Annotated in this window: 97 protein-coding genes and 3 tRNA genes (2 of these 100 only partly in view); 47 read left to right on the forward strand and 53 right to left on the reverse strand. The window is 71.9% G+C overall.

What is annotated here, in order from left to right; genetic code table 11:
- A protein-coding gene (gene glgC / locus ACFYWM_RS02480; RefSeq protein WP_389907619.1) for a glucose-1-phosphate adenylyltransferase crosses the window boundary here: on the reverse strand, window positions 1-542 show its 5' portion. Its footprint begins 685 nt before the window's first position; 542 of the gene's 1,227 nt are visible here — the first part of the coding sequence; it begins with the start codon at window positions 540-542; the stop codon falls past the left edge of the window.
- Window positions 543-590: 48 nt separating this feature from the next.
- On the opposite strand from glgC, the gene glgA reads away from it, so the two are divergent.
- Complete coding sequence (gene glgA, locus ACFYWM_RS02485; protein ID WP_389907621.1) at window positions 591-1,787, forward strand: glycogen synthase; 1,197 nt, start codon at window positions 591-593, stop codon at window positions 1,785-1,787.
- 189 nt (window positions 1,788-1,976) lie between these two features.
- Here the strand turns inward: glgA and ACFYWM_RS02490 are convergent, their stop codons facing one another.
- Window positions 1,977-2,342, reverse strand: a complete 366-nt coding sequence (locus ACFYWM_RS02490) for a PH domain-containing protein (RefSeq protein ID WP_344743170.1) — start codon at window positions 2,340-2,342, stop codon at window positions 1,977-1,979.
- Between the two features lie 96 nt (window positions 2,343-2,438).
- Here ACFYWM_RS02490 and pgeF point away from each other — a divergent pair, with 96 nt between their 5' ends.
- Window positions 2,439-3,125: a peptidoglycan editing factor PgeF gene (gene pgeF / locus ACFYWM_RS02495; protein ID WP_389908254.1), complete on the forward strand. Its 687-nt coding sequence runs from the start codon at window positions 2,439-2,441 to the stop codon at window positions 3,123-3,125.
- Window positions 3,126-3,171: 46 nt separating this feature from the next.
- On the opposite strand, the gene ACFYWM_RS02500 is transcribed toward pgeF, so the two are convergent.
- From ACFYWM_RS02500 to ACFYWM_RS02520, 5 genes are all read right to left on the reverse strand, one after another.
- Window positions 3,172-3,579, reverse strand: a complete 408-nt coding sequence (locus ACFYWM_RS02500; protein ID WP_389907624.1) for a nitroreductase family deazaflavin-dependent oxidoreductase — start codon at window positions 3,577-3,579, stop codon at window positions 3,172-3,174.
- A gap of 66 nt (window positions 3,580-3,645) precedes the next feature.
- A complete protein-coding gene (locus ACFYWM_RS02505; RefSeq protein ID WP_389907626.1) occupies window positions 3,646-4,461 on the reverse strand; it encodes a sirohydrochlorin chelatase in 816 nt (271 codons plus the stop codon).
- Between the two features lie 277 nt (window positions 4,462-4,738).
- A complete protein-coding gene (locus ACFYWM_RS02510; RefSeq protein ID WP_389907628.1) occupies window positions 4,739-5,296 on the reverse strand; it encodes a GNAT family N-acetyltransferase in 558 nt (185 codons plus the stop codon).
- A 250-nt stretch (window positions 5,297-5,546) separates the two neighbouring features.
- Entirely contained in the window at window positions 5,547-6,578 is a 1,032-nt protein-coding gene (locus ACFYWM_RS02515) for an SPFH domain-containing protein (RefSeq protein WP_389907630.1), read from the reverse strand.
- Window positions 6,579-6,882: 304 nt separating this feature from the next.
- Window positions 6,883-8,292: an MFS transporter gene (locus ACFYWM_RS02520; protein WP_389907632.1), complete on the reverse strand. Its 1,410-nt coding sequence runs from the start codon at window positions 8,290-8,292 to the stop codon at window positions 6,883-6,885.
- Between the two features lie 124 nt (window positions 8,293-8,416).
- Here ACFYWM_RS02520 and ACFYWM_RS02525 point away from each other — a divergent pair, with 124 nt between their 5' ends.
- On the forward strand, window positions 8,417-9,097 hold the full coding sequence (locus ACFYWM_RS02525) for a GntR family transcriptional regulator (RefSeq protein ID WP_389907634.1): 681 nt from the start codon (window positions 8,417-8,419) through the stop codon (window positions 9,095-9,097).
- A 34-nt stretch (window positions 9,098-9,131) separates the two neighbouring features.
- Window positions 9,132-10,343, forward strand: coding sequence for an alpha/beta hydrolase (locus ACFYWM_RS02530; RefSeq protein WP_389907636.1), 1,212 nt, complete (start codon window positions 9,132-9,134; stop codon window positions 10,341-10,343).
- 152 nt (window positions 10,344-10,495) lie between these two features.
- Here the strand turns inward: ACFYWM_RS02530 and ACFYWM_RS02535 are convergent, their stop codons facing one another.
- Window positions 10,496-10,921 carry an Lrp/AsnC family transcriptional regulator gene (locus ACFYWM_RS02535; protein WP_389907638.1) on the reverse strand — a complete coding sequence of 142 codons (426 nt, stop codon included), beginning with the start codon at window positions 10,919-10,921 and terminating at the stop codon, window positions 10,496-10,498.
- A 149-nt stretch (window positions 10,922-11,070) separates the two neighbouring features.
- Here ACFYWM_RS02535 and ACFYWM_RS02540 point away from each other — a divergent pair, with 149 nt between their 5' ends.
- Window positions 11,071-11,925, forward strand: coding sequence for a tryptophan 2,3-dioxygenase (locus tag ACFYWM_RS02540; protein WP_389907640.1), 855 nt, complete (start codon window positions 11,071-11,073; stop codon window positions 11,923-11,925).
- A 25-nt stretch (window positions 11,926-11,950) separates the two neighbouring features.
- Here the strand turns inward: ACFYWM_RS02540 and ACFYWM_RS02545 are convergent, their stop codons facing one another.
- The 7 genes from ACFYWM_RS02545 to ACFYWM_RS02575 form a co-directional block, all read right to left on the reverse strand.
- Window positions 11,951-12,760, reverse strand: coding sequence for an Fpg/Nei family DNA glycosylase (locus ACFYWM_RS02545; protein WP_389907642.1), 810 nt, complete (start codon window positions 12,758-12,760; stop codon window positions 11,951-11,953).
- Window positions 12,761-12,793: 33 nt separating this feature from the next.
- On the reverse strand, window positions 12,794-13,225 hold the full coding sequence (locus tag ACFYWM_RS02550) for a DUF2809 domain-containing protein (RefSeq protein WP_389907644.1): 432 nt from the start codon (window positions 13,223-13,225) through the stop codon (window positions 12,794-12,796).
- Between the two features lie 183 nt (window positions 13,226-13,408).
- Window positions 13,409-14,578 (reverse strand): zinc-dependent alcohol dehydrogenase, encoded by a 1,170-nt coding sequence (locus ACFYWM_RS02555; RefSeq protein WP_389907646.1) that lies wholly within the window; start codon window positions 14,576-14,578, stop codon window positions 13,409-13,411.
- 24 nt (window positions 14,579-14,602) lie between these two features.
- On the reverse strand, window positions 14,603-15,247 hold the full coding sequence (locus ACFYWM_RS02560) for an SRPBCC family protein (protein WP_389907648.1): 645 nt from the start codon (window positions 15,245-15,247) through the stop codon (window positions 14,603-14,605).
- Between the two features lie 374 nt (window positions 15,248-15,621).
- The gene (locus ACFYWM_RS02565; protein WP_389907650.1) at window positions 15,622-15,936 is read right to left on the reverse strand and encodes an L-rhamnose mutarotase; all 315 of its coding nucleotides are present in this window, start codon (window positions 15,934-15,936) and stop codon (window positions 15,622-15,624) included.
- Between the two features lie 30 nt (window positions 15,937-15,966).
- A complete protein-coding gene (locus tag ACFYWM_RS02570; RefSeq protein WP_389907652.1) occupies window positions 15,967-17,259 on the reverse strand; it encodes a M1 family metallopeptidase in 1,293 nt (430 codons plus the stop codon).
- Window positions 17,260-17,341: 82 nt separating this feature from the next.
- The gene (locus tag ACFYWM_RS02575) at window positions 17,342-21,493 is read right to left on the reverse strand and encodes a Pls/PosA family non-ribosomal peptide synthetase (protein ID WP_389907654.1); all 4,152 of its coding nucleotides are present in this window, start codon (window positions 21,491-21,493) and stop codon (window positions 17,342-17,344) included.
- Window positions 21,494-21,764: 271 nt separating this feature from the next.
- On the opposite strand from ACFYWM_RS02575, the gene ACFYWM_RS02580 reads away from it, so the two are divergent.
- On the forward strand, window positions 21,765-22,334 hold the full coding sequence (locus tag ACFYWM_RS02580; protein ID WP_389907656.1) for a methyltransferase family protein: 570 nt from the start codon (window positions 21,765-21,767) through the stop codon (window positions 22,332-22,334).
- A 140-nt stretch (window positions 22,335-22,474) separates the two neighbouring features.
- Here the strand turns inward: ACFYWM_RS02580 and ACFYWM_RS02585 are convergent, their stop codons facing one another.
- From ACFYWM_RS02585 to ACFYWM_RS02595, 3 genes are all read right to left on the reverse strand, one after another.
- Window positions 22,475-23,287 carry a hypothetical protein gene (locus ACFYWM_RS02585; RefSeq protein ID WP_389907658.1) on the reverse strand — a complete coding sequence of 271 codons (813 nt, stop codon included), beginning with the start codon at window positions 23,285-23,287 and terminating at the stop codon, window positions 22,475-22,477.
- The gene (locus tag ACFYWM_RS02590; RefSeq protein WP_389907660.1) at window positions 23,284-23,940 is read right to left on the reverse strand and encodes a hypothetical protein; all 657 of its coding nucleotides are present in this window, start codon (window positions 23,938-23,940) and stop codon (window positions 23,284-23,286) included. Before ACFYWM_RS02590 ends, ACFYWM_RS02585 begins: the two co-directional genes overlap by 4 nt.
- Window positions 23,941-24,165: 225 nt before the next feature.
- A complete protein-coding gene (locus tag ACFYWM_RS02595; RefSeq protein WP_389907662.1) occupies window positions 24,166-25,839 on the reverse strand; it encodes a fibronectin type III domain-containing protein in 1,674 nt (557 codons plus the stop codon).
- A 329-nt stretch (window positions 25,840-26,168) separates the two neighbouring features.
- Here ACFYWM_RS02595 and ACFYWM_RS02600 point away from each other — a divergent pair, with 329 nt between their 5' ends.
- Window positions 26,169-26,690: a hypothetical protein gene (locus tag ACFYWM_RS02600; protein ID WP_389907664.1), complete on the forward strand. Its 522-nt coding sequence runs from the start codon at window positions 26,169-26,171 to the stop codon at window positions 26,688-26,690.
- Between the two features lie 26 nt (window positions 26,691-26,716).
- Here the strand turns inward: ACFYWM_RS02600 and ACFYWM_RS02605 are convergent, their stop codons facing one another.
- Window positions 26,717-27,706 carry a LuxR C-terminal-related transcriptional regulator gene (locus ACFYWM_RS02605; RefSeq protein ID WP_389908256.1) on the reverse strand — a complete coding sequence of 330 codons (990 nt, stop codon included), beginning with the start codon at window positions 27,704-27,706 and terminating at the stop codon, window positions 26,717-26,719.
- Between the two features lie 494 nt (window positions 27,707-28,200).
- Here ACFYWM_RS02605 and ACFYWM_RS02610 point away from each other — a divergent pair, with 494 nt between their 5' ends.
- The 13 genes from ACFYWM_RS02610 (at window position 28,201) to ACFYWM_RS02670 (ending at window position 41,408) form a co-directional block, all read left to right on the forward strand.
- Entirely contained in the window at window positions 28,201-28,569 is a 369-nt protein-coding gene (locus tag ACFYWM_RS02610) for a hypothetical protein (RefSeq protein WP_389907666.1), read from the forward strand.
- Between the two features lie 150 nt (window positions 28,570-28,719).
- Entirely contained in the window at window positions 28,720-28,866 is a 147-nt protein-coding gene (locus tag ACFYWM_RS02615) for a hypothetical protein (RefSeq protein WP_389907668.1), read from the forward strand.
- A gap of 75 nt (window positions 28,867-28,941) precedes the next feature.
- Window positions 28,942-30,240: a SidA/IucD/PvdA family monooxygenase gene (locus ACFYWM_RS02620; protein WP_389907670.1), complete on the forward strand. Its 1,299-nt coding sequence runs from the start codon at window positions 28,942-28,944 to the stop codon at window positions 30,238-30,240.
- A 30-nt stretch (window positions 30,241-30,270) separates the two neighbouring features.
- Complete coding sequence (locus tag ACFYWM_RS02625) at window positions 30,271-30,636, forward strand: cupin domain-containing protein (RefSeq protein WP_389907672.1); 366 nt, start codon at window positions 30,271-30,273, stop codon at window positions 30,634-30,636.
- Window positions 30,633-32,168 carry a class I tRNA ligase family protein gene (locus ACFYWM_RS02630; RefSeq protein WP_389907674.1) on the forward strand — a complete coding sequence of 512 codons (1,536 nt, stop codon included), beginning with the start codon at window positions 30,633-30,635 and terminating at the stop codon, window positions 32,166-32,168. The genes ACFYWM_RS02625 and ACFYWM_RS02630 overlap by 4 nt, the downstream gene beginning before the upstream one ends.
- Before the next feature lie 11 nt (window positions 32,169-32,179).
- Entirely contained in the window at window positions 32,180-33,424 is a 1,245-nt protein-coding gene (locus tag ACFYWM_RS02635) for an ATP-grasp domain-containing protein (RefSeq protein WP_389907676.1), read from the forward strand.
- Window positions 33,421-34,269, forward strand: a complete 849-nt coding sequence (gene ddaH, locus ACFYWM_RS02640; RefSeq protein WP_389907678.1) for a dimethylargininase — start codon at window positions 33,421-33,423, stop codon at window positions 34,267-34,269. Before ACFYWM_RS02635 ends, ddaH begins: the two co-directional genes overlap by 4 nt.
- On the forward strand, window positions 34,266-34,637 hold the full coding sequence (locus ACFYWM_RS02645; protein ID WP_389907680.1) for a hypothetical protein: 372 nt from the start codon (window positions 34,266-34,268) through the stop codon (window positions 34,635-34,637). Before ddaH ends, ACFYWM_RS02645 begins: the two co-directional genes overlap by 4 nt.
- Before the next feature lie 2 nt (window positions 34,638-34,639).
- Window positions 34,640-36,445 carry an ABC transporter substrate-binding protein gene (locus ACFYWM_RS02650; protein ID WP_389907682.1) on the forward strand — a complete coding sequence of 602 codons (1,806 nt, stop codon included), beginning with the start codon at window positions 34,640-34,642 and terminating at the stop codon, window positions 36,443-36,445.
- A gap of 6 nt (window positions 36,446-36,451) precedes the next feature.
- Window positions 36,452-37,813, forward strand: coding sequence for a cation:proton antiporter (locus ACFYWM_RS02655; protein WP_389907684.1), 1,362 nt, complete (start codon window positions 36,452-36,454; stop codon window positions 37,811-37,813).
- A gap of 1 nt (window position 37,814) precedes the next feature.
- Entirely contained in the window at window positions 37,815-39,053 is a 1,239-nt protein-coding gene (locus ACFYWM_RS02660; protein WP_389907686.1) for an acetyl-CoA carboxylase biotin carboxylase subunit family protein, read from the forward strand.
- Window positions 39,050-40,348, forward strand: coding sequence for an MFS transporter (locus tag ACFYWM_RS02665; protein ID WP_389907688.1), 1,299 nt, complete (start codon window positions 39,050-39,052; stop codon window positions 40,346-40,348). The genes ACFYWM_RS02660 and ACFYWM_RS02665 overlap by 4 nt, the downstream gene beginning before the upstream one ends.
- A 13-nt stretch (window positions 40,349-40,361) precedes the next feature.
- A complete protein-coding gene (locus tag ACFYWM_RS02670) occupies window positions 40,362-41,408 on the forward strand; it encodes an FAD-dependent oxidoreductase (RefSeq protein WP_389907690.1) in 1,047 nt (348 codons plus the stop codon).
- Between the two features lie 106 nt (window positions 41,409-41,514).
- Here the strand turns inward: ACFYWM_RS02670 and ACFYWM_RS02675 are convergent, their stop codons facing one another.
- Genes ACFYWM_RS02675 through ACFYWM_RS02685 form a run of 3 tightly spaced genes read right to left on the reverse strand, consistent with a single transcriptional unit; the run spans window position 41,515 to window position 43,495 of the window.
- On the reverse strand, window positions 41,515-42,279 hold the full coding sequence (locus ACFYWM_RS02675; protein WP_389907692.1) for a hypothetical protein: 765 nt from the start codon (window positions 42,277-42,279) through the stop codon (window positions 41,515-41,517).
- Window positions 42,276-43,115 carry a BTAD domain-containing putative transcriptional regulator gene (locus ACFYWM_RS02680; RefSeq protein ID WP_389907694.1) on the reverse strand — a complete coding sequence of 280 codons (840 nt, stop codon included), beginning with the start codon at window positions 43,113-43,115 and terminating at the stop codon, window positions 42,276-42,278. The genes ACFYWM_RS02675 and ACFYWM_RS02680 overlap by 4 nt, the downstream gene beginning before the upstream one ends.
- A gap of 41 nt (window positions 43,116-43,156) precedes the next feature.
- Window positions 43,157-43,495: a hydroxyisourate hydrolase gene (locus ACFYWM_RS02685; RefSeq protein WP_389907696.1), complete on the reverse strand. Its 339-nt coding sequence runs from the start codon at window positions 43,493-43,495 to the stop codon at window positions 43,157-43,159.
- Between the two features lie 259 nt (window positions 43,496-43,754).
- Between ACFYWM_RS02685 and ACFYWM_RS02690 the strand changes: the two genes are divergently transcribed.
- Window positions 43,755-43,904, forward strand: coding sequence for a hypothetical protein (locus ACFYWM_RS02690; RefSeq protein WP_389907698.1), 150 nt, complete (start codon window positions 43,755-43,757; stop codon window positions 43,902-43,904).
- A 353-nt stretch (window positions 43,905-44,257) separates the two neighbouring features.
- Window positions 44,258-47,362 carry a BTAD domain-containing putative transcriptional regulator gene (locus ACFYWM_RS02695; RefSeq protein ID WP_389907700.1) on the forward strand — a complete coding sequence of 1,035 codons (3,105 nt, stop codon included), beginning with the start codon at window positions 44,258-44,260 and terminating at the stop codon, window positions 47,360-47,362.
- Window positions 47,363-47,453: 91 nt separating this feature from the next.
- Here ACFYWM_RS02695 and ACFYWM_RS02700 read toward each other — a convergent pair whose 3' ends face one another.
- Entirely contained in the window at window positions 47,454-49,094 is a 1,641-nt protein-coding gene (locus ACFYWM_RS02700; protein WP_389907702.1) for a DUF885 domain-containing protein, read from the reverse strand.
- Between the two features lie 184 nt (window positions 49,095-49,278).
- On the reverse strand, window positions 49,279-50,532 hold the full coding sequence (locus ACFYWM_RS02705; protein ID WP_389907704.1) for an alkyl sulfatase dimerization domain-containing protein: 1,254 nt from the start codon (window positions 50,530-50,532) through the stop codon (window positions 49,279-49,281).
- 392 nt (window positions 50,533-50,924) lie between these two features.
- Between ACFYWM_RS02705 and ACFYWM_RS02710 the strand changes: the two genes are divergently transcribed.
- A complete protein-coding gene (locus tag ACFYWM_RS02710; RefSeq protein ID WP_389907706.1) occupies window positions 50,925-51,359 on the forward strand; it encodes a hypothetical protein in 435 nt (144 codons plus the stop codon).
- Window positions 51,360-51,747: 388 nt separating this feature from the next.
- On the opposite strand, the gene ACFYWM_RS02715 is transcribed toward ACFYWM_RS02710, so the two are convergent.
- The 4 genes from ACFYWM_RS02715 to ACFYWM_RS02730 form a co-directional block, all read right to left on the reverse strand.
- A tRNA-Val gene (locus ACFYWM_RS02715) sits at window positions 51,748-51,822 on the reverse strand.
- 18 nt (window positions 51,823-51,840) lie between these two features.
- A tRNA-Cys gene (locus ACFYWM_RS02720) sits at window positions 51,841-51,911 on the reverse strand.
- A 25-nt stretch (window positions 51,912-51,936) separates the two neighbouring features.
- A tRNA-Gly gene (locus tag ACFYWM_RS02725) sits at window positions 51,937-52,008 on the reverse strand.
- Window positions 52,009-52,138: 130 nt separating this feature from the next.
- On the reverse strand, window positions 52,139-52,801 hold the full coding sequence (locus ACFYWM_RS02730; RefSeq protein WP_389907708.1) for an amino acid-binding protein: 663 nt from the start codon (window positions 52,799-52,801) through the stop codon (window positions 52,139-52,141).
- Window positions 52,802-52,892: 91 nt separating this feature from the next.
- On the opposite strand from ACFYWM_RS02730, the gene dusB reads away from it, so the two are divergent.
- The 4 genes from dusB (at window position 52,893) to ACFYWM_RS02750 (ending at window position 58,368) form a co-directional block, all read left to right on the forward strand.
- Window positions 52,893-54,014, forward strand: a complete 1,122-nt coding sequence (gene dusB, locus ACFYWM_RS02735; RefSeq protein WP_389907710.1) for a tRNA dihydrouridine synthase DusB — start codon at window positions 52,893-52,895, stop codon at window positions 54,012-54,014.
- 270 nt (window positions 54,015-54,284) lie between these two features.
- Window positions 54,285-56,246, forward strand: coding sequence for a TRAP transporter permease (locus tag ACFYWM_RS02740; RefSeq protein WP_389907712.1), 1,962 nt, complete (start codon window positions 54,285-54,287; stop codon window positions 56,244-56,246).
- Window positions 56,243-57,214 (forward strand): TAXI family TRAP transporter solute-binding subunit, encoded by a 972-nt coding sequence (locus ACFYWM_RS02745; RefSeq protein ID WP_389907714.1) that lies wholly within the window; start codon window positions 56,243-56,245, stop codon window positions 57,212-57,214. The genes ACFYWM_RS02740 and ACFYWM_RS02745 overlap by 4 nt, the downstream gene beginning before the upstream one ends.
- An 89-nt stretch (window positions 57,215-57,303) precedes the next feature.
- On the forward strand, window positions 57,304-58,368 hold the full coding sequence (locus tag ACFYWM_RS02750) for a sulfite oxidase (protein WP_389907716.1): 1,065 nt from the start codon (window positions 57,304-57,306) through the stop codon (window positions 58,366-58,368).
- Window positions 58,369-58,482: 114 nt separating this feature from the next.
- Here ACFYWM_RS02750 and ACFYWM_RS02755 read toward each other — a convergent pair whose 3' ends face one another.
- Window positions 58,483-59,709 (reverse strand): hypothetical protein, encoded by a 1,227-nt coding sequence (locus tag ACFYWM_RS02755; RefSeq protein WP_389907718.1) that lies wholly within the window; start codon window positions 59,707-59,709, stop codon window positions 58,483-58,485.
- 81 nt (window positions 59,710-59,790) lie between these two features.
- Here ACFYWM_RS02755 and ACFYWM_RS02760 point away from each other — a divergent pair, with 81 nt between their 5' ends.
- Complete coding sequence (locus tag ACFYWM_RS02760; protein ID WP_389907720.1) at window positions 59,791-60,333, forward strand: WYL domain-containing protein; 543 nt, start codon at window positions 59,791-59,793, stop codon at window positions 60,331-60,333.
- Here ACFYWM_RS02760 and ACFYWM_RS02765 read toward each other — a convergent pair.
- The 4 genes from ACFYWM_RS02765 to ACFYWM_RS02780 all read right to left on the reverse strand — a co-directional run bounded on the left by ACFYWM_RS02765 (window position 60,291) and on the right by ACFYWM_RS02780 (window position 65,709).
- On the reverse strand, window positions 60,291-60,818 hold the full coding sequence (locus tag ACFYWM_RS02765; protein ID WP_389907722.1) for a DUF2087 domain-containing protein: 528 nt from the start codon (window positions 60,816-60,818) through the stop codon (window positions 60,291-60,293). The genes ACFYWM_RS02760 and ACFYWM_RS02765 overlap by 43 nt on opposite strands.
- A 61-nt stretch (window positions 60,819-60,879) precedes the next feature.
- Entirely contained in the window at window positions 60,880-63,372 is a 2,493-nt protein-coding gene (locus ACFYWM_RS02770) for a DEAD/DEAH box helicase (protein WP_389907724.1), read from the reverse strand.
- 127 nt (window positions 63,373-63,499) lie between these two features.
- Window positions 63,500-64,240 carry an SDR family oxidoreductase gene (locus ACFYWM_RS02775; RefSeq protein WP_389907726.1) on the reverse strand — a complete coding sequence of 247 codons (741 nt, stop codon included), beginning with the start codon at window positions 64,238-64,240 and terminating at the stop codon, window positions 63,500-63,502.
- Window positions 64,241-64,332: 92 nt separating this feature from the next.
- Window positions 64,333-65,709: an acyltransferase gene (locus ACFYWM_RS02780; protein ID WP_389907728.1), complete on the reverse strand. Its 1,377-nt coding sequence runs from the start codon at window positions 65,707-65,709 to the stop codon at window positions 64,333-64,335.
- Window positions 65,710-66,193: 484 nt separating this feature from the next.
- Here ACFYWM_RS02780 and ACFYWM_RS02785 point away from each other — a divergent pair, with 484 nt between their 5' ends.
- The 3 genes from ACFYWM_RS02785 (at window position 66,194) to ACFYWM_RS02795 (ending at window position 69,114) form a co-directional block, all read left to right on the forward strand.
- Window positions 66,194-67,444, forward strand: coding sequence for a sensor histidine kinase (locus ACFYWM_RS02785; protein ID WP_389907730.1), 1,251 nt, complete (start codon window positions 66,194-66,196; stop codon window positions 67,442-67,444).
- A complete protein-coding gene (locus ACFYWM_RS02790; protein ID WP_389907732.1) occupies window positions 67,435-68,082 on the forward strand; it encodes a response regulator in 648 nt (215 codons plus the stop codon). Before ACFYWM_RS02785 ends, ACFYWM_RS02790 begins: the two co-directional genes overlap by 10 nt.
- A 135-nt stretch (window positions 68,083-68,217) precedes the next feature.
- Entirely contained in the window at window positions 68,218-69,114 is an 897-nt protein-coding gene (locus ACFYWM_RS02795; RefSeq protein ID WP_389907734.1) for a ribokinase, read from the forward strand.
- A gap of 100 nt (window positions 69,115-69,214) precedes the next feature.
- On the opposite strand, the gene ACFYWM_RS02800 is transcribed toward ACFYWM_RS02795, so the two are convergent.
- A complete protein-coding gene (locus tag ACFYWM_RS02800) occupies window positions 69,215-69,358 on the reverse strand; it encodes a hypothetical protein (RefSeq protein ID WP_362872268.1) in 144 nt (47 codons plus the stop codon).
- A 154-nt stretch (window positions 69,359-69,512) separates the two neighbouring features.
- Window positions 69,513-69,935, reverse strand: a complete 423-nt coding sequence (locus ACFYWM_RS02805) for a heme-binding protein (protein ID WP_389907736.1) — start codon at window positions 69,933-69,935, stop codon at window positions 69,513-69,515.
- A 280-nt stretch (window positions 69,936-70,215) separates the two neighbouring features.
- Between ACFYWM_RS02805 and ACFYWM_RS02810 the strand changes: the two genes are divergently transcribed.
- Both ACFYWM_RS02810 and ACFYWM_RS02815 read left to right on the forward strand, forming a co-directional pair.
- Window positions 70,216-71,112 carry a class I SAM-dependent DNA methyltransferase gene (locus ACFYWM_RS02810; RefSeq protein ID WP_389907738.1) on the forward strand — a complete coding sequence of 299 codons (897 nt, stop codon included), beginning with the start codon at window positions 70,216-70,218 and terminating at the stop codon, window positions 71,110-71,112.
- Window positions 71,113-71,149: 37 nt separating this feature from the next.
- Window positions 71,150-72,151: a phosphotransferase enzyme family protein gene (locus ACFYWM_RS02815; RefSeq protein ID WP_389907740.1), complete on the forward strand. Its 1,002-nt coding sequence runs from the start codon at window positions 71,150-71,152 to the stop codon at window positions 72,149-72,151.
- Between the two features lie 280 nt (window positions 72,152-72,431).
- Here the strand turns inward: ACFYWM_RS02815 and ACFYWM_RS02820 are convergent, their stop codons facing one another.
- Together ACFYWM_RS02820 and ACFYWM_RS02825 are read right to left on the reverse strand one after the other, a co-directional pair.
- Window positions 72,432-74,270: a tetratricopeptide repeat protein gene (locus ACFYWM_RS02820; RefSeq protein WP_389907742.1), complete on the reverse strand. Its 1,839-nt coding sequence runs from the start codon at window positions 74,268-74,270 to the stop codon at window positions 72,432-72,434.
- A gap of 416 nt (window positions 74,271-74,686) precedes the next feature.
- The gene (locus tag ACFYWM_RS02825) at window positions 74,687-75,640 is read right to left on the reverse strand and encodes an NADP-dependent oxidoreductase (RefSeq protein WP_389908258.1); all 954 of its coding nucleotides are present in this window, start codon (window positions 75,638-75,640) and stop codon (window positions 74,687-74,689) included.
- 182 nt (window positions 75,641-75,822) lie between these two features.
- Between ACFYWM_RS02825 and ACFYWM_RS02830 the strand changes: the two genes are divergently transcribed.
- From ACFYWM_RS02830 to ACFYWM_RS02845, 4 genes are all read left to right on the forward strand, one after another.
- Window positions 75,823-76,524 (forward strand): class I SAM-dependent methyltransferase, encoded by a 702-nt coding sequence (locus ACFYWM_RS02830; protein WP_389907744.1) that lies wholly within the window; start codon window positions 75,823-75,825, stop codon window positions 76,522-76,524.
- A gap of 30 nt (window positions 76,525-76,554) precedes the next feature.
- Entirely contained in the window at window positions 76,555-77,487 is a 933-nt protein-coding gene (locus ACFYWM_RS02835; RefSeq protein ID WP_389907746.1) for a Ppx/GppA family phosphatase, read from the forward strand.
- A 37-nt stretch (window positions 77,488-77,524) separates the two neighbouring features.
- Complete coding sequence (locus ACFYWM_RS02840) at window positions 77,525-78,343, forward strand: DUF1206 domain-containing protein (protein WP_389907748.1); 819 nt, start codon at window positions 77,525-77,527, stop codon at window positions 78,341-78,343.
- A gap of 165 nt (window positions 78,344-78,508) precedes the next feature.
- Window positions 78,509-78,952 (forward strand): ATP-binding protein, encoded by a 444-nt coding sequence (locus tag ACFYWM_RS02845; RefSeq protein WP_389907750.1) that lies wholly within the window; start codon window positions 78,509-78,511, stop codon window positions 78,950-78,952.
- A gap of 130 nt (window positions 78,953-79,082) precedes the next feature.
- Here ACFYWM_RS02845 and ACFYWM_RS02850 read toward each other — a convergent pair whose 3' ends face one another.
- On the reverse strand, window positions 79,083-79,925 hold the full coding sequence (locus ACFYWM_RS02850; RefSeq protein ID WP_389907752.1) for a PaaX family transcriptional regulator C-terminal domain-containing protein: 843 nt from the start codon (window positions 79,923-79,925) through the stop codon (window positions 79,083-79,085).
- A 72-nt stretch (window positions 79,926-79,997) separates the two neighbouring features.
- Between ACFYWM_RS02850 and ACFYWM_RS02855 the strand changes: the two genes are divergently transcribed.
- The 3 genes from ACFYWM_RS02855 (at window position 79,998) to ACFYWM_RS02865 (ending at window position 83,806) form a co-directional block, all read left to right on the forward strand.
- Window positions 79,998-80,864 carry an amidohydrolase family protein gene (locus tag ACFYWM_RS02855; protein WP_389907754.1) on the forward strand — a complete coding sequence of 289 codons (867 nt, stop codon included), beginning with the start codon at window positions 79,998-80,000 and terminating at the stop codon, window positions 80,862-80,864.
- A gap of 91 nt (window positions 80,865-80,955) precedes the next feature.
- A complete protein-coding gene (locus tag ACFYWM_RS02860; protein ID WP_389907756.1) occupies window positions 80,956-82,281 on the forward strand; it encodes an MFS transporter in 1,326 nt (441 codons plus the stop codon).
- On the forward strand, window positions 82,274-83,806 hold the full coding sequence (locus ACFYWM_RS02865) for a long-chain fatty acid--CoA ligase (RefSeq protein ID WP_389907758.1): 1,533 nt from the start codon (window positions 82,274-82,276) through the stop codon (window positions 83,804-83,806). The genes ACFYWM_RS02860 and ACFYWM_RS02865 overlap by 8 nt, the downstream gene beginning before the upstream one ends.
- A 229-nt stretch (window positions 83,807-84,035) precedes the next feature.
- On the opposite strand, the gene ACFYWM_RS02870 is transcribed toward ACFYWM_RS02865, so the two are convergent.
- The 7 genes from ACFYWM_RS02870 to ACFYWM_RS02900 form a co-directional block, all read right to left on the reverse strand.
- Window positions 84,036-85,376 carry a phytase gene (locus ACFYWM_RS02870; protein ID WP_389907760.1) on the reverse strand — a complete coding sequence of 447 codons (1,341 nt, stop codon included), beginning with the start codon at window positions 85,374-85,376 and terminating at the stop codon, window positions 84,036-84,038.
- Window positions 85,377-85,832: 456 nt separating this feature from the next.
- Window positions 85,833-87,179, reverse strand: coding sequence for a DegT/DnrJ/EryC1/StrS family aminotransferase (locus ACFYWM_RS02875; RefSeq protein ID WP_389907762.1), 1,347 nt, complete (start codon window positions 87,177-87,179; stop codon window positions 85,833-85,835).
- 23 nt (window positions 87,180-87,202) lie between these two features.
- Window positions 87,203-88,294 carry a GNAT family N-acetyltransferase gene (locus ACFYWM_RS02880; RefSeq protein ID WP_389907764.1) on the reverse strand — a complete coding sequence of 364 codons (1,092 nt, stop codon included), beginning with the start codon at window positions 88,292-88,294 and terminating at the stop codon, window positions 87,203-87,205.
- A gap of 268 nt (window positions 88,295-88,562) precedes the next feature.
- Window positions 88,563-89,735 carry a DegT/DnrJ/EryC1/StrS family aminotransferase gene (locus ACFYWM_RS02885; RefSeq protein WP_389907766.1) on the reverse strand — a complete coding sequence of 391 codons (1,173 nt, stop codon included), beginning with the start codon at window positions 89,733-89,735 and terminating at the stop codon, window positions 88,563-88,565.
- Between the two features lie 57 nt (window positions 89,736-89,792).
- Window positions 89,793-91,331 carry a lipopolysaccharide biosynthesis protein gene (locus ACFYWM_RS02890; RefSeq protein WP_389907768.1) on the reverse strand — a complete coding sequence of 513 codons (1,539 nt, stop codon included), beginning with the start codon at window positions 91,329-91,331 and terminating at the stop codon, window positions 89,793-89,795.
- Between the two features lie 383 nt (window positions 91,332-91,714).
- A complete protein-coding gene (locus ACFYWM_RS02895) occupies window positions 91,715-93,025 on the reverse strand; it encodes a M20/M25/M40 family metallo-hydrolase (protein WP_389907770.1) in 1,311 nt (436 codons plus the stop codon).
- 144 nt (window positions 93,026-93,169) lie between these two features.
- Window positions 93,170-93,553 carry an Lsr2 family protein gene (locus ACFYWM_RS02900; protein ID WP_389907772.1) on the reverse strand — a complete coding sequence of 128 codons (384 nt, stop codon included), beginning with the start codon at window positions 93,551-93,553 and terminating at the stop codon, window positions 93,170-93,172.
- Between the two features lie 1,232 nt (window positions 93,554-94,785).
- Here ACFYWM_RS02900 and ACFYWM_RS02905 point away from each other — a divergent pair.
- Window positions 94,786-96,162 (forward strand): SWIM zinc finger family protein, encoded by a 1,377-nt coding sequence (locus tag ACFYWM_RS02905; RefSeq protein WP_389907774.1) that lies wholly within the window; start codon window positions 94,786-94,788, stop codon window positions 96,160-96,162.
- Window positions 96,159-99,326: a hypothetical protein gene (locus ACFYWM_RS02910; RefSeq protein ID WP_389907776.1), complete on the forward strand. Its 3,168-nt coding sequence runs from the start codon at window positions 96,159-96,161 to the stop codon at window positions 99,324-99,326. Before ACFYWM_RS02905 ends, ACFYWM_RS02910 begins: the two co-directional genes overlap by 4 nt.
- Here the strand turns inward: ACFYWM_RS02910 and ACFYWM_RS02915 are convergent.
- The 4 genes from ACFYWM_RS02915 to ACFYWM_RS02930 all read right to left on the reverse strand — a co-directional run bounded on the left by ACFYWM_RS02915 (window position 99,308) and on the right by ACFYWM_RS02930 (window position 102,471).
- Window positions 99,308-99,661, reverse strand: a complete 354-nt coding sequence (locus tag ACFYWM_RS02915) for a hypothetical protein (RefSeq protein ID WP_389907778.1) — start codon at window positions 99,659-99,661, stop codon at window positions 99,308-99,310. The genes ACFYWM_RS02910 and ACFYWM_RS02915 overlap by 19 nt on opposite strands.
- A complete protein-coding gene (locus ACFYWM_RS02920) occupies window positions 99,654-100,097 on the reverse strand; it encodes a DUF1622 domain-containing protein (RefSeq protein WP_389907780.1) in 444 nt (147 codons plus the stop codon). The genes ACFYWM_RS02915 and ACFYWM_RS02920 overlap by 8 nt, the downstream gene beginning before the upstream one ends.
- 105 nt (window positions 100,098-100,202) lie before the next feature.
- Window positions 100,203-101,324, reverse strand: a complete 1,122-nt coding sequence (locus ACFYWM_RS02925) for a DUF5925 domain-containing protein (RefSeq protein ID WP_389907782.1) — start codon at window positions 101,322-101,324, stop codon at window positions 100,203-100,205.
- Between the two features lie 262 nt (window positions 101,325-101,586).
- On the reverse strand, window positions 101,587-102,471 hold the full coding sequence (locus tag ACFYWM_RS02930; RefSeq protein WP_389907784.1) for a LysR family transcriptional regulator: 885 nt from the start codon (window positions 102,469-102,471) through the stop codon (window positions 101,587-101,589).
- Between the two features lie 70 nt (window positions 102,472-102,541).
- Between ACFYWM_RS02930 and ACFYWM_RS02935 the strand changes: the two genes are divergently transcribed.
- Entirely contained in the window at window positions 102,542-103,501 is a 960-nt protein-coding gene (locus ACFYWM_RS02935; protein ID WP_389907786.1) for a DMT family transporter, read from the forward strand.
- Window positions 103,502-103,837: 336 nt separating this feature from the next.
- The gene (locus tag ACFYWM_RS02940; protein ID WP_389907788.1) at window positions 103,838-104,605 is read left to right on the forward strand and encodes an N-acetylmuramoyl-L-alanine amidase; all 768 of its coding nucleotides are present in this window, start codon (window positions 103,838-103,840) and stop codon (window positions 104,603-104,605) included.
- On the opposite strand, the gene ACFYWM_RS02945 is transcribed toward ACFYWM_RS02940, so the two are convergent.
- Genes ACFYWM_RS02945 through ACFYWM_RS02960 form a run of 4 tightly spaced genes read right to left on the reverse strand, consistent with a single transcriptional unit; the run spans window position 104,598 to window position 110,046 of the window.
- Window positions 104,598-105,584 carry an ABC transporter ATP-binding protein gene (locus tag ACFYWM_RS02945; RefSeq protein WP_389907790.1) on the reverse strand — a complete coding sequence of 329 codons (987 nt, stop codon included), beginning with the start codon at window positions 105,582-105,584 and terminating at the stop codon, window positions 104,598-104,600. The genes ACFYWM_RS02940 and ACFYWM_RS02945 overlap by 8 nt on opposite strands.
- A complete protein-coding gene (locus ACFYWM_RS02950) occupies window positions 105,574-107,475 on the reverse strand; it encodes a dipeptide/oligopeptide/nickel ABC transporter permease/ATP-binding protein (protein WP_389907792.1) in 1,902 nt (633 codons plus the stop codon). The genes ACFYWM_RS02945 and ACFYWM_RS02950 overlap by 11 nt, the downstream gene beginning before the upstream one ends.
- Window positions 107,468-108,403, reverse strand: coding sequence for an ABC transporter permease (locus tag ACFYWM_RS02955; protein ID WP_389907794.1), 936 nt, complete (start codon window positions 108,401-108,403; stop codon window positions 107,468-107,470). The genes ACFYWM_RS02950 and ACFYWM_RS02955 overlap by 8 nt, the downstream gene beginning before the upstream one ends.
- Window positions 108,400-110,046, reverse strand: coding sequence for an ABC transporter substrate-binding protein (locus tag ACFYWM_RS02960; RefSeq protein WP_389907796.1), 1,647 nt, complete (start codon window positions 110,044-110,046; stop codon window positions 108,400-108,402). The genes ACFYWM_RS02955 and ACFYWM_RS02960 overlap by 4 nt, the downstream gene beginning before the upstream one ends.
- A 152-nt stretch (window positions 110,047-110,198) precedes the next feature.
- On the opposite strand from ACFYWM_RS02960, the gene ACFYWM_RS02965 reads away from it, so the two are divergent.
- The 3 genes in view from ACFYWM_RS02965 to scpA are tightly spaced (at most 10 nt apart) and all read left to right on the forward strand, a layout consistent with a single transcriptional unit that may run on beyond the window.
- Complete coding sequence (locus ACFYWM_RS02965) at window positions 110,199-110,966, forward strand: TetR/AcrR family transcriptional regulator (RefSeq protein WP_389907798.1); 768 nt, start codon at window positions 110,199-110,201, stop codon at window positions 110,964-110,966.
- A gap of 10 nt (window positions 110,967-110,976) precedes the next feature.
- Window positions 110,977-112,920: a methylmalonyl-CoA mutase family protein gene (locus ACFYWM_RS02970; protein WP_389907800.1), complete on the forward strand. Its 1,944-nt coding sequence runs from the start codon at window positions 110,977-110,979 to the stop codon at window positions 112,918-112,920.
- Window positions 112,917-114,368 carry the 5' portion of a methylmalonyl-CoA mutase gene (gene scpA / locus ACFYWM_RS02975; protein WP_389907802.1) on the forward strand. Its footprint extends 957 nt past the window's final position, so the window shows 1,452 of its 2,409 coding nt (coding positions 1-1,452); its start codon is at window positions 112,917-112,919; the stop codon falls past the right edge of the window. The genes ACFYWM_RS02970 and scpA overlap by 4 nt, the downstream gene beginning before the upstream one ends.

Genomic DNA, 114,368 nt, shown 5'->3' on the forward strand with positions numbered 1-114,368 from the left:
GCGTCCTTCGGCTTCTCCCGGAAGGCCGTGATCTTGCGCCCGGCGGGGTCGGTCTCGATGACCCCGAACTGGTCGGCGAGCGACAGCGGCTGCCGGATCGCGGCCACGGTCACCTCGGCCCCGGACTGTATGTGCTGCTCGACCATCTGCCGGGGGTCCATCCGGTAGATGTGGTCGGCGCCGAACACGATGACGTGGTCGGGCATCTCGTCGTAGATCAGGTTCAGGTTCTGGAACAGCGCGTCGGCGGAGCCGGAGAACCAGTGCGGCCCGAGGCGCTGCTGGGCGGGAACCGGCGTGACGTAGTTGCCGAGCATCGCCGACAGGCGCCATGTCCGGGAGATGTGCCGGTCGAGACTGTGGTTCTTGTACTGCGTCAGCACGACGATCTGGAGATAGTGACCGTTGGCGAGATTGGACAGTACGAAGTCGACGAGCCGGTATATCCCCCCGAAAGGCACCGCGGGCTTCGCTCGATCAGCTGTCAGAGGCATGAGCCTCTTACCTTCTCCACCGGCGAGCACGATCGCGAGGACTCTCATAGATGGACCCTAACCTGATGAACAGGGATGAAACACTAGGCTGATCGCATGCGAGTGGATCTGTTGACCCGTGAATATCCCCCCGACGTCTACGGAGGGGCGGGAGTTCACGTCGAATACCTCGCCCGGGAGTTGCGCAGGCTCGCCGACACCCGGGTCCGCTGCTTCGGAGCGTCACGGCCGGAGGAGGGCGTCGCGGCCTACCGGGTGCCCGGCGGTCTGGAGACGGCCAACGCCGCGCTCCAGGTGCTCGGCGTCGACCTGGAGATGGCCGCCGGGTGCGAGGGTGCCGACCTGGTCCACAGCCACACCTGGTACGCCAACTTCGCCGGTCACGTCGCCAAGATGCTGTACGGGACGCCCCACGTGGTGACCACGCACAGCCTGGAGCCGCTGCGGCCGTGGAAGGCCGAGCAGCTGGGCGGCGGTTACACGCTGTCGTCGTGGGCCGAGCGCGGCGCGCTGGCCACCGCCGACGCGATCATCGCGGTCTCCGAGGGGATGCGCCGCGACGTGCTGGCGAGCTATCCGGAGATCGCGCCGGAGAAGGTCACGGTGATCCACAATGGGATCGACACCGGCGAGTACGCCCCCGACCGCGGCACCGACGTCCTGGAGCGGCACGGCATCGACCCGAGCAGGCCGTACGTCGTCTTCGTCGGCCGCATCACCCGGCAGAAGGGCCTCGTCCACCTGCTCCACGCGGCGCGCGGCTTCCACCCCGACGCCCAGCTGGTGCTCTGCGCGGGCGCGCCCGACACGCCGGAGATCGCCGCCGAGGTGACCGCGCTCGTGCGCGGGCTCGACCGCGAGGGCGTCGTCTGGATCTCGGAGATGCTCCCCCGCCCCGAGGTGATCCAGATCCTCACCCACGCGACCGTGTTCGTCTGCCCCTCCGTGTACGAGCCGATGGGCATCGTCAACCTGGAGGCGATGGCCTGCGAGACCGCCGTCGTGGCCACCGCCACCGGCGGCATCCCCGAGGTCGTGGCCGACGGCTCGACCGGTCTGCTGGTCCCGATCGACCAGGCCGCGGACGGCACCCCGCACGACCCCGACGCCTTCGCCGCCGACCTCGCCGAGCGGGTCAACCGGCTGCTGGCCGACCCCGGCCTCGCGACCCGGATGGGCGAGGCCGGGCGGATCCGCGCGGTGGAGCGCTTCTCCTGGGAGCGCATCGCCGAGCGGACGATGGAGCTCTACCGTCGGGTCGCGGGCGGGGAGGCGCCGGTCTCGGCCGGGTGACGTTCCCACGGGGCGGGCCCTCGGCGGGTGACGTTCCCACGGAGCGGGCCCTTTACGGGCGGCGTTCCCGCGGGACAGGTCCTCGGTGGGCGGCGTTCCCGCGGGGCGGGCCCTCGGTGTGCGGTGTTCCCGCTGGGAGGTGCCGCTCGCCGGGGCCGCGTTCGCGCGGGCTTCTCGGCGGGGGAGTTCCTAGGCGGTGATGAAGTGCAGGATCACGTTGTGCACGTGGTGCGCCTTGTTGTCGCCCCGGAACTCCACCTCGTAGGTGTGGGTGCCCACGTGGATGGCGATGGCGCCCGAGGAGAAGAACGAGCCCGCGATGGACTTGTTGCTCACCACGCTCACCGCGGAGACCTTGTTGTAGGGGATGCTCGTGATGGCGATCTTCTTGCCGACGAACGACTTGTCCTGCACGATCACACGCCTGTCGGTGAGCCCCAGAAAGCCGGTGCCCGTGCCGATGGCGTCGTAGACGGCGATGATCTGCTCGCCGGGCATCAGACCGCTCTCGATCTGCTGGTACTGCTCCTTGCGGTCGTACACAACCTGGGCCATGACGCTCGCGATCTCTTGAGGGATCCGTGTCTTTGTGAAACGAACGTCCGGGGGACGGGGTTCCTGGGCGGGTAAGGTCGGCCCGTGAACTTTCAGATGAGGATCACCGATCGTCACGGTGGTGTCAGCGCCGGTCCGTACGGCAGCCGCAACCTCGGGGGCATGTGCGGTGACGAGCCGGACGCGGTCGCGGCGAACAGGGCGAGGACGGCCGCCGAGTTCGGCCTGGAACGGGTCGTGTTCATGCGGCAAATCCACAGCGCCGACGTCCGCTACGTCACGGAGCCGTTCGGCGACGACCCGCCGCCGCTGGACGGGGTCTGCACCGACGTGCCCGGTCTCGGCCTGGCCGCGCTCTGCGCCGACTGCGCGCCGGTCCTGCTGGCCGAGCCGGAGGCCGGGCTGGTCGGCGCCGCGCACTCGGGGCGGGTCGGCACCATGTCCGGCGTGGTCACGGCCCTGGTCGAGGAGATGGCCGGGCGCGGGGCGGAGCCGGCGCGGATGACCGCCCTGATCGGCCCGATGGCCTGCGGCACCTGCTACGAGGTCCCGGCCGAGATGCGGGACGAGGTCGCGGTGTCGCTCCCCGAGGCGTGGTCGATCACCCGCGACGACACCCCGGCCCTCGACCTGCGGGCCGCGATCACGTCGCAGCTGGGCAAGGCGGGCGTCGGGGAGATCACCCACGACACCCGCTGCACCATCGAGAGCGCCGATCTGTTCTCCCACCGCAGGGAGAGGACGACCGGCAGGTTCGCGGGCTACGTCTGGCTGGAGCCCTGACCGGCTCTCACCCCGGTCCCGGCCCCGGTGGCCGGCGTGGCGCCGGTCACGACGTGATCCGCTCCAGCACGACCACGGGGATCTCCCGGTCGGTCTTCTTGGTGTACTCGTCGTAGGCGGGCCAGGCCGCGGTCATGATCGACCACATTTCCGGCCTCTCCTCGGGCGTGGCGGTGCGGGCCCTGGCCCTGAACCGGTCGCCCAGCACCTGCACCTCGACCTCGGGGTTCTCCTGGAGGTTGAGATACCACATGGGTGGTTTGTCGGAGCCTCCCTTGGAGGCCACGATGAGAAGGTCGTCGCCGTGGCGCTGGTAGATGAGCGGGCTGGTCCGCGCCTCGCCTGACTTGCGGCCGGTGGTGGTGAGCAGCAGGGCGGTGGTGCCCTGCCACTCGTGCCCCTCGGCTCCGTCGGTCGCTATGTATCGGTCGACGTGCTCTTTTCCGAACAGCATGATCTATCTCCTCTGACAGCTACGCGGGTCATTACCCGTCAGAGGAGATAGATCACACCGGGCCGCTCAATCCGCGGACAGCACGCTCCCGTAGGCGCGGGCCGCCAGGTCCGCGATCAGGTCGTGCGCCCCGAGGACGTCGGCGCACTCGGCCCCGACCTCCTCGGCCGCCGCGCTCGCGAGCCCCGGGGCCGCTTCCGGGCCCAGGACGCAGGGGGACAGCGCGAGGCGCTGGGCACCGATGCCACGCAGCCGCGCGGCCGCGTCGGCCACGGCGGGCGCGCTGTCGAGGGAGGCGACCAGGACGGGCAGGGTCAGCCGCGAGGCCAGCAGCACCGCCGTCGGCTGTGCCTCCGCCGCCGCGTTCTCGCCGCCGACGGTGGCGAGGATGACCGCGTCGACCGGGCTGGAGACGTTGAGCAGCCGCATCCGGTCGGCCCGCGCCAGGCTTCGCTCCGACAGGCGGATGTGCAGGGCCTCGGCGAGCAGGGGGTGCGGCCCCAGGGGGTCGGTGACCGTCACCGAGACCCTGCTGGACGCGACCGCTTCGGCGATCAGCCGGTCCGCGACCGGGTGCGGGCCGGTCAGCAGCGGTACCACGACGGCGGCCGTGGCGTCCTGTGGCCGTTCCCTGGCCGCCGCCTCCAGCTCGGAGGTCAGCTCCTTGCCGTCCTCGCCGAGCGCGGCCAGGCGGACCTGGATCTGTGGGTTGTCCCCCCGTATCAGGGCCGCGAGCTCCGCGGCGGTGCCTGAGGCATCGCCGAGCGCGGCCAGCACCAGCGCTGGTGCCTCGGGCGGGAGCTGGGAGGGCACCGGCCTGCGGTGCCTTCCGGAGGGCCGCACCGGGCGCCCTCGTACGGGGAGGATGGGACTTTCGCTCACATGCGCGGACTCTAGGGCCATTTGACACTTCCTGTGACCGGAAACGGCAGCATTCCCGTCACAACATTCTGAAAAGGCGAGGCTCGGAGATGGGTTTCCCCGGGCCCGTAACCGGCTGCGAGCCGGCTCAGAGCCAGCTCAGAGCCGGCTCGCAGCCGGTTCACGGTCGGTTCACGGTCGAGAGAAGCCCAGGTCAGGCCGAGAGAAGCCCGGGTCAGGCCTGGAGAGGCCCGGGTTGAGTTGAGGGGCGCCCGGGGCGGGGTGGGAGAGGCCCGGGTCAGACGTCACGGTGGCCCTCCCACTCGTCCTCCAGCGCCGAGTGCACGATGGAATCGCGCCAGGCCCCGCGCGCCCGTACGTGATGCCTGATCCTGCCCTCCTCGACCATCCCGGCGACCAGCATCGCCAGCTGGGCGGCGGTGTTGGCCGGGGAACGGGCGCCCCAGATGCGGTGCAGGCGCAGGTCGCGGAAGCCGAACGTCAGGATCAGCCGGATCAGGTCGGTGCCGATGCCCCGGCCCCAGTGGTCGGGACGGAGCCCGAGACCGATCTCGGCGCTGTGCGGGTGGTCGGCCTCGATGTGCAGGCGGGCGACGCCGAAGGCCTCGCCGCCGTCGAGGTCGGTCACCGCCAGCACGTAGAGGCGCCGGGGCTCGACCCCCGCGCACTTGATCGCCTCGATGATCGTCTCCTCGACCTCCTCGCGGGTGCGGGGGTCGAACGGCAGATGCTCGGTGGCGGTCGGGTCACCGTACACGGCATGCAGGGCGTCCACGTCGTCGATGGTGATTTCCCTGAGCCGGAGTCTCTTGCCCGAGATCTCAACGTGGCGCATGCGCAGACGTTAACGTCTCGGAGGTTCCACGGCTAGAGATCATCCCGATAAGCGGACATACCATCATTTTAGTGATCTTATATGCACGGCTTGGTATGTGCCCAGATCTGGAGAACTCCTGTGTCCGGACTCAGGCGAACCCGGCCCCGCGTGCGGGGGTGCGCGCGGAGGGGCCGGGTCCGCTCCGCCGGGGCGGGCCGGTCGTCCCGGAGCCCGCGACTCCGGGCGAGACCGCGCCGGGGCGACGGGCTCACTTGGCGGGGACGACGAGGTCGGAGTTGCCCGGAGCGTAGACGGTGATGCCGTCGGGGAGGGCGTTCAGCTTGTCGATCTCGACGCAGGCGCGGCACTTCCGGTAGCTCTCCTGGAGCTCCTTGTTCGCCTCGGCCTCGCCCTTGGCCAGCGCGACCGACGCCTTCGCGTCCGCCTCGGCCTGCCTGATCTTCGCCTCGGCCTCGACGTCGGCCTGCGACGCCTTCGCCTTCGCCTCGGCGATCCCCGCCTGGGCGACCTGGGTCTTGTTCACCGCGGCCTGGATCTCGGCCGGCAACGTCACCCGGACCAGCGTGAACCGCAGGCCGGTGAAGAAGCGGCCGCCGAGCAGCTGCTCCAGGTCGCGCTCCAGGAGCTGGTTGATGCCGTTCTGGGCGCGGGTGATGGAGGCGTTGCTGTCGATGGCGGCGGGGACGTCCTGCTTGTCGGAGTTCGTCTGCGCGTTCGTCTGCACCAGCGAGCAGGAGGAGAGCAGCTCGGCGCACCGGAGGGCGCCGATCTGGCTGCGCAGGGCGTTGTAGATCACCGGCCGCACGGACTGGATGAAGAACCCGTTCCATCCCTCGTCGCCGTCCCAGGCGTAGCGGGACTCGCCGTCCTGGCCCAGGTAGGTGCGGGTGCCGTACCTGTCGTCGAAGCGCTTGAGCGCCTCCTGGTCGAGGTTGAGCGTGAAGTAGAGCGTGCCCTCGATGCCGAGGTTCACCCCGTCGGAGCTCGGCACGTTCACCTCGTCCACGCCGCTGGAGCTGGCCCGCTTGGCGTCGGTGGTGATGGTGTAGATCCGCTGCTGGGAGGGATAGGAGTGCACCGACGACCACAGGCCGACCCAGGTGAGCCCCGAGTCGGGTGGGATGACCTGCCGGACCCCGGAGTCGTCCAGCGGGCCGCCGTCCCTGACGACGGCCACCTGGCCCGGGTCGGTGCGTTCGAAACCGCCTCCGACGCCGATCAGGACGATCGCCGCGATGATCGCTGACACCGCGACGGCGATGCTTCTTCCGATGGGCATGTCGATCCTCCTTGGGGGACGACCGCTGAGGACGACCACAGGGGACGGGGCACCGGAGGGCGGTGGCCGGGGATGGCCGTCCCCGGCCACCGGCCCGACCGGCTTCCCTTCGTGGCGGGCTCTGGCGGTTCCTCGCGTGCTTCAACGGGTTTTGACGAGCCGGTGGGCGGGTGAGTTCGGCGAAATGTCCGGAAAACCGGGCGGTTTCGCGGGCTCTCGTGGTTCCCGTGGTTCCCGGTGGCTCCCCTCGTCATCAGAGGGGAGCCGCGGCCACCGGGGAGGGCCGGTGGCCGCGACGGGGAGGTCAGGCGTCCCGGGAAGCGGTCCCCGTGCGCGTTCCCGGGTCGCCGTCGCGGGCGCCGCCGGAGTCTCCGGCGGGGACACCGTCGAGAGGGGCGTCGAGCGGGACATCAAGAGGGGTGTCGAAAGGGGCGTCGAGCGGGCCGGGCGGGTCGTCGTCGTGCGTCCCGGGGGCCATGGCCAGGCCCACCGCGGTGACGGCCAGCGCGGCGACCACGTAGAGCGAGATGGCGAGGGTGCCGCCGAACCGGTCGAACAGCCACAGCGCGACGATCGGGGCGAGGGCGCCCCCGAAGATCCCGGCGACCTGGTAGCCCATCGAGGCGCCGCTGTAGCGCAGGCGGGTGCTGAACAGCTCGGCGATGAAGGCCGCCTGGGGACCGTACATCGCGGCGTGGCAGGCGAGGGCCACGACCGAGGCCAGCGCGATCAGCGGGAAGGACCCGGTGTCGAGCAGGGGGAAGAAGGCGAACACCCAGACCGCGGCCCCGATCACGCCCGCCAGGTAGACCCGCCGGCGGCCGGCCCTGTCCGACAGCGCGCCGAACAGCGGGATCAGGAAGAGCTGGAAGGCCGAGCCGATCAGCACCGCGTTCAGCGCGACCCCGCGTTCGAGCCCGAGGGGACCGGTGACGTAGGCCAGGATGTAGGTCACGAAGATGTAGAAGGCGACGTCCACGCCGATGCGCGCGAGGCCCGCGGAGACCAGCGCGCGCGGGTGCGTGCGCAACACCTCCAGCAGCGGCATCCGGGCCTTCGCGCCCGCCCGCTCGACCTGGGCGAACAGCGGCGACTCCACGATCCGCAGGCGGATCCACAGGCCCACGACCACCAGCGCGCCCGACAGCAGGAACGGCACCCGCCATCCCCACGACAGGAACGCCTCCTCGGGGAGCGCCGCGGACATGATCCCGAGCACGCCCGCCGCCAGCAGGTTGCCCGCGGGCACCCCGACCTGCGGCCAGCTCGCGTTGAACCCGCGCCGCCGGGGGTCGCCGTGCTCGATGGACATCAGCACGGCCCCGCCCCACTCGCCGCCCAGGCCGAGCCCCTGCACGAAGCGCAGGGTGACCAGCAGCAGCGGGGCGGCCACGCCGATGGTGGCGTAACCGGGCAGCAGGCCGATCAGGAAGGTGGCGACGCCCATCAGCAGCAGCGTCACCACCAGCACGTTCTTGCGGCCGACCCGGTCGCCGAAGTGGCCGAACACGATCCCGCCGAGCGGTCGCGCGACGAACCCGATCGCGTAGGTGAGGAACGCCAGCAGCGTGCCGGTCAGCGGTTCGAAGGTGGGGAAGAAGAGCTTGTTGAAGACCAGGGCGGCGGCCGAACCGTAGAGGAAGAAGTCGTACCACTCCAGGGAGGTGCCGACCAGCCCGGCCACAATGACCCGCCTGGTCTGGGAGCTTGCCATCGCGTGCGCTCCTTAGCTTCGTGAGCCGCTCGAGCTACTCGTGGGGGATGGTGCGGTGGTACCTATCAACATAAGAATCGTTCAACAATTCGACAAGAGATTTGTTTGATGATTTCTTGTGACCGTGGAGAACGTCACCGCGGCGCTGCAGCGCGACCGCGACCGCCTCGGGCGCAGCAGCGCGGCCGAGGTGGTCGCCGACATCCTCAGGGACCGGATCGCCGAGGGGCTCTTCGTCCCTGGTCAGCGCCTGTCGGAGGAGAGCATCGGCGCGGCGCTGGAGGTCTCGCGCAACACCCTGCGCGAGGCGTTCCGGCTGCTCGGTCACGAGCGCCTGCTGGAGCACCGGCTCAACCGGGGGGTGTTCGTGCGCGTGCTGTCGGCCGAGGACGTGGCCGACCTCTACCGGGTGCGCAGGGTGATCGAGGGAGCCGCGGTGCGGAACGGCGCGCACGCTCCCCGCGACGCCCTGGCCGCCGTGAGGGAGGCCGTCGCCGAGGCGTCCCGCGCCGCCGGCGAGGGCCGCTGGCAGGACGTCGGCACGGCCAACATCCGGTTCCACCAGAGCCTCTCCGCCCTGAACGGCAGCCCCCGCCTGGACGAGGCGATGCGCCAGCTGCTGGCCGAGCTCCGCCTGGTCTTCCACGTCATGGAGAACCCCCGCGCCTTCCACGAGCCGTTCGTGGCCCGCAACCTGGAGCTGGTCGAGCTCATGGAGGCCGGGCGGGCGGCCGAGGCGGAGCGGGCCCTGGAGAGCTACATGGACGACGCCGAGAAACTACTGATGCAGGCATATATCCCCTAGCCGTAAACACGAAGTAATCGGGCAGAATAAACGGATGTTTCCTCCGAATCCGCACGTGCGGGTGCTCACCGGTCCCGGTCTGGTCGCGGACCTTCGCCTGCTCACCGAGGTGGCCGACCGCGAGTTCGCGGCTCTCGGCGTCGGCGGTACGGTGTCGGCGACCTCGGACCTGCCCGGCTTCCGTACGGCGCTGGAGTCACCGGACGTCCTGGTCGTCCTGCCCGGCCCGGACCCGGAGGCCCGGCGCCTGTTCGCCGAGCGTCCCGACGCGGTCTGGCTCGACCTGACGAGGGCCGACGCCCCGCTTCCCGCCGTGGCCGGCGGGGAGAGGGCCCCGGGTGACACGAAGGGCGCGGCGGGGACCCACCTCCACGGGCGCGGCGTCTGGGGGCTGACCTGGGCGATCAGACACGCCGTCCACAGCCTGCGCCGGCCCGCGCACCGGGTCGCCTACGGTGACCATCCCGACCAGTGGGTGGAGGTGCGCCGCCCGTACGGGGCCGCCGACCAGGCGACCGCGGAGACGCGTGAGGCCGAGGGGCAAGTGGCCGCGGAGACGCGTGAGGCCGAGGGGCAAGTGGCCGCGGAAGCGCGTGAGGCCGAGGGGCGGGCGACCACCGTGGTGTTGTTGCACGGGGGGTTCTGGCGGTCCGTCTGGGGGGCGGACCTGATGGACGCGCTCGCCGTCGACCTCGCCGAGCGCGGCTTCACCGCCTGGAACCTCGAATACCGCCGCCCCGACCTGCACGGCTGGGACGCGACCACCGAGGACGTCGCCCGGGGGGTCGCCCTCGCGGCGGAGAGCGCCCGGGGGCCGCTCGTGGTGATCGGCCACTCGGCGGGCGGGCAGCTCGCCCTCCGGGTCGCCGCCGACGACCGCCGGGTCACCCTGGCCGTCTCCCTGGCCGGGGTGCTCGACCTGGCCGAGGGGGACCGCAGGCACATGAGCTCCGGCGCGGTCGCCGCCGCGCTCGGCGGGTCCGTCTCCGAGGTGCCCGAGAGCTACCGGCGTTCGGGGCCGCTGGAACGGCTTCCCCTCGGGGTGCCCCAGCTCATCGTGCAGGGCGGCGGGGACGACCTGGACCTGGTCGACTTCGGCCGCCGCTACGCGCGAGCCGCCCAGGAGTCAGGCGATCAGGTGACATATCTGGAAATGTCGGGCGATCATTTCGACGTCATCGATCCCGCGTCACCGATCTGGCGCTCCACCGCCGGGGCCGTCGCCGAGCACCACCGGCCCTCCTGAACCGCCTTCCGGCCCGCCTCCGCTGGAGGCCCTCCGCTTGAAGGCCATCCGGGGACGGCTCTCCGGGGGACCGCCCTCTGCGGTGGTGGCGGGCTCGGGCCCGGCGAAGGTGTCTCGGAAGGCCTCCGGAAGGCTCCCCGGGACGCCGCCTCTCAGGTGGAGGACAGCGGGCGCCATGGGACCGGGCTGGACAGCACCATCATGCTCGACGGGTGACCGTACGGGGCGAGCCGGTCGATCATCTCCTCGAAGGCCGTCATCGAGGAGGCGGCCACCCGCAGCAGGCAGCACGCGTCGCCGGTCACCCGGTGCACCTCCAGGATCTCCGGCCAGGCCAGCGCCTGCTCGTCGCGGAGCACGCAGCGGGGCCCGTAGCACGACATCCTGATCAGCGCGGCCACCCCGCGCCCGGCGAGCGCCGCGTCGACCCGTGCGTGGTAACCGGTGATCACCCCGGTCTCCTCCAGCCGCCGCACCCGCTCCGCCACCGCGGGGGCCGACAGGTGCACCCGGCGCGAGAGCTCGCTGTACGACAGCCGCGCGTCGCCCTGCAATTCGGCCAGCAAGGCCCAATCCATCGCGTCCACGGTCACGCTCCGTCACGTTGTAACTTGATCCGCTCGATGCCTTCCGTTCCGAAGGCCCAACCCGATAATCGCCTTTCTTCTATTATTTCCGTACAGACCGATACAGACCACCATGGAGGTGTACCGACGAAGGAGGAGTGATGACCGGCATCAAGCAGCTCACGGAGCAGGACCGCAAGGCGCGCGCCGAGGCCAACGAGGGGCTGCCGACGCTGGGCTTCGAGACCGGTACGCCCTACGACGACTACGTGGGCACCGCCACCCTGCACGGCCTCCAGCGAACCGTCACCGACGTCCCCGAGGAACTGCCCTTCCTGGTCACCACCCAGGTGATGGAGCTGTACTTCGGGCTGCTCCGCACCGAGTGGCGCCTCGCCCAGCGGCAGCTGGACGCGGACGACGCCACCGCCGCGATCCTGACGATCAAGCGCACCGTGCGGCACTTCGAGGCGCTCAACGCCGCCTGGGCCGCGCTGAGCTGGCTCACCCCCGCGCAGTTCAACGCCTTCCGCGACGCCCTCGGCGAGGGGTCGGGCTTCCAGTCGGCCCTCTACCGCCACGTGGAGTTCCTGCTCGGCAACAAGTCCGAGAGCCTCATCCGGCCGCACCGCCGCAACCCCGAGGCGTACGAGGAACTCGTGGAGGCGCTGCACCGGCCGAGCCTGTACGACTCGGTCCTCGCCTTCCTCGCCCGCGCGGGCCACGCGGTGCCCCGCTCGGTGCTCGACCGCGACCCGGCCGGGGAGTACGGGCCCGACCCCGAGGTCGAGGCGGTCTGGGTCGAGGTCTACGGCGGCCCGCTCGCGCCGCTGGCCGAGGCGCTGACCGACCTGGCCGAGCAGTTCTCCGACTGGCGCTACCGGCACCTGATGGCGGTACGGCGCTCGATGGGCGCCAAGCCCGGCTCCGGCGGGTCGAGCGGCCTGACCTGGCTGGAGCGGAGCATGCGCCGGGAGATCTTCCCCGAACTGTGGACGGCCCGCACGCTGATGTGAGGCGCTCCCCGGTCCGGTGGGGAGATCAGCCGACCTGGCAGACCGGGCACCAGAAGAGGTTGCGCCCGGCGAGCACCTCCGTGCGGACCTCGGTGCCGCACAGGAAGCAGGGCATGCCGGAGCGCCGGTAGACGTAGACCTCACCGCCGTGGCCGTCGACGCGGGGCGGGCGGCCCATCGCCTCCGGCGTGTGCTCGGGCCTGACCGTGTCGATGTGGCCCACCCGGACGCCCTCGGCCATCAGGAGCACCAGGTCGGCCCAGATCGCCTCCCACTGGCCGCGGGTGAGGTCGCGGCCCGGCCGCGAGGGAGCGACGCCCTCGCGGAACAGCGCCTCGGCCCGGTAGATGTTGCCCACGCCCGCGACGACCGACTGGTCCATCAGCAGGACCCCGATCGAGACGCGGCTGCGGCTGATCCGCCGCCAGGCGGCCTCGGGGTCGGCGTCCGCCCGCAGCGGGTCGGGCCCGAGCCTGGCGTGCAGGGCCGCCTTCCCCGCCGGGTCGAGCAGTTCGCAGGTGTTGGGGCCGCGCAGGTCGGCGTACCGGCCCTCGGTACTCAGGCGCAGGCGCACCATCCCCGTCGGCGCGGGCACGGGGGCCTGGCCGAAGGCGTACCTGCCGTAGATGCCGAGGTGGACGTGGAGCCAGCGCTCGTCGTCGAAGCCCAGCAGCAGGTGCTTGCCGTGGGCGTCGGCCTCGGTGAGCACCCGGCCGTCGATCCGCAGGGCCCCGGCGGCGAACCGCCCCTGCGGGCTCTCCGCGTGCACGGCCAGCCCGCCGAACGCCCGCCGGTGCTCTCCGGCCAGGCGGTGGATGGTGTGTCCTTCTGGCATGATCTGAGCATCATACGATCCGCCCGGCGGTGCTCAGGGCGCCGAGGCCGCCCCTTGCCGCCGGTGCCGGGACCGGCGTCCGAGCAGGGTGTGGGCCGACGCGGCGAGGAGGGCCCCGGCCGCGTACGCCACGAGGTCGGCCGCCCCGAACGTGCTGCCGAGCACCAGCCTGGCCACGACGCTCGCCTCGGAGAGCGCGGCGGGAACGGGCGTCAGCTGGGCCAGCTCGACCGCCCAGCTGAACGCCAGCGCGCAGAGCGCGGCCCGCACCGGGGTGACCCGGGGCCACACCAGCACCACCAGCGCGTACACGAGCACGGTGTAGAGGGCGTCGCCCGCGTACTTGCCGAACCAGCCGCCGGTGACCGCGCGGACGGTGAGCCCGGCGGCGACGGTCGCGAGCGCGGCGAGCAGGGCGAGCAGGCGGGTGCGGGGGGAAAGGGGCGGGCGGGGGGCGGGAGGCACCCGCCCACGATAGCGATCACGCCGGTCACGCCGGTCACGCCGGTCACGCCGGTCACGCCGGTCACGCCGATCACACCGATCAGGCCGTCGTGCCGTCGTGCCGATCACGCCGTCGTGCCGGTCACGCCGATCACGTCGATCCGTGAGCCCCGTGGCCGCCCGCCCCTCGGGGCGCGGTGAAGATCAGGGGGTCAGGACGACCTTGTTGCAGTCGTCCTGCTTGTTCTTGAACATCTCGTAGCCGCGCGGGGCGTCCTGGAGCCGCATGCGGTGGGTGATGACGAAGCTGGGGTCGATGTCGCCGTCGCGGATCTTTCCCAGCAGGGGCTTGAGGTACCGCTGGACGTGGCACTGGCCGCCCCTGAGGGTCAGTGACCGGTTCATCAGGGAGCCCATCGGGAACTTGTCGACGAGGCCGCCGTAGGCGCCGATCACGGACACGATCCCGCCGTTGCGGCAGGCCATGATCGCCTCGCGCAGGGCGTGCGGCCGTTCGGTCTCCAGCCGGGTCGCCTGCTTGACCCGGTCGTAGGCGTACATGGCGGTGGTGGGGTGATGGGCCTCCATCCCCACCGCGTCGATGCACGCGTCCGGGCCGCGACCGGCGGTCATGTCCAGCAGCGCGTCGAGGACGTCGGCCTCCTCGTAGTTGAGCGGCTCCGCGCCCGCGCGCTCGGCGATCCGCAGCCGGGAGGGGAAGCGGTCGATGCAGATGACCCGTTCGGCGCCCATCAGGTAGGCGCTGGCGACCGCGAACTGGCCGACCGGCCCGGCCCCCCACACGGCGATGATGTCGCCGGGCTTGATGTCGCACATCTCCGCGCCCATCCAGCCGGTGGGCAGGATGTCGGACAGGAACAGCACCTTCTCGTCCGGCAGGTCGTCCTCGATCTTGATCGGTCCGACGTCGGCGAAGGGCACGCGCGCGTACTCGGCCTGGCCCCCCGGGTAGCCGCCGAGCATGTGGGAGTAGCCGAAGATGCCCGAGGGTGTGTGCCCCATGAGCTTCTCGGCCAGGCCCGCGTTGGGGTTGGAGTTCTCGCACACCGAGTACAGGCCGTGCTCGCAGGCGAAACAGTTGCCGCAGGCGATCGGGAAGGGTACGACCACCCGGTCGCCGATCTTCAGGGTCGACACCTTCGGGCCCACCTCCACCACCTCGCCCATGAACTCGTGGCCGAGGATGTCGCCCTTCTTCATGGTCGGTACGTGGCCGCCGTAGAGGTGCAGGTCGGAGCCGCAGATCGCGGTCGAGGTGACGCGGACTATGGCGTCGCGGGAGTTCAGGATCGCGGGGTCGGGGACCTCCCGGACCTGGACGGTGTTGCGGCCCATCCAGCAGTTGGCCTTCATGGAATCCTCCTCACGTCACGGCTTCTACAGCGGCACGGGCTGGGCGGGACGCTGCATGGCCTGCCGCAGCGCGCGGGTGCCCTCCGGGCTGCCTTCGGAGCGGACCACCTCACCGGTCTCCAGGACCTGCTTGAACCGGCGCAGGTCGTCGCGTACCTGCTGCTCGGGATGCTCGCCCAGCAGCCTGGCGAAGGCCATGCCGGCCTTGCCGCCGGGCGGGTCGTACGCCAGGTTCACCCGCACCTCCGTGCCGCGCCCGCCGGGGGCGTCGCGGAAGCGCACGGAACCGCTGTTGCCGACCAGGGCGCCGGGCAGGGAACGCCAGGCGATCAGCTCGCCGGGCCTGTCCTCGGCGATCTCGGCGTCCCACTCGACGGGCTTCAGCGGGCCCCTCGCCTTCCAGTGGGAGCGCCCGTCGCCGGTCGTCTCCACCGACTCCAGGTGCGTCATGAAGCGGGGAAGGTTCTCGAAGTCGTGCCAGTAGCGGTACACCTGCTGGCGGGGAAGGTTGATCGTGACGGCCGCGTGCAGGCTCAGCGGACCCCCGTGCCCTCGCCCCGAGCGGCGCCGGTTCATCCGCATCGCGGTGTACGCCACGCCCAGCCCCAGGCCGGTCCAGCCCAGCGCGCGGACGAGCCTGTCCGTCGTGCGATCGTGCTTTCGGATCATGTTGCCTCCGTACGGTTGGCGCCTCTCGATCCCGTCTCGGGGGTCGGTGCTCTCCGCCGGGGGTGCGGAACGGCCTTCGTCCGGCCGCCGGTCACGCTTGCCGGGCCGTCGGACGCCGGTGACCACTCCGGCGCCCTCCGCCCTAGCACCTCAGGCTGTCATCCAATGCCGGGCACGAAGAGGAGGCGGGGGGAAATGTCTGTTCAAGTTCCGTGCCGCCCGCGCGTCGGGGTTAACCGTCCGGTCATCGCCGCCAAAGCATGATTTTGGGGTCTTTCCGCAGAAAAGTGGGAAGGTGCCGGGTCACCGTCCGGCGGGGAGCCGGGAGATCTCCCGAAACATTGGCCGCGGGCAAGGGACCCCCGGCGGGAATCTCAGGGCAGCCGCCACACCGCCGGGAGGCCCTTGCCCGCGCCGTCGGCGGAGTAGTCGTGCACGACCTCCAGCAGCTCGGCCATCCGGGCCTGCCAGGCGATGTTCACCGGCAGGTCCGCCAGGGAGGCCAGCAGCGCCTCGTAGTCGTCACAGTCGATCACGTGGAACAGGTCCTGGCCGCTGCGCCAGATCGTCCACTCGCGCGCGCCGCCCCGCCTGATGGCCTCGGTCAGCTCGGCGGGCACCTCCCGGTGCGCCTGGTCGTACTCGGCCTCCATGCCCGGCCTGACCCGGGTGTGCAACGCGACGCGCATCTCCGTACCTCCAAGGAACTGGGTAAGGGGCTAGGGAAGGGCGGGCAGGCGGCGGTCGTGCAGCCAGGCGGCGAACAGCCTGTCCAGCGGCCGCGTGGTGCGGCGCGCGGCCAGCGCGGTGAAGGCGCCGGTGGTGACGGTCCCGTGGCGGTGCCCGGCCGTCCACTCCCTGAGCAGCGCGAAGAAGGGCTCGTCGCCGACGGTGCGGCGCAGCGAGTGCAGGGCGAGCGCGCCGCGCCGGTAGACCCGGTCGTCGAACAGCCGCCGCGGGCCGGGGTCGGCCAGCACGAAGTCCTGGGGGAGCGCGGACAGGCGGCGGTGCCAGCGCTGCGCGTGCTCGTCGGACGACGGGCCGCCGGAACTCTCCGACCAGATCCACTCCGCGTACGAGGCGAACCCCTCGTGCAGCCAGATGTCGCTCCAGTCGGCCACCGTCAGGCTGTTGCCGAACCACTGGTGGGCCAGCTCGTGGGCGACCAGCCGCTCCTCGCCCCGCCTGCCGTCCACGTGGTTCGCCCCGAAGATCGACATGCCCTGCGCCTCGACCGGGATCTCCAGCTCGTCGTCCACGACCACCGCCGTGTAGGAGCCGAACGGGTAGGGGCCGAACCGCTCGCGGAAGACCTCCATCATCCGGCCCTGGCGCTCGAAGTCGTGCCGCACCCGGGTGGCGAGCCTGGCGGGGAAGACCAGCCGCGTCCCCGGGGTCGGCTCGGCCTGCTGGTAGCGGCCGATCTGCACGCTCGCCAGGTAGGAGGCCATCGGCTCGGCCTGCTCGTACACCCACGTGGTCGTCGAGGCCGCCCGTCGTTTGGAGGTCAGGTCCCCGTTGGCGACCACCTGGTACGCGGAGGCGGTGGTGACCGAGATCCGGTAGGTGGCCTTGTCGTCGGGCCGGTCGTTGCACGGGAACCACGAGGGCGCCCCGATCGGCTGGCTGGCCACGATCACGCCGTCGGTGAGCTGCTCCCAGCCGAGCCCGCCCCAGTGGCTGGTCACCGGCTGGGGGTTGCCCGAGTAGCGGATCTCGACGACGAACGGGCCGGGCCGCAGGCCGGGCGGCGACAGGTGGAGCTTGCCCCCGCGATGGGTGAAGCGCACCGGCGCGCCGTCGACCAGCACCCCGGTCACCCGGAGGGCGCCGAGGTCGAAGGCGACCCGGGTGAGGGGCCGCAGCGCCACCGCGGAGATCCGGGCCACCCCGCCCAGGCGGTTGGGGGCCACCCGGTAGTCGAGGGTCAGGTCGTAGTGCTCCACCCGGTAGCCGTCGTCGCCGTGCATGGGGAAGTACAGCTGAGGGATGGAGGTCGTGCTCAGGGTCACACCGGTCTTCCTCTGTTCTTCGTGCCGTTCTTCGTGCGCCGTCTCCGCCGGGCCCGCGTCGCGATCGAGTGTTCCTCGTTCGCTATCTCCGCCGGGCCCACGCCGCGATCGGGTTGCCGAACCAGCGGGTCCCGGCGGGCACGGACTCGCCGCGCATCACCAGGGAGGCAGGCCCGACCGTGGTGTTCTCCCCGATCGTCGCCGCGGGCAGGACCACCCCGTGGGGGCCGAGGGTGGAGCCCTCCCGCATGACGACAGTATCGATGCTCATCACGCGGTCGTGGAACAGGTGGGTCTGCAACACACATCCCCGGTTCACCGTCACCCCGTCGCCCAGGCTGACCAGGTCGACCTCCGGCAGCCAGTAGGTCTCGCACCACACCCCCCGGCCCACCCGGGCCCCCAGGGAGCGCAGCCACAGGTTCAGCGGGGCCGTCCCCAGCCAGCGCTGGGCGAACCAGGGCGCGGCCAGCACCTCCACGAAGGTGTCGGCCAGCTCGTTGCGCCACACGAACGAGCTCCACAGCGGCCGGTCGCCCACCGCGATCCGGCCCACCAGGACCCACTTGGCCACGGTCGCCGTCGCCGCGGCGACCACCCCGGCGCCCAGCACCGCCACGCCCGACAGGGCCGCCGCCGCCGCGAAGCCGTACGCCCCGGCCAGCCACTCCAGGGCCGCCGCGACGAGCACGGCCAGGGCGACCGTGCACATCACCGGCACCACGCGGCACACCTCCACCGCGGCGCGGGCGAACCTCAGCCTCGGCGGCGGGTCGTAGGTGCGGCTGCGGTCGCCCTCCTCGGCGGCCCTGCGCAGCTCCACCGGGGGCATCCCCAGGTACGACGAGCCCGCCTTGGCCTTCTTCGGCGCCGCCGACAGCACCGCGACCAGCCCGTCCTTGGGCACCTTGCGCCCCGGCGCGGTCATTCCCGAGTTGCCGAGGAAGGCCCGCTTGCCGATCCGGACGTGGTCGACCCGCAGGCGCCCGCCCTCCAGCTCGTACGGCGCGACCATCGTGTCGTCGGCGAGGAAGGCGCCGTCGCCGACCGAGGTCATCGACGGCAGCGCCAGCACCGTCGACAGCTCCACGTCCCGGCCGACCTTCATGCCCAGGGCACGCAGCCAGGCGGGGGTGACCATGCTCGCGTACAGCGGGAACAGCCAGACCCGCGCCATCGACATCAGCAGGCCCGTCGCCCACGCCTGCCAGGCCTGGCGGCTGTGCACCGGGTGCTGCCCGGCGTGCAGGCCGACCGAGAGCAGCCGCACCGAGGCCACGGTGAGCAGGGCCAGGGTGGCCATCGAGACGACGGTGGCCAGGGGCACCCCGTACAGGACGGAGGTCAGGGAGGGGGCGCCGTCGCGCAGCAGGATCGCGACGCCGGGCAGCGCGGCGATCACCGGGAGGGCGCTCAGGACCAGTGCGGACAGCCCGTAGGCCGTCGCCCAGTGCCACGAGCGCGGCGGGCGGGCGGCGGCCGGGGGCCGGGCCTTGCCCATCCGGCTCGCGGGCACGCCCGCCCAGCGCTCCCCGGACGGCACCGAGCCCGCCACCGCCGAACCGGGCGCGACCTGGGCGTTCTTGCCGATCTTCGTGCCGGGGAAGAGGGTGGTGCGGGCGCCGACCGTGGCGGAGGCGCCGATCTTGATCTCGCCGACGTGCAGCTGGTCGCCGTCGATCCAGTAGCCGTTCAGGTCGACCTCGGGCTCGACGGCGGCGTACCTGCCCAGTTTGAGCATCCCGGTGATCGGCGGCATCGAGTGCAGGTCCGCGTCGTCGCCGACCTGGGCGCCGAGCGCCCGCGCGTAGTGGGTGAGCCAGGGGGCGGTGGACACCTCGCCCACCCCGAGCCGCTCGGAGAGCTGCTCGGCGAACCACAGCCGCAGGTGCGTGCCGCCGCCCCTGGGGTAGGTGCCGGGCTTGAGGTCGCGCAGCAGCAGCCGGGCGCCGCCCGCGGCCAGCGCGATCCGCCCCGCGGGGCTGACGAACAGCAGCGCGCCCGCGAGCACCCACCACCACGAGACGACCGGGGCCCAGGGCAGGCCCACCAGGTTGTTCAGCGCGGCCAGCGCCACCACCCAGCGCAGCGCGCCGACGCCGAGCAGCGGCACGGTGAGCGCCGCCTGCGCGACCGCGGCGAGGCGCGGCATCGGCGTGACGACCCGGTCGGTGGTCACGATCTCCGGCGCGTCGAGCGCCGACAGGTGCCTGCCGAGCTGCGGCAGCGTCGGATTGTCGTAGACGTCGCCGACGGTGACCGCCGGGTAGCGGGTCCGCAGCGTCGAGACCAGCCGGGCCGCCGCGAGGCTGGTGCCGCCCTCGGCGAAGAAGTCGCCGTCGACGCCGCCCAGGATGTCCAGCCAGCACTCGGCCACCCACGGGTCGACGTCCGGCACCCCCTCCGGCACCCCGGTGCTCCCGGGTCGCTTGGGCAGCGGCCAGGGCAGGGCGTCCCTGTCGATCTTCCCGGAGGTACGCGTGGGGAGCTCGTCCACCAGGGCGATCCTGGGGATCAGCGCGGCGGGCAGGGAGTGGCGCAGGCGGTCCCTGGCGTCCTCCTGGTCGAACCCCTCGGCGGGCACGACGTAGCCGACGAGCAGCTGGTGCCCGCCGCCGGTCGTGCGGACCGCCGAGGCCGCCCCGGCGACCCCGGGCAGCGCCTGCAGCGCCGCGTCCACCTCGCCCAGCTCGATCCTGCGCCCGCCGAGCTTGATCTGCTCGTCGGCCCGGCCGATGAAGATCAACCCCTCGGGTTCCGCCCGTACCAGGTCGCCGCTGCGGTAGGCGCGCTCCCAGCCGAGCGGTTCGAGCGGCGCGTACTTCTCGGCGTCCTTGGCCGGGTCGAGGTACCTGGCGAGCCCGACCCCGCCGATGACCAGCTCGCCGGTCTCGCCCATCGCCACCGGCTCGCCGTCCTTGCCGACGACGGCGAGGTCCCAGCCCGCCAGCGGCAGCCCGATCCGCACCGGGCCCTCCCCGGTCAGCGGCGCCGCGCACGCCACCACCGTCGCCTCGGTCGGACCGTAGGTGTTCCACACCTCGCGCCCCGGCACGGCGAGCCGCTCGGCCAGCTCAGGGGGGCACGCCTCGCCGCCGAAGATCAGCAGCCGTACGTCGTCGAGCGTCTCGACCGGCCAGAGCGCCGCCAGGGTCGGCACGGTCGACACGACCGTGATGCCCATGTCCAGCAGCCACGGCCCCAGGTCCATGCCGGTGCGCACCAGCGCGCGCGGCGCCGCCACCAGGCAGCCGCCGTGCCGCCAGGCCAGCCACATCTCCTCGCAGGAGGCGTCGAAGGCCACCGACAGCCCCGCCAGCACCCGGTCGCCGGGCCCGATGGGCTCCCCGGTGAGGAAGAGCCGCGCCTCGGCGTCCACGAACGCCGCCGCGTTGCGGTGAGTGACCGCCACGCCCTTGGGCCTGCCGGTGGAGCCGGAGGTGAAGATGATCCACGCGTCGTCCTCGGGCCCCGGCCGGCCGCTGCCCCGGCCCCGGTCCTCGGCGGGTGCCGGGTCCCTGTCACGGGGTGCCGGGAGGGCGGTGGCGTACCGCCCGATGTACGGGCCGATGCCGTGCAGCTCCGCCGCGTAGTCGAGTTCCGACCCGCCTGCGTGCCGGGACTCCGGAGGGAGGGGCCCGGTGTCGTGCCGAGATTCCGGAAGGAGAGGCCCGGTGCCGGGGCGGGACTCCGAGGGGAGGGGCTCGGCGCCGGGGCGGTCGTCGGAGTGGTGAATATCACATTCGGCGCCGTGCTCGCCGGCGATCTCACCGGCGTGCTCGCCGTGGCCGGTTCCGCGCGCCGCGCCGTCGCCGGGAGAGGGGGCGCCCAGGTGCTCGTACGGGTCGCCGTAGGGGGTGATCTTCCCGCCGTCCCCGATCACGACGCGGACCTGGGCCTCGCCGAAGACCAGGTCAGCCCGCTCGTCGGGGTCGTCGGCGTCCACCGGGACGTAGGCGGCCCCGGCGGTGAGCACGGCGACGATCGCGACGTACAGGCCGACGGTTCCGGAGGGGATCCGCACCCCGACCCGGTCGCCGCGTCCGACCCCGGCCGCCCGCAGCTCCAGGGCCATCCGGCCCGCCTCGGCGCGCAGCCCGGTGTAGTCGAGACGGGTCCGCCCGTCGTCCAGGGCGAGGGCGTGAGGGTGACGTCGCGTGGTCTGGTCGAGGATGTCCAGCAACGTCCTGGCCTGCGGCGCGGTCCCTCCGGGCAGGAGTGCTCGCGACGGCATGCCAGTGCCTGCTGGTAACGGAATCACTGTGTTCCCCCATGTGTACGACGCCCCGTGGGCCCGGGACAGCCTACGTGCACGGGGTTAACACCTTTCGTGCGTGCGGCCGTACCCCGTATGAATCTTCCCTTTCAGGCATCTTTCCCTCAGATGGCCACGTGCTCTCCTGGTCGTTGACGCCCGTCCCGCTCGAACTTAAAGTCAACATGCAATGAATTAATCGCCGTGGGCGCCGTCGCCTCCCCGGGACCACGACACGGAGCGTGACGTGATGCGCAGGACCCCCGCCGCCGTCGGAACCACGATCTTCTTCGCGCTGGCCCCCGGCACCGTCGCGGGACTCCTGCCCTGGTGGATCACCCGTTGGGAGGTGGGCGGCCTCCTGGCCTCGGCGCCGTCGTGGGTAACGGTGCCGTCGCGCCTCGCCGGCGCGGCGCTCGTCCTCGCCGGGACCGTCGTGCTGGTGAGGGCGTTCGCCCGGTTCGTCGTGGAGGGCCTCGGCACTCCCGCCCCGATCGCGCCCACCGAGCACCTGGTCGTCGGCGGGCTGTACGGCCACGTCCGCAACCCGATGTACGTGGCGGTCTTCGCGATCATCGTCGGGCAGGCGCTGCTCCTGGGCTGCCCCGTCCTGCTACTGTACGCGGCCGTCACGGCCGTGCCGATCGTCGCGTTCGTCCGCCGGTACGAGGAGCCGGCCCTGCGCCGCGCGTTCGGCGCCGAGTACGAGGGATACCGCGCGGCGGTGCCCGGCTGGTGGCCCCGCTCGCGCGCCTACGAGGCCCCGTCCTCGGGTCCGTGCCACCGGCCGCAAGGCGGCGAGGCCCCGGAGGGCCCGTAGGCGGGACGCGGTGCCGGCCGGTCGGCCCGCTCGGGGGCGGGGCCCGGCAGGGGACCCGAAGCCGGCCGGTGGGAAAAACGCGGGATCGGGATGTGAGTAAGCCCTCCTCCGGACATCGGGCAGATCTTCGACCCGGGGACTCAGCCGGTCACGGCGCTGAGCGCCGCGACGAGATAGAGGCCGCCGGCGAAGGAGACCACGACCCCGGCGGCGGCGGGGACCCAGGCCAGTGCCGTGGAGGCCCGGGACCAGCCGCGGGCTCGCCGGGTCAGCAGCGCGTACCCCCGGATCGTCACCACTCCCACGCCGGTCAGGGTGAGGGCCATCCCCACACCGAAGGCGGCGACGACCACGACGGCGTCGAAGGCCCGGCCGGTGAGCAGCCCGCTCATCAGGACGACGAAGGCCGACGGGGAGGGCAGCAGCCCGCCGGAGAGGGCGAGCGCGAGGAGACCCCGGCGCGACCAGGGATCGGTTCCGGGCTCGACCTCGTGGCCGTGCCCGTGGCCGTGCCCGTGGCCGTGCCCGTGACCATGCCCATGCCCGTGACCATGTCCGTGGGGGGTCGGCAGCCGGTTTCGGTCGCGTTCCCGCAGGTGGCGGTAGGTGAGGTGGGCCCCGACGCCGATCGTGACCAGTCCGGCCGCGACCTGCATCCAGGCGGTGACGTTCTTCGTGCCGAAACTCGCGGCGCCGCTCAGCCCCACCCAGGCGAACGCCAGCACCAGCACCGAGAAGGTGTGCATCAGCGCCACGATGACCCCCAGGCGCAGCGCGTCGCGGTAGCCGCCCCGGGTGCCGACCAGGTAGGCCGCCGTGACGCTCTTGCCGTGGCCGGGGGCGACCGCGTGCAGGGCTCCGGCGACGAGCGCGACGGCGAGGATCGCCCAGAAGACGCCCCTGTCGTCGAAGAGCGAGACGAACCGGCTCTCGAAGCCGCCGAACTCCGTCACGACCGCCCGCCCGTCCCGCGCCGCCTCCACACCACGGCGAACACCCCCGCCCCGGCCAGCAGTACGGCGGTCCAGACGACGACGGCCGTCCCCGGGGGCATGCCGCCCCCGCCCGTACCGGAGAAGGTCAGGCGCCGGGTGCTCTCGGCCCCGGTGAGAAGCGTCTGCCCGGGGTTCGCGGGGGTGTCGGCGACGAGCATCGTCCGGTACGCCTCGTTGAGGTCGGTCAGGGTGGCGACGGTGACGTCCACCTGCGTGACCGGGCTCCGGCAGTCGAAGACGAACCGGGCGCCGTCGCTGACCAGCGCCCGGAGCTCCTCCAACCGGCTCTCACAGCGCCGGCCGCCCTGAGCCACCGCGACCCGGTCCAGCAGGTAGGCGCGCAGGGCCGGTGACCGCTCCAGTTTCTGCTCGCCGGTCAGCTCCGTCGACACGGTGCCGGTGGCCGGGTCCTCGAACGCCCCGAGCGACTGGCCGAGGGCGACCCAGTCGTCCTCCGCCGCGAACCACGAGATGGTCACGCGCGAGCCGTCGGCCCCGATCCGCGCGGTGGACGGCGGCCCGAAGGGGTGGGCGGCGGCGGCCGGCGCGGCCCAGCCGCCCAGGGCGCAGACGAGCAGCACGCCCGCCAGCACGCGGGTGCGGATTCTCAACGGATCTCCTGTTCGCATGATTCCGGCACGGCGCCGGGATGACGCTCATGACGCCGGTGCGGCGTCGGTTGTGATGCTCATGACTCCGGTACGGCGCCGGTATGACGCTCATGGCTCCGGCGCGCCACGCCGGTACGGCCCGGGCGTGGCGCGCCGGTACCCCGGGCGCCGGTACCCCCGGGGCGCGGGGCCGCCGTCACGGCCGCCCCGCGCCCCGGGGGGTCACTACCTGGTGACCGTGATGACCGGGCTGGTGATCTTCTGGTTGGCGCTGTCCAGGTACACCACGTAGGTGTCGCCCTTCTTCGCCTTGCCCGGCAGCCTGAAGGTGTAGGTCAGGCGGCCCAGCTCGTCGGCGGTCCGGACGCCGATCGCGTCGTCCCTGTCGTGCCCGTGCCCCCTGTCGCGGTCGCTCGCCTTCCGCAGGTAGACGGACACGCGCTCGCCCGGGTCGTAGCCGTACGCGGAGATCTTGAGCTCGCCGCGCGTCCCGACGGTGGTCCTGTCGACGGTGACCTGCTCGCCGACGGTGTTCTCCGGGGTGCGGACCTCGTTGACCGTGCGCTCGCCCGCCTTGTTCTTGCGGATGACGAAGCCGTCGTGGTGCTCGCCGTTGGCGTAGCGGGCCTCGAACGTGATGCGGTCGGACTCGACGTCGATCAGCTGGTAGAGCTGGGTGTTCTCGCTCTTGCTGACGACCTCGGCGCCGTTGCCGGTCCAGTTCTCGCCGTTGTTGAGGGCGTACATCTTGCCGCCGGAGACCGACACGACGTAGGCGACGCCGTTGTTGACGGTGACCGACTTGCGGGCGGTCGCGACGTTGCCCCGGCCGTAGGAGTGGTCGTGGCCCTGCAGGACCAGGTCCACGCCGTACTTCTCGAACAGCGGGCCCCACTGGTCACGTACGGCGGGGTTGTTGCGGGTGCCGGTGGTGGAGTAGACGGGGTGGTGGAAGGTCACCACCGTCCACCTGTTCGGGTTGTCCTTGAGCAGGCCCTCCAGCCAGGTGGCCTGCGCGGCCATCAGGGCCGGGACGCCCTGCACGTTGGAGTCCAGGCCGATGAAGCGCACGCCCTGGTAGTCGACGGTGTAGGCGGTCTGCTTCAGCTCGGGGTTGCCCGGCCCGTTGTCGGGATAGGGGAACTGCGGCCGCCAGAAGGTGGACAGCCCGCCGCTGTACTCGTGGTTGCCGGGGATCGAGATGTTGTTGACCTGGCTGTCGATGAAGCCGCCGGCCTTGTACCACTGGCCCCACTGCTCCTCGCTGTTCGCGGAGTCGATGAGGTCACCGGCGTTGACGATCATCTTCGCCTGGGGGCGGTCGGCGAACGCCTGGCGGAAGACGCGCGGCACCGCCGAGTCGATGTAGTTCTGGGCGTCACCGTAGTAGATGAAGGAGAACGGCTGCAGGCCGGCCGCCGCGGTGGTGAAGTCGCTCCACTCGGCCCAGTTGGTGCCGTCGCCGACCCGGTAGGTGTACCGGGTGTTCGGCTTCAGGCCGGTGAACTCCACCGTGTGGTAGATGGAGGCGTACCCCAGGGTGGTGTTGACCGGGGTGGTGGTGGAGGCCTTGACGTTGACGACCGCGCCCGCGGCCGGCGCGACCGCGCCGAGGGCGCGCGGGGCCTCGAGGATCTCCGCCTGCGCCGACTCGGCGTCCGCCACGGCCCGCCAGGTGACCTTCTGGCTGGTCGACGGGGTGGTGGTCGGGGTCAGGATGACGCGGTCGGGCATGGGGGAGGGCTTGTGGATGTCGGCGGCGGGGTACTTCGGCGGCGCTGCCGCGCCGAACGCCACCGGGCCGAACGCCAGGCCGCCGAGGAGCAGCACGCCCGCGCCCGCCGCCGTCAGCTTCGTTCGCCGCGATCCGGTGGGCCGGGGCATATTGACTTCGCCCATCATGAGCTCTTTTCCGGGGGAGGAGTCACCGTCCACCGAGGGAGTGCGGTGGACGTCCGTATTGATCCAGAAGGGATCATCAAATGCCTGTATTGAGCGTGGCGTCCGGATGAACATGTCCTCTCGGGAACCTGGGAGCCCGGCCCTACCACCGATTCGGGAACCTGGGAACCCGGCCGTACCACCGATGTCGCCGGAAGTCCGCGCGCCCGCCACCCCCCGTTGCCCGTACGTTCCGCGGAGCGCGCCTATGGTGTGGCCGACCAGCCGTCGAACAGCGGAATCGCTCCCCGGGTGAAGAGCCGCTTCCCGAGGAACAGGACGTCCCGTTGACCCTCACCCGCCAGGCCGGCACGCGGCGGCCCGCCCGTCGCTGGGCCCTGATCCTCGGTCTCGTGGCGCTCGGGACGCTGCTCCCGCCGCCGACCACGACGGGGGCGGCGGGGACGACCGGGCCGAGGATCAAGGACGAAACCTTCGTCACCGCGCGGACGAGCGGGATCCTGCACATCGAGGCGGGGGAGTGCTTCACCGATCCGGCCTACTCCGAGGAGGCCGCCGAGGTCGTCGTGCTCTACACGCCCTGCCACGAGCGGGCGGCCAACCAGGCGTACGGCTTCGTGCACGCCCCCGAGGGCGAGTGGGACCGGGCGGCGCTGAGCGCGTTCGCGTGGCGGAGCTGCGGTCGGGGGTTCGACAGCCACTGGAGCGGCGAGGCGGCCTCGGGGCTGCGGTTCTATCCGATCCTGCCGACCCGGGAGACCTGGGCCGGCGGCGACCGCGACGTCATGTGCGCGGTCTACAGTCCCGACGGCCCGATGGACGGGTCCGCGCTCCCCGTGGCGAGATGAACTCACATCGGGGGTCGTGACGCGGGTCAGAGGGCGGAGGGCAGCCATCCCCTGGCGGCCGCGAGGTATCCGGCCTGGAACCGGCTGCGGGCCTCGAGACGCTCCATCAGCTCGGCGGTGACGCGGCGCAGGGTGCGCACCGAGACGTCGAGCCTGCGGGCCACCGCCTCGTCGGTCAGCCCCGTCGAGAGCAGGCGGAGCACCTCGCGCTCCTGGGAGCTGAGGCCCTTCTCGTCGCGCCTGCGCTCCTCGCCGAAGGGGACGGCGGCCCCCCAGGTCTGCTCGAACAGGGCGATGAGGGCGGCGACGACGCCCGCCCCGCGCAGCAGGACCGCTCCGGCGCCGCTGTCCGCGGGGTCCGTCGGGAGCAGGGCCACCCGGCGGTCGAAGATGAGCATGCGGAGCGGGAGGCCGGGGGTGGTGCGGACCTGGCCGCCGTTCCCGGTGAGCCAGGTGGCGTACCCGCTGGTCGCCTGGTCGTTGCGGACGCTGTCGGGGTAGATGACGCGGATCGCCACGCCGCGCTCGGTCAGGGCCTCGTCCAGCGGGCGGCTCGCCGCGAGGTTGTCCGAGGTCTGGGCGCTCTTGGGCTCGAATCCGAGCAGCTCCTGCCGGCACCCGGCGACCAGCTCCTCGATCTTGCCGCGGATCGCGTCGATGCCGACGAGCGTCTCGGAGTCGTCGCCCGAGCGCACCGGGTGCTGGTCGCCGTAGGCCGCGATCATCTGGGCGACGGCCGTCCGGCTCCGCTCGATCTCCTGCTGCTTGGCCAGCAGCGCGGCCTCCTCCCGGGCCAGCAGCGCGGCCAGCCCCACCTCGGGGCGGACCAGGCGCAGCACGTCCGGCTCCTCCCACGAGGGGCGCAGGAGCGAGAGCTTGGCCAGCTCGTCCAGGGTGGCGCGGATCCGGTGGACCGGCCATCCCAGCTCCAGGCTCAGCTCGGTCACCCCGTAGGAGGGGTTCTCCAGGATGGTGCGGTAGACGGTTTCCTCGGCGGACCCGATGCCAAGCAGCATGAGCACGACCCCTCCACGGTTCGAGCTTGACCGAGACGCGATCCGACGGGCGAAACCCACGACGATCGCAGTCTGAAAGTAGCCGGGCGCAGTGATGACGGGGTTATGCAATCGCCCCGTTTTCTCCTGAGGTGTTCTGACCTTTTGTGGACGCGCTGATTTCTCCTGAGGTGTTCCAGCCATTCGCGGATCCTCCGGAAATTCGGGAGGCGCCGTCCGGAGGCGTCCTTTCGGGATCTTCGAGAAGTCGGGACCTTCGAGAAATGGCGGGGCGTCGTTCGGGCGGCGTTCATCCGGAGGTCTCCCGGAGGTCCGCGGGGCGCCATTCGGCGGGCGTTCCCTTGGGATTTCCGGAGGGCGTCCCTTCGAGGATCTCCCGGGGGCCGCGAGGCGCCGTCCCGGGAGTGCCGGCGCGGTGGCATGATCCTGCCACGCCATGGACCTGCCAGGGGAAACACCTGGTGGAATCGCCGCGCGCGAACCACGGTCGATTCATGTATCTCATCAACGCGCGCCTGCGCGCCCCAGAGATCGAAGGCCGTCCGGCCCCGCCCGCCGGACGGATACCCGCGCGTGAGCTCCGGCGGCTGCTCCTGGTGCTGGCGGAGCCCGCCGAGGGGATAGAGCACATCTACGGCGAGGACCATCCCGCCGGGATCCAGCTCGGACTCTTCATCCGCAGGCGCACCCTCGACGAGGCCGAGAGCGCGGCGGCGCGGTTGTGCCTGCGCGCCCTCGGCACCGTGCCCGAGCTCGCGGGCTGGTCGCTGGTGGCCTGCGGCACCGACCTCGACCTCGCGCTCGAGCGCCTCGCGGCGTTCGACGAGGAGGCCTGTCAGCGTCCTGCCATTGCAGCGCGCTGACAGCCTCCAGGCCTTCCGGAATCCACCTCGATCGACCAAGAATCGAAGTGTCAGAACGAAACGGGAAATGTCCGGGAAAGCTAGCCGGGACAGCACCCGTGAAATAGGAAAAGGGCGCCGAGAATCGCCGGCCGAAAGGAAAGAAGAACAATGGGTACCACGCTCCGTTCAACCGCCCCCGTCCTCGGCGCCCCCTCGCTCACCGCCGTTCCCGTCGCCGCCGCCGTGACCGGAGCCAGGGCCGGCCTCGCGGTCACCGCGGCCCTCACCCCGTCCGGCGGAGCCGGCTGGCAGTGAGCAGACCAGGAGAAACCCAAGAAAACCATTCGTCACGGGCACAGCGCCCGAGAAGTCGTCCGGGAGGCGACCACCGTGAAGCATCAGGAAGTCGAGTTACTCGCCCTCGGCGCAGGGCCGTCCAACCTCGCCCTCGCCGTGGCCCTCGAAGAGCTCGCTCCGGAGCTGGCCACCAGAACGCTGATCATAGAACAGCACGAGAACGTGGTCTGGCAACGGGGAATGCTGCTGCCCTGGACCCAGAGCCAGGTGTCCTTTCTCAAGGACCTCGTCACGTTGAGGAACCCGCAGAGCAAATTCTCCTTCGTGAATCACCTGCATTCCGTGGGAAGGCTCGGTGAATTCGTCAACCTGGGCAGTTTCACCCCGTACAGGATGGAGATCTCGAACTACCTGCTCTGGGTGGCCGAGTCGCTCACCCAGGTGCGCATCGAGTACAACCGGCGCTGCGTGGGGGTCGAGCCGGTCCTGTCCGCGGACGGCGGCGTCGAGAGCTGGATCGTCCGGCTCGCCGACGGCTCGACCATCGGCTCCCGCACCCTGGTGGTCGGCGCGGGCCGCGACGCCCACATCCCCGAGGTGTTCGGCACGCTCCCCCGCGAGCGGATCATCCACAGCACCGAGTACAGCAAGGGGATCGCCGGGCTCGACCACGAGGCCCCGCACCGGGTCGCGGTCATCGGCGGCGCGCAGAGCGCGGCCGAGATGCTGTGGGCCACCCACCAGAACATGCCCAACGCCCAGTGCACGATGGTGATGCGCTCCATCGGCCTCAACGGCTACGAGAGCAGCAAGTTCACCAACGAGCTCTTCTACCCCTCCTTCGTCGACGAGTTCAACCGGTCGCGCCCCGAGGCGCGGCGCCAGCTCCTCGGGGAGATGCACCGCACCAACTACGCGGGCCTGTCGCCGGGCCTGCTGGAGAACCTCTACCGGCAGATCTACCTGGAGCGTCTCGTCGGGCAGGAGCGGATCCGGATCATCACGATGGCCGAGATCGCCGCGGCCAGGGTCGAGAACGACGAGATCGTCCTCACCCTCCAGGACAGGAAGAGCGGCGGCTACGACGAGCTGCCCTGCGACGTCCTGCTGCTCGGCACCGGCTTCGACCGCCGGATGCCCACGCTGATCCGCGACCTCGCCGCCAGGGCCGGCCTCGGCGAGATCGGCGTCGACCGCTTCTACAAGCTCTCCCTGCCCGTCGGCTCGGACGCCTCCTGCTACCTGCAGGGCGTCAACGAGGACACGCACGGCATCGCCGACTCCCTGCTCAGCACGCTGGCCAACCGGGCCGAGGAGATCGTCTACGACATCCAGGGCAGCAACGCCGCCGCCGAGCTGCTGACGCCGTTCGCCCTCCCGGTCGCCTCCTGATCACCTCCGAACCCTTCGAGGAGAACCCCCGTGGACCTCCGTTCCTATGACCCTGCCCACCTGCGCCAGGACAACGGCCTGCTCGCCAAGCGGCTGCTGCCCTGGGAGACGCTGAACGCCCCGTTCGAGGGGGCCTGGTGCGTCATCGAGCCCGGCACCGCCTCGACCAGGCACGCCCACCACGAGTACGAGATCTTCATCGCCGTCTCCGGCGAGGCCGTCCTGGAGAGCGAGGGCGAGAGCTCCGCCTTCTCCGCCGGAGACGTCGTCTACTTCCCGCCCGGCACCGACCACCGCGTCGTCAACGACGGCACCGCCGCCTTCCAGATGTACGGCATCTGGTGGGACCACGACATGACCCGCACGTTCGAGACCCGCCACCAGGAGGAGAGATGACGGAGACCATCGTCATCGCCGCGACGCCGACGCCCAACGGAGACCTGCACGTCGGCCACATGGCGGGTCCCTACATCGCCGGCGACGTCTACGCCCGCTACCTGCGGGCCGAGGGCCGGCCCGTCAACTACAACACCTGCACCGACGACAGCCAGTCGTACATGATCTCGACCGCCCGCAAGCACGGCACCACGCCCGCCGAGCTGTGCGCGAAGTCCACCGCCGCCATCCAGCGGTCGGTCGAGGCGATGGGCATCTCCCTGGCCCCGATGCCGCCCATCGACGACACCTACCGCAGGACCGTGCTCGACTTCGTCACCGCCCTCCACGAGCAGGGCCGGTTCGAACTGCGGACCGTGCGGATGCCGTACGCGCGGAACGCCGGGACCTACCTGTTCGACGGGCTGGTCAAGGGCGAGTGCCCGGCCTGCCTGACCGAGAGCTGCGGCGGGTCGTGCGAGGGCTGCGGCCACCCCAACCACTTCGACGACCTGGGCGACCCGCGCTCGGTCCTCGACCCCGCCGACCCGGTGGTCTCGCGCGAGGTCACCGTCCTGGTCCTGCCCATCGAGAACTACCGGGAGGAGCTCACCGCCTACTACGCCGCCCGCGAGCACACCTGGAGGGGACACAGCAGGCAGCTCATCCGCGAGATCCTGGCCCGGCCGCTGCCCGAGATCCCGATCACGGTGCCGTCGCCGGGCTGGGGGATCGACGCCCCGTTCGCCGAGACGCCCGGCCAGATCCTCTACCCGTGGGTCGAGGCGATGCCCGCCTCGATCTACAGCACCTGGAAGGCGGCCGGCGAGCCCGAGGGCCCCGTCGACCGGGCCTGGCTCGTGGAGAGCGGCAACAGCCTCGTCTACTTCCACGGCTTCGACAACGTCTACTTCTGGGGCATGGTCGACCTGGTCATGCTGCTCGCCCACGGCGACCGCTACATCACCCCCGACACCAACGTCTGCAACGAGTTCTACGAGCTGGAGAACGAGAAGTTCTCCACCAGCCGGGGCCACCTCATCCGCGGCGCCGACCTGGTCGCCGAGGTGCCGCGCGACCTGGTCCGGTTCTACCTCGCGCTGACCTGCCCGGAGGACCAGCGGGCCAACTTCACCAGGGAGGGCCTGGACAAGGTCACCGCCCGCAGGCTGCGCGAGCCGTGGGACGCGCTCGCCGACCGCCTCGACGCCCTGGTCACCGACCCGGGGGAGGAGCTCAAGGTCACCGACGCCGGGCGCCGCCGGGCCACGGTGGTCGTCGAGAGGTTCCGCCTCTGCTACGACCTCGCCTCCTTCAGCCTGACCAGGGCGGCCGACGGCATCGTCACCCAGCTCGCCAGGCTGCTCACCGCCGAGCGCGACGAGCCCGGCGACCTCCTGCTGGAGGTGCGCACCTTCCTCGCCTGCGCCGCCCCCATCCTCATCGACGTCGCGGCCGAGGCCGAGGCGGCCGGTGTCGAGCTCACCCTCGACACCTCCGCGGAGACGATCGACGCCTTCCTGCTACCGCGACTGCCCGGGAGCCCCCGATGAAACTCCTCGCCATGGAAGCCAGACAGAACGCCACCTACTACCGCTCCCGCTACCAGCAGGTCCAGGACTACGGCGCCGAGCTCTACGTGCTCAACGGCATCGGCACCCCCGACTTCTGGCCGGAGGACCGCTACCGCGTCGTGGGCTCGCAGAACATCGACGACCTCATCACCGCGGCCAAGGAGTGGCACGAGCAGGAGCGCTTCGAGGGGATCATCACCTTCTCGGAGTCGGGCGTGACCACGGTCGCGGCCGTCGCCGAGGCGCTCGGGCTGCCGGGCGTGGGCGTCGAGGCGGCCAGGACCAGCCGCAACAAACTGCTGATGCGCGAGGCGCACGAGAAGTACGACGCGCCGCACCCGGACTTCCGCTTCGTCACCGAACTGGACGCGGCGCTCGGCGCCGCCGCCGACTTCGGCTACCCGGTCATCCTCAAGCCCACCCTGGGCGCCGCGAGCAACTTCGTGTTCAAGATCGACGACGCGGAGGAGATGGCGGAGCTGTTCCCGCAGGCGCTGGCCGGCATCGAGGGGATGTCGTGGTTCGAGATGGAGGCGCACGGCCTCGACCTCGGCCCGCACGGCCTGCTGGTCGAGTCCTTCCTCGACGGGGACGAGTTCCTCATCGAGGCCGTGGCCTGGGACGGCGAGGTCTACCTCGGCTCCATCGTGGACCGCATCACCGTCGAGGGAGGCACCTTCGACGACGACGTGCACCACGGGCCGACCTCGCTCACCACCGAGCAGGTGGCCGCGGTCCACCGCGTGGTCAGGGCCGGGGCGCACTCCCAGGGGCTGCGGCGCAGCGTGCTGCACGCCGAGGTGCGCTTCCACCGGGGCGAGCCGTACCTGCTGGAGATCGCGATCAGGCCCGGCGGCGGCGGCCTGGACCTCATCGCCGAGATCACCGCCGCGCACAACCCGATCCGCGCCGTGATGGACGTGGCGCGCGGCGCGGCGCCGCGGGTGCGGCACTACCGGCCGACCGGCGTCCACATCACCGCGATGTGCCTGATGTGCGACGCGGGCCGGATCGCCGCCATCGACGTGCCGGACGAGGTCTCGAAGTCCGAGAAGGTGTTCTTCCTCAAGATCACCGCCAGTCCCGGGGACGTCGTCCGGCGCCCGCCGGAGGGCAACAGCATCCTCGGCTTCCTGGGCACCACCGGCACCTCCCTGGAGGACGCCAGGCAGACGATGCTCGACCACGCCTCCAAGATCAAGGTCACGTTCGTCCGGGACGGAGAGGCGTCATGACACAGCTGATCGAGGAGGCGCCGGCACGGACCCTGCGCGTCGCCCGCACCCGCCGCTACCTGATGTGCCCGCCCACCCACTTCGACGTCGTCTACTCCATCAACCCCTGGATGGACCCCGGCAAGCCGGTCGACGGCTCGCTGGCCAGGCTCCAGTGGGACGGCCTGCTGCGCGCCTTCCGCGCCCTGGGCCACCAGGTGGAGTTCATCGAACCGCTGCCCGGCTACCCCGACATGGTCTTCGCCGCCAACGGCGCGACGGTCATCGACGGCAAGGTGCTGTCGGCGAGGTTCCGGTACGAGGAGCGGGCCGCCGAGGGCCCCGCCTACCTGGAGTGGTTCCGCGCCCGCGGCTACCAGACCCGCGAGGCGGTCCACGTCAACGAGGGCGAGGGCGACTACCTGCACGCCGGCCGCTACCTGCTGGCCGGCACCGGCTTCCGCACCGACATCCGCTCGCACCGCGAGGCGGAGAAGTTCTTCGGGATCCCGGTGGCGGGGCTGAGGCTGGTCGACCCGCGCTTCTACCACCTCGACACCGCGCTGGCCGTGCTCGGCCGCGACCAGATCATGTACTACCCGGGGGCCTTCTCCAGGGAGAGCCAGGGCGTCCTGCGCGTCCTGTACCCCGACGCGGTCATCGCCAACGAGGCCGACGCCGAGGTGTTCGGGCTGAACGCCGTCTCCGACGGCCGCCACGTCCTGATGCCGCCCGCGGCCACCCACCTCATGGGCGAGCTGCGCGAGCGCGGCTACGAGCCCATCGGCGTCGAGCTCTCCGAGCTGCTGAAGTCCGGTGGCAGCGCCAAGTGCTGCACCCTCGAACTGAGGGCGGCCCGCTCATGATCGACTACAACGGGCGCCGCTTCACCACCGGCGGCGTCCCCTCCGGGGAACAGCACCCGATCGCCCTGTACCGCCAGGACGGCGACCTGCTGTGGGGCGAGTTCTCCGGCGGACACGCCCGCCGGGGCAGCCTCACCGGGCTCTGCGCCCCCGACGGCACCCTCGACTTCGCCTACACGATGGTCCTCGACAACGGCTCCGTCGTGTCGGGCCACTGCCGCAGCACACCCGAACTGCTCCCCGACGGCCGGGTCCTGCTCCACGAGACGTGGGAGCGCTTCGGCGCCCACGCGAGCAGCGGCGTCTCCCTCCTCGAGGAGATCGACCCCGACACCTTCACGCTTCCCCACCAGAGGATTGAGAGCTGACAATGACCCTGAACACCATCGCCCGCCCGAACGTTGAGAAGCCCGTCAAGGGCGGCACGGTGACCTGGGCCTGCGCCCCCGGATTCCCCCCGTCGATCATCTTCCCCTTCACCCCGCCGGAGCGTTTCGGCACCCGCAACCTGCTTGAGTTCCAGATCCTGATGTACCGGCCGCTGTACTTCTTCGGCACGCACGGCACCCCCGAGGTCGACTACGACCTCAGCATCGGCGAGCCGCCGCAGTGGAGCGAGGACGGCCTCACCGTCACCGTCACCGTCAAGCCCTGGAAGTGGTCCAACGGGGAGACGATCTGCGCGGACAACGTGTTGTTCTGGGTGAACATGATGGCGGTCAAGGGCGAGCGCTACGGCGAGTACGTCCCCGGCTGCTTCCCCGACAACCTGGTCTCCTACGGCAAGCTCGCCGAGGACAAGGTCTACTTCACCTTCGACAAGGTCTACTCCAAGCGCTGGGTGCTGATGAACCAGCTCAGCACCATCACCCCGATGCCCAAGGCCTGGGACCGCACCGCCGAGGGGCCCTCCGACGCCTCCTTCGGCCTGGAGAACGTCGCCGACGTCTACGACTTCCTGATGGGCGAGAACGGCGGCGTCATCGAGGAGGACAACTCCGACCGGGTGCACTGGGCGAGCAGCCCGGTGTGGAGCGTGGTGAGCGGCCCGTGGCGGCTGAAGAGCTACACCATGGAGGGCGTCGTCACCTTCGTCCCCAACGAGCACTACTCCGGGCCGAACAAGGCGCACCTGGACGAGTTCCGGCAGATCCCCTTCATGTCCGACGGCGAGGAGTATCAAAAACTGCTGGAGGGGCCGGACGCGCCCGACGGCATCCAGGTCGGCTACCTGCCGCTGAGCTTCAGCGCCGAGCCGACCGACGACCCCACCAAGGGCGGCCCCAACCCGCTGGGCGACAACTACACGCTGGTCCCGCAGGCGGCCTTCTGCATCCGCTACATCCCGCTCAACTACAACAACCCGACCGTCGCCGGCAAGATGCTCGCCCAGACCTACATCCGGCAGGCGATGCAGCACGCGCTCGACCAGGACCGGGCGTCCCGCGACATCTACCACGGCTACGCCTACCGGCAGGACGGGCCGGTGCCCCGCTACCCGGTGAGCGACCTGGTCTCGCCCACCCTGCAGGGCGCGCCGATCCTGCCCTTCGACGCCGAGCGGGCCCGCGAGCTGCTGGAGGCCAACGGCTGGGACACCAGCACGTTCCCCGCCGTCTGCGTCAACCCCGGCGAGGGGCCCGGCCAGGCCGGCGCCGGCATCCCCGGCGGCACCAGGCTCAGCTTCTCCCTCAGGTACGCCGAGGGCCGCCCCGCGCTCACCCGCCTGATGGAGCAGTTCCGCGACGACGCCGTCAAGGCCGGCATCGAGCTGCGGCTGCAGGAGGTCTACGGCTCGGTCCTGGTGGCCGAGGACGCCCCCTGCGTCGTCGGGCCCGACAGCCCCTGCCTGTGGGAGCTGAGCACCTGGGGCGGCGGCTGGGTCTACCACTACCCGAGCGGCGAGATCCTCTTCCGGACCGACGCCGGCGGCAACTTCGGCCACTACACCGACCCGAAGGCCGACGAGCTCATCGACCGCACCCTGACCAGCGACGACCCCGCGGCGCTCTACGAGTACCAGGACTACATCGCCGAGCAGGTCCCCGTCATCTTCATCCCCAACTTCTCCCTGCGGCTGTTCGAGGTCGCCAACAACATCCGCGGCTTCGAGCCGATCAACCCCTTCGGGATGATCAGCCCGGAGAACTGGTACTACGTCGAGAACGGCGAGTGACCCCCGATGAACACCATCGCCGCGGCCCCCGTCGCCGTCATCCCCGCCCACAACCTGATGATCCTCCTGCTGCAGCTCGGCCTGCTCCTGGGCCTGGCCACCGTGCTGGGACGTCTCTCCGTCCGGCTCGGGCTGCCGGCCCTGCTCGGCGAGCTCAGCGCGGGCATCCTGATCGGGCCCTCGCTGCTCGCCAACATCGCCCCCGAGTTCTCCGCCTGGCTGCTGCCCACCGACCCGGCCAGATTCCACATGATCGACGCCGTCGGTCAGCTCGGCGTCCTGCTGCTGGTCGGCCTGACCGGCATGCACCTCGACCTGGGCTTCATCCGGCGCCAGGGCAGGAGCGCCGCCTGGATCAGCGGCTTCGGGCTGGTCGTCCCGCTGGTGCTCGGTGTCGCGATCGGGTTCATGGCCCCCTCCGAGATGATCGCCGAAGGCGTCGACACGATGGTCTTCGCGCTCTTCATGGGCGTGGCCCTGTGCGTCAGCGCCATCCCCGTCATCGCCAAGGTGCTCATGGAGATGCGCCTGCTCCACCGCGACATCGGCCAGCTCATCCTGAGCAGCTCGGTCATCGACGACGTGGTCGGCTGGTTCCTGCTCTCGGTGGTCTCCGCGCTCGCCACCGCCGGGGCGCGCACCGGGCAGGCCGCGCTCACCGCGATCGCGCTGCTCGCCGGCATCGTGGCCGTGTCGGTCCTGCTCGGCCGCAGGGTGGTCGCCGGGGTGCTGCGCCTCGCCGACCGCGGCGGGAGCGCCACCACGATCGCCGCCGTGGTGATCATGATCCTGCTCTCGGCCGCCGCCACCCAGTCGATGGGCTTCGAGGCCATCCTCGGCGCCTTCATCTGCGGCGCGCTCGTCGGCTCCTCGCCGGATCTGAAGGTCGCCAGGCTGGCGCCCCTGCAGACGCTCGTCGCCGCGGTGCTCGCACCGATCTTCTTCGCGACGGCGGGCCTGCGGATGGACCTGACCGAGCTGGCCAAGCCGCCGGTGCTCATCGCCGGCGTCGTGGTGCTGACCGTCGCCATCGCGTCCAAGTTCGCCGGCGCCTACCTGGGGGCGCGCATCGCCCGCCGTACGCGCTGGGAGGCCCTCGCGCTCGGCGCCGGACTCAACTCCCGCGGGGTGATCGAAGTGATCATCGCGATGGTGGGCCTGCGCCTGGGCGTCCTCACCACGGCGTCCTACACGGTCATCGTCCTGGTCGCGGTCGTGACCTCGATGATGGCGCCGCCCCTGCTGCGCTACGCGGCCGCCAGGATCGCCCCCACCGAGGACGAGATCGTCCGCGAGGAGTTCTTCGACACCCTGCAGGGCACCGACGGCACCGACAAGCCGCTCGCGACCACCGCCAAGGAGGCGTGACATGACCATCGACACCAGACCGCTGATCCTGGTGGTCGCGACGGGGATGCGGCACTACCGCGAGTACCTGCTGCGCTCCATCGCCACCGAGTACCGCGTCCACCTGCTGGTGGCCGCCGAGCCCGGCTGGGAGAAGGAGTACGTCACCGGCTGGACCGTCGTCGCCGACCTGGGCGACGGCCCCGCCCTGGTCACCGCCGCGCTGGAGCTCGCCGCCCGCGAGCCCGTGCACGGGGTGCTGTGCTGGGACGAGGCCACGATCCTGGCCGCCTCGCACGTCTCGCAGGCCCTCGGCCTGCCGGGCGGCGACACCGAGATGGTGCGCCGCTGCCGCGACAAGCACCTCACCCGCGTCGCGCTCGACGAGCTCGGCGTCCCGCAACCGAAGTCGCTCGCCGTCTCCACGCTCGACGAGGCCCTGGCCGCGGCCGACAAGGTCGGCTACCCGGCCATCCTCAAGCCGCGCGGCCTGGGCGGCAGCCTGGGCGTCATCAGGGTCGAGGACCCCGAGGAGCTGGCGGAGCGGTTCGCCTTCGTCCACGACCTGCACGTCCCCGGCGGGGCGACGTTCGAGGTCCCCGTCCTGGTCGAGGAGTTCGCCGACGGACCCGAGGTCAGCGTCGACGCCGTCGTGCAGGGCGGCGTGGTGACCCCGCTCTTCCTCGGCAGGAAGGTCCTCGGCTACGAGCCCTACTGCGAGGAGGTGGGCCACTTCGTCGACGCCCAGGACGAGCTGCTGCAGGACCCGGAGTTCCGCCGCGTCCTGCAGGACACCCACACCGCCCTCGGGTTCACCGACGGATTCACCCACACCGAGGTCAAGCTCTCCTCCCGGGGGCTGCGCGTCATCGAGGTGAACGCGCGCCTGGGCGGGGACATGATCCCCTACCTCGGGATGCTCACCACCGGGATCGACCCCGGCCTGGCCGCCGCCGCGGTGGCCTGCGGCCGTACCCCCGCGCTCGCCCCCGAGCGCAAGCTCGTCGGCGGCGTGCGCTTCTTCTACGTCGCCGAGGACGACACCACGATCGAGTCGATCGAGTTCGACGAGGCCGGCCTGCCCCCGGAGATCGACCGGGTCGTCCCGGTCGTCGCCGCGGGCGCGACCGTCTCACCACCGCCCAAGGGCACCCTGTGGGGGCGTATCGCCTACGCCACCGCGCTGTCCCCGACCGTCGACGAGTGCCGGGCCGCGCTGGACGCCGCCGAGGCGCACCTGAAGGTGAAGGAAGCAGCATGACCGCCGTCATCGAGAACGAGAACAACGTGTCCCCGACACCACCGGACAAGCCGGACGACGGGGTGTTCGCCACCCTGCGGGAGTCCCCGCGCGCCGTCAGGGCGCTGCTCTTCGGCGGCTTCATCAGCAGGCTGGCCGCGTTCATCCAGATCTACCTGGTGCTGTTCATGACCGACCGGGGCTTCTCCGCCACCCAGGCGGGGCTCGCGCTGGGCGTGTACGGCGCCGGAGCGGTGGTGGGCTCGCTGGCCGGGGGATCGCTTTCCGACCGGCTCGGCGCCCGGGCCGTCACCCTGATCAGCATGGGCGGCTCGGCCCTGCTGATCGTGTCCATCCTCTACGCCCCGTCCTACGCCATGATCCTGGCCGCGGTCTTCGCGGTCAGCACGGTCGGCCAGTTCTACCGGCCGGCCGCCCAGACGATGCTCACCGAGCTGACGCCGAGGCACCGGGTCGTGATGATCACGGCGATGTACCGGCTCGGCCTGAACCTCGGCATGACGGCCGCCCCGCTGATCGGCGCCGCGCTGCTGTCGGTCTCCTACAACGCGCTCTTCTGGGGAGAGGCCGCCGCGGCACTGATCTTCGGCGGGATCGTGATGTTCGCGCTGCCCAAGCGCGCCCCACGTGCCGCGCGCGCCGCGGCCAAGGCCGCGGCGGAAGCGCAGGAGGCGCCCGGGGAGGGGCGCGGCGGCTACCTCGCGGTGTTCGCCGACTGGCGCTACAGCATGTACCTGGTCGCGATGCTGCTCACCTCCGTCGTCTACTGCCAGTACACGGCGACCCTGCCGCTGGACATCTCCGCCGCAGGCATCAGCCTGTGGTGGTACGGCGCGGCCGTCTCGCTGAACGGCCTCATCGTCATCACCTGCGAGCTGGCGATGACGAAGGTCGTGCAGAAGTGGCCGATCCGGCTGACCGCGCTGCTCGGGCTCGGTCTCGTCTCGGTCGGCTACGCCATCTACGCGATCTCCCCGCTCCCGATCTGGTTCATGCTCGGCACCCTGGTCTGGACGCTCTCGGAGATCATCGGCGGACCCACCACGTTCGCCTACCCCGCCCTGGCGGGACCGGAGCGGCTCCGCGGGCGCTACATCGGCGCCATGCAGAGCGTCTTCGGGCTCGGCACCGCGATCGGGCCGGTCATCGGAACCCTGGTGTGGTTCCAGGTGGGGCGCTCGGTGTGGCTGTGGGCGGCCCTGCTCTCCGCGATCGCGACCGTGGCGGGCCTGATCGGCATGCGGGACCCGAACAAGACCGACGAGTCGCGGACCGCGACCGCCTCGGCTACATGAACGGAGGAGTGCGATGATCAAAATCGCCGTCGTGGGTGGCGGGATCGCGGGGGCGATGCTGGCCTGGCGCCTGTGCGAGGTCGTCAGGGGAAGCGCCGTCCACCTGTACACGGGAGAGCCGCACCGCAGGGCCGACGCCAGCGCCGCCTCAGGGGGCCTGACCAGGGCCTTCGAGCCCGACGCCGCCCTGTGCCTGGAGGCCGCCGACAGCCTGGCCGAGCTCCACTCGAACCGGGAGCTGCGCGAGTGGGCCTCCTACCGGGAGACCGGCTCGGTGTACCTGCTGCCCGGCCTCGGGCCGGGCACCGAGGGCCTGGTGGAGCTGGTACGCAGCCGGCTGCCCGGCTCGATCTCCCTGGTCAGCGGTGCGGAGCTCAGCACCCGTGGCACGTTCCGGGAACTGCCGGAGGGGAGCGTGGCCGTCGTCGAGAAGCGCGCCGGATACCTCTCCCCGAACGGCTTCCGCGACCGGCTCCTGGTCGAGCTCGTCAGGTCGGGCGCCTTCGTCATCGACGGGCAGGTGGACGGCATCACCGCCGAGGCCGAGGTCCGCCCGTCGGAGGGCAGCCCGGCCAGGTTCGACGCCGTCGTGGTGGCCGCCGGGGCGTGGACCCAGAGCCTTCTCGCCCGCACGGGCCTGACGGACGCGGGACTGCGCACCAAGGTGATCCAGTACGTGCTCGGCCCCTCGGGGGGCAGGGAACCCAACGCGTTCGTCGACGAGACGTCCGGCCTCTACGGCCGGTCGTACTCCGAGGAGAGGATCCTGCTCGGGCTGCCCACCGACAGATGGGACATCAATCCTGGAAGCGCGCCGACCGACCCCGTTCTCACCAGCAGGATTCTCGACGTCGCCGAGGCCAGGATCGGATACCGGCCGCCGGGGGGGACGGTCAAGGCCGTCACCGCGGTCGAGTGCTACCACCCCACGGGCGGGCTGTCGCTGCGTCCCCTGGCCAGGGGCGTCTACACCTTCACCGGGGGGAGCGGCGGGGCGGGCAAGACCGTGCTCGCCGCGAGCCGCACGGCGGCGCGAAGCCTGGTCAGGTCGCTGCGATGAGCGCGGGGACGCGACCCGTCCGGGTCGCGTCCCCGTGACCGTCGCCGGTCGCGAACGTCGCCGTGAACCCGTCCCCGAGGCCGCGCGGGCGGAGCTCAAGGGCCGGTCAGGTCGCCGCGGTGAACGCCAGATAGCAGTAGTCGTCCAGCATCTTCGCCAGGGGCCGCCCGGGACGGCCCAGCTCCACCGCCAGCGCCTGCTCGTCGAGACCCGTCTCGGAGAGCAGGCGCCGCGCCCATTCCCGGCCCGCCCGCAAGTGCGCGCGATAGGCGTCCGCCGTACGGGCCCCGTGCAGGGCGTCGGCGATGGCGGCGTCCCACGGCATCAGCGCCCGCGGGCGCAGCGCGTGCAGCATCTTGCTCGCGGCGGTCGGTCCCAGGGAGCGGGGTCTGGGCCCGGGGGTCGCCCGCATCGCCGACAGGTCCGCGTAACACTCGCCCAGCACGTCGATCTCCGCGTCGCCCAGCGCCGCGAGCGCGGCGTCCCGGCCGGGAAGGCGCTCCCTCCAGCGCTCCCACCAGGCGGCGCTCTCCGCGCAGAAGGCGTCGTGCTCGCCCTCGCGCGGGTAGCGCAGCCGGCAGCCCCAGGCGTTCAGCCAGACCAGCAGCGCCCGGCGATGGGCCGCGAGCGCGGGGTCGACCTCCGGCCCGGTCGCCAGCAGCAGCCGCTCCCACGACCTGTCGGCCGCGCCGTAACGGGCGAACTCGCCGACCGCCGTGCGCAGACCTTCCAGATCGGGCCCCCGATCGAGGGCCGTCGGTGGCGCTGTCGGGGGCGCTATCGACGCTATCGATGGCGCTATCGGTGCTGTCGGTGACGCTATCGGTGCTGTCGATGGCGCTGTCGATAGCGCTGTCGATGGCGCCGTCACCGGCGCCGTCCGGTCAGGGGCGGCAGGGTCCGGCCTCGCATGAGCGAGGCCAGCAGCCGCTCGGTGCGCTCGCTCGGCTCCACGCCCAGGTCGGTGCGCAGCCGGTGACGGCACACCTCGTACCAGCTCAGGACGCGGCCGAGCTCGCCGAGCTCGCCGTGCATCATCATCAGCGTCTGGTAGGTGGTCTCGTGGTGGGGGTCGATGTCGAGGGCCCTGCGGCACCAGTGCATCGCGGCCGGCCAGTCCTCGCGCTCCAGCGCCTCGGTGCGCAGCGCGGACAGGGCGCGCAGGGCGGTCCCGCGCATCCACTGCCGCTGCTCGTTGATCCAGTCGCCGCTCTCGCCGGAGAGGAAGTCCCCGGTGTACAGGTCGGCGGTCCGCTGGAACCACGCGATGGCGGTGTCGTGGTCCTTGTCCACCCACGCGGTCCGGCCCTGGTCGAAGGCGCGCTGGAACTCCTCGATGTCCACCCACGCGCTGTTCGTCCGCAGCACGTACCCGTGGTCCTGGTGGAGCAGGGTGAAGCCGTCCCTGTCCTCGAACTCGTTGAGCACCCGCCGCACCCCGTGCACGGCGACCTTGAGCGAGCTGGAGTGGTGTCCCTCCCGCTCCGGCCACAGCACCTCGTGCAGCCGGTCCCGGTGGACGAACCGCTCGCGGTTGACCAGCAGGTACTGGAACAGGGCGCGGGACTTGCCGGCGCGCCAGTGGGAGACGGCCTGCCCGTCGACCTCCAGGCGGAAGTTGCTCAGGCACCGGGCGATGACCGAGGGCGTGCCCTCGTCCCGCCCGGAGTCGTCGGAGCCGGATATCACCAATTCTTGAACGGACATGTTCGCTTCCCTTGGCAGGACGGACTCCACCGCTCGCGGACTCACCCGCGGACGCCGAAGCACGTCGAGTACGAGTGTGGGGCCAGCACGACCTGGACGTGGTACGGCATGCGCTCGTCGTGCATTCTGAACATGACCGTGACCTCCGGGTAGGAGGTGGTCATGCCGAGCCCGGCGAAATAGTGGTCGGTGGCGAGGACGAGACGATAGAGCCCGCGCTCCATGAATTCGTCCGTCCATTCTTTGACGTTTCCGTCGATGTCGGTCTCGCCCTCGGACACCGGCTCCCAGCCGGCACCCGAGGCGCGCTCCAGGCGAGCTCGGACGCCGGCCGCGGACCGGCCGTAGACGCCGTCAAGTGTCTGCGTGGCGATGCTCATTGAGGTTACCCATCTGCTGGTCGGGACCGCGTGACCCTTATCGCGCGGCCTCGGTCACATCAGGTTCGGGGGGAGGGCTATCCATCCGCCTTCGGCCCGCTATCCATCGGCCACCCACCACTATTCTTCCGCCCCGGATAGGCCGGATGCCGGATCAGAAGGAATCGGATAAGAGGCGGATAGGGGGCCTATTTACGTTTTGAAGCAGACAGGCGGACAGCAGTGAACAGCCTGCAAGACACGAAGAAGAGGTAAGAAAATGCGGGAAATCGTGAGCTTCAGCGCCCTCCGGATCGTCGTCTCCGCCATCGCCGTCCTCGGGTGCCTCGGTCTCACCGCCGCCGTCTCCTCCGCCGCCGACGGGGCCACGAGGACCACGGTGCTCGCCAGCAACACTCCCTGGGGCTGAACTGCGACCCCCGCCCGGCGTCATCGCCGGCGGCGGGGTCCGCCGAAGCGGTCGGAGCCGTCCAAGGCCCGGCCGCTTCTTCGCGTCTCAAACCCACCCGTTAGTCGCAAATCGGGCCAGACCTTTACAAATCCCACTGGTTCTCCCATCAGCGACGATGTATGATCCCCGCTGACGATGTTTATGCACATAAATTACCCACTGTGATCGCCGGGCATATGCCTGAAGGTCATGGTGGTGGGGTTGAGTCAATTGTTGTCTGTCCCCATGGAAATGGTCAGGTCACTCGCGTCTCTCTTACACCGACCGTGCGGTGAATTCCTGGACAGGCCGCGATTCCGTAAGGAGATTCGGTGGAGTATCGGATCCTCGGCCCCTTGGAGGTCGTCGTCGGGGCCCAGCGCCTGGATCTGGGAGCCCCTCGGCAACAGGTGGTCCTCTCCTGCCTCTTACTCGAGGCCAACCGTATGGTCACCATCGGGCGGCTGACAGACGCGATCTATGGAGAAGATCTCCCCAGCACCTCGCGCGCGCAGGTGCAGATCTGCATCTCCTCGCTGCGGCGGCTGTTCGCCGCCAACGGCGGGGCCGACGTCATCGCGACCCACCCCCAGGGATACACCCTGCGGGTCGCCGAGGGGCAGCTCGACTCCCAGAACTTCGAGAGTCTCCTGGGCCAGGCCCGCCAGGCCCGCGAGGGCCACCGCCTGGAGGAGGCCGTCAAGCACTACCGGGACGCGCTCGCCCTCTGGCGGGGCCCCGCCCTCGACGGCCAGGAGAGCCGGCTCGTGCAGGGGGCGATCGGCAAGCTCACCGAGCGCCGGATCAACGCGAACGAGGACTGCGTCGACCTGGAGCTGGAGCTGGGCAGGCACCACGAGCTGGTGGGCGAGCTCAGCGAGCTCGTCGAGGAGCACCCGCTCAGGGAACGGCTGCGCGGCCAGCTGATGCTCGCGCTCTATCGCTCGGGACGCCAGGCCGAGGCGCTGACGGTCTATCGCCGCGCCCGCCAGACGATGATCGACGAGCTGGGCATCGAGCCCAACGAGAGCCTCCAGCAGCTCGAGTACGCCATCCTCACCTCCGACGAGAGCCTCGACCCGCCGGCGCGCCAGCAGCAGTCGCAGCAGCAGCAACACCACCAGCAGCAGCAGCGCCACGGGGAGACGCAGGAGGGGCCGGCCGCCCGCCGGACGGTTCCCCGCATGCTCCCCACCGACATCGCCGACTTCACCGGCAGGATCAAGCTGGTCGAGGCCATCCGCCGCCAGCTCACGTTCGCGGCGGAGGACCGCCAGCGGCTCGCCGTCCCCGTCATCGCCGTCGTCGGCAAACCGGGCATCGGCAAGTCCACGATCGCGGTGCACGTCTCGCACAGCGTCGCCGGACGCTACGAGGACGGCCAGCTCTTCGCCGACCTGCACGGGGGGGAGTCCCACCCGGTCGGCTCCGGGCAGGTGCTCGAACGATTCCTGCGCGCGCTGGGCGTGCCGGGCAACGCGATACCCGACGGGGTGGACGAGCGGGCGGAGATGTACCGCGGGCTGCTCTCCGGGCGCAAGATGCTGATCGTCCTGGACGACGCCAGGAGCGAGAGCCAGGTGCTGCCCCTGCTGCCCGGCAACCCCGAGGCCGCGGTGATAATCACCAGCCGCAGCCGCCTCGCGGGCCTGCCCGGCGCGGCCCACCTCGACGTCGGCCTCTTCGACTCCAGGCAGTCGGTGGACCTGCTCGCCCGCATCGCCGGCGTCGAGCGGGTGCAGGCCGAGCGGGAGTCGGCGGCCGAGCTGGCCGACCTGTGCGGGCACCTGCCGCTGGCGCTGCGCATCGCGGGCGCCAGGCTCGCCGCCCGCCCGCACTGGACGATCGACCAGCTCGTGGGACGGCTGGAGGACGAGACCCGCAGGCTCGACGAGCTCAAACACGGCGACCTGGGCATCAGGGCCAGCATCTCCCTGACGTACGAGAGCGTCAGCGAGGACGCGCGCCGCCTGTTCCGGCGCCTGGCCATCCTGGAGTCGCGGCACTTCTCCGGCTGGGTCGCCGCCGCGCTGCTCGACTGCCATCCCTCCGACGCGCAGGACCTGCTCGACGACCTGGCCGACAGCCAGCTGGTCGAGACCACCGACTCCGGGTACGGCGTGCACAGCCAGTACCGCTTCCACGACCTGATCCACGTGTTCGCCCGCGAGCGCCTCGCGGGCGAGGAGGTGGTCGCCGACCGCAACGCCGCCCTGGAGAGGGTGCTCGGCGGCCTGCTCTTCCTGACCGGGGAGGCGCACCGCCGGGAGTACGGCGGCGACTACGTGCAGGTCCACAGCGACGCGCCGCGCTGGCCGCTGCCCGACCGGCTGGTCGAGAAGCTGGTCATGGCCCCCCTGCCCTGGTACGAGCGCGAGCGGCTGACGCTGGTCTCCGGCATCCGCCAGGCGGCGCAGGCCGGGTTCGTCGAGCTGTGCTGGGACCTCGCGATCAGCGCGGTCACGCTGTTCGAGTCGAGGATCTACTTCGACGACTGGCGGGAGACCCACCAGGTCGCCCTGGCCGCCGCCCGGCGGGCCGGCGACCGCCGCGGGCAGGCGGCGATGCTCTACTCGATCGGCTCGCTCTACATCGCCGAGCAGCGCTTCGGGGACGCGCGCCGGGACTTCGAGTCGGCGGCCGAGCTGTTCGAGGAGGCCGGGGACGACCTGGGGGTGGCCCTCGTCATCCGCAACATCGCCTTCCTGGACCGGATGAGCGGCCGCCTCGACGACGCCGTGGAACGCTACGAACGCGCGCTGGAGATCTTCCGCGGCACCGGCGACCAGGTCGCCTCCGCGTACGTGCTCCACAGCATGGCCCAGATCAGGCTCGACTGCGAGGAGCTCGACGAGGCCAAGCGCCTGCTCGGCGAGGCGCTGGAGCTCAGCAGGGTCGGCGGCAGCCGCCGGGTGGAGGCGCAGGTCCTGCACCGGCTCGGCGAGACCTACCTCAGGTCGGGGGAGTTCCCCGCGGCGGCCGAGGTCTTCGAGCAGACGCTCACGACCGTGCGCAACATCGGCGACCCGACCGGCGAGGCGTACGCCCTGCACGGCCTGGGCGTCACGCGGCTGCGCCGGGGGGAGCTGGTGGAGGCCGAGGCCACCCTCCAGAAGGCCCTGGAGGTGGCGACCACCGCGGGGGAGCGGCTCGCCGAGGCCAGGGTCGTGCTCGGGCTCGGCGAGCTGGCCCTCGCCCTCGACGAGACCGAACAGGCCATCGGCCGCTTCCACCAGGCCCTCGGCCTGTTCCACAAGATCGACGCGCCACTCCACCAGGTGCGCGTCCTGGTCATGCTCAGCGCGGCCTACACCGCCGTCGGCGAGACGGAGGCGGCGCGCAGCGTCTCGGAGGAGGCCCTTGAGATGGCCGACACGATGCCCGCCGCCGTCGCCGCCCGGATACGCGCCCAGCTGGAGGATTTTCCCGCCGTCTGACCTCGGGCACCCGCGAGGCAGGTCGTGGTGAACCGCCCGGGAGGATCCGAGGGCCGGGCCTCTCCGGGCGGTCGCGACAGGGCGCCGGTGGTCAGCCGATGCGGCGCAGGGCCTCCGCGAGGCTGGACAGGCCGACCGGCCCCAGCTCCAGCGCGGCGGTGTGCCAGGCGCGCAGGTCGAAGGCGTCGCCCAGGCGCAGCTTCGCCTCCTCGCGGGCCTGCACCCACGCCCGCTCGCCCAGCTTGTAGGAGATGGCCTGGGAGGGCCAGCCGAAGTAGCGCACCACCTCGGCCTCGACCCGGTGCGGCTCGCAGCGGCCCTGGTCGCGCAGCACCTCGCAGGCCTTCTCGAAGGTCCACTTCGAGCCGTCGGGCAGCGGCAGGTCGAGGTGTACGCCCAGGTCGATGACCACCCGGGCGGCACGCAGGGCCGACCAGTTGAGCATGCCCAGCCGGGTGCCCGGCTCGGTGAACCAGCCCAGCTCGTCGGCGAGCCGCTCGGCGTACAGGCCCCATCCCTCGCCGTGGCCGTCCACCCAGGAGACCTTGGCGAACCTGGACAGGGTGTCGCCCGCCGTGCGCATCGCGCCGAACTGCAGGTGGTGGCCGGGAACGCCCTCGTGGAAGATCGTGGTCAGCTCGCTCCAGGTGGCGAAGCGGGTCCGCCCGCCGACCGGCCACAGGGTGCGGCCCGGCCGCGACAGGTCCTCGCTGGGCGCGTTGTAGGAGGCCGCGCCGGACGTGGAGCTCACGTCGACCTCGGCCACGATGCGCCGCAGCGGCCCGGGGATGTCGAAGTGCGTGCCGTTCAGCTCCTCGACCGCCCGGTCGTGGCGCTCCTGCAGCCAGGCCTGGTACTCCTCCAGGGAGTCGACCGCCTGGGTCTCGTTGAGGATCGCGGTCGCCTCCTCGATGGTCGCGCCCGGCTTGATCCGCTCGACCTCGGCGGCCGTCTCGGCCCCGATGCGCTCCAGCTCCGCCCAGCCCCACTCGTACGCCTCGCGCAGGTCGATGTCGGCGCCCAGGCTGATCCTGGCGGCGACCGCGTAGCGCTCGGGGCCCACCGCGTCGGCCTCGCTCGCCCGGGGCGCGTACTCCTCGCGCAGGTAGCGACCCGCGAAGGCGTAGGCGTCGTGGGCCGCGGCGGCGGCCTTGAGCAGCTCCTCCTTCACCGGGCCCTCACCGTAGGTGGCGATGAAGGCGTCATGTGCCGGGGGAGTACCGCCGGCGCCGGCGAACTGGTCGGCCTGGTCCGCCATGGCCAGCGCCTGCCTGCGGGCGCCCCGCAGGCCGATCTCCAGGCCGGCCTCCAGGCTCTCCCGCCACCCGGCGAGCATCTCCGGGATCGCCGCCAGGCGGGCGGCGACGTCGCGCCACTCGTCGTCGCTGTCATGGGGAAGAAGGACGACGCTGGAACGCACCCGGTAGGGCAGCCCGTACGGCGCCGCCACCCAGCGGAGCGGCTCGCCCATGTCGTGCCAGGCGAGCTCGGCCTCCAGCCGCTCCCGCAGATGGGTGGCCGCCCGCACGTCCGGCTCGCCGGTCGGCACCAGCTCGTCGAGACGCTTCAGGGTGGAACGGATCAGCTCGGCCCGGGCGGCGCTCCCGGCCGGGCTGTGGTCGGTGGCGGCCACGAAGTCGGACACGATGCCCTCGGCACCGGCCGCGATCGGGTCGAGCGCCGCCCAGCGGGTGACGTACTCGTCGCAAAGCTCAAAGATCGGAGTGCTCATGTCCCGGACCGTAGGATCGCCCGGCATCCGCCCCCTATCCTTCCGCTATCCGACCCCCTGACGTGCGGAAAAGCCGGCACCGTCGAAGGCGCTCGGAAACCTGTCCGCACCGGATCCCGGAAGGCGGACGACACGAGGGCTCCCCCGGGAGAGCTCGCCCACATCGGGACCGGAGAGCGGAAGGTCAGGCCGGGGGCTCTCCCGCGGCCCTGCGTGACTCCTCGGCCGCCCAGGTGAACACGCCCCTCGCCATCAGCGACGCCTCCGACTCCGCCCTGGCGGCGAACACCTCGGCCCGCACCCCGTGCAGCGCCGCGTCGTCCGGTGAAGCCTGTACGGCCATCTCGGCCAGGTGTCCCGCCAGCCGCTGGTCTCCCGAGGCCAGCGCCTCCAGTGCGGCCTCGCCCAGCCGTCCGGCGCCCCCGGCCAGCTTCGCCACCGCCACCGCCAGCTCGGCGTCGGGCGCGGGCTTGAGGCGGGCCGGGTTGCCGTCGTACCAGCCGCCGTACAGCCGCCAGATGTTGCGCACCACGAACTCCGGCTCGTCGTAGTGCGGACGAAGGTAGGGCCGCTCCGCCAGGCGCGCGGGAGGCTGTACGGCACGCACGATGTCGTCCAGCCTCGCGCCCTCGTTGAGCATCTCCAGCGTGCGCTCGACCATGAACTCCAGCCACTCGGCCGTCTCGGTCAGCGCCTGCTCGACCCGGTCGGCGCCGAAGACCGGGGCGCCGTGGCTGGGCAGCATGATCTCCGGCCGCAGCTTGACCATCCTGCGCAGCGCGATCGCCCACTCGCGCGGATAGCGCTGTGCCTTCTGCGGGTTGCCGCAGTTGGGGGTGACCCAGATGAACAGGTCGCCCGGCAGCAGGACGCGGTGCGAGGGCACCCAGCCGACGCTCGCGTCGTCGGTCTCGCCCTTGGCGTGGAAGAGGTCGACGTGGCCGAGTGACATCACGTCGCGGTAGGCCACGTCGGGGTGGCGGTACTCGGTCGGCCAGGTCAGGCCGGGAGCCTGGAACTGCCGCTGGTTGATCACGGCGTTGTAGCCGTTGGTCAGCACGTAACGCTCGAAGCGGACGGCGACCGCCTCGTGCCCCACGACCGTCGGCCGGGGCCGCCCCGCCGTGTCGGCCTCCGCGTCGAACGGGCCGACGCCCGAGACGTGGTCGATGTGCCCGTGGGAGTAGACCGCGGCGGTCACCGGCTCGTCGGTCCAGGCCCGCAGATCGGCGTGCAGCCGGTCCGCGTCGAAGGGGTTGCCCGTGTCGAACAGGGTCACCTCCCCGCCGTGCCGCAGCGCGATCACGTTGCCGAAGCCGTTGCGGAATCCCACGCCGTCGGCGATCTCCACGAACCCCTGCCCGGCCGGGCCCGTGTGCACGATGCTGTCGGGGACCTCGCCCCGCCACACGCTGTCGGCGTACTCGGTGATGTCCATGGGAGGTCAGCCCTTCCTCGACGTCTTCCACCGCACCCCGGCCGGCGCCCGGATGCCGCGTCCTCGCTCGTCCTCGCTCGTCCGGGATCGACACGGTCCTTGGAGAACAAGCTCATTCCAGCCGAGTGGCACCGCATATGTCACCATCCGCGGCTGATCGAATTCGCGGTGAGCACATCCCGCGGGCGGTGCGGGAAACGGTGAGGAACGTCCTTGCCGAGAACGCGGGCGCGGGATCCGTCGGCGCCACCGGGACGCGCGTACCGATCTCGGGTCTCCTCGGGGCCTGGCGGCACCCTGGAACCTTACAGGTTCCCAAGATCCCGGCTGAGCGGCGATCGTTACCGAGGTCCCGCACGACAACAGTCCTACCGCTCGAAGGAGATCGATCAATGACACGGATGCGTCGACGGCCGAGCCTGGTCCTGGCCCTCGCTCTGGGGACGGCCCTCACGACGTCGGTGGTGGCACCCGCGCAAGCCGCCTCCGCCGGCGCCTTTGACGGGGATGTCACCAACAGGCTTTCCTCGGCCTACACCGTGAAGGTCGCGACGTTCTCGGGGCCGAACCGGTCGGAGAAGTGCCTGGCCACCAATGGCACCACCTACACCTGCCGCACCTACTGGCTGCCGAGCGGCCGGGCCGACGATCAGATCAACGGCACGAACTGGGACACCGACGCTCTGATGGTCGAATCGTCTTACCGGATCTACAACCTCAACGGGACCTACCAGACCGTGCCGGCCTTCCGCTGGTACAAGATTTCGGACGGAGACAATCGAACCTGTGAGCTGACGTCGAACACCCCGGCCTGCTTCTACCGCTGAGACACCGGGGTCGTCAGGCCGGGTTCCGCCTTGCCGGCCCAGGTCGCCGGCGTCGGCCCTCTCGCGGCAGGCTGAGTTCGGTCCGCGCCTGCCGGGACACGAGGTTGTTCGTCTCCCGGCAGGCGGCCATGTGTTCGGCGCCCGAGCGCGTCCCGCTCTCCGGGCGCCGAACCGGCCGCGACGATCGCGGGCGGCGGGCCGACAGCCCGGCGGGGACTGGATTCCGCTCACCCGGGCGACAGCAGAGCCTGCCCTGCCGGCCCCGCCTCAACCACCGGTCGCATTCCGCGGGAGTTTCGAAGCGGCTCCCGTATCGGCTCCCCGTGACCCTCAAAGCTCGAAAAGGGTCCCGGAGAATCTCCGGGACCCTGTTTCGACTGCGACTGTCTGGTGGACGATACAGGGATTGAACCTGTGACCTCTTCCGTGTCAGGGAAGCGCTCTCCCGCTGAGCTAATCGTCCGCATGGGAAAATGACCAGAGGTGGAGACGGGATTTGAACCCGTGTAGACGGCTTTGCAGGCCGTTGCCTCGCCTCTCGGCCACTCCACCGGAGTGAGAGCCCGAAGACCCTTCGAGCGGAAGACGGGATTCGAACCCGCGACCCTCACCTTGGCAAGGTGATGCTCTACCACTGAGCCACTTCCGCGTGTTTCCTCCGGGTTTCTCACCCGGTGGCGACGAGAGAACTCTAGCGGGTTTTCCCGATGGTTGCGTAACCGCGCGTTCAGCCCCCGGCCCCCTGCCCGTCGGGCGAACCCGCCCGGTCGGGTGATCGTTCAGCCGTCCTGCTCGGGCGGGCGGCGCAGCTGGCGGGTGACGACGCGCTCCACGGCGGGCAGGGTGAGGAAGATCTCCAGGATGCGGGTGAGGCGGTGCACCTCGATGCGGTGGAAGGCGGGGCCGTCGGCGCGGGCCAGCAGGAAGGTGAGGGCGAGCGGGGGCAGCGGGGCGGCGATCACGTGCAGGCCGGAACCGAGGGTGAAGGCCGCCGGGCGGGCGGGCGTCTCGTCGGGGAAGGGCACCTGCTCGGGGGCGCGCCAGCTGGAGTGGACGATCGCGCGGGGGCTCTTCTCGGTCGCCGCGGCCGCCCAGTCGGCGCTGAACAGCACGGGCATGGAGTCGATCATGGTGGCCAGGGCGCGGTCGCCGGCGGTGGTGATGTATTTGAGGATCTCCAGCTCCGGGTAGGTGCCCGGAGCCTCGCGCGTGCTCCAGACGCCCTCTATCTCCACCCCCGGGATGCCCTCCAGCCCCTCGACCAGGCTCTCCCTGGGGGCGGAGTCGGGCCAGTAGACGGTGATGTCGTCCAGGGCCCGGCCCTCGCCCCGGTCGAGGACGACCACCTGGGTGATGTCCGCGCCCGCGACGCCGAGGACACGGGTGACCTTCCCCAGGGAGCCCGGCTGGTCGGGCAGCGCGATCCGCAGTCGCAGTAGCATCCGCGGCCTCCCGTGTCACATCGATCTACACCAAGGACACCATATCCAGCGGGGATTCGTCCCGCTCGTCGCGGTGCGGTAGAAAAGCCAGGTGGAGTCGTTGAAGCTGGGATCACTGGAGGTATGGCCGCCGGTCGTCCTCGCCCCGATGGCCGGGATCACCAACGCGCCGTTCCGCACGCTGTGCCGGGAGCAGGGCGGCGGGTTGTTCGTCTGCGAGATGATCACGACGCGGGCGCTGGTCGAGCGCAACCCCAAGACCTTCAAGATGATCCGGTTCGAGCCCGAGGAGAACCCCCGCAGCATCCAGCTGTACGGGATCGACCCGGTGACCGTGGGCAGGGCCGTCCGCATGATCGCGGAGGAGGACCTGGCCGACCACGTCGACCTCAACTTCGGCTGCCCGGTGCCCAAGGTGACCCGCAAGGGCGGCGGCTCCGCGCTTCCGTACAAGCGGAACCTGTTCCGGGCGATCCTGCGCGAGGCCGTGCGCAACGCGGGGACGCTGCCGGTGACCGTGAAGATGCGCAAGGGCATCGACGACGACCACCTGACCTACCTGGACGCCGGGCGGATCGCGGTCGAGGAGGGCGTCTCGGCGATCGCGCTGCACGGCCGCACCGCGATCCAGCACTACGGCGGCACCGCCGACTGGGAGGCGATCGCGCGGCTCAAGGAGAGCGTCACGGAGATCCCGGTCCTCGGGAACGGCGACATCTGGAGCGCCGCCGACGCCCGCCGGATGATGGACGAGACCGGGTGCGACGGGGTCGTCGTGGGCCGGGGCTGCCTGGGGCGCCCGTGGCTGTTCGCGGACCTCGCGGCCATGTGCGAGGGCGGCGACGAGCGGAGCCGCCCCCTGCTGGGCGAGGTCGCCGCGACCATGGACCGGCACGCCACCCTGATGGCCGAGTGCTTCGAGAGTGAGCGGCACGCCGTCGTCGACTTCCGCAAGCACGTCGGCTGGTACCTCAAGAGCTTCACCGTCGGCGCCGAGCTCCGCCGCCGCCTGGCCACCGCGGAGAGCCTGTCCGGCCTGCGGGAGGGCCTCGCCGAGCTCGATCCCGCCCAGCCCTGGCCCGACGGCGTCGACACCCCCCGGGGCAAGACCAACCCGCGCGACCGCGTCCACCTGCCCGCCGGATGGCTGGACGACCCCTACGACCTCGCGGTCCCCAGCGCGGACGCCGAGAACGACACCTCGGGCGGCTGACGTCCCCGCGGCCACCGGCTCCCCACCTCCGCGACCGGGCCCTCCCGCGTCGGTACTCCGCTCCGGGCCGCTCCGGGCCGCTCCGGCAGTTCCGGTTTTCGGTCCCCCCTCCGGAACTCCGGACCTTTCGCCCTCTTTGTGCGTTCTGTGCGGCGCGGCACCTCCCGTACGGCAGGTGTGACGCGAATGTGACCGCGCCCTGACGGGCTGGCGTCAATGATCTATGTAATGCTCGGTCAAAGGTCGCGGCTCACACGTGGAGACGGCGGTTTGACAGGCACCACATCGGCGGGATCGGCGAGCGGTACGACAGCGGGCGCCGCGTCGGCGGACGAGCTGATAGCGGAGTTCGACGCGGAGCGGCCCGCCCGGCGGCTGTCGGGGTGGGTGGCCGGGGCCGTCACGGTGGTCGCGCTCGGGTTGTCGCTGTACGTCCTGTACCGGGCCTTCCGGCCGGGCGCCGTGCTCCCGTACCGGATGCTCTTCCTCGCGGTCGTGCTGCCGCTCGTCTTCGTCTGCTACAAGCCGGGGCGGCGGGGCGCCGACCGGCCGGGGATCGTGGACTGGGCGCTGGCCCTGGTGGCGCTCGCGGCCTGCCTCTACCCGCTGACGGTCTTCGACGACTTCATCCGGCGCGCCTTCGAGCCGACGGCCCTCGACGTGGCGGCCGGGGCGGTCATCGTGCTGCTGACCCTGGAGGCCTGCCGCCGCACCGTCGGGTGGATCCTGCCCGCGGTCTGCGTCGCGTTCGTCCTCTACGCCTACTACGGCGGCTACCTGCCCTTCGACTGGGGCATCGGGCACCGCGGCTACGACATCGACCGGATCGTCGTCTCGTTCGTTATGGGCACCGACGGCGTGTACGGGGTGCCGCTCGACGTGGCGGCCACGTACATCATCCTGTTCACCGTCTACGGCGCGGTCCTCGACCACTCGGGGGCGGGGAAGTTCTTCGTGGACGTCTCGCTGGCCGCGTTCCGCCGCTCGCGCTCCGCGCCGGGCCGCACGGTCACCCTCGCCGGGTTCCTGCTCGGTACGGTGAGCGGCTCGGGCGTCGCGACGACGGTGAGCGTGGGCAGCGTCGCCTGGCCGATCCTGCGCAGGGCGGGATACCCGCCCGAGCAGGGCGGGGGAGTGCTCGCCGCGGCGGGCATCGGGGCGATCCTGTCGCCTCCCACGCTCGGCGCGGCGGCGTTCATCATCGCCGAGTACATGCAGGTCAGCTACCTCACGGTGCTGCTCTACGCCACCATCCCCACGGTCCTGTACTACCTGGGCATCTTCCTCGCCATCGAGATCGACGCCCGTAAGTACGGGACGCGGGCGGTCGAGGTGGACGCGCCGAGGTTCTGGCCGCTGGTGAGGCGGTTCGGCTACCACTTCAGCTCGCTCTTCGTGATCGTCGTCCTGATGGCGCTGGGCCAGTCGCCGTTCCGCGCGGTGGTGTACGCCACGCTGCTGGCCGTCGCGCTCTCCTTCCTCGACAGGGAGCACGCCCTCACCCCGCGCAGGGCGGCGAGGGCCCTGGCGGCGGGGACGACCGGGGTGCTGCCGGTCGCGGCGACCTGCGCCGCCGCCGGGCTCATCGTCGCCGTCGTCACGCTCACCGGCCTGGGCCTCAAGGCGAGCTCGCTGATCGTCGGGGCCTCGGGAGGGATTCTCGCCGTCACCGCGCTGCTGTGCGCGGTCGCGGTGCTCGTGCTCGGCCTCGCCGTGCCGGTGACCGCGTCGTTCGTCATCGCGGCGGTCATCATCAGGCCCGCGCTGACGGATCTCGGTGTCAGCCCGGCCGAGGCGTACATGTTCATCTTCTACTACGCCGTGCTGTCGGAGGTGAGCCCGCCCACGGCGCTGTCGGCCTTCTCGGCGTCGGCCATCACCGGCGGCAACGCCTACCGGACCATGATGGCGGCCTGGAAGTACACTCTGCCCGCGTTCCTGGTGCCGTTCGCGTTCGTGCTCACCCCCGGCGGGGCCGGGCTGCTCGCCCAGGGCACGATCGGGGAGATCCTGGCGGCCACCGGCGTCTCGGCGCTCGCGGTCGCCGCGCTGGCCGCCGCGACCGGCGGGCGGCTGCTCGGCCCGGCCGGTCCCGTCGAGCGGGCGCTGTGCGCGGTGGCCGCGGTGCTGCTGCTGTTCCTGTCGCCCGTGCCCGCTCTGGCCGGGGCGGGTCTCCTGATCGTGGCCGTCTCCCTCCATCTGGTGATGCGTAAAAGAGAGGCAGTGCATTGACCGTCAAACGTGTGGCCGTCCTGCTGGCGGCGGGGGCCCTGTTCCTCACCGGTTGCGGCGGCGACCGGTCGGCCGAGCGCGGTGAGGGCCAGAGCGCCGCCGCGGGCAAGCGGCTGTCGATCGCCACCGGCAACACCACCGGCGTCTACTACGTCCTCGGCGGGGGGCTGGCCGACCAGATCGGCAAGAACCTCCCCGGCTACCAGGCGACGGCCGAGGCGACCGGCGCCTCGGTGGAGAACATCCAGCGGGTCGTCAGGGGCGACTCCGACATCGCCTTCACCCTCGCCGACTCCGCCGCCGACGCCGTCGCGGGCAAGGGCGCCTTCACCGCGCCCCAGCCGATCCGCGCCGTCGCCCGCCTGTACGACAACTACACCCAGGTGGTCGCCACCACCGACTCCAGGGTGAGGTCCGTCGCCGACCTCAAGGGCAAGCGGGTCTCCACCGGCTCGCCCAACTCCGGCACCGAGGTGATCGCGCTGCGCCTGCTGAAGGCCGCCGGTCTCGACCCGGAGAAGGACGTCACCCGCCAGTCGCTGGGCCTGCCCGAGAGCGTGCAGGCCGTCAAGGACGGCGACCTCGACGCCCTGGTCTGGTCGGGCGGTCTGCCCACGCCGGGCCTCACCGACCTGCTGACCTCGCTCAAGGACGAGGTCACCTTCGTCCCCCTGGACGGGGTGCTGCCCGCGATGCGGGCCGAGCACGGCCAGGTGTACGCCGCGGGGACGATCGCCAAGGACGTCTACGAGATCCCGGCCGACGTGTCCACGATCTCGGTGCCCAACCTGCTCGTGGTGAACGAGAAGATGGACCCCGTCCTGGCCGGGAGCCTGACGAAGCTGCTCTTCGACCGCAAGGCGGACCTGGAGAAGGTCCACCCCGCGGCCAAGGACATCACCCGCGACAACGCCCAGAAGACCGACCCGGTGCCCCTGCACGACGGCGCGAAGAAGTACTACGGCTGATCGGCGCGAATGTCCCGGACGGGGGCCGTGTCGAGCCCCCGTCCCCGGGTACTCCGAACCCTGTGAACGCATGGGGCAAAAGAGATGACATGGTGGTCCACGGGACCGAGCCGTACAACGCCGAGGCTCCGCCGGGTGCCCTGGCCGATCAGATCCTCACCCCGCTCGACACCTTCTACAGCCGCAACCACGGTCCCGTCCCCGACCTGGACCCGGAGTCCTGGCGTCTCACCGTGGACGGCCTGGTCGAGCGCCCGCTGACGCTCTCCCTGGAGGACCTGCGCTCCGGATTTCCCGAGATCAGCCTGGTGGCGACCCTGCAGTGCGCGGGCAACCGCCGGGCCGGTCTGGTCGAGGTGCGCGACATTCCCGGCGAGGATCCCTGGGGGGCCGGCGCCACCTCCACCGCCCGCTGGAGCGGTGTCGGCCTGGCCGAGGTCCTCGCCCGCGCCGGGCTGCTCCCCGAGGCGGCGCACATCGCCTTCGCCGCCCCCGACGTCTCCCGGCTCGCCGATCCGGCCCAGCCCTACGGCGGCTCGATACCCGTGGCCAAGGCCGTCGGCGGTGACGTCCTGCTGGCCTGGGCCATGAACGACCGGCCGCTGCCTCCGGCCCACGGCGCCCCGCTCCGCGTCGTCGTCCCCGGCTGGATCGGCGCCCGCAGCGTGAAGTGGCTCCAGCGGGTCACCGCCCAGGAGGAACCGTCGGACAACTACTTCCAGGCCACCGCCTACCGCCTCCTGCCGCCCGAGGCCGACCCCGCCAAGGCGGGGCCCGGTGACGGCATCTCGCTGGGACCCGTCGTCCTCAACACCGCGATCCTGAGCCCCGGCGACGGCGACCGCCTCCGGCCGGGTCTCACGCGGATCACCGGCTACGCCTACGCCGGGGACGGCCGCACCGTCGCCCGTGTCGACGTCTCCCTCGACGGTGGCGACAGCTGGGTCCAGGCGGATCTCGGCGAGCAGGCGGGCCCCTGGGCGTGGCGGCACTGGCACACCACCGTCGAGCTGGGGGAGGGCGAGACCGTGATCGCCGCCCGCGCCTGGGACAGCTGCGGGGCCACCCAGCCGGAATCGGCCCGGGACGTGTGGAATCCCAAGGGGTACGCCAACACGTCGTGGTCTCGCGTCCGCGTCGTCTGCGCTCCTTGAGGGGACGCTGACCCAAGAGGCGCGCCGCCGAGGTCGGTTCTGCCGGTGGGTCCTGTCGCGGGCCCACTGCGGATCTGTCACGGCCGGATCCGTCACCGGCCCGCCGCGGTTCCGCTACGCGCGGGCCAGGTCGCGGCGGAGGTGTTCGGCGGTGAAGGAGTCCCGCTCGTCGAGGAGGCGCAGCGGCGTGCCCTCGAAGATCACGGTGCCGCCCCGGTCGCCGCCGTCGGGGCCGAGGTCGACGACCCAGTCGGCGTTCTTGATCACGTCGAGGTTGTGCTCGATGACGATGACCGTGTTGCCGCCGTCCACCAGGCTGTCCATGATCCCGATCAGGTGCTCGACGTCCGACATGTGCAGCCCGGTCGTCGGCTCGTCCATCACGTAGACGCTGCCCTTCTTGTGGAGTTCCCCCGCCAGCTTGATCCGCTGGCACTCGCCCCCCGACAGGCTGCCGAGCGGCTGGCCGAGGCCGAGGTAGCCGAGGCCGACCTCCCTCAGCGTGCCCAGCGTGCGCAGCGGTCCCGGCTCGGTGAAGAACTCCGCGGCCTCGTCGACCGTCATCTCCAGCACGTCGGAGACGGACCTGCCGCGCAGCGTGTGCCGCAGGACCTCGGGCCGGAACCGCCGTCCCCGGCACACCTCGCACACGGACGTGATCCCGTCCATGAACGCCAGGTCGGTGTGGATGACCCCGAGGCCCTGGCACTCCGGGCAGGCGCCCTGGGAGTTGAAGCTGAACAGCGCGGGGCTCACCCCGCCCGCGGCGGCGAAGAGGGCGCGGATCTCGTCCATCAGCCCGGTGTAGGTGGCCGGGTTGGACCGGGCCGAGGTGCCGGCCGCCGCCTGGTCGATCATCACCGTCCCCGGGTGCCGGGCGAGGAACACCTCGTTGACCAGGGTGCTCTTGCCCGCCCCCGCGACGCCGGTGACCGCGGTGAGCACCCCGGTGGGGAAGGACACCGTGACGTTCCTGAGGTTGCGCGCGGTGGCGCCGGTGACGGTGAGCGCGCCGGTCGGCTCCCTGAACGACGCCTTGAGCGGCGGGTTGCGGCGCAGGTGCCGCCCGGTGAGGGTACGGGCCCTCCGCAGGCCCTCCACACCGCCCTCGTAGACGATCTCGCCGCCGTTCGTCCCGGCGCGCGGCCCGAGGTCCACCACGTGGTCGGCGATCTCGATGACGTCGCGGTCGTGCTCGACGACGAGCACGGTGTTGCCCTTGTCCCGCAGCTCGCGCAGCAGGTCGTTCATGCGCGTCACGTCGCGCGGGTGCAGCCCGATGGTCGGCTCGTCGAAGATGTAGGTCATGTCGGTGAGGCTGCTGCCCAGGTGCCTGACCATCTTGATCCGCTGTGACTCCCCGCCGGAGAGGCTGGGCGTCGGCCGGTCCAGGCTGAGGTGGCCGAGACCGATGGAGACCAGGTGCCGCAGCCGGTCCAGGATCGCCGGGACCGCGAGCGGATCCGCTTCGGCTACCGCGACCGCGACGGGCGGGAGAGCGGCCGGGTCGCCGATCCGTACCGGCTCGCCTCCACCGGGCGGCGCTGGTACCTCGTGGCGTGGGACACCGGCAGGGAGGACTGGCGGACCTACCGGGTGGACCGGCTCAGCGCCCCGCTGGGCACCGGCGTGCGCTTCCCGCCGCGCGAGCCGCCCCCCGGCTACGTCGAGGAGTCGATCGCCGCGCCCGTCAGCGGCCACCGGGCGGTGGTCGTCGTGCACGCGCCCCTGGCCGTGGTCGCCGGGCGCTTCTCGGGGCCCGACTGGGTGCTGGAGGAGCTGGACGAGCGCAGCTGCCTGCTGCGCACCGGCGGTGACTCGCTGGAGTGGCTGGCGCTCACCGTCGGGCAGCTCGGCCTGGACTTCACCGTACGGGAGCCGCCCGAGCTGATCGACCACATCCGGACGCTGGCCGCCCGGCTTCAAGCCTCGGCGGACTCGACGGAGCCGCCGCTGCGCCAGTAGACGTTGTTCTCCCTGCTGAGCATGGCCTCGTCGACCAGATAGCGGCGCAGCGCCGCGTAGTCGTCGTGGAAGGCGCGCAGCGCGACGTTGACCTCCTTCTCGGAGTAGCGGACCCCCGGCTCGAAGACCTGGACCACGTAGTCGAGCACCACCAGCTGCTTGTCGCGCTTGCTGGGGATCGCCCGCAGCCGCCCCTCGACGAGGAAGGACTGCAGCACCCTCTCCTCGGGGGAGACCGGGGCGGCGGGCCTCGCCGTGGCGTGCAGCAGCTCGCGGAAGCGCTCGCGCCGCACCCCCCACTCGCCGCCCTCTCCCCGTACGGCCAGGCCGCCGCGTTCCAGGCGGTCCAGCGCGCGCCTGACCGCCTCCCTGTCGAGGCCGGACGCCTCCTCCGGCTTGCCGCCCAGCGCCAGGGCGGCGAGCACCTTCAACGTGTCTTCCTGGTACAGCAGGCCCAGCACCTGCCTGATCGCGTCGTCGCTCATCTCGCCATTCTCGCCGGTCCCGTCCGGCGTTTCCGCGCCCGGGAGCGGGGGGCGAAGGGTGTCAGAGGCGGTTCAGGCCGATGACGTGGACCACCGCGCGGCCCTCCTCGTCGGAGGCGGCCAGGTCGACCTGGGCGTCGATGCCCCAGTCGCCGTCGCCCGCCGGGTCGGAGACGACCTGGCGGACCCGCCAGAACTCCTTCTCCTCCTCGATGCGCAGCAGGCCGGGGCCCCGGGCGTCCGGGCCGGTGCCGATCTCCTCGTGGTCGTCGTAGTAGGCGTCGAGCGCGGCGCCCCAGTCGACGTCGGGGGCGAGCTGCTCCAGCTCCTGCTCGTTCTCCACCGAGGCCAGCTCGATCAGGCGGAACATCGCGTTGCGGACCAGCACGCGGAACGCGCGGGTGTTGGCGGTGACCGGCCTGGTGTTCTCCTCCAGCGAGGGCGCCTCCACCTCCCCGGTCGGGTTCTGCAGCTGCTCCCACTCGTCCAGGAGGCTGGAGTCGACCTGGCGGACCAGCTCGCCGAGCCACTCGATGAGGTCGACCAGGTCCTCGGTCTTGAGGTGCTCGGGAATGGTCCGCGACAGCGTGCGGTAGGCGTCGGCGAGATAGCGCAGCACGGTGCCCTCGGAGCGGGTCAGCTCGTAGAACTGCACGTAGTCGGCGAAGGTCATCGCCCGCTCGTACATGTCGCGGATGACGCTCTTGGGGCTGACGGTGTAGTCGCCCACCCAGGGGTGGCCGCGCCGGTAGGTCTCGTACGCGCCCAGCAGCATGTCGGCCAGCGGCATGGGGTACGTGATCTCGTTGAGGAGCTCCATCCGCTCCTCGTACTCGATGCCGTCGGCCTTCATCAGCGCCACCGCCTCGCCGCGCGCCTTCTTGAGCTGCGCCGACAGGATCTGGCGGGGGTCGTCGAGGATGGACTCGATGATCGAGACCATGTCCAGGGCGTAGTTGGGCGACTCCATGTCGAGGAGTTCGAGGGTGGCCAGCGCGAAGGTGGACAGCGCCTGGTTCAGCGCGAAGTCCTCCTGCAGGTCGACGGTGAGGCGGGCCATCCGGCCGTGGTCGTCGGGCTCGCTCAGCTTCTCCACCACGCCCCCGGCCAGCAGCGACCGGTAGATCGCGATGGCCTGGCCGATGTGCCGCCGCTGCCACTTGCGGTCCTCGTGGTTGTCGGTGAGCAGGTGGCGCATCGCCGCGTAGCAGTCGCCGGGACGGTTGATCACCGCCAGGAGCATGGCGTTGCTGACCTTGAACCGGGAGTTCAGCGGCTCCGGCTCGGCGGTCTGCAGCTTCTCGAAGGTCTCCTCGCTCCAGCCGACGAAGCCCTCCGGCGGCTTCTTGCGGGCGAAGCCACGCCGCCGCTTGGGGTCGTCGCCGATCTTGGCGAGGGCTTTCTCGTTCTCCACGACGTGGTCGGGGGCCTGGCAGACGACGTAGCCGATGGTGTCGAACCCGGCGCGGCCGGCCCGTCCGGCGATCTGGTGGAACTCGCGGGCGCGCAGCCGCCGCACCTTGTTGCCGTCGTACTTCGACAGCGCGGTGAACAGCACGGTCCTGATCGGGACGTTGACGCCGACGCCGAGGGTGTCGGTGCCGCAGATGACCTTCAGCAGGCCCGCCTGGGCGAGGCGTTCCACCAGGCGGCGGTACTTCGGGAGCATCCCGGCGTGGTGCACGCCGATGCCGTGGCGCACCAGGCGGGAGAGCGCCTTGCCGAACCGGGTGGTGAACCGGAAGTGGCCGATCATGGAGGCGATCGCCTCCTTCTCGGCCTTGGTCGACATGTTGATGCTCATCAGCGCCTGCGCCCGCTCCATGGCCGAGGCCTGGGTGAAGTGGACGACGTAGACGGGGTACTGGTTGGTGGTGAGCATCTCCTCCAGCGTCTCGTGGAGGGGGGTGAGCCGGTAGGAGTAGACGAGCGGGACCGGGCGCTCGGCGTTCTTCACCACCGCGGTGGGCCTGCCGGTGCGACGGGTGAGGTCCTCCTCGAACCTGGTGACGTCTCCCAGGGTCGCCGACATCAGGATGAACTGGACGTTCGGCAGCTCCAGGAGCGGCACCTGCCAGGCCCAGCCGCGGTCGGGCTCGGAGTAGAAGTGGAACTCGTCCATCACCACCTGGCCGATGTCGGCGGCGGCGCCGTCGCGCAGCGCGACGTTGGCGAGGATCTCCGCGGTGCAGCAGATGATCGGCGCCCCGGGGTTCACGCTCGCGTCGCCGGTCATCATCCCGACGTTCTCGGTGCCGAACACCGCGCACAGGTCGAAGAACTTCTCCGACACCAGGGCCTTGATCGGCGCGGTGTAGAAGGTGCGGACGTCCCTGGTCAGCGCGGTGAAGTGGGCTCCGGCGGCGACCAGGCTCTTGCCCGAGCCGGTCGGGGTGGCCAGGATCAGGTTGTTTCCCGACACCACCTCGATGAGAGCCTCCTCCTGCGCCGGGTAGAGGGTCAGTCCCCGCTCGGAGTTCCATTCGACGAAGGCGTCGAAGATGGAATCGGGGTCGGCGTCGATCTCTTCTGGCAGGCGGTCTACGAGGCTCACGGTTCAATACTGCCGAAGAACTTGAGGTGGTCGGACCGGAGGAGGTCGTGGATCACCTTACATTCCCGGTAAACTGCGTGACTTTGTGTAGTTATGGCTGCTTTTTTCGGCATAAATGCTGATCAAATCAGATGATTCCGCCGTTGACGCGAAGTACCTGCCCGTTGACCCAGCGGGCGGGACCGGCGAGGAACGCCACGGCCTCGGCGATGTCCGAGGGCTGCCCGAGCCGTTCGAGCGGCGGCTGGGCGGCGAGCCTGGCGACGGTCTCCTCGTCCTTGCCGTCCAGGAAGAGCGCGGTGGCGGTGGGTCCGGGGGCGACGGTGTTGACGGTGACGTCCCTGCCGCGCAGCTCGCGGGCCAGGATGAGGGTGAGGCCCTCGACGGCGCTCTTGGAGGCGACGTAGGCGCCGTAGCCGGGGAAGGCCAGCCCGACGACCGAGGTGGAGAAGGTGATCAGGGCGCCGCCCCGGCGCAGCCTCCTGGCGGCCTGCTGGGCGACGGCGAAGGTGCCTCGTACGTTGACGCTCAGGATGCGGTCGAGCGTCTCGAGGTCGAGGTCGACGAGCGGGACGGGCGGGCCCATGATCCCGGCGGCGTTGACGACGACGTCGACGCCGCCGAAGGTCTCCTCGGCCGTGTCGAAGAGCGCGGAGACCGCGGCGGGGTCGCTGACGTCGGCCCGCACGGCGAGGCCCTGGCCCCCGGCCGCGGTGGCCTCCTTGGCCGCCGCCCGCCCCTCGGTGTCGTTGCTCGCGTAGTTGACCACGACGGCGTAGCCCTCGGAGGCGAGCCGCTCCACGACCTGGCGGCCGATGCCTCGGGAACCTCCGGTGACGACGGCGACGCGAGCCGGTGCGTTGCTCATGATCTTTCTCCCTTACGAGCTTGTGTACAGTATGTACATATACCCGAATATGAACATAATGTCCACATGTCCATAACGAGGGCGGATATCCGTCACAGGGCGGACGGGACGCGGGGCCCTCCGGAGCGCTCGTCCCGCCGCGAGCCAGAGGAGCCGGAGGAAGTGGAGGAGGCGGGACGGGAGCAGGTGAGTGCCAGGCCCGCCACGATCGCGCCCGCCCCGACCAGGGGAGCCGTCCCCGGCACGAAGCCGGCCACCGTGAGCGTGAGCAGGCCCAGGCCCACCAGCGCGGCCGCCACCAGGACTCTGACCGTCCCGCCGGTGTACGGCCTGGTCGCCGGAGGTGTCTCGAACCGGGCGAACCCCCGCAGCAGCGGCCACATCGCCAGCGCGAGCATGAGCAGCCAGTGCGGCCAGCCCGACAGCCAGGCGGAGGTGCCCGGCTCGGGGGTGGAGATCCCCAGGCCCACCACGACCACCGAGACGATGACGAACAGCGCGCTCATGTGCCACAGGTACAGGGTCATCATCCGGTCGCCGGCCCAGCCCAGCGCCCGCGAGACCCCCGGCCACCCCGCGAGGGAGACGATCGACCGGCGCAGCATGAGCGCCAGCCCGATCTGGCCCACCCCGACCGCGAGCAGCGCGACCGTGGGCGGCGCCATGTTGGAGACGGCCCCCGGCATCCCGATCATGCTGAGCGGGTAGGGGCCGAAGGCCGTCAGCGCCGCGCCCAGGCCGTACCCACCCAGGGCCAGGACCCAGGGGCGGCCCAGGCGGCCGTCGGCGTACAGGAAGCCGAGCTGGTGCACCGCCAGCCAGACCAGCACGATGTTGGGGAGGCCTGCGACGTCCAGGCCGCTGGTGAAGCGCAGGACGTCCACCGCCACGGCCCCCGCCGCCAGGGCGGCGGGCACCCGCCAGCCGTACACCATGTTGAGTCTGAGCATCGGCGGGGTCGCGGCCACCGCGACGAGATAGATCGCCAGGAACCAGAGCAGCTGCCCGGCCAGCCGCGAGGCGGTCAGGACCGGCTGCTCCGGCACGCCGAGCGCGAGGAGCAGATGGGGCAGGGGCAGCCAGACCGCCGCCAGCGGGATCACCGGCCAGGCCAGGCGGCGCAGGCGCCCGGCGAGCCACGCGGGGGTCGCCTCACCGCGCCGCGCCGCGTTCCGCCGGCTGATCGCGTTGGCCGCGCCGCCCGCGAAGAACACCAGCGGCATCACCTGGCTGATCCACGTGATCATCCACCCGTTCCCGGCGGCCAGCGCGTTGCCGGTGGTGATCCGCCCGTCGGCGAAGGACAGCAGCGGCATGCTCCAGTGCTGGAGCACCACCAGGACCATGCCGAACACCCGGAGCACGTCGATGAACGGGTCACGCCCGGCGGGCGCCGGTGCCGTGCGGGATGCCGTACGAGGGGTCGGGATCGTCGCCAGGGGTGATGTCAGGGGCAGCGGTGGAGTCACCGCCGTCATCGTCGGGGGCGATGCCTGGGTCGCTGTCCGGGTCGCTGCCGGGCCGGGGATCACGGCGGTCAAGGGGAGCTCGATTCTCAGGAAGGGATCTCGGGAGGGGCTCGGGAGGTCCGGCGAGGGTTTCGGGGAGGGGGCGCGGCGGGGCTCGAAGGGGCTCGAAGGGGCTCGCGAAAGGGTTCGCGAAGGGGAGGGAAGATCTGGGAGGGGCTCGGGAGGTTCGGCGAGGGTCGCGGAAAGGGGGCTCGTGGCGGGGCTCAGAGGGACTCGAAGGGGCTCGCGAAAGGACTCGCGAAGGGGAGGAAGGATCTCGGGAACGGCGACAGGAGAAGCCTCCTCCCGGGAGCACGGCGGCGCAGTGACGCGCGCAGCAGTCTTCTCGCCGGATCCCCTTACCGTTCCGGGTAGTGCTGACCCCACCCCCGTAAGCGGGCACACAGGGTCGATCGACCGGTCCGGTCCTCGTAGCGTTGACGGCATGAGAACCCTCCTCAGCCGCATCGGCACCGACACCCGCTACCTGGTCGTGGGCTTCCCCCTGTCCATCATCTGGTTCGTCCTGATGGTGGCCGGTTTCGCGGCGGGGGCCGGCGCGGCCGTCGCGTTCGTGGGGCTGCCCATCCTCGCGACGACCCTCCTGGTCGCCCGGGGGTTCGCGGACGTCGAGCGGCGCTGGCTGCCGGAGGTGCTCGGCCGTCCCGTCGCCCGGCCGAGGTACCGGCCCGCCCCGGAGAACGCCGGATGGTTCCGCAGGATGATCAACCCGTTCACCAACGGCCAGTCGTGGCTCGACCTGCTCTACGGCATCGTGGCCTTCCCGATCTCCATCGTCACCTTCGTGCTGGCGGTGGTCTGGTGGGTCGGGTCGATCGCCGGCCTCACCTACCCGCTCTACGGGTGGATCGTCTACGCCATCCCCGGCAACGACGGGGGACTCGGCCTGCTCCTCGGCCTGGGCGGCAGCCTGTGGGTCGAAGTGATCATCAACACCACCATCGGCGTGCTGTTCGCCCTCACCCTCCCGGTGATCGTGCGGGGCGCCGCGCTCGTCCAGGCCGGGCTAGGCAGGGCGATGCTGACCGGGGTCGCCGAGCTGCACGACCGCATCGACGACCTCGCCGAGGGCCGGGCCGCCGCGGTGTCGGCCGAGGCCAACGCGCTGCGCCGGTTGGAGCGTGACATCCACGACGGGCCGCAGCAGCGCCTGGTCTCCCTGGCCATGGACCTGTCGCGGGCCCAGCGCCAGCTCAGGCGCGACCCGGCGGGCGTCGAGCAGATGCTCGGCCAGGCGATCACCTCCACCCGCGAGACCCTGGACGAGCTGCGCGCCCTCTCGCGCGGAATCGCCCCGCCGATCCTCAGCGACCGCGGCCTGGCCCCCGCCCTCGCCGCCCTCGCCGGGCGCTGCACCATCCCCGTGGAGCTGGACGTCCAGGTCGAGGGACGCTTCGCCGCCGCCGTGGAGAACACCGTCTACTTCGTCGTCGCCGAGTCGCTCGCCAACGTCGCCAAGCACAGCCACGCCACGATCTGCACGGTGACGCTCAGCAGGACGGGGGACTTCCTCATGCTGACGATCGGGGATGATGGGGTCGGCGGCGCCCATGTCGCCAAGGGACACGGCCTGTCGGGTCTCGGCGACCGCCTGAAGGCGGTCGACGGCGAGCTGGCGGTCGACTCACCCGTCGGGGGGCCGACGGTCATAGTGGCGGAGGTTCCGTGCGGGTAGTTGTGGCCGATGACGCGGTGCTCATCAGGGAGGGCCTGATCAGGCTCCTGGAGGAGTTCGGCTGCCAGGTGGTCGCGGCGGTGGGCGACGGCGACGGGCTGGTGGAGGCCGTCGCCGAGCACCGTCCCGACGTCTCGGTGGTGGACGTGCGAATGCCGCCCAACTTCACCGACGAGGGGTTGCGGGCGGCGGTGGAGGCGCGCCGGAGGGTTCCCGGCACGCCGGTGCTGATCCTGTCCCAGTACGTGGAGGTGTCCTATGCCGACGATCTGCTCGCCGACGCCAGGGGCGCGGTGGGGTACCTGCTCAAGGACCGCGTCGTGGACGTGGACGACTTCATGGGGGGCCTGCGCACGGTCGCGGCCGGAGGCACGGTCTTCGACCCCCAGGTGGTGGCACAGCTGATGGTGCGACGCCGCCGCGACGATCCCCTCGCCCAGCTCACCCCGCGGGAGCGTGAGGTGCTCGGCCTGATGGCCGAGGGCAGGTCCAACCCGGCCATCGGCCGCCAGCTGGTGGTCAGCGACGGGGCCGTGGAGAAGCACATCCGCAGCATCTTCGCCAAGCTCGGCCTGTACGCCGAGGACGGCGACCAGCACCGGCGCGTCCTCGCGGTCCTGGCCTATTTGCGCTCCTGACCGTTCTCGCGCCCACGCTTCCGCGTTCCCACGCCCTCACACCCACGTTCCCGCGCCCTCACACCCGCGTTCCCACGCCCACGCTTCCGCGTTCCCGCGCCCTCACACCCGCGTTCCCGACCGCGAGGAGGAACAGTGATCTCGGTCTTCGGCAGTGCCAACATGGATCTCGTGGCCTACGTCGACGTCGCCCCCGCGCTCGGCGAGACCGTGACCGGCCGCGCCTTCGGTACGGTCCCCGGCGGCAAGGGCGCCAACCAGGCGATCGCCGCCGCGCGGGCGGGCGCCGAGGTGGCCTTCCTCGGGGCCGTGGGCGACGACGCCTTCGGCGCGGAGCTGCGGCGCACCCTGGCCGGGGCGGGGGTCGACGTGACGCGCCTGCGCACGGCTCCCGGCCCCTCCGGCATCGCCCAGATCGTGGTGGACGGCGAGGGAGGCAACTCGATCATCGTGGTCCCCGGCGCCAACGGGACGGTGACCGCCCCCTCCGAGGCCGAGATCGAGGTCATCTCCCGGTCCGACGTGCTCCTGCTCCAGCTGGAGCTCCCCATCGAGGCCGTCACCGCCGCGGCCAGGGCCGCCCGCGCGGCCGGGACCACCGTGGTCCTCACCCCCGCGCCCGTCCAGCCGCTCCCCGCCGAGCTGCTGGAGGCCGTGGACGTCCTGGTGGCCAACGAGCACGAGGCCGCCGCGATCACCGGTCACGCCGACCACGAGCGCGCCCTGGCGGAGCTGAGGGGCACGGTCGAGTGGGTGATCATCACTCTGGGGTCGCGGGGCGCGCTCACCGCCTCGGGCGACGGACCGGTCGTGCGCGTCGAGGCGCCCAGGGTGCCGGTGGTGGACACCACGGCCGCGGGCGACACCTTCGTGGGCGCCCTCGCCGCGGCCCGCGTCGAGCGGCAGCCCGCCGACCTGGCCGTCCGCTTCGCCACCGCGGCGGCGGGCCTGTCCGTCCAGCGCGCGGGTGCCAGCACCTCGATGCCCACCCGGGCCGAGATCGACCGGAGCCTTCCCGGAGCCGGTGCCTGACCTCGGCGCGCCCGGGCGCGCCGGTGGTTCACGGGTCCGCTCGCGGGCGGCCGCGACGCCCCTCGTCCGGGGGCGTCGGCGCGCCGGGGGAGGGGAGCGTCTAGCCGTTGATCAGGGACGTCTCCGACAGCGTGAGCAGGAAGGCTCCGGCGGAGAGCAGCGCGATCGGCCAGGACCGGCTGATGGCGGACCAGATCGTGGCGGCCAGGAAACAGACCAGCGCGAGAAGCACGAGAACGTCCACGAGAATCCTCCAAAGGGTCACCCCCAGACGATCATCGTCTGGGGCAAGCCCTCACTGCCCCGCGACCATCGGAGGTAACACGCCGCACCCCTGTTTCATCGGGTTTCATCGGGAGGATGTTTTCTGTCGCCCCTCTTTATGGCGATATATCCGACTATGCGCTTTCCCAGAGGGCCGCGGCGGCCTCGGCGCAGGCGACGTCCTGGGAAACGGTGCCGCCGCTGACCCCCACCGCGCCCGCCACCTCCCTCATCTCGCGGCCCGTCCCGCGCCCGTCACCGGGCTCCCCGAGCGGGACGCCGCCGCCGAGGCACACGTACCGGTCACCGGCCAGGCCGTACAGCTCGCCACCGGGCAGGACCAGCTCCGCGAGGTCGGCGGTGGGCATGCGGTGGGCCACCGCCGTGTAGGCCTTGCCGGGGGCCAGGACGGGCCCGGTGATCCGGGCGCCGTCCATCCGCTGGAACGCGATCAGGTGCCCGCCCGCGTCGACCACGGCGACCGAGATGAGCGCGCCCTCCCGCGTGGCCTGCCGCACCGCGGCCTCACACATGCGCAGCGCGAGTTCCAGGTTCACCGATCTCCTCACCGTCTCGAAGCCGTTCCGACGGTCCTCGGCGCGGGGGACCGGGGACGCGTGCGCCGCCGTTCGGGTGGTGTGAGACGTCATAACGATGCGACGCCCGCGCGGGCCCTTCGGAGGACCGGCGCGGGCCGGGATCGTCGTCCCGCGAGGTAAGTGGCACCGCGGGGCGACATTCCGGTGTCGCTCACCAAGAGTGATGTTCCGCATGCTTACGGCTACGATCTCGTCACTGGCGGGACCTTCGAGGTGTCGTCCCGACGTGGGGAGAGGCATGCACAGGCACAACCGCGCGAGCGTCGTTCACCAGCTCAGGTACGCCCTCGGCCATCCGGGGCGGGTCCCCAGGCACCTGAGGCGGCTGGCCAGGGACCTGTGGCTGCGCGTGGGCAACCGTGACCACGTCGCCTACTACCGGGCGGTCATGAGGTCCGACACCGCGCGCAGCCCCCACGCGGCTGTGGGCAGCAGGTCCTACCGGCGCTGGGTCGCCCTGGGGAAGATGCAGTTCGACTATCTCGTACGGCACGGGCTGAGGCCCGAGCACCGCATGCTGGAGATCGGCTGCGGCAACCTGCGGGCCGGGCGGCTGTTCATCGGCTACCTCGACCCCGGGAACTACTACGGCGTCGACATCTCCCCGGACATCCTGATCGCCGCCCAGGAGACCCTGGTCTCCTACGACCTGCGCGACAGGTTCCCCCACCTCCTGCCGGTCAGGGACCTGCGCTTCACCGCCCTGCCCGACCAGGCCTTCGACGTCGTCCACGCCCACAGCGTCTTCTCCCACTCCCCGCTCCACGTGATCGACGAGTGCTTCCAGAACGTCGGCCGGATCGTGAGACCGGGAGGCTGGTTCGACTTCACCTTCGACCGCACCGAGGGCAGGGAGCACCACGTCCTGCGCGAGGACTTCTACTACCGAGCCGAGACCCTGATCGACCTGGCCGCCGCGCACGGGCTCCGGGCGGCCCTCATGGACGACTGGGAGCGGCTTCCGCACCGGCAGTCCAAGATCCGCATCACCTTCCCCGGGCCGGAGACCTCCGACGCCGCTGCCGCCCCGGATCGTGAGAAAGACCACGTCCGGCTCGAAGCGGGGCCTCAGGAACATGCCGGGCACGAAGCCGGTCGGGAGGTGCCGGATCCCGCGGAGGGATCTCGGATATGATCTGGCGCCTCGCGCGACTGATCTGGAGGAACCACCGATGCGGGTCCACGACCTGTCCGCCGGGGGCGACGTGCTGGCCCGCGTGCACGACGTGGCCCGCGAGGCGGCCCGGATCCACGGCCTGACCGACGCCGAGGTCACCCTGGTCAACGTGTCCGAGAACGCCACCTACCGGGTGGACGACCCGGCCACGGGGACGCGGTCCATCCTGCGGGTGCACCGGCTCGGCTACCACTCCACCCCGGCGATCCTGTCCGAGCTGGCCTGGCTGGAGGCGCTGCGCGAGCAGGCCGGGATCCGCACCCCCCGGGTGATCGCGGCTCCCGGCGGCTCCCGGGTGCTGGCCGTCCCCGGCCCCGAGCCGCGCGACTGCGTGATGTTCGAGTTCCTGCCCGGGGCCGAGCCGTCCCAGGGCGACCAGGTGCCCGGCTTCGAACGGCTCGGCGCCCTCACGGCGCGGATGCACCGGCACGCGCGCGGGTGGTCGCGGCCCGGCGGGTTCACCCGCTTCCACTGGGACCACGAGGCCGCTCTCGGCGCCGGGTCGCGGTGGGGCCGCTGGCAGGACGGCCCGGGGGTGGACACCGAGGCGCGGGCCGTGCTGGGACGGCTCGACAAGGAGCTGCGCGAGCGGCTCCGCCGCTTCGGCCGCGGCCCGGAACGATACGGTCTCATCCACGCCGACCTGCGCGCGGCCAACCTGCTCGTGGAGGGTGAGGACCCGCCCGGCGTCATCGACTTCGACGACTGCGGTTTCGGCTGGTACCTCTACGACCTGGCCGCGGCGGTCAGCTTCGTCGAGCACCGCCCGGAGGTTCCCGAGCTGGTCGACGCGTGGGTGCGGGGCTACCGGACCGTCCTGGACCTCCCGGCCGAGGACGAGGCCGAGATCTGGACGTTCGTCATGTTCCGCCGCCTGCTGCTGGTCGCCTGGATCGGCACCCACACCGGCGCCGACATCGCCGCCGAACTCGGCTCCGGCTACACCGAGGGCACCTGCGAGCTGGCCGAACGCTACCTCGGCGGCTCACCGCGCTGACCTCACGCGCCGTCGCCCCCCGTCCCCGTCTCCGTCCGTCGCGCGCGGGCACGGTATTGGCGCACGATGACCGCGCATCGGGAAATCGCTCCTATCCGCCTCCGGTCCCGGGGATACGGAAGGGTGAATGCGAGATGTCGCTCGCATCGCCGTGTGCATAACGGATATTCGGCCAACGGGATTTTCCGGACGGGACCGACGGCTTACCGGTCGTGCTTTTCCCGGCGGCCCTCCGAATCCCGAATGTTTTCCGGCGCCCCGGCCCCGAGGCCGTGCGAGGTCAGGACTTCAGCTCGCGCCTGATGTCCTCGTCGTCCGGGGCCAGCTCCAGCGCGCGGGTGAGATCGGCGGCCGCCTCCCCGTCACGCCCGGCGGCGCGCAGCGCCATCGCCCGGTTGAACAGCAGGGCGGGGTCGTCCCCGGCGTCGAGGGCCCGCGTGAAGTCCGCGACGGCACCCTCGGGGTCGCCGGTCTCGAACGCCAGGAGACCCCGGTTCGCCCAGGCCGCCGCCAGCGAGGGCGCGAGCTGCAGGGCCCGGTCGAAGGCGGTGCGCGCCGGCCCGTACCGGCCCTCCGCGGTCTCCACCTGGCCCAGCGCGCACAGCAGGTACGGGTTGGCGGGATCGATCGCGAGCCCGGCCTCCGCGTCCGTCCTGGCCGCGGCGTAATCGCCGAGCGCGGCCAGCAGCCCCGCCCGGTTGGCCAGGCCGTCCACGAACTCCGGGTCCAGCTCCAGCGCGTGGTCCAGGTCGGTGAGCGCGCCCCGGTGGTCGCCCGTGGAGAAGCGGATCTCGGCCCGGTTGTAGTAGGGCTCGGGGAAGGGCGGGCCGACCCGCATGGCCGTCTCGTAGTCGGCGACCGCCGCGTCCATCCGGCCCAGCCGGTGCAGCAGGTTGCCCCGGTCGATGTAGTAGTCGGGGTAGCCGGGGTCGGCCGCGATCACCGCGTCCAGGTCCTCCAGCGCCTTCTCGGGGCGGCCCAGCATCACGGCGAGCTGCGCCCTGTTGGCGAGCAGCACCAGCCGGTGTATCGGGTGCTCGCCGGGCCGCAGGTCGCGATCGGCCAGGGCGACGGCCTCCTCGACCAGCTCCAGCGCCTTGGCCGGACGCTCGCGCCGCACCTCCACCAGGGCCCGGCCGTTGAGGTCGAACCCCAGCTTGAACGCCCGCTCGCGCGGGTCGGGCAGCAGCGAGGAGATGGCGATCGCCTGGTTCACCAGCGCCAGCGCGGCGTCGGGGTCGCGCCGGGCCCGGTCACGGTGGCGCACCTTCAGCATCCCGGTGGCGTAGGCGGCCGAGGCGTGCACGGAGGGGGAGACGCTCTCGCGCCTGGCCAGGTCGAACAGCGCCTCCGACTCCTCCTCGCGGCCCAGCGCGGCGAGCGCGGTCGCGGTGCTGTGCAGGAGCCGCCACCAGGTCGCGGGATCGCCGTCTGGGTCGGCGAGGCGCAGGGCGCGCTCGCCGAGGTCCACCACGGCGTCGTGGAAGCCCTCGTCCAGGCACCACTGCACCGCGAACAGGAACGCCTCCACCGCCTTCGACGGGTCGCCGCCGCGCTCGCGGTGGTACGGGATCGCGCCGAGCCGCGCGCCGACCGTCCCCTCCCGCTCCAGCTCGTCGGCGAGGGCGTCGTGCCGTTCCGCGTCGAGCGGCTCCTCGGGCGCGCCGCGCTCGCGGGTCTCCACGGTCAGCAGATCCCCGGGGACGCGGCGCCGCAGCACCGCCAGGAGCTCCAGGTCGGTGGGGTCGGCCAGGCCGATGTTCTCGACGACGAGCGTGCGAGGGCCGGTTTCGGACAGGTGCTCACGGACGAACTCGGCCAGGCCGTTAGCCAGGCGCAACGTGCGGCGCGGCGCGTGCACCAGGATCCGTTCCGGGCCGGGCAGGCTCGCGGCCACCGAACGGCGCCGGGCCGGGATCAGATCGCGCAGGTCAGGGGCCGCGGCGCGTAGCTCGATGTCGTAGCGGGCGACGAGCTCTGGACGGGCGGCGGGCAGCAGGGCGGAGAGGATCGCGCCCCCGGCGGTGTACGGCCCGCGCAGGCGCCGGTCCGCGTCCACCACGGGCGGCGGCGGTGCGGGAGGAGACGGGTTGCCTTGCGCGTACGGTCCCCGACTCACCGGACTCCTTTAACTCGATTAGCTGATATTTGATGATATGGCTATGTCGGGGGCCCGGCGCCCATCACTGGACGCCGGATCTGTGATTCCGTCTCAGCCGACGTGCTTAGGGCTCGCGGTGCCACTGAGTGCGATGGTGCCAGGCTTGTGAACAATGACGCGCTTCATTATCGGCCTTCCTCACGAATAACAACAAATTGCCAGTATTCGCAGTAATCGCCCATACTGACAAGATCTATTTCTTATCGTGGCCGGATGCGGACAACCCCCTGGACAGGGGCCGAGCGGTGGTGTTGGCGAATTCGGCGTGACTCACCCGAGACTCGCGCCCGCCCGGACACACCTGTCGCGGGCGGCTTTACCACCCGTCGTACGCACACCGGAAAGCCCGGAAACCGGGGAAATCGGGAAACCGGTCAGGGGGCCACGCGCAGCACGATCTTGCCCTTGGCGCGGCCGCCGGCGAGCCGCTCGTGGGCCGCGGCGGCCTCGTCGAGCGGGAACACCTCCTCGATCTCGGGGGCGATCCGCCCTCCGGCGATCAGCTCGGCGATCTGGGCCAGGGCGGACCCGTCCGGCTCCACCAGGAACGCGCGGGCGCGAAACCCCCGCGCCTCGGCGGTGCCCAGCAGGTCGGGGGAGGCGCCGGAGGGCACCGGGACGAGCAGCCCGCCGGGGCGGAGGACGTCGAGGGAGCGCGTGCTCGTCGCGTCGTGCCCGTCCCCGACCAGGTCGACGACCACGTCCACGTCGCGCACCACGTCCTCGAAGCGGACGGCCGTGTAGTCGACGAGCTCGTCGGCCCCCAGGCCGCGCAGCCACTCGTGCTTGCCCGCGCGGGCGGTGCCGATCACGTACGCGCCGAGGTGCTTGGCGATCTGGACGGCGAGGTGCCCGACGCCGCCCGCGGCGGCGTGGACGAGGACGCGCTGTCCCGGGGCGACCCTGGCGGTGTCCACCAGGACCTGCCAGGCGGTCAGCGCGGCCAGCGGCAGGGCGGCGGCCTCGTCGTGCCCCAGGGAGGGCGGCTTGCGGACGAACTGCCTCGACGGCGCGGTCACGAACTCGGCGTAGGCCCCGGCCTGACGCGGGAACCACGGCATGCCGTACACCTCGTCCCCCACCTCCAGGGAGCACACCCCGAAGCCGGTCTTCTCGACGACGCCGGAGACGTCCCAGCCCAGGATGAAAGGTGGGTTTCCCAGGACCCCGGCCATGCCCGCGCCCGCCCTGGTCTTGAGGTCCACCGGGTTCACCCCCGCCGAGACGACCCGTACCAGCACCTCGGTGGGCAGCGGCTCCGGGCGCTCCACGCGGACCGGGCGCAGCACCTCGGGCCCGCCGAAGGTGTCCTGGCTGATCGCTCGCATAAGGGTCACGATGGCTCTCCCCGATCTCTCGCCGTTCCTTCTGCACGCCGCCCGTGAGGACGGTGTGGATCACGCTACCTTTCCGGGATCCGGCGACCGGGTTGCCCTGCCGTTCGCCGTGCCGGACGCCCTCGCGCCCGGCCGCCGTGAGCGGCTCCCGTAGAAGGTGAGACCCTGGGGCGGTGACAGAACCGAGGAGCCGCTGGACGGACATCGCGGGGAACGACGCCGGGGAGCGGTACGCGCAGAGGTTCGCCCGGCTGGCCGAGTCGGGGGCCGACATGCACGGCGAGGCGCGGTTGTGCGCGGAGCTGCTGCCGCCGGGCGCGCGGGTGCTCGACGCCGGATGCGGCACCGGGCGGGTGGCGATCCGGCTGGCCGAGCTGGGGTACGACTGCGTGGGCGTCGACCTCGACGCGTCCATGCTCGACGTCGCCCGCCGGGCCGCGCCGCGCCTGCCCTGGATCCTCGCCGACCTCAGCGATCTCGGCGACCTCGGTAACCTCGCCGACCTGAGCGATCCCGGCGACCTGAGCGATCTGGGCGATCCCGGTGACCTTGAGAATCACGCCGTACGGGAAGGGGGCTCCTTCGACATGGTCGTCGCCGCGGGCAACGTCATCCCCCTGCTCGCTCCCGGGACCGAGGCGCGGACCGTCGCGGGGCTCGCGGCGCTGCTGCGGCCCGGCGGGCTGCTGGTGAGCGGGTTCGGGCTGGACGCCGCGCACCTCCCGCTCGCCTCGGCGACGGTCACCCTGGCGGACTACGACGACTGGTGCCGGACGTCGGGGCTCGTCCCGCTGCGGCGCCTGGCGACCTGGGACGGCGCCCCCTACGACGGCGGCGGATACGCGGTGAGCGTCCACGCGCGCACCGCGGGCTGACGGGCGGCGCGGGAGTAGTAACTTCATCCCATGCGACTGGGCGTTCTCGACATCGGTTCCAACACGGTCCATCTGCTGGTGATGGACGCGCACCGTGGTGCCCGGCCGCTGCCGGCGTACTCCCACAAGGTGGAGCTGAGACTCTCCGAGCACATGGACGACGGCGACCGCCTGTCCGCGCGGGGCGCCGCGCGGCTGCGGGAGTTCGTCGAGGAGGCGCTGCGGCTCGCGGAGGACAAGGGCGTCGAGGACCTGATGGCCTTCGCGACGTCGGCGGTGAGGGAGTCGGTGAACGGCGAGGAGGTCCTCGCCGGGATCAAGGCCGACACGCAGGTCGACATCGAGGTGCTGTCGGGCCAGGACGAGGCGAGGCTGACGTTCCTGGCCGTGCGCCGCTGGTTCGGGTGGTCCTCCGGGCGGCTGCTGGTTCTCGACATAGGGGGCGGGTCGCTGGAGATCGCCTCGGGCATCGACGAGCAGCCCGACGCGGCGGTGTCGATCCCGCTGGGGGCGGGCCGCCTCACCCGCGACTGCTTCACCGCCGACCCGCCGCCCGCCGACGAGGTACGGGCGCTGCGCAGGCACGTACGGACCGAGATAGCCCGCACGGTCGGCAACGTGTCCCGGTACGGCCGGGCCGACCACGCGGTGGCGACGTCCAAGACGTTCAGGCAGCTGGCCAGGATCGCCGGGGCGGCGCCCTCGAACGAGGGGCCGTCCGTGCGCCGGGTGCTCAGGCACGCGGACCTCGTCGGATGGACCGACCGCCTCATCAAGATGAGCACGAGGGAGCGGGCCGCGCTGCCCGGGGTCTCCGAGGGGCGGGCGCCGCAGCTGCCGGCCGGGGCGATCGTCGCCGACGCCGCGATGGACCTGTTCGGGGTGGCCCAGCTGGAGGTCTGTCCCTGGGCGCTGCGCGAGGGAGTGATCCTGCGGCGGCTGGACGCGATGCCCGAACGTTGAGGTTTACCAGGGCGTCCGCAGGTAAGAGCGGATAGTTATGAACAGCCCTCAGGCTCACGTGGAAGGTGCCGCTCGCAGAGCGGCCAACAGTCAGACGCTCGACAGGCTGGCGCGGGTTGGCCTGGCCTGCCGGGGTGTCCTCTACGGTTTGATCGGTTTCCTCGCCCTGCAGATCGCCTTCGGCGGGGGAAGCGGCGGCAAGGAGGCCGACAAGACCGGCGCCATCGAGATGGTGGCCGAGCAGCCGTTCGGCACGTTCCTGCTCTGGCTCATGGTCGTCGGGTTCGTCGCACTGGTCGTCTGGCAGCTCTTCGAGGCCGTCATGGGCCGCGGGCGGACCAAGGACCGGGTGGAGTCGGGCGCGCGGGTGGCGGTCTACTCGCTGATCGTGGCCACGCTGCTCGGCGTGCTGCTGCGCGGCGACTTCGGGGCCTCGATGGACAGCCAGTCGAAGGACATCACGGCCATGCTGATGGACCTGCCCCTGGGGCAGTTCATCGTCGGCCTGCTGGGTCTGGGCCTGATCGGTCTGGGTGCCTACTGGATCCGCCAGGGCTGGAAGAAGGAGTTCCTCAAGGACCTGCGCACCGGCGAGATGCCCGCGAGGGCGCGAGAGCTCGCCGAGAAGTTCGGCACGGCGGGATACATCGCCCGTGGCGTGATCGCCGCGGTCGCCGGTGTCTTCGTCATCCAGGCCGCGGTCACCTACGACCCCGACAAGGCCAAGGGCATCGACTCGACGCTGCGCTCGCTGGCCGAGACCCCGGCCGGTCCGTGGCTGCTCGGTGCCGTCGCGGTCGGTCTGCTGCTGTTCGCGGCCTACTGTTTCTTCGAGGCTCGCTGGCACCGCGTGTGACGGATGGAACCGCACGGTACGCCAGGTGCGGACACGCAGGTGAGGCGGGCTCTGGCAAGCCTCACCTGTCTATCCGGTAAGTGATCGCATTCCTACTTTTCCGCGACATCTTCTCTGCCGAGCTCCGCGTCTTCCCATCAGTGAAACGGTATCGGAGGGGGCGGTATGGACTCGTCGGAGTACGACGGCAGTGAATGGGTTCTCCGCCTGGCGGGGTCCCCGGACCAGGTGGTCAGAGCCCGCCGCCTGGTCTCGATGACCCTGGGGCGAGACCACCCCCTCCACGACGACTGCGTCCTGCTGACCAGCGAGATCGCCACCAACGCGGTGATCCACTCCCGGTCGGGGGACGGCGGGGCGTTCACCGTCACGGTGGCCTGCTCGGCGGCGGGGGTGCGGGTCTCGGTCCAGGACGAGGGTTCCTCCGAGGCCCCCGCCGCGAGCCGCGCCTCGCTCGACGACGCGACAGGGGGCCGCGGCCTGCCCCTGCTGGACGCGCTGGCCCACCGCTGGGGCCTGGTGCGGGAGGCCGGGGCCAACAAGGTGTGGTTCGAGCTGGTGCCGGAGATGGCCGGGCTACGCGCGGGCAGCCTGGCCGGCGCCCGCTGACGGCGCGACGGCACTCATGACGGGATGAGCCCCTCCAGGAGGCCGTGTCCGCAGCGGACAGGAACCTCCCGCGTCACGGGGTGAGCCTGTCCAAGGAGGCCGTGTCCGCACCGGACGGGAACCTCCCGCGTCACGGGGTGAGCCCCTCCAGGAGTTCGCCGGCCACCTGGAGGGCGGGTCGTTCGTACTCCTCGGCGCGGGCGTGGAAGACCTGCTCGGCCCGGATCGCCGGCCAGTCCGCGGGGAGGTGTTCGGCGGGCAGGTGGGGATCCCGCCGGACGAGTTGCAGCCAGTCGGTGTGCAACAACAGCTGCCGTACGAGGTCGTCCGGCGCGTCGGGGAGTGGCCGGGTGACGTCCCACCTGGTGAGGAAGGCCCGGTAGCGCCGGGCGATCTGCTCGATGTCGAAGGCCTTCGCGACCAGGTCGGCGGCCTCGGTGGGTTTGAACGCCCTCGCGGTCAGCACCGTGACGTGGTCGTCCACGTCCAGCGAGTCGAACACGCCGGTGACGTCCTTCACGCCCGGCGCGATCCACATCCCGCTCTGCAGCGGGCCGAACCCGGCCCAGACGAGCCGGGATCGCAGGTCGTGGCGGGTGCTGCGCCGGCTGTCCGGCAGGGAGAACCCGACGACCGTCCAGGTGCCGTCCCAGTCGCGGTTCACCGCGCCGGTCTCCCAGATCCGCCGGCGACCGTCCCTGAGCACCGCCACGGCGTGCGGGGTGAGCTCCAGGTACGCCCTGCGCCCCACCCGGTACCGGGTCACCAGGTCGCGCTTCACCATGCGGGCGAGCGTGGACCGGACGGCCTCCTCGGAGACGCCGAGGCGGGCGAACACCTCGATGACGCTGCCCGAGGAGATGGCGGTGCCGCGGTCCAGGGCGTAGATGCCGAGGAAGCTGAATATCAAGGACTGCGGGCGCGCCGGTGGCACTGCGGGCGCCGCCGGTTCGTCCTCGCCGCCGATGGTCACACCGGAAGCGTAGACGGATCAGATGTCAGGCACATAATTGACGGACGTCAGATATACGCCCGAGGAGAGCGCATGAACGTCGACGAACTGGTCGCCATAGACGTGCACACGCACGCGGAGGTCTCCGCCGGCGGGCACGCCTCGCTCGGTGACGAGCTGGCCGCCGCCTCGGAGAGGTACTTCAAGGGGCACTCCCGGCCCACGATCCCCGAGACGGCCGCCTACTACCGCGAGCGCGAGATGGCGGCGGTGGTGTTCACCGTCGACGCCGAGCACGCCACCGGGCACCCGCGCATCTCGAACGAGGAGGTCGCGGAGAGCTGCGCCGCCCACGCCGACGTGCTCATCCCCTTCGCCAGCGTCGACCCGTGGAAGGGCAGGGCCGGTGTCCGCGAGGCGCGCCGGCTCGTGGCCGAGCACGGCGTGCGCGGTTTCAAGTTCCATCCGAGCCTCCAGGGCATGGCACCCGACGACCGGGCCGCCTACCCCCTGTACGAGGCGATCGAGGAGATGGGCGTGCCGGCGCTGTTCCACACCGGCCAGACCGGCATCGGCGCCGGCCTGCCCGGCGGGGGCGGGATCCGGCTGAAGTACTCCAACCCGATGCTGGTCGACGACGTCGCCGTGGACTTCCCCGAACTGCGGATCGTCCTCGCCCATCCGTCCTTCCCCTGGCAGGACGAGGCCCTGGCGGTCGCCACGCACAAGCCGCATGTGTACATCGACCTGTCCGGATGGTCGCCGAAGTACTTCCCCCCGCTGCTCGTCCGGTACGCCAACACGCTGCTGAAGGACAAGGTGCTCTTCGGGTCCGACTACCCGATGATCACGCCGGACCGGTGGCTCGCGGACTTCGACGCCCTCGACATCAAGCCCGAGGTCCGCCCGAAGATCCTCAAGGAGAACGCCGTACGCCTGCTCGGGCTCGGCGCTCCCTGATACCGGGCAGAGTATTGACGTTCGTCATGAATGTGCCTAACCTCCGGGCAAGCAAGCGCAGCAGTTCGCTCTCGGACTGAGGAGCTCGGTCATGACGAATCCGTCGGCCCTCCCCCCGAACCAGGTGCAGCTCCGTCGCGCGGTGGCCTCCAGCTTCCTGGGCAGCGTCATCGAGTACTACGACTTCCTGTTGTACGCCACGGCCTCGGCGGTGGTCTTCAGCAAGATCTTCTTCTCCTCGCTCGACCCGCTCACGGCCACGGTCGCCAGCTTCGGCACCTTCGCCACGGGCTACCTCGCCAGGCCGCTCGGCGGAGTGGTCTTCGGTCACTTCGGCGACCGGCTCGGCCGCAAGCGCATGCTGGTCCTGACCATGACCCTGATGGGCCTCGCCAGCTTCCTCATCGGCGTGCTCCCCACCTACGAGCAGATCGGCGCCCTCGCCCCCGTCGCCCTCGTCGTCCTTCGCGTGCTGCAGGGCGTCGCCATCGGCGGCGAATGGGGAGGCGCCGTGCTGATGTCCGCCGAGCACGCGACCAGCCGCCGCGGCCTGTGGGCGAGCTTCACCAACGCCGGAGCCCCGTTCGGCATGGTGCTCTCCACCGGGGCGCTCGGCGGCACCGCGGCCGTCCTGGGCGAGGAGGCGTTCCTGAGCTGGGGCTGGCGGGTGCCGTTCCTGCTCAGCATCCTTCTGCTGGCGGTCGGGCTGTTCGTCCGGCTGCGGGTCGAGGAGACCCCGGTGTTCGAGGCGGCCGGTGGCCGCGCCGCCCGGATGCCGCTGCTGGAGGTGTTGCGCCACCGTCCGAGGGCGCTGGCGCTCGGGGTGGGCGTCGGGCTGTCCGCGTTCGTGGCCCAGGGCACGCTGACCACCTACCTCATCGCCTACGGCGTCCGGACCGGTTTCAGCAGGCAGGCCGTGCTGAACGGCCTCACGCTCTCCTCCGCGCTGGCCGTGGTGGGCATCGTCGCCTGGGCGGCGCTCTCGGACCGGGTCGGACGCCGTCCGGTCGTGCTGGCGGGAGCGCTGCTCATGGCCGCGTTCGGCTTCGCGCTGTTCCCGATGGTGAACACCGGCAGCGTCGTCGTGCTCGTCGTCGCCCTGGTGCTGGGCCAGGCGGTCATCCACCCGCTGATGTACGGCCCGCTCGGGGCGCTGTACGCCGAGCTCTTCCCCACCGGGAACCGCTACACCGGCGCCTCGCTCGGCTACCAGGTCGCCGGGCTCGGCGCGGGCCTGGGCCCGTTGCTCTTCGCCCAGCTGGACGCGTCGTCCGGGGGCGGAAGCACGACGACGATCTCGGCGGTCATCGCCGCCTGCTGCCTGCTCACCGTGGTGTGCGTGCTGGCCCTGCGCGAGACCAGCGGCGACGACCTCACCTCGGACGCCCCCGCGGTCCCCGCCGCCACCGATGCGTAACGCCGGGCTCGGAGGCTGGCCCGCCCGCCGGGCACTGATGAGCCCCGGCCGCACCGCGTTCGTCCTCGCGGACCGGTCGGTCAGCTACGCCGACGTCCACGAGCGGGCGACCCGCCTGGCGTCGCGGATGCGCGGGGCGGGGATCCGGACGGGGGACCGGGTCGCCTACCTCGGCCCCAACCACGTCGCCTTCGCCGAGACCATGTTCGCCACCCACATGCTGGGCGGCGTCTTCGTCCCGCTGAACTTCCGGCTCGCCGCGCCCGAGATCGCCTACATGCTCCGGAACTCGGACGCGTCGCTCCTCGTGTACGACCCCGGCTGCGCGGAGACGGTACGCGGCCTGACCGGCCCGTACACGGTCGTGGCCCTGCGGTCGCCCGCCCCGGGGGAGCACGACTTCGAGACCTGGGTGTCGCGGGGCGACCCCGACCCCGTCGACGTCCCGGTGGCGCTCGACGACGTCGCCCTGATCCTCTACACCTCCGGCACGACCGGCCGTCCCAAGGGCGCGACGCTCAGCCACGCCAACCTGGTGTGGAACTGCTTCAACGTGATGATCGGCGTGGACGTGACGAGCACCGAGGTGACGCTGGTCAGCGCGCCGCTCTTCCACGTCGCGGCCCTGAACCAGACGATGCTGCCGACCTTCCTCAAGGGCGGCACCTCGGTGGTCATGCCGTCGTGGGACGCCGAGCTCTGCTACGACCTCATCGAGAGGCACCGCGTGACGTGGATGTTCGGCGTTCCCACGATGTTCGCCGACCTCGTCCGGTCGCCGCGCTGGGCCGGGGCCGACCTCTCGTCGCTGCGCACCCTCATGTCCGGCGGCGCCGCCGTCCCCGTGACGCTGATCCGCGCGTACCAGGAGAGGGGCCTGGTCTTCTGCCAGGGCTACGGGCTGACCGAGACCGCACCCGGCGCGACCTTCCTGGAGGCGGGCGAGAGCGTGCGCAAGGTGGGCTCGGCCGGGGTCCCGGTCTTCTTCTCCGAGGTACGCGTGATCCGCCCCGATCTCACCCCGGCGCCGGTCGGCGAGCCCGGCGAGGTCCTCGTCCGGGGACCGAACGTCACCCCCGGCTACTGGCGCGACCCGGAGGCGACCGCCGCCGCGCTGGACGAGGACGGCTGGTTCCGCTCCGGCGACATCGCGACCGTGGACGAGGAGGGCCACCTGACCATCGTCGACCGGGTCAAGGACATGTACATCTCCGGCGGGGAGAACGTCTACCCGGCCGAGGTCGAGAACGCGCTCTTCGCGCACCCGGCGGTGGCGGAGGTCGCCGTGGTGGGGACGCCGGACCGGAGGTGGGGCGAGGTGGGCCGCGCCTTCGCCGTGCTCCGCCCCGGTGCCGCCGTCACCCCCGGCGAGCTGACGGACTTCCTCCGTCCCCGGCTCGCGAAGTACAAGATCCCCGCCTCTTTCGAGATCGTCGACGCGCTGCCGAAGACGGGATCGGGCAAGATCCGCAAATCCGAGCTCCGCGACCGCCCCCGCACGGATCGGCCGCCCCCGCCCGGATGAGGGCGGGATCCCGCCACCTTGTCCCGGCCCCGGGTGATCTTGAGCCCCCTGTCACCGGCGGCGGGACGTTCCTCGGGGGCCGGTCCGCTGGTCAGGGGCGTCTCCGGCAGTGTGAGCAGAACCCTGTTATCGGTGGCGGGCCGCTTCGCGGGTGCGGGTGCGGCCCGTTGGCCGGGGACGTCTCCGGCGGCGGGCCGCTTCTCGGTGCGGCCCGCCGGGGTCGGGGGCGTCAGTCCCGGGGGTTCCAGCCGTCGGTGTCCACGTCGAGGCCGAGCTTCCCGGCGACGTCGTCCCACCCGACGAACTTGAAGTTCGTGTTCTCCCTGGCCTCGCCGTCCTCGCCGACCGCCCCGGGCGTGTTCTCGCCGTCGTGGGCCACGAGCAGGCCCTTGCCGAAGCGGCCCAGCGGGACGTTGACCACCATCGAGCCGTCGCTGTGCTCGACGCCGTCCAGCCCGCGGCCCGCGCCGATCCGGAACTGGCCGATGTAGTCGTTGCCCTTCCGGTCGTAGACGGTGAAGGTGTTGTCGCCCTGGCCGGAGGCGAGCAGGTAGCCGTCGCCGTCGTCACCGTGGTAGATCGTGAGCCCCTCGGCGTCGGCCGACAGGTGCCTGCCGCCGTGACCGGGGTCGGCGCCCAGGGCGCACTCCTCGGTCTCGGGGTCGTAGACGCCCGGCCTGCCGTACTCGCGGACCCTGTCGACCAGCTTCGGGGTGCCGGTGAGGTCGGCCCGCATCCGCCAGATGCCCACGTCCTCCTGGGCGGCGTAGAGCACGTCCCGCTCCCCGTCGACGACCATGCCCTCGACCTGGGGCAGTTCGCCGGGCTCCAGGCACGGGGTCCAGGTCGTACGGTCCGGCAGCCGGAACGAGCCGGGCAGGTCCAGGGTGCGCACGAGGCGGTAGCCGACCTTCCCGTGCGCGGTGGCGTTCAGCTTCAGCAGCGCGACGCGCGTCCTGTGCCGCTGGCTGACCAGGACGTAGGTGCCGGTCCCGTCCTGCCAGGTGGCCAGGCCGTACGCGGTCCGTGCCTCGTTGACCTGCTCCTGGCCGGTGTTGAACACGAACGGCACGGCGGGGTCGGTCACGTCGGTGAGCGGTGCCCGCCCGCGTCCCGCGCCGTCCTTGTCGACAGCGTCCCTGTCGACGGCGTAGAAGCGGATCTGGTCCCGGCCCCGGTCGGAGACGACGGCCAGGTCGGCCTTGACGCCGCTGGACAGGCGCAGGCCGTACACCAGGTCGACGTTGTTGAAGCGGCCGGGCTCGTCGTCCTCGCCGGGGGCGGCGGGCGCGGGAACGTGCTGGAGTTGCCTGCCGTCCAGGTCGTAGGCGTACAGGCCGCCCTCCTTGGCGGTGGCCATCACCACGCTCCTGCCCGAGCGGGTGGGGTGCACCCAGATCGCGGGGTCGTCGCCGTTGGCGTTGCCTCCGGCGGCGTCGTCGAACAGGGCGGGGGTCTCGACCCGGGGCTTGACCGTGGGAATCCCGTCGGCCAGCGCGCCGGGCGCGAGCGCCGATCCGGCCAGGCAGAGCGCCAGCGCCGCCAGGCAGAGGCGAGCAGGTGAACGCATGGGCACTTCCTTTTTATGTGAGATATGTGGATATATGTCTTTTTTGATCATTGAGGGATCGCCATAACGGGAAGTTGACGAGAGGGAAACACGGCGCCCGCACGGCGTGATAGGGGAATTAACAAATTCGTACGGGCTTGTCCCCCCGGACCGTCCACGGGCGGCATGCGGCATGCGGCTCGCCGGGGCACGGGTGACGGCGATACGCGCGGGTGACAGTGATATGCGCAGCTGACAGTGATATGCGTGGATACAGCGATATGCGCGCCGTCCGACAGTGGCCACCGGCAACGTGCGCGGGTCGCCGCCGTCGAGGAGGAACCGGTGCCTCACGCCCTCGGGGCCGAGGGGGGCGTCAGACGTTTCGGCAGGAGCACCGCGCTCGTCCCGGCTCGCCCCGCCTCGTGCGCGTCATGGCGAGCCGGACCCGCCGGTGACCGATGTCCTCGTAGGAATTCAGCCGGACTGTCGCGACGCCGTGGAGGGGCGCGTGGCCGGGCGGACGTCCAGCTCGGCGAGCAGGGTGGCCATGCGGGCGGCGCGGAGCGGGTCGACGGGCAGGACGTGGCCGGTCCACCAGCGGGCGATCTCCGGGGTCGGCCCCGGGGGAACCAGGTCCAGGTAGTCGTCCAGCGGCGGGTCGTAGATGAAACCGGGCACCACGCCCCTGCTCTCCAGCCGGGCGACGACCTCGTCGCGGTCCTCGACGAGCAGGGGCACCCGAAGCAGCGGTTGCGGCGGCGCGTCGCGGACGCCCTCGGCCGCCCAGGGCAGGGTGCGCAGCAGCTCCACCCCGGCCACCCGGCGCTCCCGCTCGCGGTCGATCACCCGGAACCGGGAGCGGTGGTAGCCGCGCAGCAGCGGCCCCTGGCGCATCCGCCAGTCGTCGAGGTCGATCCGCAGCCAGTGGTCCATGGCGCGCGGGTCGACCGGATCGGCGGCGACGACCGTGCGCAGCTCCTCCTCGCGGGGCGGGCAGCGGTGGCCGGTCCAGCGCACGAGCCCGAGCGCCTTGAGGGCGTGCCACATCGGCCTGACCAGGCCGGTGCGGTAGATCGTCTCGCGCAGCACGGGCCGCAGCGTGCCGAGCAGCTGGGCCCGCGCCCCGCCGGGGAGCAGCAGCTCGTCTCTCGCCCGCGCCAGCTCGGGCAGCGCGGACGGGTCCTCCGCGGTGAGGAACCCGCCGGACATCGCCCGCCCGTGCTTGGCGAGGCTGAACACCCCGGCGGTGCCGAACGTGCCCGCGGGGCGGCCGTCCACGACCGTCTGCATGGCGTGCGCCGCGTCGTCGAGGAGGATCACGCCGCGCCGGTCGCACTCGGCCCGCAGCTCGGCCACCCGGTCGGGCTGGCCGTACAGGTGCGTGGTGACGACACCGGCGAGGCCGGTCCAGTCGACGGCCGGGACGTCGATGTTGCCGTCGCGCCAGGAGACCGGCGCCATCACCGGCTCCAGCCCGGCGGCCAGCACGACGAACAGCACCGTCTCGCAGTTGGTCGGCGAGATCAGCACCCTGTCGCCCCGGCTGAACCAGTGGCGCAGCGCCAGGAGCAGGCCGAACCTGGCGGACGGCACGTGCAGGCACTCCTGGCCGATCCGGTCGCGCATGGCCGCCTCAAGCGCGCGTCGGCCGTCCGTGTCACGACCGTCCGTGTCACGACCATCCGTGTCACGGCCATTCGTGTGGCGGCTGTCCGTGCGATGGCCGTCCGTGCGGTGGATGTCCGTGTGATGGCCGTCTGCGGGACGGTCATCACACGGACGGTCGTCCGCGCGGTCGGGAGTGGTGGGGTGCCCGCTCATCGGACCCTCCTTCGGTCGGCCGCTCACCGGGTCTTCCTTCGGGTGCGCAGCCGACCGTACCGCTTCATGGCCCTGTCGGCGGCGCCGTACAGGACCGGGCTGTCGAGGATGAACCGCCGCACCCGGCGGACCGGCTCGGTGCGCAGCCAGTGCGCCGCCGCGCCCGCCGACCGGCGGCGCACGATGCCCTCGGTGACGGGAACGGTCCTGCTGCACAGCGCGTCCTTGTACTCGGAGCCGTTGCTGATGCCCAGGTCCAGCGAGCCGATCCCGAGCTTCGCGGCGGCCTCGACCATGCGCAGGTGCTGGATCAGGCCGGGGGAGTACCTGGCGTACTCGGGGTCGTAGGCGGGGAACCAGCCGATCATCGACGTGCCGGTGCGCAGCCCGAAGTGGCCCGCGACCGGCCTGCCACCGGCGTACAGCATCGACAGCGGCCCCGCGAAGTCGTCGGTGTCGACGGCGTGCAGGCGCTCGACCAGCTCCACGACCCACGCCTTGCCGAACCGGTCGGGGCGGCCCATCCGCTGGTACTGGGCGGACTTCCACTCGCGCAGCAGCCGGAACCGCTCCGGGTCGCGCACCGCGAACTCGGCGGTGACCTCGCCCGCGTCGCGGCTCAGCTTGCGCTCCTTGTACAGGGTGGTCTTGAGGAACTTCGGCGAGCGCTCGCGCAGCTCGTCGAGGAAGGCGGAGTAGCCGCCGCCGAAGTCGAGGACCACGGCCTCCTGCCGGAGCGTCTCGAACGGCTGGAACCACGGCTGGTGGTCGACCATGCAGCCGAACTCCCACACGCTCAGCCCGCACGCCTTGAGCAGGGCGTCGGCGTCGAGCTCGGCGTCCGGCCGGTGGACGACCCCCTGGGAGAGCGAGACCCACCCGCCCAGGGCGGCGCCCACCCCGCCGCCGTGCCGCTCGAAGGGGAAGAACCCCACGGGCCCGTCCGACTCGGTGACCACCGCCACCCGCGCCTCCGCGCTGACCTCGCCCATCGCGATCGTGAAGTCCGGGCTGAGGAAGGGGTTGTCGAGATGCGCGCTGGAACGTTGCATTCCCCGCCATGCCTCGATCTCGGCAGGGCCCAGCTCGGCGGGCCGGATGACGCTGATCCTCATACGCGGCCCCCTGCCGGGCGAGGACGACCGGCGGTGCGCGCAAACCTACCGTTCACGGGACGGTGGTCCTTTCTCGAAGCCTGTTCCCAGGCGCTGGACGTCGCCGGAGCGAGGGACGAGATCCAGCCGGTGCGGGGGGTTGGGGGAGTGCCATGGCACGCGAAAACCAACCGGAACCGGACGGCGATCCCCCGAACCGCCAACCGGCAATCAATGAGTAAAACCTAGCGGGGTATCGCCCTATTCGCTTAGTTACGGGACAAGTCCGCTACGCGACACCGAAGGTCGTCGGACCCGGGGGCACCCTGGGGGGCAGCGGGGGGACCGCGGGGACGAGCCGCTCGATGACCGGCAGGGCACGGTGGGCGTACAGCGGGTCGATCGGCAGCACGTGACGGCCCCACCAGCGCGCCACCTCGGGCTCGGGGGAGGGGTCGGTGAACTCCGGCAGGTAGCCGTCGTACGGCGGGTCGTAGAGGTATCCGGTGGCGACCCCGTGCCGCTCCAGCTCGGCGATGGCCCCGTCGCGGCCGTAGACCAGCAGCGGGACCCGGAACAGCGGCTGGTCCAGGTGGCGGCGGACGGCAGGCGCCACGGTGGGCAGCGCGGCCAGCGCCGAGACGCCGGCGATCCGCCGCGTCCGCTGCCGGGGCAGCGCGTGCAGGCGCCTCGACTGGTACCAGCGCGAGAGGTGGCCCCGCCTGGCCCGGTAGTCGTGCAGGTCGGCCTGGACCCAGGAGTCGAACGCCGGCAGCTGCTGCGGGGCGTACTCCAGCGCCCTGAGCAGCTCCGCGGGGCGCGGGGCGATGCGGTATCCGTCGCGTTCCTCCTCCATTCCGAGCGCGCGCATGGCCTTCAGCGCAGGGCGGACCATGTTCAGGCGCAGCGCGGCGTGCCGGCCCGCGGAGGTCAGCACGCTGTGGATCTCTTTCCTGAAGACGCCCGGCTGCAGCAGCCGGTCGCGGTCGCGCTCCAGGGCGCGCAGGTCCGAGAGGTGCTCGACCGCGATCACCCCGCCCGAGCCCGCCCCCGCGTGCTTGGACAGGCTGAAGACACCGGCCACCCCGAAGGTGCCGATCGGCCTGCCGTTCACGCTCGTCTCGATGGCGTGCGCGACGTCCTCGATCAGGATCTTGCCGCCGAAGGCGGCCACCCGGTCCGGCAGGCCGTACAGGTTGGTGGTCAGCACCGCGTCGACCGTGTCGAGGTCGACGCGGTCGACGTCGATGTTGCCGTCGTCCAGCGAGAGCGGGGCGATGACCGGGCGCAGGCCCGCCGCGAGCACGAGGAAGAGGATCTCGTCCGCCGACAGCGGTGACATCAGTAGCCGCTGGCCTGGACGGCACCAGTGCCGCAGGGCCAGATACAGGCCCAGGCGGTTGGAGGGCAGCGGGAGGCAGAGGCGATGTGTCCGCTTCGCCACAATGTGCTCAGGAGTCACTGGAGACCGTCTATCACGTACGTCGTTGAGACCGCAAACCCGGAACCGCGTGTCGTCCTAACCCGGCCTTACCTGGGATGTTTTGCCGTGGTTCATCACCCTGCGCATGTTCGGGAAGATCAGCAGCGCCACCAGGAGCTGGCTGCCGAGCATGGCGTATCCGACGGCGGCGATCCCGAAGTGGGGGAAGAGCACCGCTATCGAGGTGAGGACCAGGACGGCCATGCCGATCTGGACGAGGGCGAGCTTGCGCGCCTCGCTCTGGGCGCGCAGCATGCTGAGGCAGATCTCGATCACCGTCTGGGGGAGCACGGCGATCGCCATCAGGCGCAGCAGCGGCGAGCCCGCCTCGGCGAACCCCGGGCCGAACACGCTCAGGATCAGCGGCGCGCCGATCACGACCACCGCGACGACCGGGCCGACGATCAGGAAGGTGCGCCGCAGCGCGTTGCGCACGCTCTGCGCCAGCTGGGCGGCGTTGAAGGACCCCTCGACGGTCAGCGAGACCGCCATGTTGGCCGCCAGCAACCCGACCATGGAGCCCAGCGTGTGGGCTATCGAGAAGTAGCCGAACGTCGGCGCGTCGTCGAGCCAGCCCGCGACGATGACCGGGACGAGATAGAGGATGAGCAGGATGGAGAACGCGCCGGGGAAGTCTCCGGCGAGGAAGCGGCCCACCTCGCGCAGGCGCGGCGGGTTCGCGGCGCTCACCTCGGTGTTCTTGACGTGCTTGGGGATGATCACGCCGAAGATGAGCCAGCTGATCGGGATGAGCGCTATCGCCGTCGGCACGATCCACGAGACGAAGATCCCGCCGAAGACGCCGCCCTGCGGCAGCGCGTACGCCAGCGCGACGAGCAGGCCCATCTTGACCAGGCCGAACGCCAGGCTGTTGACCGGCACCCAGACGGCGTTGCGCAGCCCGGCCAGCGTCACGTCCTGGAGGGTGAAGATGGTCCACACGAGCACCGAGGCGAGGAAGAACAGCCCCGGCCCGAGCCCGCCGAGATCGGCGTAGACCCCACCCCAGATCGGCAACGTCAGCAGGAACCCCAGCGCCGCCACCAGACCGGCCGCCCCGGCGATCGCGTAGCCGCGCAGCACGAACTCGGCGGTGCGGCGCCCGGCCACCGGGATGAACCTGGCCAGGGCGCCCGCGAAGGCGAGCCCGGTCAGCGAGGAGAACAGCCGCATCGCGCTGATCTGGGCCTGACCCTCGCCGAACGCGGCGGCGGTGTACAGGTGCGTCGCGAGGAACCAGTAGCCGAGCCCCAGCACGGCGGTGATCCCCGTGTTGATCATCAGTGCGTAGCCCTGCAGGAACAGGGGGTTCCTCAGGTCCTTGCGCAGGCGGTCCATCAGGCCGGTCCCGTGCTCCTCGGTCGCCGTCCGGCCCGCCGCCTGGTCGCTCCCGTCGCGCGTCACGCCGCCATCATCGGCCGGGCCGCTTGCACCGGCCTTGCCGCCCGCTGTACGGAGACCGGTGGCCGCGTTCGCCGTGTTCGCCGGGGGCTCGGGGCCCTCCGGCCGGGTGCCCGGCGCGGGGACGCCCCTGGGCCGGGCGTGCCTGCCTCGTCCGGTGCCGTGCTCACTCACCCCGGTGCTCCCGGTCCGCGCCGTTCCCCGGGGCGGCACGGCAGGGGCGCGGATCGCTCGGGTGGGGTGGGTCGGCGGCCCCGCCGGCGGGCCCGGAAGGGCACGTCACCGGTGTTCGCGTCTCGTCACGAGACCTGCCGGTCACCGGGGGATACATGAGAATCGGCACGTGAGTCATGATGCCCCAGTTTCAAGCGAGCCGTGTCCGGCATGTGTCCGGAAGTCCCCGGCAGGGCTTGATTGTGATGGAGACTGCCCCGCTTTCACGGGGTTGGGGGCACGGGGCGGGAGTGGCCGAGGTCACTGAGGTCGTCGGGTCACCACGAGCCGCCCGGGGCGGATCCGGACGCGGTCCGGTGCACGGGTTTTTCGGGAGGGAGATCTCAGAGGGACGCGGGAGGCGCGGGAGGCACGGGAGGCGCGGGAGGCCGGGTGGTCAGGAGGCGGTCCAGGACGCGGACGCCGAACTCCAGGCCCTCGACGGGGACGCGCTCGTCCACGCCGTGGAACATGCCGAAGTAGTCGAGGTCCGGGGTGAGCATCAGCGGGGCGAAGCCGTAGCCCCTGATGCCGAGCCCCGCGAAGGACTTGGCGTCCGTGCCGCCCGACATCACGTACGGCACCGGCCGCGCCGCCGGGTCCTCGGCGACCAGGGCGGCACCCAGCCGGTCGAAGAACGGCGAGTCCATCGGGGCGGAGGGGGCGTCCTCGACGTTGACGAACTCCCGGGTCACCCGGGGGCCGAGCAGGCGGTCGATCGTCTCCAGGAACTCCTCCCGGTGGCCCGGCAGGAAACGCCCGTCCACGTGGCCCTCGGCGGTGCCGGGGACCACGTTGACCTTGTAGCCCGCCTGGAGCATCGTCGGGTTCGCCGAGTTGCGGATCTGCGCGCCGAACAGGTCGCCGATCCGGCCGAGCCGCCTCGCCTCCTCCTCCAGCCGGTCGAGGTCGACGCGCTCGCCGAGGATGGCCGACAGGCTCTCGATCAGTGCCGCCACCCCGGGTGTCAGCCGTACCGGCCAGGGGTGGGAGGCGATCCTGGACATGGCGTGGCAGAGCTCGGCCACCGCGTTGTCCACCGGCGGGCGGGAGCCGTGGCCCGCGACGCCGGTCGCGGTGAGCCGCATCCAGGCGGTGCCGCGCTCGCCCACCGCGATCGGGTAGATCCGCGCGCCCGGGGCCTCGACGCTGTAGCCGCCGGACTCGCTGATCGCGTCGACGCAGCCGTCGAACAACTCGCGGTGGTGGCGCACCGCGTGGCGCGCGCCGTACTCGCCGGTGGCCTCCTCGTCGGCGAGGAAGGCCAGCACGACGTCGCGGTCGGGCCGCACCCCGCGCCGGGACCAGTCGCGGACCAGGGTGAGCGTCATGGCGAGGGTGCCCTTCATGTCGACCGCGCCCCGGCCCCAGACGCACCCGCCGGTGACCTCGCCGGAGAACGGGTGGATCCGCCAGTCGGAGGAGCGGGCGGGGACCACGTCGAGGTGGCCGTGGATCAGCAGGGCCTCCGGCGAGTCGCCGGGAATCCTGGCGACCACGCTGGTCCTGCGGCTGGCCGACTCGAAGACCACCGGCTCGATCCCGGCCTCGGAGAGCAGGGCGGCGACGTGCTCGGCCGCCGGACGCTCGCCGGAGCCGGGGTTGGTGGTGTCGAACCTGATCAGGTCCGAGCAGATCTGCGCCACTTCGCTCATCGACGAACGCCCCCGGAGAAAAGACTTCAAATCTAGATCAAAGGTGCATACCCCTCCGGGTGGGAACAGCACCTCGGTTCGTCGTGTCGAGCACTCCCGGCCGGCTGCGACGCCGCTACCCCTCCAAGGGTCCGGGAGCTTGTCTCAGTCGCTGAGCGCGCTCTGCGTGGTCTTTTTGGTCGATCCCTTCGCCACGCTGGGGTCGCCGGCGGCGAACGCCTCGGCGACCTTTCCCCCGATGCGCCCGCGCTCGCTCACCTCGATCCCGTGGGACTTCGCCCACGCCCGGATCTCGGCGCTCCGCTCACGGTTGCCGCCGGACCCCTTCGCCCTGCTCTTGCGGCTCAGGGAGGTGCTCGCCTTGCGGGCCGCGGACTGGAAAGGCTTGATGGCCTCGCGAAGTTTCGTGGCGTTCCTCGAGCTCAGGTCGATCTCGTAGGCGGTGCCGTCCAGACCGAACGAGACGGTCTCGTCCGCCTTCTTGCCGGTGATGTCGTCGGTGAACGTGACGACTTGCTGACGTGCCATTGTGTGACTCCTTAATCTTGGCGCCGGAGCGTGCGGCTGTGAACCCGGCCGACGATGGTTCCCGCGTCTCTTCCCCGCGCGTAAAACTCTAGTCCCTCCTTTCGCCGTCGCGCTCGGGAAACCCTGCCCGTCGGAGATCCACCCTCTCGGTTAATTACTCAAGGTCGAACTCCGACGTCTCCACGTCATTGGGAAATGCTTCCCGCTCACGAGGGATTAAAAACGACGGTGACGCCGATGTTCCTTGACGCCTTGTATGCCGAGATCTGTCGGTTACCCCAGGCGGGTTTTCCCGAAGAGGTATCGGAGCGCTTTGGAGTTTCATGACCTCCGGGTGGTTTCCGGCCTCGCCGCCCGGAAAAAAATCGACTTACGCCACTTGGGGCCACTCCGGTCCGTCGCTCCACTGTCGTTCGTTTCCCGTACGCCGTCGCACCGGGCGAGGTGCCCTCCCGTCATCGTCCCTCCGGGTCGCCGGGCGTGTCCTCTGGTCTGTTTTCGCTGCTCACGGCACCTGTCGAGGGGAGGGGGTGAGCGGGGTGCCGGGGCCGGAGGGGCGGGGAGGGGTGGTTCCGCGTGTGTCGTCTCCGAGGGCTCGGCGGACAATTCGCGCATGCCGGATGTCCGTCACCGAACGCGTTCCGGGATTCCGACGGACAAATGACTTCTCCGCGCCCGGAATGCGTGTCACCGGCCCGCGGGTTTGCCGGTGCCCGGCACCGGGCGTCTTCGAAGGGGCCCGGTGCCCGGCGGCCGATCACAATGGGGTGCGGTCCCGGCACCCCGAGGTAAGGCAAGACTCGCCTTGCGGACCGTATGATTCCGGGCGTCTCACATTGTGGAGGAGGGCGGGCGGCGGGTGCCGTTTTGGCCCTCGGCCGCCATTGGCCCGTTCCATCGTCCGCCCGGATCAATCAACCGGCGTTCCCCGAATTGTTCGCGGGCCGCCGGGAGGGATCGGATAGGGGCATTGACCGGATCGGCCGTCCACCCGGGCCCCGGGGTACCGGGCCACCCGGCTTCCGGGGCCCCTGGACCCGGCTCCTCCGGGTTCCGGTGTTCCCGGGTCCGGCTCCTCCGGGTTCCGGCGTTCCGGTGTTCCCGGGTCCGGCTCCTCCGGGTTCCGGCGTTTCCAGGGAGTTCAGGGCTCCGGAGCCCTCGAAGCCGGTGGTCGTACGCCGGCCGTGCGGCCGTGATCGGATTTGTCGGTCGCGATCTCTACCGTCCGGCCCATGACGAATGCAGTGCAGGCCTACTCCTACGCCGGCCCCTCCACGCTCTCCGACGGACACCTGGGACTGTCGACGTCCGGAGGCCGGACCACGACGGGCTTCCTCGACCACCCCCGGTTCTTCAGCGGGTTGCTCACCCAGGCCGCGCCGGCCGCGACCGGGCTGCTCGCGGTCGCCGACGTGGCGCTGGCCCGCTACCACCGGCCGCAGCCGGGGTTCACCCGCGACCCGGTGGTGACCTGCGGCGGCGACCGCCTCCGGTTCGAGTCGTTCTCCGCCTGCGGCGGCGTCTACGCCCGGCTGGACGTGCTGGGCCCCGCCCTCGACGGCGAGGTCTTCGACCGGGGCACCACCAACGTGGACGTCAACAACCCGCTGCGCGAGGCGCTGGCCAGGGTCGGCGGCCGCGACCCGCTGCACGTCGGGGTCGGTCCCGACGAGCTCACCGTGACCACCCTGGACGGCGCGGTCGTGGAGAAGAAGGTGCCGCTGCCCGACCGGTGGCTGCGCGGTTTCGCGGAGGTCCAGGTGATCGCCTCCGGGTTCGACCTGCGCGCCGAGCTCGCCGGGCCGCAGGCCGTCAGGTTCCTGCGCGGCCTGCCGAAGCGGGCGTCGGCCGAGGTGTGGGCGGTCCCCGCGGGCCGGGAGCTGCGGCTCTCGGACCGGGCCGTGCCGGGCGGGGTCCACCTGGCCGGGGTCGGCAGGCTGGCGACGATGATGCCGTTGCTGCGCTTCGCCAAGGCCCTGCGCGTGTACGGCCCGGCGGACGGCTCGGGATCGAGCGCCTGGGAGCTGGAGCTGCCGGGCATGCGCTACACGCTGGTCGTGTCCCCGCAGTCCTGGCGCGGGTTCTCCGGGGAGGGCGCCGTCCTGGCGGACCTCTCCTCGGACGTGGTGGCCGGCGACGCCGACCTGGTCGGCATCCTGCTCGACTTCGAGCCCACCCTGGAACTCGGCGTGCTCGCCGAGCGCTCCGGGCTCGCGCCGGAGCGGGTCCGGGCCTCGCTCACCCAGCTGGGCACCGCGGGCCGGGTCGGCTACGACCTCTTCGAGGCCGCGCACTTCCACCGCGAGCTGCCCTACGACCGCGACCACGTCGCGGCGCTCAACCCCAGGCTCGGCTCCGCCCGCGCCCTGATCGCCTCGGGCGCCGTACGGCTGACCGGCCCCGACACGGCCGAGGTGACCACCGACGGCGGCGTCCGCCGGGTAGGGATGGCCGAGGGGTCGTGCACCTGCCCGTGGTGGTACGACCACCGGGGCTCGCGCGGCCCCTGCAAGCACGTGCTCGCCGCCCGGATGGCCGCCGGCACCGCCGACTCCCCCGCCGGCTCCCCGGCGGCGCCGGTCCCCCTCGCCCGGGAGGACTCCCGATGACGGCCTGGGACGAGGTCCGCCACCTCGTCGAGAACGGCGGCCTCGACGAGCTCGCGGCCCGGGTGGCGGACCTCGGCGACGCGGAGCGCAGGGAGGTCGCCAGGGAACTGCCCGGATATCTCAGGCCGTCGCGTCGTGAGGCGGGGGCCTTCGACTCGTGGCGGTGGCGGGGCGTACGGGCCGAGCACCTGCGGGTGGCGGGCGCCGGCTCGCTCGGCGGCGCCGCGGCCGCGGCCACCTGGCTGAACCGCCGCGAGCTCGCGATCTCCCCGTGGGAGACGCCGGTCGACACCGGCGCCCTCATCAAGGTGATCTCCGCGCGGGAGCCCGCGTGGCAGGCCGACCTGGTCGCCCGGCTCGTGCTCAGGATCCGCACCTCGACCTCGCCGGGACTGCCGCTGGTGCTGGCCCTGCTCCGCGGCACCGGCGTGACCCCGCCCGAGCACGACCCGCTCGTGCTGGGCTGGCTCGCCACGCCGCCCACCGCGGACGGGCTCCGCCGGGACCCGCTCCTCGACACCCTGCTGCCGAGGATCTTCGAGGCGCAGGGAGTGGGCCGCGCCCTGCGCGAGGAGCGGAGCGACCCGTTGTACGCCGACTCCTGGCTCGGCGTCCTGGTGGCGCTGAGTGGCGAGGGCTCCGGGAGCGGGGTGCGCCGCGAGACGCTCCTGGCGGGCTGCGTCAGCCGGTTCCTGCGCGGAGGGGACGCCGTCGACCTGCGGTTCTTCGTCCGCCTCCACGAGCTGCTCGAACCCACGTACGCGGAGGTGGAGGCCCGTGCCCGCGACTACCTGCGCCTGCTTCCGGCCGCGCCGGGGCCGGTCGCGGAGCTGGCGCTCAGGCACGTGCGCCGCCTCGACCACCTCGATCCCGCCGACGTGGCGGAGGCGCTGGAGGGCCTGCTGTTTCGCGCCGAGAGCGGGCTGGTGCGCACCGGACTGACCTGGCTCGACCAGACCCTGCGGCGGTCGCCGGAACGGGCCGACGAGCTGGCCCCGGCCCTCGTCTCCGCGTTCGGCCACGAGACGTACGCCGTGCGGGAACGCGCCGCGCGTCTCGCGGTCAGGCACGCGGCGCACCTCACCCCGCTCGGCGCCGAGACGCTGCGCTCGGCGCTGGGCGCGCTCCCGCCGGATCTGGGGCGTCTCCTGGCCGGGGCGGTCGGCGGGGAGGCGGGGCACGGGTGGGAGGAGCCGGAGGTCCTCGCCCCGCCGCCGCTCCCCCCGCCCGATCCCGCCGGGGCCTTCCCCGACCCGCCGGGCACGGTCGACGAACTGGTCCGCGCACACCTGTCCGGCGACTGGCAGGAGGCCGAGCGGTGGCTCGCGGGCTTCGTCCGGTTCGCCGCTGAGGACCGCGAGGCGCTGCGCGCCGCGCTCGCCAGGGGCGGCCACCAGGCCCACGACCTCTACGAGAGCGAGAACTGGTACGCGCCCCGCGACTGGTTCGCCGCGATGGCCGCGGAACTCGTCTTCCCGGGCGCCGACCCCGGACCGGTGGCCAGGAAGGCTCCGGAGGTCTCGGAGGGGTGGGGTTTCGGGAGCCTCAGGATCGAGGCGAGGGAGGAGGGCGGCGGGATGTCCTTCGGCGCGTTTCTCGCCGGGGCACGCGACCACGTCATGCGTCTCCTCGTCGGGTACGACAGGGGCGGCTGGGTGCCCGAACCGAGCGTGCCTCCGGCGGACGGGCCGGACGCCGCCGGGTCCGAGGAGGGTCACCGGCCGCTCAGGACCGGGAGGGGGCTCACGGATCCGGGCGAGGGCGAGGAGTTCGTGACGATCTTGGAGACGGGGGATTCAAGCGAGGCAAGGGATTCGAGGGATGTGGGGGCGGCGGGCTCCTTCGGGTGGTCCGGCCATGAGGGGTCCGCCGGGCACGGTGTTACGGGGGAGGTGGGCTTCTTCGGATGGTCAGGCCACGACGGGTCCACCGGCGATGGCGGGTTCGCCGGATACAACTGGTTCGTCGGCGATGGCGGGTCCGTCGGGCATGACGGGTTCGCCGGTCATGACGGATCCGCCTGGTATGACGGATCCGCCGGGTATGGCGACCCCGGGGAGACCAGGCCCGACCGGCTCCCCAAGGAGCACAGGACCTCCGTGCCGCACCGGTTCGTGCTCCGGCGGTGCGCGGAGGTGCTCGCCGCGCTCAGGGCGGGCACGCTGCCGCCGGTCCTGCTCGCGACCCCGACCGCCGCCACCGGCCACCTCGACCCCGCCGCGTTCCTCGCCCGCCTGGAGACGGTCGAGGCCACCGGGGCCGAACCGCTGCCCGCCGACTTCCAGCAGGCGCTGCTGCGACTGCCGGGAACCGCGGCTCCCGAGGTGGTCGCCAGGGCCGGGCGGCTCACCTCCGAGGCCGGGCGCCGGGCGGCGCGATGGCTGGCGGAGGGGCCGGTCGAGCCGGAGGCGCGCGTCCGCTGGAGGTTCACCGAGAACGGGAACCCGTGCCACACCGACGAGCGCGAACCGCCCGCGGGCGCCGACCTGACCCCGGTCCCCTGGGTGCGGGCCGACCCGACCGGCCTGCCTCTCGTCGACGAGCTGGTCGGCGAGGTGTCGTACCGCGACTGGGACGAGCACGGCCGGTACATGGGCTGGTGGCCCGCCGTCCTGCCCTCGCACCGCGAGGTGGTCGCCGCCCACTACCTCCCGCACCTGCTCCACATCTACTACCGGCCCACGGTCCAGCCGGAGTACGTCGAGGCGCTCGCCGCCTGCGACGGGCCGGTCGGGGAGCACACCGCGCTGCTGCTCGCCTTCTTCCTGGCCCAGCGGGATCCGGCGCACGGCGTGCGGCTCACGGTGCGGATGGCGGCACGCGGGGACCTGCCCGCGGAAGCGCTCGGCAGGCAGCTCGTCCTGCTCACGGAGCGGACCCGGGTGAAACTGCCGCACGCGGTGGCAGGGCTCGGGGAGGCGGCCGGGCAGGGCGCCCACCGGGAGGTCTGGGAGGTGATCCGGGCGGCGCTGCCGCACGTGCTGCCGGGGGAGGGGGAGCGGCCGCGTCCGGGCGCGACCGACCTCGTCGCCCTGGGCGTCGAGGTGGCCCGCCTGGCCGGGGCGCGCGGGGAGATTCCCGGCCTCGCCCCGCCGTCACGCCGCTCCTCGTCGGGGTTCGGCCGCCAGTGCCGCCGCCTGCACGACTATCTCGTACGGTCCTGATCCGGCCCGTCCGGGGAGGGGGCGGGACGGCGGCCGGACGGGCGCCGTCCCGCCAGATGCCGAAAGATCTCGTGCCGGAAGAACCCGTGCCAGGAGGTCCCGTGCTGGGAGAACCCGGCGGCGGCGATCTTGCGGACCAGCACCGTGAGCGCCGCGGTGATGATCGCCGTCCAGGTCTGGGCCTGGGAGAGGCGCAGGAGCCCGGCCGCGAGGAGGAAGTCGAGCAGCACCGCCAGGGCGCCGCCGGGACCGCCGCCGGAGAGCAGGACGGCGAGCGCGGCGGCGAGCCCCATCACGACGATCAGGGGGACGATCGCCCGGACGAGGTCAGCCATTCCCGGCCCCGGGCGGGACCCGCCCGCCGGAGTCGTCCGGCGGGCGCGCCTCGCCCGGGGCGGCCGGCGAGCCGTCCCCGCTCGCGGCGTTCATCGTGCGCCCCTCCCGCTCGATCTCCCTGTTCAGGAAGAAGTTCAGGGCGGTACGGATGGCCGCGATCGCCGCGAGCTGCCCGATCTGCGTGAAGCTCGGCGCGATGGCCGTGCGCAGCATGTCACTGGCCAGCTGGAACTCCAGGCCGAGGGCGAGGAACCGCCCCAGGAAGAGCCGTACGGCGATGAACCCGTCGTCGTGCCGTCGCGCGGCCACCAGCACGAACCGCACGAACGCGATCGCGGCGCCGACGAAGATGACGGCCGCCCCGGCCGCCTCGACGAGGCGGACCAGGAGGTCGACGAGCTGCCGGAGGGTCTCCTCCGGTAGAAGATCGGGCATGCGCTGCTGTTACCCGGTGACCTCCCGCCCATGCGCCCGCCGGTCACCGGGTGACCCGGGCGGTCCTGTCCGAGGCGAGAGCCGCTCAGAGCCGCTCAGAGCCGCTCAGAGGTAAAGGCCGGTGTTCTCCGGCGCGGCCGGAGGGCCGCCGAGGACACCGTCACGGAGGGCGAAGAGCTCGGCGAGGGTCGCGCCGGAAGGGGAGAGCCCCTCGGTGGTGCCGAGCCAGCGGGCGGCCTCGTCGTAGGGGAAGGCGCCGACCTCGACCTGGGCGAGGCAGCGGCCGGGACGGGTGACGGCGGGGTGGAGGTGGGCCAGGGCCTCGTTGGTGGTGATGGCCACCAGGACGTCACGGCCCTGCCCCAGGAGGCCGTCGGTCAGGTTGAGCAGGCGCGACAGGCCCTGCCCGGTCGCCTCCTTGGCGCCCGACCTGATCAGCTCGTCGCAGTCCTCAAGCACCAGGAGCCGCCACCGGTCGCCGCCCCCGTCGCCGTCGTGGTCGTCGGAGCCGACCGCGACCTCCATGAGGTAGCCGGGTGACTGGAACAGCTGCTCGGGGTCCAGCACGCAGTCGACCTGGCACCACGACCGCCACTCGTGGGCGAGCGTGCGCAGCAGCGTCGTCTTGCCGGTGCCCGGCGGTCCGTGCAGCAGGATCAGCCGGCCGTGCGCCTCGGCGGGGGTGACGGCCATCAGCCGCGACAGCGGCTCGCTGACCGACCTGGCGTAGTTGCCGGAGATCTCCGCCCAGGGGGAGGCGGTGATCGGCTTCTCCGAGCGGCGGCTGCCCCGGGGGCTCTGCCACCAGAAGCCCATCTCGACGTGGTCGCTCTCGGGGGCGGGCTCCTCGGCGTCCCTGGTGGCCTCCTCGATCACCGAGCGGGCCAGCTCCTCGTCGACCGCGGTCACGCTGACCGTGGCGGCGCGGTTGCGGTAGCGGACCACGCGCAGCGTCCAGCCCTCCCCGCACAGCAGCCGCGAGTCGCGGCCGTCCTTCTCCGAGGCCGCCCGGACGAGCCTCCCCGAGGCGGGGGCGAGGGGGGCGTCGGGACGGACCCGCTCCAGGCTCGCGGTGCGCGACCAGGGCTGGGCCCCGGTGGCGAACGGCGACAGCGCGAGCGCGTCGATCACGTCCACCGCCGCGTCGCCGTCGTCGAGCCAGATCTTCATCGGCAGCTCCACCGGGCGCGGCTCCGGCTGGAAGTGGACCTCCTTGAGTACGGACATGGCGCCAATGATCCTCGCGCGACGCCCACCGGTCGAAGGGTTTTAGTCCCGGCGGGGTGACCGGGGCCGGGGACCCCGAGATGGCCGAGCTCAGGGAGCCGGCCCCCACAGGGCGGGCTCGGGACTCCGGGGTGGCCGGGCGCGAGGACTCACAGGACGGCGAGGTTCGCGGGGAGCGAGGGCGGCCGGCTCCGGGGGCCCCGGGCGGTGGAACTCGGGGGAGCCGGAACTCGGGGGAGCCGGAGCTCAGGGGAGCCGGAGCTCAGGGGAGCCGGAGCGGTGCGGGGGCCTCGGGGGCGGCGCGGAGCAGGGCGTCGACCAGCGGGCTCGGCGGGCGGGTCAGCGGGCCGGTGAGGACGAGGGCGCGTTCCAGGGACGGCTTCAGCGGGACCATGACGAGCCCCGGAGGCAGCAGGCCGCGGCCGAGGTCGGGAACCGTCGAGACGCCGATGCCCGCGGCGATCATGCCGATGAGCGTGCCGAGCTCGCGTACATGCTGGGCGGGTGTGTAGGGGACGCCCGCCATGGAGCACAGGGCGCGGGTCTGGGGCTCGCAGCCCCCCTTGGAGACCAGTAGCGGATCCTCCACCAGCTCGGCCATCGTGATGTGCGCCTGACCGGCCAGCGGGTGGTCGGCGCGGACCACCGCGTGGAAGGCGTCGCGGCCCACCACCACGTGCGCCGGGGGCGGGGGCACCGGGTCGACGAGGATCGCGGCGTCGACGACCCCCGTCTCCAGCCAGGGCGACAGCTCGTCGTCGTCTCCCTCGAAGACCTGCACCTCGACGCCGGGGAGCTCGGCCCGCCACGCCCGCATGAGCTGGGGCAGCAGCCCGCAGCAGACCGTGGGCGGGGCGGCGACCCGGACGATCCCCGCGTGCTGCCCCAGATGCGAGGAGACGACCTCGTCGATGGCGGTGACCGAGGCGAGCGCGGCCTGCGCGTGCGGCAGGATCGCCGCGCCCAGCGCGGTGGGGCGTACGCTCCCGTGCCGCAGCACCAGCGGGGCGCCGAGGGCGCGCTCCAGGGCGGCGAGCGCGTGGGAGACCGCCGACTGGGACATGCCCAGCTCCTCGGCGGCCACCCCGAAGCCGCCGTTCACCACCACGGCGGTGAAGACCCGGAGTTGCGCGACCGTCGCACCCATGAGGACATCTCATCACATCCGACGGGCAACTCATTGGACGCATGATCGGGGCGGTGAGGAGACTGTCCCCGTGACCCGTGAAGTAACCGTCTCCCCGTCCCCGCAGGTGACCGGCGCCGCGCCGTACCCCGCGGGCCGGTCCGTCCTCGCGCGGTACCTCGCCCTGGCACTGACGTGGGGGGCCAGCTTCCTGTTCATCAAGGTGGCGCTCACCGGCCTGTCGCCCGCCCAGACGGTGCTGGGGCGCCTCGTGCTGGGGGCGCTCGCCCTCGGCGTGATCATGCTGGTCACCCGCCGGAGGTGGCCGAGGCGGCCGGTGTTCTGGGCGCACATGGCGGTGATCGCCCTGATGCTGTGCGTGGTGCCGTTCCTGCTTTTCGCCTGGGCCGGGCAGTACATCCCCTCGGGGCTCTCCAGCATCTACAACGCGACCACGCCCCTGATGACGATGCTCGTGACCCTGGCCGCGCTCCGGCAGGAGCGCCTGGGCACGGCGGGGGTGCTCGGCCTGCTGCTGGGCGCCGCCGGTGTCGTCGTCGTGCTGGCCCCGTGGAACCTGGGCGCGCAGGCCGGTCCCTGGTGGGCGCAGGCCGCCTGCCTGGGGGCGACGTTCTGCTACGGGCTCTCCTTCGCCTACACGCGGCGCTTCGTGCTGGCGTACGGCCACGACGCCCCCACCATCGCCGCCGCCCAGGTCGGCGTGGCCGCCCTGATCATGCTCGCGCTGAGCCCGCTGCTGGCCACCGGTCCGGTACGCCTGGATCTCCCCGTCGTGGCGAGCATGGCCGTCCTGGGCGTCTTCGGCACCGGGCTCGCCTACGTGTGGAACACCTCGGTCATCGCCCGCTGGGGGGCGGCGACCGCCTCGACGGTGACCTACCTGACCCCGCTGGTGGGCGTCGTGCTCGGGGTGGTCGTCCTGGGCGAGACGCTGACGTGGAACCAGCCCCTGGGGGCGGTGATCGTCGTCGCCGGCATCATGACCGGGCAGGGCGTCATCGGTTCCTGGTCAGGTCGCCGGTCTCGGTGACCAGCTTGGGGCCGGGGACGTCCTTCCAGGCGTGGGTCAGGGCGTCGCCCTCGCGCCTGAGCCACACGGTGCCGGGGACGCAGCCGGTGCCGGAGGGGTCGGGGGTGGAAGGGGGGCGACCATGTGGGCAGGGCTATCCGTCCTGTCCGTGATGAGGGGGCTCGTGGGTGAACGGTTTAGGACGTCCGGCAGGGGTTAGAAGGATGGCTGTTTCGCTGCCCGACGATCATCAGGAGCGCTCGTGCCAAGGGATGAGTTGGTTTAACGGCCTCATACGGTGTCGTGTCAACCATTACGCTCCGGTGGGGCAATATCACTCAGACAGTGGAGACGTTCGTGGCCATCGATCTCGTTACTCGCCGTGAGTGGGGTGCCCGCCAGCCGCGCGGTTCCTACGGCAAGCTCAACTCCACCAGGGGAGTGAAGGTCCACTACACGGGCGGCCAGGTCAGCCCGGACATCGTGAACGACCACGCCAAGTGCGTCGCGCTGGTGAAGTCCATCCAGAACCACCACATGGACGGCAACGGCTGGATCGACGTCGGCTACTCCATGCTGGTCTGCCCGCACCGGAAGGTCTTCGAGGGCCGGGGCGCGCACCACGTCCCGGCCGCCAACGGCGCCGGGCTCAACAGCGCCCACTACGCGGTGCTCGGCCTGGTCGGCTCCTCGGGCTTCACCAAGCCGACTGACGGCGTCCTGCACGGCATCCTGGACGCCATCGAATACCTCAGGGACAAGGGCGGCGCGGGCAAGGAGATCAAGGGGCACCGCGACGGCTACTCGACCAGCTGCCCCGGCGAGCCGCTGTACGCATGGGTCAAGCGGGGCGCACCCCGTCCCGGCGGGGCTCCCGACCCGCCGGAGCCGCACCCCTCCTTCCCCGGCCGTACGCTCAAGCAGCCGCCGGTGATGAAGGGCGAGGACGTCCGCACCTGGCAGCGCCGGATGCGCGACCGGGGCTGGGCGATCGACGTCGACGGCCTGTACGGCCCCGGCTCCGGCGACGTCTGCAAGAAGTTCCAGAAGGAGAAGGGGCTGCCCGTCACCGGCGCCGTCGACCGCGCCACCTGGGACGCCGCCTGGCAGGAGCCCGTCAGCTGACCGCCACCCCCTGCGGGTGATGGCAGGCCACCCACTGGTCTGGGCCGATCCGCCGCATGACCGGCTCCTCGGCGGCGCACCTCGGCGTCGCCACCGGGCAGCGGGTCCTGAAGCGGCACCCGCTGGGCGGGGTGACCGGGGACGGGGGCTCCCCGCTGATCAGCCGGTCGGCGGGGGGAAGGTCCAGGCCACCGCGCGGCACGGAGGCGAGCAGCGCCCGCGTGTAGGGGTGGGCGGGCCGCCCGACCAGGGTGTCGCCCGAGGCCAGCTCGCAGGTCTTGCCGAGGTACATCACCAGGACGCGGTCGCTGATGTTCTTCACCACGGCCAGGTCGTGGGCGATGAACACCAGCGTCAGCCGGTAGCGCCTCTTGAGCTCCTCCAGCAGGCTCAGGATCTGGGCCTGCACCGACACGTCGAGCGCGGAGACCGGCTCGTCGCAGATCACCACCTCGGGGTCGAGCACCAGGGCCCGCGCGATGGAGATCCGCTGGCACTGCCCGCCGGAGAACTCGTGCGGGCGCCGGGTCGCGGCGGTGGCCGGGTCGAGCCCCACCGCCTCCAGCATCTCGTCGACCCTGTCGCGGCCCGTCCCCCAGACGCGCGGCCCCTCCGCGACGATGTCGCGGACCCGGCGCCGGGGGTTGAGCGACGAGATCGGGTCCTGGAAGATCATCTGAAGTCGCCTGCGGGTCCTGCGCAGCGTCTCGCCGCGCAGGCCGGTGAGCTCCACGCCGTCCAGCCTCACCGAGCCGCCGAGGGGCGCGGGCAGCTGCATCAGCGCCCGCGCGGCGGTCGACTTCCCGCAGCCCGACTCGCCCACGATGCCGAGCGTCTCGCCCCTGGCCACGTCGAAGCTCACCCCGGAGACGGCGTGCACGCGCCGCCCGCGCCCGGCCGGGAACTCCACGACGAGGTCCTCGACGCGGAGCAGCACCTGCTCGGGGGGACGGAGATGGGCGCTTCCGCTACCTGCCACGGGTGTCCACCCTCTCGATCCTCGTGTCCTGGGAGCCCACCCGCTCCGGGTACCAGCAGGCGTACAGGTGACCCGGGGTCTCGGCCTCGGCCAGCGGGGGCGCCTCGGTGGCGCACCGCTCCCGCGCGTACGGGCACCGGGGGTGGAACGCGCACCCCGGGGGCAGGTCCGCCAGGTCGGGCGGGCGGCCGGGGATGAGCTGGAGCGGGTGGTGGGCGGGGTCGGTGAGCCGGGGCACCGCCCGCAGCAGGGCCTCGGTGTACGGCATGCGGGTGCGCTCGAACAACGCCTCCGCGGGCCCGCGCTCGACCACCTTGCCCGCGTACATGACGACGACCTCGTCGGCCCAGCGCGCCACCACGGCCAGGTCGTGGCTGACCAGCACCATCGCCATGTCGCGTTCCTCGCGCTGGCGGTGGATGAGCCGCAGCACCTGGTCCTGGACGGTGACGTCGAGCGCGGTGGTCGGCTCGTCGGCGAACAGCACGTCGGGGCCGCAGGACAGCGCCATCGCGATCGTCACCCGCTGCCGCATGCCGCCGGAGAGCTGGTGCGGGTAGCGGCGCAGCGCCCGCGCGGGCTCGGGGATGCCGACCGAGGCCAGCAGCTCGACGGCCGCCTCCCGCGCCCGCTTGCGGCTCAGGCCCAGGTGCACCCTGAGCGGCTCCATCACCTGGGTGCCCACGGTCCTGACCGGGTTGAGCGCCGTCATCGGATCCTGGAAGACCGCTCCCAGCCGGGTGCCGAGCACCCCGCGCAGCTCCTTCGGGGACAGGGTGGTGAGGTCGCGGCCCTCCAGGCGCACCTGCCCGCCGCGCAGCACGCCCGCGCCGGGCAGCAGGCCGAGCACCGAGCGGATCAGCATCGTCTTGCCGGAGCCCGACTCGCCCACCACGGCGAGCGTGCGGCCGCGCTCCAGGGTGAAGGAGACGCCGTCGACCGCCCGCACGACGCCCCGCGCGGTCACGAAGTGCGTGCGCAGGTCGCGGACCCGCAGCAGCGCTCCCTCCCCTTCCGCCGGATCCTCGGCGACGGGCGGATCCCCGATGACCGCGGTGCCGCGCCGCACGGGCTCCAGGCCGCTCTGCCGTACGTCGGTCAGAGCCCTGAGCCGGTCGCCGACGAGGTTGAACGACAGCACGGTCAGGAACATGACGAGCGAGGGGGCGAGCACGACGTGCGGGGCGCCGTCCATCACCGCCCGGCCCTCGTTGATCAGCCCTCCCCAGGTCGGGGTGGGCGCCTGGACCGACAGCCCCAGGAAGGCGAGGCTGCCCTCGGCCACCACGGCGATCGCCATCCCGATGAAGGCGTAGGAGGCGGCCGGCACGGCCACGTTGGGGGTGATCTCCCGCAGCAGGATCCGCCGGTCCCGCGCGCCCAGGGCGCGGGCCGCGAGCACGAACTCCCGCCCGGAGAACGACAGGGTGGCGCCGCGGATCAGCCTGGTCCAGGCGGGCACCCCCAGCACCCCCAGCACGATCAGCACGTTGGTCAGGCTCGCCCCGGCGAAGGCGACCACGGCCAGCGCGAACACCAGCGCGGGGAAGGCGAGCGCGACGTCGTTGACCGCCATGATCACGGCGTCCGTCGCCCGCCCCCGGTACCCGGCGACGATGCCGAGCGGCGCGCCGACCAGCAGGCCGAGCAGCACCGCGCCGACGCCGACGCCGAGCGAGACCCGCGCGCCGTACACGACCCTGCTGAGCACGTCGCGGCCCAGGCCGTCGGTGCCGAACGGGTGCGCGAGGCTCGGTCCGGCCTGGGGCGGGCCGACCAGGGTCGCGTCGTAGCGCGGCAGCGGCAGCACGTCGGCGGCGAGGGCCGCGGCGAGCACCAGGCCGATCCAGGCCGCCGAGATCCAGAACCCCCTGCCCAGCCGCCTAGGCACGCCGGATCCTGGGGTCGACGGCCACGTAGACCAGGTCGACCGCGAAGTTGACCAGCACGTAGCCGATGGAGATCAGCACGACGCCCCCCTGCACTGTCAGGTAGTCGCGGGAGAAGATGGACTCGACGATGAGCCGCCCGACGCCGGGCAGCCCGAAGAGCGTCTCGATGATCACCGTTCCGCCGATGAGCGCGCCGAGGTTGAGCCCGACGGCGGTGACCAGGGAGATCGCGGACGGCCGCAGCGCGTGCCGCCACAGGATGCGCCGGGGCGACAGGCCCCGCGCGCGGGCCAGGGTGATGTAGTCCTCCTGCAGGGTGGCGATGAGGTCGGTCCGCAGCAGCCGCGCGTAGACGGCCATCTGCCCGCAGCCCAGGGTGACGGCGGGCATCAGCACCGAGGTGAGGTTCCAGCCCAGGTCGAGCGAGATCGGGGTCCAGCCGGTCGCGGGAAGCAGCCGCAGCTCGACGGCGAACACCAGGATCAGCACCACGCCCAGGACGAACACCGGGGTCGACAGCAGGGCGAAGCTCAGCGCGGTGAGCGCCTGGTCGAGCGCCCGGCCCGCCCGGCGGGCCGCCGCGACCCCGACGGGCACGGCGAGCCCTAGCGCGATCAGCTGCGCGGCCACCAGCAGCTCCAGGGTGACGGGCAGCCGCTCGGCGAGGGCCTCGGCGACCGGGACGCTCGTGATGGGGGAGGTCCCCATGTCGCCGGTGAGCAGGCCGCCGAGCCAGTCCAGGTAGCGGACCATCAGCGGGTCGTCGAGGTTCAGCTCCGCGCGCAGCCGCTCCCGCGCCTCCTCGCTCGCCGACAGGCCGAGGATCTGCGTGGTCGGGTCGCCCGGCAGCAGGTTGAGCAGCGCGTACGACAGGAAGGTGACGACGAGCAGTACCAGCGCCAGCCGGGCCGGCCGGGCCAGGATCACGGGTTGCCGACCCAGACCTGGGAGAACGGGTGGTAGGGGATGGGGGCGCCGGTGAGTGGCACGCCCTTGTCGCCGTCGGGCAGGAGATGCTCGCCGATCCCGCCGACCTTCGTCTTCGCGATCACCGCTCCGGTGCTGAGGTGGTCGACGAAGACGTACGGGACGAGCTCGCGCAGCCGCCGCTGGACGGTGGCGTAGGCCTGCTTGCGGACGTCGTCCTGGGGGTTGCTCCGGCCGGTGTCGAGGGCCTGGCTGAGCTCCAGGTCCTTGAGGCGGCTGAAGTTCAGGGAGACGCTCCCGACGGGCCGGGCGTAGTTCTGGTGCATCCAGACGTACTCGCCGTCGGGGTCGGAGGCGGAGAACTGCGTCCACACGGTGGCCTGGAAGTCGCCGGTGACGGCCCGGTTCACCAGGTCGGCCTGGTCGACCTGCCTGATCCGCACCTCCACCCCGGCCTTGCGCCACATGTCCTGGGCCAGCTCGATGCCCTGCATGGTGTTGGGGTCGGGCGGGGTGACCACCTCGAAGGAGATCTGTCCCTTCTCGGCCTCGACCTGGCCGACCAGGGCCTTCGCCTTCTCCAGGTCGTAGGCGGGGTAGTCGCCTCCGGGGGCGTACCAGCCGGAGTCCTTCGACCAGGGGCCGTCGGCCTCCTGGGTGAGCCCGCCGCGCAGGGTGGAGATGACCGCCGCCCGGTCGGTGGCGTGGGCGAGGGCCCGGCGCAGGCGCAGGTCGTCGAAGGGCGGCACGGCGGTGTTCAGCATGAACATGTACTCGGGCACCGCCATGCCCGCGGCCCGCTTGACCGTGTACGCGTCCTTGAGCGCGCCGAACTTGAGGATGTCGTCGTCGCGGGTGGTGCCCATCGCGTCGATCCCGCCCGCCTCCAGGGTCTGCGCCCGGGTCTGGGTGTCGGGCAGGACGCGGAACTCGACCTCGTCGAGGTAGGGCAGCCCCTTGCGCCAGTAGGAGGGGTTCCTGGTGACGACCATGCGGCTGCCCGGCGTGTACTCCTTGAAGACGAACGGCCCGGTCCCCACCGGCTTGCGGCTCGCCGCCTTGGGATCGGCCAGGGAGGAGGCGGGGACCACCATCCCGATCTGCGTGGCGAGATGGTAGGGGAAGGCCACCCAGGGGCCCGTCAGCTTCACCTTCACCGTCATGGGGTCGACCAGCTCGAAGGAGCCGACCGGCGTGAACGCCGCGCTGGTCAGCGGGGACGCCTTCTGCGCCTCCAGGTTGGCCTTGACCGTCTTGCCGTCCAGGGGCTCGCCGGTGGAGAAGGTGATCCCCGGGCGCACCTTGATCGTCCACTCGTCGGCGTTCCTGCTGGGGGTCAGCGACTCGGCCAGCACGGGTTTCCACTCGCCGGAGGCGCTCACGCTCACCAGGGTCTCGATGATCGTCCCGGCCATGCTGTAGCTCACGGCCGCGAACTGGTCGGTCACGGGGTTGAAGCCCGCCGCGTCGGCACCCAGGCCGTAGACCAGGCGCCCGCCCCGCACCGGCGAGGCCCCGGCGGCGGGTGCCGCCGCCCGGTCCGAGGGCGCGACGGGCCGCTCGCCGCTGCACGCGGCCAGCGCGGGTGCGAGCCCCAGCGCCAGCGAGGTGAGCAACGCCGTGGAAACCGTCAGACGCTTCACGTATGTCTCCTCCCGGTAGATCCCCCCGAGAGCAATTTCACCGATAGTACTATCGGCGAAAAATCGCACAAGCCTTTCAAGGCGATTGTTTGCGCCGGATGCTCGCGAAACCTCGCCGGTAGGATTATCGGCGAACGGAAAGTGAGGCGGCAGTGACAAGCACCCCCCTGACCAGGAGCGAGGCCAAGGACCTGACCAGGCGCCGCCTCATGCGCGCCGCGTTCACCATCCTCGACGAGGAGGGGGAGGCGGGCCTGACCACCGTCAGGGTCGCCCGCGCGGCGGGGATCGCCCAGTCCAGCTTCTACGTGCACTTCAAGGACCGGCAGGAGCTGCTGCGGGCGCTCGGAGACCGGGTGGGGGAGCGCCTGCGGGGGGCGATGCGCGAGGCGCGGCGCCGGGCGCGCGAGGCCCCCAGCGACCGGGAACGCCACCGCGAGACCTTCCGGATACCGCTGGAGGCCATCTGCCGGCACCCCGCGCTGTTCCGCCTGGGCCTGCGCGCCCGGCACGACCCCTCGTCGCCGTTCCACGAGTTCGCCGTCGAGAGCGCGGGCGCCTACCGGGCGCACCTGGTCGCGGACCTGGCCTCGTTCGGCTTCCCGAACGGCGGCGAGAGCGACCGGCGCCGCCTGGAGATGGTCGCCGACGGCATCGGGGCGTTGAGCGACGCGATGGCGATCGGCCACATCGACGGGCGCTACCCCGACCTGGAGGAGGTGGTCGACGTGCTCGTCGCCTTCTCGTACGGATACCTGCGGCTGCTCCGCAAGGACCCCGCGGCGTCGCCCGGCGATCCCCCCGCTTCTTCGGGGCCCTTTTCGGAACGATCCACCGACCCCCCTACCGCACCCACTGTTGACCCCAATATTGGTGTCCGTCACGAACCCGGGGGAGGCGTCCGGCGGGACGGCGCTTAGGATCCGGTGCATGACGGTGCCGCCTGAGGAGCCTCGAACGGCCGCCGAGTTCCCACCGGTCACCCGTGACCGGTGGCGGGAGCTCGCGCTCGGGGTGTTGCGTAAGTCCGGTGTCGAGACCGGCTCCCCCGAGGAGGAGCTGGCCTCCACCACCCACGACGGCGTGACGATCGCGCCGATCTACGACGCGTCCGACCTGCCCGGCGATCCGGGCCTTCCCGGAGCCGCCCCCTACGTGCGCGGTTCCCGCCCCGAGGGCGGCTGGGAGGTGCGGCAGCGCCACGAGGTGCCCGATCCGGAGGCGATCCTCGCCGACCTGGAGAACGGCGTCACCTCGCTGTGGCTCACCCTCGCCCCCGAGGACCTGCCCCGCGCCCTGGAGCGGGTCTACCTGGACCTGGTCTCGATCACGCTCGACGCGGGCAAGCGGACCCGCGAGGCGGCCGAGGCGCTCTTCACCCTGGCCGGGGAGCGGGAGGTTCCGGCGTCCTCCGGCGACGCGGCCGAGGCGCCCGGCGGCGCGGGAACGGCGGTGCCCGGCGGCGCGCCGGGGACGCTTTCCGGTGGCGACGGCGCGGGGGTGGTTTCCGGTGACCCCGGCCGCGCGCCCGGCCCCGCGGCCGGCGACGGGACGGTGAGGCTCACCGGGAGCCTGGGCGCCGACGCCCTCGACGACGCGCGGACCGCGGTCGAGCTGGCCCGCCGCTGCGTGAGGGACCACCCGGGGCTCAGGGCGGTCGTCGTGGACGCCACCCCGTACCACGAGGCGGGCGGAGGCGACGCGGAGGAGCTCGGCTGCTCGGTCGCCGCCGGGGTCGCCGCGCTGCGGACCCTGGTCGGCGCCGGCCTGACGATGGAGCAGGCGTTCGGGCAACTGGAGTTCCGGTACGCCGCCACCGCCGACCAGTTCCTCACCATCGCCAAGCTCCGGGCCGCCCGCAGGCTGTGGGCGCGCGTCGCCGAGGTGTGCGGCGTCTCCGGTGTCTCCGGTGTCTCCGGGGCCCCCGGCGCGGCGCAGCGACAGCACGCGGTGACCAGCTCGGCCATGATGACCGCCCGCGACCCGTGGGTGAACATGCTCCGTACCACGCTCGCCTGCTTCGCGGCCGGGGCCGGCGGGGCCGACGCGGTGACCGTGCAGCCCTTCGACGCCCGGCTCGGCCTGCCGGACGCCTTCGCCCGCCGCATCGCGCGCAACACCCAGTCGCTGCTCGTGGAGGAGGCCGGGGTGGCCCGGGTGATCGACCCGGCCGGAGGCTCCTTCTACGTGGAGCGGCTCACCGAGGACCTGGCGGGCAGCGCCTGGACGTGGTTCCAGGAGATCGAGCGCGCCGGGGGCATGGCCGACGCCCTCGCCTCCGGGTTCGTCACGAGACGGCTCGCCGCCACCTGGGAGCGGCGCTCGGCCGCGATCGCCAGGCGCCACGACCCGATCACCGGCGTCAGCGAGTTCCCCGACCTGGCCGAGAAGCCCCTGAGCAGGCGGGCCAGGCCCGCCGAGGGGGCCGCGAGGGCCGCCGGGAGCACCGGGGTGCACTACGCGCAGGAGTTCGAGGCGCTGCGCGACCTGGCCGACGCCCAGAAGACCCGCCCGAAGGTCTTCCTGGCGACCATCGGCCCGGTGGCCGCGCACACCGCCAGGGCGTCGTTCGCGGCGAACCTGTTCCAGGCGGGCGGCATCGCCACCGTGACCGGCGGCGCCGCCACCGATCCCGGCGAGATCGCCGCCGCGTTCACCGCGGGCGGCGCGAAGGTCGCCTGCCTGTGCTCCAGCGACCGGCTGTACGCCGGGCACGCCGAGGCGGTGGCCGCCGCGCTGAGGGGCGCGGGGGCGGTAAAGGTCTGGCTGGCGGGTAAGGGAGAGTTCGAGGGCGTGGACGCCAACCTCTACGCGGGCTGCGACGCGCTCGGCGTGCTCCGGACGACCTTCGAGGACCTGGGGGTGGCTCGATGATTCCCGACTTCTCCGGCATCGAGCTCGGCCCCCGGCCGGCCGCCCCGGATCCCGGCGCGGCGACCCGGCCCGGCCAGGAGGTTCAAGATCCCGGCGCGGTGGCCCCGGAATTCGGCGCGGCCCCGGAGCCTGGCGCGACCCCGGAGCCCGGCGCGGCCCCGCATTCCGGTGCGGTGGACCCGGAGCCCGGCCTGGTGGCCTGGGCGCGGTCGGTGCGCGAGGCCACCGGGAGCGACCCCGGGGAGCTGGTGTGGGAGACCCCCGAGGGGATCGACGTCAAGCCGCTCTACACCGCCGCCGACCTGGCCGGGCTCGACTCCCTGGACACCTATCCCGGCGCGGCCCCCTTCCTGCGCGGCCCGTACCCCACCATGTACGTCAACCAGCCGTGGACCATCCGCCAGTACGCCGGGTTCTCCACCGCGAGCGAGTCCAACGCCTTCTACCGGCGCAACCTGGCCGCCGGGCAGAAGGGCCTGTCGGTCGCCTTCGACCTGGCCACCCACCGGGGCTACGACTCCGACCACCCGAGGGTGGCCGGGGACGTCGGCATGGCGGGCGTGGCCATCGACTCCATCTACGACATGCGGCAGCTGTTCGACGGGATCCCCCTCGACAGGATGAGCGTGTCGATGACCATGAACGGCGCGGTGCTCCCGGTGCTCGCGCTCTACGTCGTGGCCGCCGAGGAGCAGGGGGTGGCCCCCGAGCAGCTCGCCGGGACCATCCAGAACGACATCCTCAAGGAGTTCATGGTCCGCAACACCTACATCTACCCGCCGGGCCCCTCGATGCGGATCATCTCCGACATCTTCGCGTACACCAGCGAGAGGATGCCGAAGTTCAACTCGATCTCGATCTCGGGGTACCACATCCAGGAGGCCGGGGCCACCTGCGACCTGGAGCTCGCCTACACCCTCGCCGACGGGGTGGAGTACCTGCGGGCGGGCGTCGGGACGGGCCTGGACATCGACGCCTTCGCGCCGCGCCTGTCGTTCTTCTGGTGCATCGGCATGAACTTCTTCATGGAGGTCGCCAAGCTGCGGGCGGCGCGGCTGCTCTGGGCGCGGCTGGTGTCCGGGTTCGGGGCGAAGAATCCCAAGTCGCTCTCGCTGCGGACCCACTCGCAGACCTCCGGCTGGTCGCTCACCGCCCAGGACGTCTACAACAACGTCGTCCGCACCTGTGTCGAGGCGATGGCCGCCACCCAGGGCCACACCCAGTCGCTGCACACCAACGCCCTCGACGAGGCCCTCGCCCTGCCCACCGACTTCTCCGCGCGGATCGCCCGAAACACCCAGCTGCTGCTCCAGCAGGAGTCGGGCACCTGCCGGGTGATCGACCCCTGGGGCGGCTCCTACTACGTCGAGCGGCTCACCCACGAGCTGGCCACCAGGGCCTGGGGCCACATCCAGGAGGTCGAGGCCGCCGGGGGCATGGCCAGGGCG

Origin of the sequence: Streptosporangium sp. NPDC002721 (genome assembly GCF_042888905.1) — a bacterium.
Lineage (GTDB): Bacteria > Actinomycetota > Actinomycetes > Streptosporangiales > Streptosporangiaceae > Streptosporangium.

Bases quoted from the DNA above. Each gene is read 5' to 3' on its own strand.
- glgA (WP_389907621.1), top strand. From the start codon at position 591: ATGCGAGTGGATCTGTTGACCCGTGAATATCCCCCCGACGTCTACGGA.
- ACFYWM_RS02490 (WP_344743170.1), bottom strand. From the start codon at position 2,342: ATGGCCCAGGTTGTGTACGACCGCAAGGAGCAGTACCAGCAGATCGAG.
- pgeF (WP_389908254.1), top strand. From the start codon at position 2,439: ATGAGGATCACCGATCGTCACGGTGGTGTCAGCGCCGGTCCGTACGGC.
- ACFYWM_RS02500 (WP_389907624.1), bottom strand. From the start codon at position 3,579: ATGCTGTTCGGAAAAGAGCACGTCGACCGATACATAGCGACCGACGGA.
- ACFYWM_RS02510 (WP_389907628.1), bottom strand. From the start codon at position 5,296: ATGCGCCACGTTGAGATCTCGGGCAAGAGACTCCGGCTCAGGGAAATC.
- ACFYWM_RS02515 (WP_389907630.1), bottom strand. From the start codon at position 6,578: ATGCCCATCGGAAGAAGCATCGCCGTCGCGGTGTCAGCGATCATCGCG.
- ACFYWM_RS02520 (WP_389907632.1), bottom strand. From the start codon at position 8,292: ATGGCAAGCTCCCAGACCAGGCGGGTCATTGTGGCCGGGCTGGTCGGC.
- ACFYWM_RS02530 (WP_389907636.1), top strand. From the start codon at position 9,132: ATGTTTCCTCCGAATCCGCACGTGCGGGTGCTCACCGGTCCCGGTCTG.
- ACFYWM_RS02535 (WP_389907638.1), bottom strand. From the start codon at position 10,921: ATGGATTGGGCCTTGCTGGCCGAATTGCAGGGCGACGCGCGGCTGTCG.
- ACFYWM_RS02540 (WP_389907640.1), top strand. From the start codon at position 11,071: ATGACCGGCATCAAGCAGCTCACGGAGCAGGACCGCAAGGCGCGCGCC.
- ACFYWM_RS02545 (WP_389907642.1), bottom strand. From the start codon at position 12,760: ATGCCAGAAGGACACACCATCCACCGCCTGGCCGGAGAGCACCGGCGG.
- ACFYWM_RS02555 (WP_389907646.1), bottom strand. From the start codon at position 14,578: ATGAAGGCCAACTGCTGGATGGGCCGCAACACCGTCCAGGTCCGGGAG.
- ACFYWM_RS02560 (WP_389907648.1), bottom strand. From the start codon at position 15,247: ATGATCCGAAAGCACGATCGCACGACGGACAGGCTCGTCCGCGCGCTG.
- ACFYWM_RS02565 (WP_389907650.1), bottom strand. From the start codon at position 15,936: ATGCGCGTCGCGTTGCACACCCGGGTCAGGCCGGGCATGGAGGCCGAG.
- ACFYWM_RS02575 (WP_389907654.1), bottom strand. From the start codon at position 21,493: ATGCCGTCGCGAGCACTCCTGCCCGGAGGGACCGCGCCGCAGGCCAGG.
- ACFYWM_RS02580 (WP_389907656.1), top strand. From the start codon at position 21,765: ATGCGCAGGACCCCCGCCGCCGTCGGAACCACGATCTTCTTCGCGCTG.
- ACFYWM_RS02595 (WP_389907662.1), bottom strand. From the start codon at position 25,839: ATGGGCGAAGTCAATATGCCCCGGCCCACCGGATCGCGGCGAACGAAG.
- ACFYWM_RS02605 (WP_389908256.1), bottom strand. From the start codon at position 27,706: ATGCTGCTTGGCATCGGGTCCGCCGAGGAAACCGTCTACCGCACCATC.
- ACFYWM_RS02610 (WP_389907666.1), top strand. From the start codon at position 28,201: ATGTATCTCATCAACGCGCGCCTGCGCGCCCCAGAGATCGAAGGCCGT.
- ACFYWM_RS02615 (WP_389907668.1), top strand. From the start codon at position 28,720: ATGGGTACCACGCTCCGTTCAACCGCCCCCGTCCTCGGCGCCCCCTCG.
- ACFYWM_RS02630 (WP_389907674.1), top strand. From the start codon at position 30,633: ATGACGGAGACCATCGTCATCGCCGCGACGCCGACGCCCAACGGAGAC.
- ACFYWM_RS02635 (WP_389907676.1), top strand. From the start codon at position 32,180: ATGGAAGCCAGACAGAACGCCACCTACTACCGCTCCCGCTACCAGCAG.
- ddaH (WP_389907678.1), top strand. From the start codon at position 33,421: ATGACACAGCTGATCGAGGAGGCGCCGGCACGGACCCTGCGCGTCGCC.
- ACFYWM_RS02645 (WP_389907680.1), top strand. From the start codon at position 34,266: ATGATCGACTACAACGGGCGCCGCTTCACCACCGGCGGCGTCCCCTCC.
- ACFYWM_RS02650 (WP_389907682.1), top strand. From the start codon at position 34,640: ATGACCCTGAACACCATCGCCCGCCCGAACGTTGAGAAGCCCGTCAAG.
- ACFYWM_RS02655 (WP_389907684.1), top strand. From the start codon at position 36,452: ATGAACACCATCGCCGCGGCCCCCGTCGCCGTCATCCCCGCCCACAAC.
- ACFYWM_RS02660 (WP_389907686.1), top strand. From the start codon at position 37,815: ATGACCATCGACACCAGACCGCTGATCCTGGTGGTCGCGACGGGGATG.
- ACFYWM_RS02665 (WP_389907688.1), top strand. From the start codon at position 39,050: ATGACCGCCGTCATCGAGAACGAGAACAACGTGTCCCCGACACCACCG.
- ACFYWM_RS02670 (WP_389907690.1), top strand. From the start codon at position 40,362: ATGATCAAAATCGCCGTCGTGGGTGGCGGGATCGCGGGGGCGATGCTG.
- ACFYWM_RS02680 (WP_389907694.1), bottom strand. From the start codon at position 43,115: ATGTCCGTTCAAGAATTGGTGATATCCGGCTCCGACGACTCCGGGCGG.
- ACFYWM_RS02685 (WP_389907696.1), bottom strand. From the start codon at position 43,495: ATGAGCATCGCCACGCAGACACTTGACGGCGTCTACGGCCGGTCCGCG.
- ACFYWM_RS02690 (WP_389907698.1), top strand. From the start codon at position 43,755: ATGCGGGAAATCGTGAGCTTCAGCGCCCTCCGGATCGTCGTCTCCGCC.
- ACFYWM_RS02700 (WP_389907702.1), bottom strand. From the start codon at position 49,094: ATGAGCACTCCGATCTTTGAGCTTTGCGACGAGTACGTCACCCGCTGG.
- ACFYWM_RS02705 (WP_389907704.1), bottom strand. From the start codon at position 50,532: ATGGACATCACCGAGTACGCCGACAGCGTGTGGCGGGGCGAGGTCCCC.
- ACFYWM_RS02710 (WP_389907706.1), top strand. From the start codon at position 50,925: ATGACACGGATGCGTCGACGGCCGAGCCTGGTCCTGGCCCTCGCTCTG.
- ACFYWM_RS02730 (WP_389907708.1), bottom strand. From the start codon at position 52,801: ATGCTACTGCGACTGCGGATCGCGCTGCCCGACCAGCCGGGCTCCCTG.
- ACFYWM_RS02750 (WP_389907716.1), top strand. From the start codon at position 57,304: ATGGTGGTCCACGGGACCGAGCCGTACAACGCCGAGGCTCCGCCGGGT.
- ACFYWM_RS02755 (WP_389907718.1), bottom strand. From the start codon at position 59,709: ATGGTCAGGCACCTGGGCAGCAGCCTCACCGACATGACCTACATCTTC.
- ACFYWM_RS02765 (WP_389907722.1), bottom strand. From the start codon at position 60,818: ATGAGCGACGACGCGATCAGGCAGGTGCTGGGCCTGCTGTACCAGGAA.
- ACFYWM_RS02775 (WP_389907726.1), bottom strand. From the start codon at position 64,240: ATGAGCAACGCACCGGCTCGCGTCGCCGTCGTCACCGGAGGTTCCCGA.
- ACFYWM_RS02785 (WP_389907730.1), top strand. From the start codon at position 66,194: ATGAGAACCCTCCTCAGCCGCATCGGCACCGACACCCGCTACCTGGTC.
- ACFYWM_RS02810 (WP_389907738.1), top strand. From the start codon at position 70,216: ATGCACAGGCACAACCGCGCGAGCGTCGTTCACCAGCTCAGGTACGCC.
- ACFYWM_RS02815 (WP_389907740.1), top strand. From the start codon at position 71,150: ATGCGGGTCCACGACCTGTCCGCCGGGGGCGACGTGCTGGCCCGCGTG.
- ACFYWM_RS02825 (WP_389908258.1), bottom strand. From the start codon at position 75,640: ATGCGAGCGATCAGCCAGGACACCTTCGGCGGGCCCGAGGTGCTGCGC.
- ACFYWM_RS02835 (WP_389907746.1), top strand. From the start codon at position 76,555: ATGCGACTGGGCGTTCTCGACATCGGTTCCAACACGGTCCATCTGCTG.
- ACFYWM_RS02840 (WP_389907748.1), top strand. From the start codon at position 77,525: ATGAACAGCCCTCAGGCTCACGTGGAAGGTGCCGCTCGCAGAGCGGCC.
- ACFYWM_RS02845 (WP_389907750.1), top strand. From the start codon at position 78,509: ATGGACTCGTCGGAGTACGACGGCAGTGAATGGGTTCTCCGCCTGGCG.
- ACFYWM_RS02855 (WP_389907754.1), top strand. From the start codon at position 79,998: ATGAACGTCGACGAACTGGTCGCCATAGACGTGCACACGCACGCGGAG.
- ACFYWM_RS02860 (WP_389907756.1), top strand. From the start codon at position 80,956: ATGACGAATCCGTCGGCCCTCCCCCCGAACCAGGTGCAGCTCCGTCGC.
- ACFYWM_RS02865 (WP_389907758.1), top strand. From the start codon at position 82,274: ATGCGTAACGCCGGGCTCGGAGGCTGGCCCGCCCGCCGGGCACTGATG.
- ACFYWM_RS02870 (WP_389907760.1), bottom strand. From the start codon at position 85,376: ATGCGTTCACCTGCTCGCCTCTGCCTGGCGGCGCTGGCGCTCTGCCTG.
- ACFYWM_RS02875 (WP_389907762.1), bottom strand. From the start codon at position 87,179: ATGAGCGGGCACCCCACCACTCCCGACCGCGCGGACGACCGTCCGTGT.
- ACFYWM_RS02880 (WP_389907764.1), bottom strand. From the start codon at position 88,294: ATGAGGATCAGCGTCATCCGGCCCGCCGAGCTGGGCCCTGCCGAGATC.
- ACFYWM_RS02895 (WP_389907770.1), bottom strand. From the start codon at position 93,025: ATGAGCGAAGTGGCGCAGATCTGCTCGGACCTGATCAGGTTCGACACC.
- ACFYWM_RS02900 (WP_389907772.1), bottom strand. From the start codon at position 93,553: ATGGCACGTCAGCAAGTCGTCACGTTCACCGACGACATCACCGGCAAG.
- ACFYWM_RS02905 (WP_389907774.1), top strand. From the start codon at position 94,786: ATGACGAATGCAGTGCAGGCCTACTCCTACGCCGGCCCCTCCACGCTC.
- ACFYWM_RS02910 (WP_389907776.1), top strand. From the start codon at position 96,159: ATGACGGCCTGGGACGAGGTCCGCCACCTCGTCGAGAACGGCGGCCTC.
- ACFYWM_RS02915 (WP_389907778.1), bottom strand. From the start codon at position 99,661: ATGGCTGACCTCGTCCGGGCGATCGTCCCCCTGATCGTCGTGATGGGG.
- ACFYWM_RS02920 (WP_389907780.1), bottom strand. From the start codon at position 100,097: ATGCCCGATCTTCTACCGGAGGAGACCCTCCGGCAGCTCGTCGACCTC.
- ACFYWM_RS02925 (WP_389907782.1), bottom strand. From the start codon at position 101,324: ATGTCCGTACTCAAGGAGGTCCACTTCCAGCCGGAGCCGCGCCCGGTG.
- ACFYWM_RS02930 (WP_389907784.1), bottom strand. From the start codon at position 102,471: ATGGGTGCGACGGTCGCGCAACTCCGGGTCTTCACCGCCGTGGTGGTG.
- ACFYWM_RS02970 (WP_389907800.1), top strand. From the start codon at position 110,977: ATGACGGTGCCGCCTGAGGAGCCTCGAACGGCCGCCGAGTTCCCACCG.